Origin of the sequence: Rhizobium sp. BK049, assembly GCF_014193135.1 — a bacterium.
In the GTDB taxonomy this organism is placed as follows: domain Bacteria; phylum Pseudomonadota; class Alphaproteobacteria; order Rhizobiales; family Rhizobiaceae; genus Rhizobium.
In genome coordinates, this window is record NZ_JACHYV010000002.1 from 113,619 (window position 1) to 228,961 (window position 115,343).

General features: G+C 61.8%; 98 protein-coding genes, 1 tRNA gene and 2 pseudogenes (2 of these 101 cut by a window edge). 41 read left to right on the forward strand and 60 right to left on the reverse strand.

Features of this window, described 5'->3' with window-relative positions; translation table 11 throughout:
- The 3 genes in view from FHT70_RS02520 to FHT70_RS02530 are tightly spaced (at most 7 nt apart) and all read left to right on the forward strand, a layout consistent with a single transcriptional unit that may run on beyond the window.
- Window positions 1-688, forward strand: partial view of a Re/Si-specific NAD(P)(+) transhydrogenase subunit alpha gene (locus FHT70_RS02520; RefSeq protein WP_097597220.1) — the 3' portion only. 461 nt of this gene lie to the left of the window's left edge; 688 of the gene's 1,149 nt are visible here — the last part of the coding sequence; its start codon lies off the left edge, out of view; the stop codon is at window positions 686-688.
- Window positions 688-1,086, forward strand: a complete 399-nt coding sequence (locus FHT70_RS02525) for a proton-translocating transhydrogenase family protein (RefSeq protein WP_085779487.1) — start codon at window positions 688-690, stop codon at window positions 1,084-1,086. Before FHT70_RS02520 ends, FHT70_RS02525 begins: the two co-directional genes overlap by 1 nt.
- 7 nt (window positions 1,087-1,093) lie before the next feature.
- The gene (locus tag FHT70_RS02530) at window positions 1,094-2,488 is read left to right on the forward strand and encodes an NAD(P)(+) transhydrogenase (Re/Si-specific) subunit beta (RefSeq protein WP_183698689.1); all 1,395 of its coding nucleotides are present in this window, start codon (window positions 1,094-1,096) and stop codon (window positions 2,486-2,488) included.
- 30 nt (window positions 2,489-2,518) lie between these two features.
- Here FHT70_RS02530 and FHT70_RS02535 read toward each other — a convergent pair whose 3' ends face one another.
- From FHT70_RS02535 to FHT70_RS02555, 5 genes are all read right to left on the reverse strand, one after another.
- Window positions 2,519-3,001, reverse strand: coding sequence for a DUF992 domain-containing protein (locus FHT70_RS02535; protein WP_097597222.1), 483 nt, complete (start codon window positions 2,999-3,001; stop codon window positions 2,519-2,521).
- A gap of 59 nt (window positions 3,002-3,060) precedes the next feature.
- Window positions 3,061-4,713, reverse strand: a complete 1,653-nt coding sequence (locus FHT70_RS02540) for a sensor histidine kinase (protein ID WP_183698691.1) — start codon at window positions 4,711-4,713, stop codon at window positions 3,061-3,063.
- A 419-nt stretch (window positions 4,714-5,132) separates the two neighbouring features.
- Complete coding sequence (locus tag FHT70_RS02545) at window positions 5,133-5,999, reverse strand: tetratricopeptide repeat protein (RefSeq protein ID WP_183698693.1); 867 nt, start codon at window positions 5,997-5,999, stop codon at window positions 5,133-5,135.
- A 134-nt stretch (window positions 6,000-6,133) separates the two neighbouring features.
- Window positions 6,134-6,346, reverse strand: coding sequence for a 30S ribosomal protein S21 (gene rpsU / locus FHT70_RS02550; protein ID WP_003585885.1), 213 nt, complete (start codon window positions 6,344-6,346; stop codon window positions 6,134-6,136).
- 156 nt (window positions 6,347-6,502) lie between these two features.
- Window positions 6,503-8,053 (reverse strand): adenylate/guanylate cyclase domain-containing protein, encoded by a 1,551-nt coding sequence (locus FHT70_RS02555; RefSeq protein ID WP_245362168.1) that lies wholly within the window; start codon window positions 8,051-8,053, stop codon window positions 6,503-6,505.
- Window positions 8,054-8,383: 330 nt separating this feature from the next.
- On the opposite strand from FHT70_RS02555, the gene FHT70_RS02560 reads away from it, so the two are divergent.
- The gene (locus FHT70_RS02560) at window positions 8,384-10,555 is read left to right on the forward strand and encodes an adenylate/guanylate cyclase domain-containing protein (RefSeq protein ID WP_183698968.1); all 2,172 of its coding nucleotides are present in this window, start codon (window positions 8,384-8,386) and stop codon (window positions 10,553-10,555) included.
- A gap of 6 nt (window positions 10,556-10,561) precedes the next feature.
- Here the strand turns inward: FHT70_RS02560 and FHT70_RS02565 are convergent, their stop codons facing one another.
- Entirely contained in the window at window positions 10,562-11,599 is a 1,038-nt protein-coding gene (locus FHT70_RS02565) for a FecR domain-containing protein (RefSeq protein WP_348649512.1), read from the reverse strand.
- A 313-nt stretch (window positions 11,600-11,912) separates the two neighbouring features.
- Here FHT70_RS02565 and FHT70_RS02570 point away from each other — a divergent pair, with 313 nt between their 5' ends.
- The 4 genes from FHT70_RS02570 to FHT70_RS02585 all read left to right on the forward strand — a co-directional run bounded on the left by FHT70_RS02570 (window position 11,913) and on the right by FHT70_RS02585 (window position 17,148).
- Entirely contained in the window at window positions 11,913-13,166 is a 1,254-nt protein-coding gene (locus FHT70_RS02570; RefSeq protein WP_085779480.1) for a sarcosine oxidase subunit beta family protein, read from the forward strand.
- A gap of 109 nt (window positions 13,167-13,275) precedes the next feature.
- Window positions 13,276-13,617 carry a sarcosine oxidase subunit delta gene (locus FHT70_RS02575; protein ID WP_085779479.1) on the forward strand — a complete coding sequence of 114 codons (342 nt, stop codon included), beginning with the start codon at window positions 13,276-13,278 and terminating at the stop codon, window positions 13,615-13,617.
- Complete coding sequence (locus FHT70_RS02580) at window positions 13,614-16,607, forward strand: sarcosine oxidase subunit alpha (RefSeq protein ID WP_183698699.1); 2,994 nt, start codon at window positions 13,614-13,616, stop codon at window positions 16,605-16,607. Before FHT70_RS02575 ends, FHT70_RS02580 begins: the two co-directional genes overlap by 4 nt.
- Entirely contained in the window at window positions 16,600-17,148 is a 549-nt protein-coding gene (locus FHT70_RS02585) for a sarcosine oxidase subunit gamma (protein WP_183698701.1), read from the forward strand. Before FHT70_RS02580 ends, FHT70_RS02585 begins: the two co-directional genes overlap by 8 nt.
- 144 nt (window positions 17,149-17,292) lie before the next feature.
- Here the strand turns inward: FHT70_RS02585 and FHT70_RS02590 are convergent, their stop codons facing one another.
- From FHT70_RS02590 to FHT70_RS02655, 14 genes are all read right to left on the reverse strand, one after another.
- On the reverse strand, window positions 17,293-17,781 hold the full coding sequence (locus FHT70_RS02590; protein ID WP_097597230.1) for a MaoC family dehydratase: 489 nt from the start codon (window positions 17,779-17,781) through the stop codon (window positions 17,293-17,295).
- An 89-nt stretch (window positions 17,782-17,870) separates the two neighbouring features.
- Window positions 17,871-19,847, reverse strand: a complete 1,977-nt coding sequence (glgX, locus tag FHT70_RS02595; RefSeq protein WP_183698703.1) for a glycogen debranching protein GlgX — start codon at window positions 19,845-19,847, stop codon at window positions 17,871-17,873.
- Window positions 19,848-19,860: 13 nt separating this feature from the next.
- On the reverse strand, window positions 19,861-21,492 hold the full coding sequence (locus FHT70_RS02600) for an alpha-D-glucose phosphate-specific phosphoglucomutase (protein WP_085779474.1): 1,632 nt from the start codon (window positions 21,490-21,492) through the stop codon (window positions 19,861-19,863).
- A 6-nt stretch (window positions 21,493-21,498) separates the two neighbouring features.
- Window positions 21,499-22,941, reverse strand: coding sequence for a glycogen synthase GlgA (glgA, locus tag FHT70_RS02605; RefSeq protein WP_183698705.1), 1,443 nt, complete (start codon window positions 22,939-22,941; stop codon window positions 21,499-21,501).
- A 3-nt stretch (window positions 22,942-22,944) separates the two neighbouring features.
- On the reverse strand, window positions 22,945-24,207 hold the full coding sequence (gene glgC, locus FHT70_RS02610) for a glucose-1-phosphate adenylyltransferase (RefSeq protein WP_085779472.1): 1,263 nt from the start codon (window positions 24,205-24,207) through the stop codon (window positions 22,945-22,947).
- A gap of 18 nt (window positions 24,208-24,225) precedes the next feature.
- Window positions 24,226-26,433 carry a 1,4-alpha-glucan branching protein GlgB gene (gene glgB, locus FHT70_RS02615; protein WP_183698707.1) on the reverse strand — a complete coding sequence of 736 codons (2,208 nt, stop codon included), beginning with the start codon at window positions 26,431-26,433 and terminating at the stop codon, window positions 24,226-24,228.
- Window positions 26,430-28,892, reverse strand: coding sequence for a glycogen/starch/alpha-glucan phosphorylase (locus tag FHT70_RS02620; RefSeq protein ID WP_183698709.1), 2,463 nt, complete (start codon window positions 28,890-28,892; stop codon window positions 26,430-26,432). The genes glgB and FHT70_RS02620 overlap by 4 nt, the downstream gene beginning before the upstream one ends.
- A 273-nt stretch (window positions 28,893-29,165) precedes the next feature.
- Complete coding sequence (locus FHT70_RS02625) at window positions 29,166-30,386, reverse strand: TadE/TadG family type IV pilus assembly protein (protein ID WP_183698711.1); 1,221 nt, start codon at window positions 30,384-30,386, stop codon at window positions 29,166-29,168.
- 114 nt (window positions 30,387-30,500) lie between these two features.
- Window positions 30,501-31,388, reverse strand: a complete 888-nt coding sequence (locus FHT70_RS02630) for a transglutaminase family protein (protein ID WP_183698712.1) — start codon at window positions 31,386-31,388, stop codon at window positions 30,501-30,503.
- A complete protein-coding gene (locus tag FHT70_RS02635) occupies window positions 31,385-33,802 on the reverse strand; it encodes a circularly permuted type 2 ATP-grasp protein (protein WP_183698714.1) in 2,418 nt (805 codons plus the stop codon). The genes FHT70_RS02630 and FHT70_RS02635 overlap by 4 nt, the downstream gene beginning before the upstream one ends.
- Window positions 33,803-33,839: 37 nt before the next feature.
- Window positions 33,840-37,163: a transglutaminase family protein gene (locus FHT70_RS02640; protein ID WP_183698716.1), complete on the reverse strand. Its 3,324-nt coding sequence runs from the start codon at window positions 37,161-37,163 to the stop codon at window positions 33,840-33,842.
- A 110-nt stretch (window positions 37,164-37,273) separates the two neighbouring features.
- A complete protein-coding gene (locus tag FHT70_RS02645) occupies window positions 37,274-38,656 on the reverse strand; it encodes a sensor histidine kinase (protein WP_183698718.1) in 1,383 nt (460 codons plus the stop codon).
- A complete protein-coding gene (locus tag FHT70_RS02650; RefSeq protein ID WP_085779464.1) occupies window positions 38,653-39,330 on the reverse strand; it encodes a response regulator transcription factor in 678 nt (225 codons plus the stop codon). Before FHT70_RS02650 ends, FHT70_RS02645 begins: the two co-directional genes overlap by 4 nt.
- Before the next feature lie 93 nt (window positions 39,331-39,423).
- Window positions 39,424-41,292, reverse strand: a complete 1,869-nt coding sequence (locus FHT70_RS02655) for a tetratricopeptide repeat protein (RefSeq protein WP_183698720.1) — start codon at window positions 41,290-41,292, stop codon at window positions 39,424-39,426.
- A gap of 322 nt (window positions 41,293-41,614) precedes the next feature.
- Between FHT70_RS02655 and FHT70_RS02660 the strand changes: the two genes are divergently transcribed.
- The 5 genes from FHT70_RS02660 to FHT70_RS02680 all read left to right on the forward strand — a co-directional run bounded on the left by FHT70_RS02660 (window position 41,615) and on the right by FHT70_RS02680 (window position 46,320).
- Window positions 41,615-42,661 carry an ABC transporter substrate-binding protein gene (locus tag FHT70_RS02660; protein WP_097597241.1) on the forward strand — a complete coding sequence of 349 codons (1,047 nt, stop codon included), beginning with the start codon at window positions 41,615-41,617 and terminating at the stop codon, window positions 42,659-42,661.
- Between the two features lie 293 nt (window positions 42,662-42,954).
- A complete protein-coding gene (locus FHT70_RS02665; RefSeq protein WP_020922265.1) occupies window positions 42,955-43,899 on the forward strand; it encodes a tripartite tricarboxylate transporter substrate binding protein in 945 nt (314 codons plus the stop codon).
- The gene (locus FHT70_RS02670) at window positions 43,896-44,387 is read left to right on the forward strand and encodes a tripartite tricarboxylate transporter TctB family protein (protein ID WP_085779460.1); all 492 of its coding nucleotides are present in this window, start codon (window positions 43,896-43,898) and stop codon (window positions 44,385-44,387) included. Before FHT70_RS02665 ends, FHT70_RS02670 begins: the two co-directional genes overlap by 4 nt.
- Before the next feature lie 87 nt (window positions 44,388-44,474).
- Window positions 44,475-45,992: a tripartite tricarboxylate transporter permease gene (locus FHT70_RS02675; RefSeq protein ID WP_183698722.1), complete on the forward strand. Its 1,518-nt coding sequence runs from the start codon at window positions 44,475-44,477 to the stop codon at window positions 45,990-45,992.
- A gap of 157 nt (window positions 45,993-46,149) precedes the next feature.
- On the forward strand, window positions 46,150-46,320 hold the full coding sequence (locus FHT70_RS02680) for a hypothetical protein (RefSeq protein WP_183698724.1): 171 nt from the start codon (window positions 46,150-46,152) through the stop codon (window positions 46,318-46,320).
- A 113-nt stretch (window positions 46,321-46,433) separates the two neighbouring features.
- Here FHT70_RS02680 and FHT70_RS02685 read toward each other — a convergent pair whose 3' ends face one another.
- Entirely contained in the window at window positions 46,434-47,525 is a 1,092-nt protein-coding gene (locus FHT70_RS02685) for a DUF475 domain-containing protein (RefSeq protein WP_183698726.1), read from the reverse strand.
- A 349-nt stretch (window positions 47,526-47,874) separates the two neighbouring features.
- Between FHT70_RS02685 and FHT70_RS02690 the strand changes: the two genes are divergently transcribed.
- The 3 genes from FHT70_RS02690 to FHT70_RS02700 all read left to right on the forward strand — a co-directional run bounded on the left by FHT70_RS02690 (window position 47,875) and on the right by FHT70_RS02700 (window position 49,218).
- Window positions 47,875-48,105: a hypothetical protein gene (locus tag FHT70_RS02690; RefSeq protein ID WP_176536215.1), complete on the forward strand. Its 231-nt coding sequence runs from the start codon at window positions 47,875-47,877 to the stop codon at window positions 48,103-48,105.
- 59 nt (window positions 48,106-48,164) lie between these two features.
- A complete protein-coding gene (locus FHT70_RS02695) occupies window positions 48,165-48,344 on the forward strand; it encodes a hypothetical protein (protein ID WP_085779457.1) in 180 nt (59 codons plus the stop codon).
- 148 nt (window positions 48,345-48,492) lie between these two features.
- The gene (locus FHT70_RS02700; RefSeq protein WP_183698727.1) at window positions 48,493-49,218 is read left to right on the forward strand and encodes a hypothetical protein; all 726 of its coding nucleotides are present in this window, start codon (window positions 48,493-48,495) and stop codon (window positions 49,216-49,218) included.
- Between the two features lie 6 nt (window positions 49,219-49,224).
- Here FHT70_RS02700 and FHT70_RS02705 read toward each other — a convergent pair whose 3' ends face one another.
- The 5 genes and pseudogenes from FHT70_RS02705 to cpdR1 form a co-directional block, all read right to left on the reverse strand.
- Window positions 49,225-49,719 (reverse strand): hypothetical protein, encoded by a 495-nt coding sequence (locus tag FHT70_RS02705; RefSeq protein ID WP_183698729.1) that lies wholly within the window; start codon window positions 49,717-49,719, stop codon window positions 49,225-49,227.
- A 445-nt stretch (window positions 49,720-50,164) separates the two neighbouring features.
- Window positions 50,165-50,823, reverse strand: a pseudogene (locus FHT70_RS02710) (porin); the annotation flags it as partial.
- A 250-nt stretch (window positions 50,824-51,073) separates the two neighbouring features.
- Window positions 51,074-51,268 carry a hypothetical protein gene (locus tag FHT70_RS30665; protein ID WP_348649511.1) on the reverse strand — a complete coding sequence of 65 codons (195 nt, stop codon included), beginning with the start codon at window positions 51,266-51,268 and terminating at the stop codon, window positions 51,074-51,076.
- A 172-nt stretch (window positions 51,269-51,440) separates the two neighbouring features.
- Window positions 51,441-51,515, reverse strand: a tRNA-Val gene (locus FHT70_RS02715).
- Window positions 51,516-51,599: 84 nt separating this feature from the next.
- Window positions 51,600-51,962, reverse strand: coding sequence for a response regulator CpdR1 (gene cpdR1 / locus FHT70_RS02720; RefSeq protein ID WP_003542883.1), 363 nt, complete (start codon window positions 51,960-51,962; stop codon window positions 51,600-51,602).
- A 188-nt stretch (window positions 51,963-52,150) separates the two neighbouring features.
- On the opposite strand from cpdR1, the gene FHT70_RS02725 reads away from it, so the two are divergent.
- Window positions 52,151-53,032, forward strand: coding sequence for an N-formylglutamate amidohydrolase (locus tag FHT70_RS02725; RefSeq protein WP_183698731.1), 882 nt, complete (start codon window positions 52,151-52,153; stop codon window positions 53,030-53,032).
- A gap of 267 nt (window positions 53,033-53,299) precedes the next feature.
- On the forward strand, window positions 53,300-54,073 hold the full coding sequence (gene hisN / locus FHT70_RS02730; RefSeq protein ID WP_085780191.1) for a histidinol-phosphatase: 774 nt from the start codon (window positions 53,300-53,302) through the stop codon (window positions 54,071-54,073).
- Between the two features lie 68 nt (window positions 54,074-54,141).
- Here hisN and FHT70_RS02735 read toward each other — a convergent pair whose 3' ends face one another.
- Window positions 54,142-55,116, reverse strand: a complete 975-nt coding sequence (locus tag FHT70_RS02735; RefSeq protein ID WP_183698733.1) for an alpha/beta hydrolase — start codon at window positions 55,114-55,116, stop codon at window positions 54,142-54,144.
- 398 nt (window positions 55,117-55,514) lie between these two features.
- Between FHT70_RS02735 and FHT70_RS02740 the strand changes: the two genes are divergently transcribed.
- On the forward strand, window positions 55,515-55,985 hold the full coding sequence (locus FHT70_RS02740) for an Hsp20 family protein (RefSeq protein WP_097597249.1): 471 nt from the start codon (window positions 55,515-55,517) through the stop codon (window positions 55,983-55,985).
- 71 nt (window positions 55,986-56,056) lie between these two features.
- Here FHT70_RS02740 and FHT70_RS02745 read toward each other — a convergent pair whose 3' ends face one another.
- On the reverse strand, window positions 56,057-57,061 hold the full coding sequence (locus FHT70_RS02745) for a bile acid:sodium symporter family protein (protein ID WP_183698735.1): 1,005 nt from the start codon (window positions 57,059-57,061) through the stop codon (window positions 56,057-56,059).
- A gap of 92 nt (window positions 57,062-57,153) precedes the next feature.
- On the opposite strand from FHT70_RS02745, the gene FHT70_RS02750 reads away from it, so the two are divergent.
- Complete coding sequence (locus FHT70_RS02750; RefSeq protein ID WP_097597251.1) at window positions 57,154-58,008, forward strand: LysR substrate-binding domain-containing protein; 855 nt, start codon at window positions 57,154-57,156, stop codon at window positions 58,006-58,008.
- A gap of 41 nt (window positions 58,009-58,049) precedes the next feature.
- Here FHT70_RS02750 and FHT70_RS02755 read toward each other — a convergent pair whose 3' ends face one another.
- On the reverse strand, window positions 58,050-59,102 hold the full coding sequence (locus FHT70_RS02755; RefSeq protein WP_183698737.1) for a low specificity L-threonine aldolase: 1,053 nt from the start codon (window positions 59,100-59,102) through the stop codon (window positions 58,050-58,052).
- Window positions 59,103-59,642: 540 nt separating this feature from the next.
- Here FHT70_RS02755 and gltB point away from each other — a divergent pair.
- From gltB to FHT70_RS02770, 3 genes are all read left to right on the forward strand, one after another.
- The gene (gene gltB, locus FHT70_RS02760; RefSeq protein WP_183698739.1) at window positions 59,643-64,364 is read left to right on the forward strand and encodes a glutamate synthase large subunit; all 4,722 of its coding nucleotides are present in this window, start codon (window positions 59,643-59,645) and stop codon (window positions 64,362-64,364) included.
- A gap of 220 nt (window positions 64,365-64,584) precedes the next feature.
- Window positions 64,585-66,039, forward strand: coding sequence for a glutamate synthase subunit beta (locus tag FHT70_RS02765; RefSeq protein ID WP_085779410.1), 1,455 nt, complete (start codon window positions 64,585-64,587; stop codon window positions 66,037-66,039).
- A gap of 214 nt (window positions 66,040-66,253) precedes the next feature.
- Window positions 66,254-66,880 carry a hypothetical protein gene (locus tag FHT70_RS02770; protein ID WP_183698741.1) on the forward strand — a complete coding sequence of 209 codons (627 nt, stop codon included), beginning with the start codon at window positions 66,254-66,256 and terminating at the stop codon, window positions 66,878-66,880.
- A gap of 21 nt (window positions 66,881-66,901) precedes the next feature.
- Here FHT70_RS02770 and FHT70_RS02775 read toward each other — a convergent pair whose 3' ends face one another.
- On the reverse strand, window positions 66,902-68,119 hold the full coding sequence (locus FHT70_RS02775; RefSeq protein WP_183698743.1) for a DUF459 domain-containing protein: 1,218 nt from the start codon (window positions 68,117-68,119) through the stop codon (window positions 66,902-66,904).
- 64 nt (window positions 68,120-68,183) lie between these two features.
- Window positions 68,184-69,407 (reverse strand): lytic murein transglycosylase, encoded by a 1,224-nt coding sequence (locus tag FHT70_RS02780; RefSeq protein ID WP_183698745.1) that lies wholly within the window; start codon window positions 69,405-69,407, stop codon window positions 68,184-68,186.
- A gap of 204 nt (window positions 69,408-69,611) precedes the next feature.
- Between FHT70_RS02780 and galU the strand changes: the two genes are divergently transcribed.
- On the forward strand, window positions 69,612-70,499 hold the full coding sequence (galU, locus tag FHT70_RS02785; RefSeq protein WP_085779406.1) for a UTP--glucose-1-phosphate uridylyltransferase GalU: 888 nt from the start codon (window positions 69,612-69,614) through the stop codon (window positions 70,497-70,499).
- Between the two features lie 56 nt (window positions 70,500-70,555).
- Here galU and FHT70_RS02790 read toward each other — a convergent pair whose 3' ends face one another.
- A complete protein-coding gene (locus tag FHT70_RS02790; protein WP_183698747.1) occupies window positions 70,556-72,088 on the reverse strand; it encodes an outer membrane beta-barrel protein in 1,533 nt (510 codons plus the stop codon).
- 140 nt (window positions 72,089-72,228) lie between these two features.
- On the opposite strand from FHT70_RS02790, the gene FHT70_RS02795 reads away from it, so the two are divergent.
- Window positions 72,229-73,224 carry a KpsF/GutQ family sugar-phosphate isomerase gene (locus tag FHT70_RS02795; protein WP_085779404.1) on the forward strand — a complete coding sequence of 332 codons (996 nt, stop codon included), beginning with the start codon at window positions 72,229-72,231 and terminating at the stop codon, window positions 73,222-73,224.
- On the opposite strand, the gene FHT70_RS02800 is transcribed toward FHT70_RS02795, so the two are convergent.
- The 10 genes from FHT70_RS02800 to FHT70_RS02845 form a co-directional block, all read right to left on the reverse strand.
- Entirely contained in the window at window positions 73,225-73,680 is a 456-nt protein-coding gene (locus FHT70_RS02800; RefSeq protein ID WP_085779403.1) for an NfeD family protein, read from the reverse strand. It abuts the gene before it with no gap.
- Between the two features lie 3 nt (window positions 73,681-73,683).
- Window positions 73,684-74,715 carry an SPFH domain-containing protein gene (locus tag FHT70_RS02805; protein WP_085779402.1) on the reverse strand — a complete coding sequence of 344 codons (1,032 nt, stop codon included), beginning with the start codon at window positions 74,713-74,715 and terminating at the stop codon, window positions 73,684-73,686.
- Window positions 74,716-74,900: 185 nt separating this feature from the next.
- Window positions 74,901-75,935 (reverse strand): ferrochelatase, encoded by a 1,035-nt coding sequence (gene hemH, locus FHT70_RS02810; protein WP_183698750.1) that lies wholly within the window; start codon window positions 75,933-75,935, stop codon window positions 74,901-74,903.
- Window positions 75,936-76,058: 123 nt separating this feature from the next.
- A complete protein-coding gene (locus tag FHT70_RS02815) occupies window positions 76,059-78,056 on the reverse strand; it encodes a 5'-nucleotidase C-terminal domain-containing protein (protein ID WP_183698752.1) in 1,998 nt (665 codons plus the stop codon).
- Between the two features lie 281 nt (window positions 78,057-78,337).
- Window positions 78,338-78,706, reverse strand: coding sequence for an outer membrane lipoprotein Omp10 (omp10, locus tag FHT70_RS02820; protein ID WP_085779399.1), 369 nt, complete (start codon window positions 78,704-78,706; stop codon window positions 78,338-78,340).
- A 170-nt stretch (window positions 78,707-78,876) separates the two neighbouring features.
- Entirely contained in the window at window positions 78,877-80,328 is a 1,452-nt protein-coding gene (locus tag FHT70_RS02825; RefSeq protein ID WP_183698754.1) for a homospermidine synthase, read from the reverse strand.
- Window positions 80,329-80,494: 166 nt separating this feature from the next.
- Entirely contained in the window at window positions 80,495-80,779 is a 285-nt protein-coding gene (locus tag FHT70_RS02830) for a YciI family protein (protein ID WP_183698756.1), read from the reverse strand.
- Between the two features lie 2 nt (window positions 80,780-80,781).
- On the reverse strand, window positions 80,782-81,411 hold the full coding sequence (locus tag FHT70_RS02835; RefSeq protein ID WP_183698758.1) for an aminotransferase class IV family protein: 630 nt from the start codon (window positions 81,409-81,411) through the stop codon (window positions 80,782-80,784).
- Complete coding sequence (locus FHT70_RS02840) at window positions 81,408-82,514, reverse strand: aminodeoxychorismate synthase component I (RefSeq protein WP_210282715.1); 1,107 nt, start codon at window positions 82,512-82,514, stop codon at window positions 81,408-81,410. The genes FHT70_RS02835 and FHT70_RS02840 overlap by 4 nt, the downstream gene beginning before the upstream one ends.
- Window positions 82,515-82,806: 292 nt before the next feature.
- Window positions 82,807-84,663, reverse strand: a complete 1,857-nt coding sequence (locus tag FHT70_RS02845; RefSeq protein WP_183698762.1) for a M3 family oligoendopeptidase — start codon at window positions 84,661-84,663, stop codon at window positions 82,807-82,809.
- 207 nt (window positions 84,664-84,870) lie between these two features.
- On the opposite strand from FHT70_RS02845, the gene FHT70_RS02850 reads away from it, so the two are divergent.
- On the forward strand, window positions 84,871-86,415 hold the full coding sequence (locus FHT70_RS02850; RefSeq protein WP_085779393.1) for a sigma-54 dependent transcriptional regulator: 1,545 nt from the start codon (window positions 84,871-84,873) through the stop codon (window positions 86,413-86,415).
- A gap of 178 nt (window positions 86,416-86,593) precedes the next feature.
- Window positions 86,594-88,435 carry a DUF882 domain-containing protein gene (locus tag FHT70_RS02855; protein ID WP_183698764.1) on the forward strand — a complete coding sequence of 614 codons (1,842 nt, stop codon included), beginning with the start codon at window positions 86,594-86,596 and terminating at the stop codon, window positions 88,433-88,435.
- 159 nt (window positions 88,436-88,594) lie between these two features.
- Here FHT70_RS02855 and FHT70_RS02860 read toward each other — a convergent pair whose 3' ends face one another.
- The 3 genes from FHT70_RS02860 to FHT70_RS02870 all read right to left on the reverse strand — a co-directional run bounded on the left by FHT70_RS02860 (window position 88,595) and on the right by FHT70_RS02870 (window position 90,070).
- Window positions 88,595-88,858 carry a DUF2312 domain-containing protein gene (locus FHT70_RS02860; protein WP_008533181.1) on the reverse strand — a complete coding sequence of 88 codons (264 nt, stop codon included), beginning with the start codon at window positions 88,856-88,858 and terminating at the stop codon, window positions 88,595-88,597.
- A 91-nt stretch (window positions 88,859-88,949) separates the two neighbouring features.
- Entirely contained in the window at window positions 88,950-89,255 is a 306-nt protein-coding gene (locus FHT70_RS02865) for a DUF1244 domain-containing protein (protein WP_183698766.1), read from the reverse strand.
- Window positions 89,256-89,281: 26 nt separating this feature from the next.
- Window positions 89,282-90,070: an N-formylglutamate amidohydrolase gene (locus FHT70_RS02870; RefSeq protein ID WP_097597454.1), complete on the reverse strand. Its 789-nt coding sequence runs from the start codon at window positions 90,068-90,070 to the stop codon at window positions 89,282-89,284.
- A gap of 199 nt (window positions 90,071-90,269) precedes the next feature.
- Between FHT70_RS02870 and FHT70_RS02875 the strand changes: the two genes are divergently transcribed.
- The 3 genes from FHT70_RS02875 (at window position 90,270) to FHT70_RS02885 (ending at window position 92,953) form a co-directional block, all read left to right on the forward strand.
- Window positions 90,270-90,755: a DUF1036 domain-containing protein gene (locus tag FHT70_RS02875; protein WP_011426762.1), complete on the forward strand. Its 486-nt coding sequence runs from the start codon at window positions 90,270-90,272 to the stop codon at window positions 90,753-90,755.
- Entirely contained in the window at window positions 90,755-92,194 is a 1,440-nt protein-coding gene (gene pyk / locus FHT70_RS02880) for a pyruvate kinase (protein ID WP_183698768.1), read from the forward strand. The genes FHT70_RS02875 and pyk overlap by 1 nt, the downstream gene beginning before the upstream one ends.
- A gap of 126 nt (window positions 92,195-92,320) precedes the next feature.
- A complete protein-coding gene (locus FHT70_RS02885) occupies window positions 92,321-92,953 on the forward strand; it encodes a LysE family translocator (protein WP_183698770.1) in 633 nt (210 codons plus the stop codon).
- A gap of 2 nt (window positions 92,954-92,955) precedes the next feature.
- Here FHT70_RS02885 and FHT70_RS02890 read toward each other — a convergent pair whose 3' ends face one another.
- The 3 genes from FHT70_RS02890 to FHT70_RS02900 are packed head-to-tail and all read right to left on the reverse strand — an operon-like array spanning window position 92,956 to window position 94,321.
- A complete protein-coding gene (locus FHT70_RS02890; protein WP_183698772.1) occupies window positions 92,956-93,507 on the reverse strand; it encodes a DUF4865 family protein in 552 nt (183 codons plus the stop codon).
- A complete protein-coding gene (locus FHT70_RS02895) occupies window positions 93,504-93,905 on the reverse strand; it encodes a cupin domain-containing protein (RefSeq protein ID WP_183698774.1) in 402 nt (133 codons plus the stop codon). Before FHT70_RS02895 ends, FHT70_RS02890 begins: the two co-directional genes overlap by 4 nt.
- Complete coding sequence (locus FHT70_RS02900) at window positions 93,902-94,321, reverse strand: tautomerase family protein (protein ID WP_183698776.1); 420 nt, start codon at window positions 94,319-94,321, stop codon at window positions 93,902-93,904. Before FHT70_RS02900 ends, FHT70_RS02895 begins: the two co-directional genes overlap by 4 nt.
- 117 nt (window positions 94,322-94,438) lie before the next feature.
- Between FHT70_RS02900 and FHT70_RS02905 the strand changes: the two genes are divergently transcribed.
- The gene (locus tag FHT70_RS02905) at window positions 94,439-95,335 is read left to right on the forward strand and encodes a LysR substrate-binding domain-containing protein (RefSeq protein ID WP_183698778.1); all 897 of its coding nucleotides are present in this window, start codon (window positions 94,439-94,441) and stop codon (window positions 95,333-95,335) included.
- A 54-nt stretch (window positions 95,336-95,389) separates the two neighbouring features.
- Here the strand turns inward: FHT70_RS02905 and FHT70_RS02910 are convergent, their stop codons facing one another.
- The 3 genes from FHT70_RS02910 to FHT70_RS02920 all read right to left on the reverse strand — a co-directional run bounded on the left by FHT70_RS02910 (window position 95,390) and on the right by FHT70_RS02920 (window position 99,163).
- The gene (locus FHT70_RS02910) at window positions 95,390-96,364 is read right to left on the reverse strand and encodes a threonine/serine dehydratase (protein ID WP_183698780.1); all 975 of its coding nucleotides are present in this window, start codon (window positions 96,362-96,364) and stop codon (window positions 95,390-95,392) included.
- Window positions 96,365-96,484: 120 nt separating this feature from the next.
- Window positions 96,485-98,221, reverse strand: a complete 1,737-nt coding sequence (ggt, locus tag FHT70_RS02915; protein WP_183698782.1) for a gamma-glutamyltransferase — start codon at window positions 98,219-98,221, stop codon at window positions 96,485-96,487.
- Window positions 98,222-98,296: 75 nt separating this feature from the next.
- A complete protein-coding gene (locus tag FHT70_RS02920) occupies window positions 98,297-99,163 on the reverse strand; it encodes a helix-turn-helix domain-containing protein (protein ID WP_183698970.1) in 867 nt (288 codons plus the stop codon).
- A 114-nt stretch (window positions 99,164-99,277) separates the two neighbouring features.
- On the opposite strand from FHT70_RS02920, the gene FHT70_RS02925 reads away from it, so the two are divergent.
- Window positions 99,278-99,994, forward strand: a complete 717-nt coding sequence (locus FHT70_RS02925; RefSeq protein WP_183698784.1) for an SDR family oxidoreductase — start codon at window positions 99,278-99,280, stop codon at window positions 99,992-99,994.
- A gap of 108 nt (window positions 99,995-100,102) precedes the next feature.
- On the opposite strand, the pseudogene FHT70_RS02930 reads toward FHT70_RS02925, so the two are convergent.
- The 6 genes and pseudogenes from FHT70_RS02930 to FHT70_RS02955 all read right to left on the reverse strand — a co-directional run.
- Window positions 100,103-101,107 (reverse strand): annotated as a pseudogene (locus tag FHT70_RS02930) (alpha/beta hydrolase); the annotation flags it as partial.
- Between the two features lie 110 nt (window positions 101,108-101,217).
- Window positions 101,218-101,832 (reverse strand): hypothetical protein, encoded by a 615-nt coding sequence (locus FHT70_RS02935; protein WP_097597281.1) that lies wholly within the window; start codon window positions 101,830-101,832, stop codon window positions 101,218-101,220.
- 107 nt (window positions 101,833-101,939) lie between these two features.
- Window positions 101,940-102,065, reverse strand: coding sequence for a type B 50S ribosomal protein L36 (gene ykgO, locus FHT70_RS02940; protein ID WP_003582204.1), 126 nt, complete (start codon window positions 102,063-102,065; stop codon window positions 101,940-101,942).
- 165 nt (window positions 102,066-102,230) lie between these two features.
- Window positions 102,231-103,307: a 5-(carboxyamino)imidazole ribonucleotide synthase gene (locus FHT70_RS02945; protein WP_183698786.1), complete on the reverse strand. Its 1,077-nt coding sequence runs from the start codon at window positions 103,305-103,307 to the stop codon at window positions 102,231-102,233.
- Entirely contained in the window at window positions 103,304-103,798 is a 495-nt protein-coding gene (purE, locus tag FHT70_RS02950) for a 5-(carboxyamino)imidazole ribonucleotide mutase (RefSeq protein ID WP_064811306.1), read from the reverse strand. The genes FHT70_RS02945 and purE overlap by 4 nt, the downstream gene beginning before the upstream one ends.
- 16 nt (window positions 103,799-103,814) lie before the next feature.
- Window positions 103,815-104,018 carry a DUF465 domain-containing protein gene (locus FHT70_RS02955; RefSeq protein ID WP_183698788.1) on the reverse strand — a complete coding sequence of 68 codons (204 nt, stop codon included), beginning with the start codon at window positions 104,016-104,018 and terminating at the stop codon, window positions 103,815-103,817.
- A 228-nt stretch (window positions 104,019-104,246) separates the two neighbouring features.
- On the opposite strand from FHT70_RS02955, the gene FHT70_RS02960 reads away from it, so the two are divergent.
- Window positions 104,247-104,420, forward strand: coding sequence for a DUF465 domain-containing protein (locus FHT70_RS02960; RefSeq protein ID WP_008533139.1), 174 nt, complete (start codon window positions 104,247-104,249; stop codon window positions 104,418-104,420).
- Between the two features lie 198 nt (window positions 104,421-104,618).
- On the opposite strand, the gene FHT70_RS02965 is transcribed toward FHT70_RS02960, so the two are convergent.
- Entirely contained in the window at window positions 104,619-104,879 is a 261-nt protein-coding gene (locus FHT70_RS02965; RefSeq protein ID WP_003542830.1) for a metalloregulator ArsR/SmtB family transcription factor, read from the reverse strand.
- Between the two features lie 70 nt (window positions 104,880-104,949).
- On the reverse strand, window positions 104,950-105,714 hold the full coding sequence (locus tag FHT70_RS02970; protein WP_183698789.1) for a sulfite exporter TauE/SafE family protein: 765 nt from the start codon (window positions 105,712-105,714) through the stop codon (window positions 104,950-104,952).
- A 107-nt stretch (window positions 105,715-105,821) separates the two neighbouring features.
- Between FHT70_RS02970 and FHT70_RS02975 the strand changes: the two genes are divergently transcribed.
- Window positions 105,822-106,475, forward strand: coding sequence for a thiamine phosphate synthase (locus FHT70_RS02975; RefSeq protein ID WP_183698791.1), 654 nt, complete (start codon window positions 105,822-105,824; stop codon window positions 106,473-106,475).
- 10 nt (window positions 106,476-106,485) lie between these two features.
- Window positions 106,486-107,568: a tetratricopeptide repeat protein gene (locus FHT70_RS02980; protein WP_183698793.1), complete on the forward strand. Its 1,083-nt coding sequence runs from the start codon at window positions 106,486-106,488 to the stop codon at window positions 107,566-107,568.
- A gap of 18 nt (window positions 107,569-107,586) precedes the next feature.
- Here the strand turns inward: FHT70_RS02980 and FHT70_RS02985 are convergent, their stop codons facing one another.
- Window positions 107,587-109,329, reverse strand: coding sequence for a chemotaxis protein (locus FHT70_RS02985; RefSeq protein WP_183698795.1), 1,743 nt, complete (start codon window positions 109,327-109,329; stop codon window positions 107,587-107,589).
- Between the two features lie 339 nt (window positions 109,330-109,668).
- On the opposite strand from FHT70_RS02985, the gene FHT70_RS02990 reads away from it, so the two are divergent.
- From FHT70_RS02990 to FHT70_RS03015, 6 genes are all read left to right on the forward strand, one after another.
- Entirely contained in the window at window positions 109,669-109,998 is a 330-nt protein-coding gene (locus FHT70_RS02990) for an STAS domain-containing protein (RefSeq protein WP_183698797.1), read from the forward strand.
- Window positions 109,995-110,363: a response regulator gene (locus FHT70_RS02995; protein ID WP_085779372.1), complete on the forward strand. Its 369-nt coding sequence runs from the start codon at window positions 109,995-109,997 to the stop codon at window positions 110,361-110,363. The genes FHT70_RS02990 and FHT70_RS02995 overlap by 4 nt, the downstream gene beginning before the upstream one ends.
- Entirely contained in the window at window positions 110,360-112,399 is a 2,040-nt protein-coding gene (locus tag FHT70_RS03000; RefSeq protein WP_183698799.1) for a chemotaxis protein CheA, read from the forward strand. The genes FHT70_RS02995 and FHT70_RS03000 overlap by 4 nt, the downstream gene beginning before the upstream one ends.
- On the forward strand, window positions 112,396-112,905 hold the full coding sequence (locus FHT70_RS03005; protein WP_183698801.1) for a chemotaxis protein CheW: 510 nt from the start codon (window positions 112,396-112,398) through the stop codon (window positions 112,903-112,905). The genes FHT70_RS03000 and FHT70_RS03005 overlap by 4 nt, the downstream gene beginning before the upstream one ends.
- A 29-nt stretch (window positions 112,906-112,934) precedes the next feature.
- Complete coding sequence (locus tag FHT70_RS03010; protein ID WP_183698803.1) at window positions 112,935-114,638, forward strand: methyl-accepting chemotaxis protein; 1,704 nt, start codon at window positions 112,935-112,937, stop codon at window positions 114,636-114,638.
- A 265-nt stretch (window positions 114,639-114,903) separates the two neighbouring features.
- Window positions 114,904-115,343: the 5' end (the start) of a methyl-accepting chemotaxis protein gene (locus FHT70_RS03015; protein ID WP_183698804.1), read on the forward strand. Its footprint extends 1,483 nt past the window's final position; the window shows 440 of its 1,923 coding nt (coding positions 1-440); the start codon lies at window positions 114,904-114,906; its stop codon lies off the right edge, out of view.

The following is a 115,343-nucleotide window of genomic DNA, read 5'->3' on the forward strand; positions in this document are numbered from 1 at the left end:
TATGCCGATGATGATGACGGCGGCAGGCACCGTGCCGGCGGCCAAGGTCTTCGTCATGGGCGCCGGCGTCGCCGGTCTTCAGGCGATCGCCACCGCGCGCCGCCTGGGTGCCGCAGTCTCGGCGACCGACGTGCGCCCGGCCGCCAAAGAGCAGGTCGCCTCACTCGGCGCCAAGTTCATCGCCGTCGAGGACGAGGAGTTCAAGGCGGCGGAAACGGCCGGCGGTTATGCCAAGGAAATGTCCGCAGACTATCAGGCGAAGCAGGCAGCCCTCGTCGCCGAACACATCGCCAAGCAGGATATCGTCATCACCACGGCTCTCATTCCCGGCCGGCCGGCGCCGCGGCTCGTTTCGCGCGCCATGCTTTCCTCGATGAAGCCAGGTGCGGTCGCCGTCGACCTCGCGGTCGAGCGCGGCGGCAATATCGAAGGGGTCGTTGCCGGCGAGGTCGCCGACGTCGACGGCGTCAGCGTGATCGGCTTTGCGAATATGCCGGGCCGGGTCGCGGCCAGCGCCTCGGCGCTTTACGCCAAGAACCTCGTCACCTTCCTCGAGACGATGGTCAACAAGGAAACGAAGGCGGTCGTCGTCAACCTCGATGACGAGCTCGTCAAGGCGACGATGCTGACCTATGCCGGCGACGTGGTTCATCCCGCCTTCGGCGGCGCGAAGAAGGGAGATATGTGATGGCCAGTGAAGCAATGGACAGAGCGCTGCAGCAGTTGAACGAAGCGGTGACGGCCGTTGCCACTGCAGCCGCGCAGGCTCCGGAAGCGGCTAGTGCGGCGACGGGCGGGGCGATCGATCCCTTCGTCTTCCAGCTGGCGATCTTCGTCTTGTCGATTTTCGTCGGCTATTACGTCGTCTGGTCGGTGACGCCGGCGCTGCATACGCCGCTGATGGCAGTGACCAACGCGATCTCGTCGGTCATCGTCGTCGGCGCGCTGCTGGCGGTCGGCATCTCCACAAGCGGTCTTGCGACCGGTTTCGGTTTCGTCGCCCTGGTGCTGGTTTCGGTCAACATCTTCGGCGGCTTCCTGGTCACGCAGCGCATGCTTTCGATGTACCGCAAGAAGGACAGGTGAGGGATCGATGACCAGTATCGCAGCTTTCCTCTACCTCGTTTCCGGCGTTCTCTTCATTCTGGCGCTGCGCGGCCTCTCCCATCCGGCCACCAGCCGCAAGGGCAATCTCTTCGGCATGATCGGCATGGGTATCGCCATCCTGACGACGCTGGTGCTGGCGACGCCCAACTTCGGCGGGTTCGTGCTGATCATCCTCGGCCTTGCCATCGGCGGCAGCGTCGGCGCCTATGTCGCCCGCACCATCGCCATGACCTCGATGCCGCAGCTCGTCGCCGGCTTCCACTCGCTGGTCGGGCTTGCCGCCGTGCTGGTGGCTGCCTCGGCGCTCTATACACCAGCTTCTTTCCGTATCGGCGAGATCGGCCATATCCACACCGAGGCCCGCATCGAAATGGCACTCGGCGTGGCGATCGGGGCGCTGACCTTCACCGGCTCGATCATCGCCTTCCTGAAGCTTGACGGGCGCATGTCCGGCAAGCCGATCCTGCTGCCCTACCGGCACCTGATCAATGCAACCCTGCTGGCGCTGATCGTGCTCTTCATCATCGGCCTTGCCGCGACCGAAAGCCATTTCGACTTCTGGGCGGTCGTGGCACTGTCGCTGGCGCTCGGTGTTCTGCTGATCGTGCCGATCGGTGGCGCCGACATGCCCGTCGTCGTTTCGATGCTGAACTCCTATTCCGGATGGGCTGCGGCCGGCATCGGCTTCACGCTCGGCAATCTGGCGCTGATCATCACCGGCGCGCTCGTCGGCTCCTCCGGCGCCATCCTGTCGTATATCATGTGCAAGGGCATGAACCGCTCCTTCATCTCCGTCATTCTCGGCGGTTTCGGCGGCGAGACGGCGTCCGGCGGGAGCGATACGTCAGACAGGACGGTCAAGCTCGGCTCCGCCGAGGATGCGGCCTATCTGATGGCCAATGCCTCGAAGGTCATCATCGTGCCGGGATACGGCATGGCGGTCGCTCAGGCTCAGCATGCGCTGCGCGAATTGGCCGATAATCTCAAGAAGAACGGCGTCGAGGTGAAATATGCGATCCACCCGGTCGCAGGCCGCATGCCCGGCCATATGAACGTGCTGCTGGCCGAAGCCCATGTTCCCTATGACGAGGTCTTCGAGCTCGAGGACATCAATTCGGAATTTGCCCAGGCCGACGTCGCCTATGTAATCGGCGCCAATGACGTCACAAATCCGGCTGCGCGCGACGACAAGACCTCGCCGATCTACGGCATGCCGATCCTCGATGTCGATCGGGCGAAGACCTGCCTTTTCGTCAAGCGCTCGCTTGGTTCGGGTTATGCCGGCATCGACAACACGCTGTTCTACAAGGATGGCACGATGATGCTGCTCGGCGACGCCAAGAAAATGACCGAGGATATCAACAAGGCGATCGCGCATTGAGCCGATGAGCCGCCCTTCGGGGCGGCTTTCTCATATCTCGCCCGGCACCAGCGTCATCTTCTCGACGCCGATCGCCAGGTTCAGCCCTTCCTGGGCCTGAACATTCAGCGGCTGCAGCATGAAAGCCTTATTGGTGCCGCCGGCGATCACTTTGGCGCCGGCGCCCGCACCGATGCTCGCATCAGCGCCGACTCCGTAATATTCGCCGGCAAGGGCGAATTGCGGCATATCGGTGCCGGTCTTTGCCAGGACCTGCCAGATCATCACGCTCTTGCCCGTCTGGCCGATGTCGAGGCCGAATTTTTCGATTTTGCCGGCATAGACCGCCTTGGCGCCGCCGGCTGCCGGTGTATAGGTACAGATGAGGTTCTTCTGCGAGGTGACGATCAGACCCTGACCGCCATCCGATCCGCAGACCAGACGGCCAAGCGTCACATAATTTTCCGCGCTCGCCGGGCTTACCCAGGCAGCCGCGGTCAGAGCCGCGGTGGCGATCATCGTTTGCTTGAACATGGTCCTTCTCCTTGAAAACGACCTGTCCGAAACGGGTTGAGGTGGCGATTGTTCCTGGGTTATTCCCGCTCCAGCGTGGCGCGCTGGGCTATCAGTACCCATAACAGGCCTTCAGGCCGGAAATCGACCTGCACCGTGCCACGGAAGGCGGCAGCGGCATGCGCCTTGATGACGGTCGTGCCGAAGCCCGAGCGCGACGGCTCGGTGACCGCCGGGCCGCCGCGCTCCTCCCAGGTGAAGCGGAGCAGGGCATCCGGCTTGCCTTCGTCCCTAACATCGTGCCAGTCGAAGCGGACGCGCCCCTGCGGAACGGAGAGCGCACCATATTTCACTGAATTGGTGGCGAGCTCATGCAGGGTAAGGCCCAGGTTCTGCACCGCATCCGGCTTCAGGACGAAATCTTCGCCTGTGATTTCGATCTGGTCGCGCGATTGCGGGAAGGCCTGCAGATGGATATCAACGACCCGCCGGAGCGACACGCCTCCCCATTGCTCGCTCGTCAGGAGCTCTATTGAACGCGCCAGCCCCTCAAGGCGGTCGGCGACGGCAGCCTGAAAGGTTTCGACGCTGTCGGCCTGTTTGGCCAGCTGGCGCATCATGGCCTGAGCAAGCGTGAGAAGGTTCTTGGTACGATGGACGAGTTCATGCATGACGAACCGCAGCCGGTCCTCGGTCTGGCTGCGATCGAATGAGGCGTTCGAAAGAGCGATCGCCACCTGGTTCGCCTCGATGACGCTTGTTTCAACCGGTGAGACGATGTGGCCCTGACCCATGCGGTTCGCCATGTCGGCAATCTCGCGAATGGTGGTGCGGACCTGTCTCGCGACGGCATAGGCGGCCAGTACGGCAACGAGCACGAGGGCAACTCCTCCGATGATGAGGAAACGCCAGGTGCTGAGAATCGACGCCTGCGCCACCGGCCCCCAGATCACCGTCTTCCAGGACCAGCCGGGAATTTGTGCATAACCGAGGAGCATGTGCGGCAGGATCGTCTTGTCTTCGAACACGCCCCGGGAAAAACTGAGCGCCGGCAGGATGCGCGGATCGAAGGGCGTGCCGGGTTCGAGGGCAGTCGGGCCGGCGGCAACGACCACGTGACCACTTTGATCAAGCACAGCCGCCGACCATCCAGGGGCTAGACCCTGGGTCGTTACGAGCCGGCCGAGATCCTGGGCATCCTGTGTGATGATGAGGGCGGAAACAGGATCGTTCTTTCTCGGCAGGATGACATTGTAGACCCAGTCGCCGCTGGTTCTGCCGCGGACCACATCCGACGCCTCGATGCGACCGGATTTCATTGCGGCATCGAGGGCGGCGATGTTTGCCGTCTTTCCGAGCTCCGCGCCGAAAGGTCGGCGTGTGTTCAGCAGTTGCTGGCCAGTTGCGTCGACCGCTTGGACGTAGAGCGCATTGTTCCGCAGAGCTGCTTCCGTGCGCTGGTGGAAGGAGGCGAGATCGCCGTTTTCGAGTTCCGGGGAGCTCGACAGCAGCCGCAACGTCGTCGCCATATCCTGAAGCTGGCGATCGATGATGCGCGACAGGGCAAGCGCGTCCTGCGCCGTCTCGCGCTTTAGCGCGGAGCGCTGGTTGTCCTCCAACTGCAGCAGAAGCAGCGTCACGAAGGCGAAGATCGGCAACGCGATCGCCACCGCCATGGCAACGAGATAGGTGCCGATCGAAGCTTTGGGAAAAAACAGCGCCACGATCTTCATTTATTGCGCGCCGCCGCCACAAGCGATATTGCCGCGTCCTTTGTGCGTCTTGAAAGATGTGAGGCGCTGCTGTGCGCGCTGTCCGCAACAGTTTTCGTCTGCGGTCAGGAAAGCAAAGATCCGCATCTCTCGCAAACCGCCCTCAACATGTTTTCGCACACCCCGATAGCGGGCTATCGAAGCAGCCGCATGTTAGGGGGAGCAAAAGCAGGTTGCAACATCGTATAACATGCCACGGAAGACGGTGGCGGTCTTTCCGTCTCTCTTTTCAAAGCGATGCGGCGCCTTCATAACAACTTATTCCGCCACCCGTTGCTGCACGCGCACCGGGCCCGGTCATCGATAAAGATTCTGCCGGAGATTTTCTGCAACGCCAAGGTTCTGGGCATCCGATGGCCCGGCCGCCCCAATTCACATCCTTAGCCGGCTGGAGCGCCCACTCGGGCGAGACCATCGCGGGCCGGCTGGTATTTCGGGTCAAGCCCGACCGCATGGCGATAGGAGCGGGCAGCCTTGGCCTTGTCGCCGCGACGTTCGTAGACAAGAGCCTGGTTGGCCCAGGATTCGGCGATATTGCCGTTGAGATCGATCGCGTGATTGAAATCGGCAAATGCGTTGTCGTCGTCATTCAGCGCGATGTAGGAGATGCCGCGGCCATTATAGGGCTCCGGCGAATTCGGGGCGAGCGAGATGGCCTTCGAGAAATCGTCGATTGCCTTATCCTGCTGATTGCGCTTCTGATAGATCAGGCCACGATTGTGATAGGCGCGGCCATCGGTCGTGCCGAGCTGGATCGCCTTGCTGAAATCGTTGAAAGCTGCATCGTCCTGTCCGGCCATGCGATAGACATTGCCGCGGCCGATATAGGCGACGTCGTAGCTCGGATTGATCTGCAGGGCGGCATTGTAGTCGGCAATCGCCTGCTGCTGCTGGCCCATGTTGCGATAGACGAGCGCGCGGTTGGCATAGGCCTGGAAGAAGCGCGGGTTGATCTGCAATGCTGTATTGAAATCGTTCAGCGCCTGGCGGAACTGGCCGCCGCGGCCATAGGCGGAACCGCGGACATTATACCCTTCGGGATCCCTCGGATTGGCGTTGATAACAGCCGTCAGCGACGCGATGTTCTCTTCCGAGCCCTGCGCCTTGTCGATGCGGATTACGGCATCCGTGGTGTTGGTCGTCTCGCAGCCTGCAAGGCCGACCATGGCCGCCAGCGTCAAAGCCGGCAGGAATGCGGATTTCTGAAAGCGCCAGGCGCGGGACGGATTGAAGGTGGTATCAGCCATTCGGGCTCGCTTTCCCCATGCGGCATATCCGATTTCTGGATATGCGATCTTCAGCGGCAAACTAAAAAGGCGGCGGCGAACCCATCGCCCCCGCCACAATACATCTGAAAACGTCGAAAAAACGACGGCAACGCTTAGCGTGCGACTAGGCCTTCGCGCTGGGCGCGCTTGCGGGCCAGCTTGCGAACACGGCGAACAGCCTCGGCCTTTTCGCGAGCGCGCTTCTGCGAAGGCTTCTCGTAGTAGTCGCGCATCTTCATTTCGCGGAAAATGCCTTCGCGCTGCATCTTCTTCTTGAGAGCGCGGAGAGCCTGATCGACATTGTTATCGCGGACAAGTACCTGCACGAGAATCACGTTCCTTTGGTTTGGTTGATGCCTGAGGCAGCGCAGCGCCAGGGGCAAAAATATAACGTTCGCGCGGCCGCGGCCTTGCGATTGGTGATGCGGGATAGCAGATCGAGTAGGGGAAGTCCAGATGGATATCGGCGGCAGTTGGAAAAATCATATCTGCCCGGCATCCTGTCTCAAGCGAGCCGCTTCCGGCGGGGCCTCGTCCAGGGCGGCGATTGCCTCCTTGAGCGCCGTCCTGACCCGGAGTCGATCGGCAGGCTCCAGCCGGCTCATATCCAGATGCAGGTCGAGACCCGAGAGATGTTCGCTGAGAACGCGGCTTTTGTGGTCGGCGCCGAGCCTCAGCCCGTCGACGGCATAGGGCACGACCTCGCGCTGGATGCCCTTCATGGTGATCTGCGGCAAGGGATGGGCGTCGACGATCTCGTTCACCAGCGCATAGGTTTCGTAGCTGATGACGATTTCTCCGCCCTGGGCGATCGACTGCAGCCTGGCTGCGAGATTGGCCTCCGCGCCGATGATCGTATAGTCCATGCGATCGTTGCTGCCGAAATTGCCGACGTTGCAATAACCGCTGTTGATTCCCATGCGCACGACGAAAGGCTCCTCGGTGCCGTTTCTGCGCCATCTGTCCTTGAGTTCGCCGAGGCGACGCTGCATGTCGACGGCCATGCGCAGGCAGGCTTTCGCATCTTCCTCCGGACCCTTCGTTTCCGGGTCGCCGAAGAAGACCAGCATGGCGTCGCCGATGAACTTGTCCACCGTGCCGCCATGGGCGAGGGCAATGTTCGACATTTCGGTCAGATATTCGTTGAGCATATCCGTCAGCGCTTCCGGCTGCAGCCGCTCGGTGGTAGCGGTGAAATCCTTGATGTCGGAGAAGAAAATCGTCAGGCGCTTGCGCTCGGTATGGACGACGACGTCTTTCTGTCCGCTGAAGATGCTCTTGTAGATCTGCGGCGAGAGATAACGTGAAATCTTCAGGGAAACGCTCGCCAGAAATTCGTTCGCCGCTTCGAGATCCCGGTTGGCGCCATGGATGGCGCGGGCCTGCTGGCGCTGCAGCAGAATGAAGCTGAGGCCGATGATGGCGACAAAAAGGAAATAGCAGAGCAGATATTTGAAGGCGAAGACGTTGCTTGCATAGGGCTGCTTGATGACCACTTCCTGGATGCCGCGCACATCGCCGACCTTCCAGTCGGTCTTCGGACTTTCCGGGTGGCTGTTGTGACAGGCAACGCAAGCCTGGCCCATGACGACCGGCGTGACGAAGCGCAAGGTATCGGTCAATCCGACGCGGGTGAGGTCGCTCAACGTCTGCTGTGGATTGGCGCGCAGTGCGACAAGCGCTCGTTTCTCGAAATCGTCGAGCTCGTGGGAAGCGCGACTTTTGAACGGCAGATCGGAGACGAAGCGGTATGTGATGTTGGCCTGCTGCTCTTTTATAACGTCGCCGAGTTCCAGCGAAAGTGTCGCCGGCAGCGGGATGGCGCCGGGGATATTGGCGTAGTTGTGGGAGACGACCGTGCCCGCGGTCGCGCCGCTGGCGTGCGCGGCCAGAACGCGTCCGACGACATTGGCGGAATAGTAGGAGCGGATGCTCGATATCAGCGAGCTCATATCGCGCGCCTGGCGTCTGAGGGTATTTCCTGAGAGGTCGCTGATGTCGAGCCAGACGGCCAGCGGCAGTCCAGCCAGCATCGCCAGCACGACGACGATCAGCCAATAGCCGGTGCGGCGCACGGCGGTTTCGGAAATCACGGGAGCCCCTCACTCTTCCATATAAAAGCATTCGCGCTTCGCGCCGTTACAAGAACATTTCACCGCGCGTCCGACAAGATCGAAGCCGTGTCGTCCAAGCAAAAGCGTGGTCGAAACGACGGCGTCGCCAAATTTGAAGATGCCGTTGCGCCGACCGGCGGGAAGCGGAAGGCTGGAAAGCGAAAAGAAGCGTCGTGGCGCATGAGTGAATGGCGTCGGGGCAGAAAGCGGCGTAGGCTGTCGTTTGGGAGAGGGACACCGGTTGAGATGATGACGCGCGTGCAGCAAATCGGTGTCGTTGTCGGACTGGTGATCGTGGCTGCGCTGACGATGCTGCGGGCAGACGATCCCGGGATCTTCAAGCTGATCCGTGGGGTGACCTTCGACGAGTACCAACGCCTGCTTCCGCGGACATTCGAGCCCATGCCGGTCCATGTGATCGACATTGATGAGGCGTCGCTGCGCGAGTTCGGCCAATGGCCGTGGCCACGGGACCGGTTGGCCCTGCTGGTGGACCGGCTTTCTGACATGGGCGCTGCGGCCATCGCCTTCGACGTTCTCTTTTCAGAGCCGGACCGGCTGTCGCCGCGCAACGTCGTGCGCGAGGTGGCGGGGGTTGATCCGTCCCTAGCAGAGAAGCTTCCCGACAATGACGAGATCTTTGCCCGCTCGATCTCCGGCAAACCCGTCGTGCTCGGTTTCGGCCTTTCCAACGAAGGCAGTTACCGGCCGCCAGTCAAGGCGGGTTTTGCTTTCACCGGGGAAAGCCCCGTCTCGGCTCCGCCCTATCTTGCGGCATCGACGCCGCTCAGGCCGCAATTGGAAGCCAATGCCGCAGGGCTCGGCCACATCAGCCTCAATCCCGGCAATCCTTCGCCGGTGGTGCGGGCGGTGCCGTTGTTCCTGACCGACGGCGTGCAGCTCTATCCCAATCTCGCGGTCGAGGCGCTGCGCGTCGCGCAAGGTGTATCGACGTATGTATTGGCCGGCGCGCCCGATCGCGCCGGCGTGATGACATCGGCAAAGATCGGCGATTTCGTCGTGCCGCTGACGGCGGCGGGCGAATTTTGGCTCTATGTCAGCCCCGACCGAGCCGAGCGCTATATCTCCGCCCGCCAGGTGCTCGCCGCCGGAGGCGCCTCTCCCGAGATCTCCGCCGCCATTGACGGCAGCATCGTCTTCATCGGCACCTCGGCGGCAGGCCTGCAGGACATCCGCGTCACGGCGCTCGGCGAGAACGTTCCCGGCGTTTCGATGCATGCGCAGGTCGTCGAACAGATTCTCTCCGGCCGTTTCCTGTCGCGGCCCGACTGGGCGGACGGGCTGGAAATTCTCACGATCGCGGTGCTCGGATGCCTGCTCGTCGTGGTGACGACCTTCGTCAGTCCCGCCGTCGCACTGGTCTGCGGCCTGCTCATTACCGCAATGGCGCTCGTGGCCTCCTGGCTCTCCTTTCTTTATGCGGGGCTTCTTCTCGATCCATTGGCTCCGATCGTCAGCGGATCGGTTATCCATTTTGCCGCAACCTCGTTCCGCATTCTGGTGATCGACCGGGAAAGGCGCGAGGTGCGGCGCGCCTTCGGACATTATCTTTCTCCGTCTCTGCTGCATCGCATCGAGCATAACCGTGATGCCTTGCGCCTCGGTGGAGATGACCGGGAACTGACGGTAATGTTCGTCGACGTCAGGAACTTCACTGAAATCAGCGAACGGCTGGCGCCGACTGATGTCGTTGCCTTCCTGAATACATTGCTCGACGCGCTGAGCCGTCATGTCGTGGCTAATGAAGGTACTCTCGACAAGTTTATCGGCGATTCGATCATGGCATTCTGGAATGCGCCGGTTGATGTAGCGGATCACGAAATCAAGGCGGTTCGCACGGCGCTCGCCATGCGCGAGACACTCGCCGAACTGAACGCCGGCGACGCCTTCGGCTTCGGACCCGATCAGGAGGTCGGCATCGGCATCGGCATCCATACCGGAGTTGCCTGTGTCGGCAATATGGGCGCCAAAACCCGCTTCAACTATTCGGCTGTCGGAGATGCGGTCAACGTCGCGGCCCGCATCGAGTCGTCCTGCAAGGAGGTCGGCTTTGATATCCTCATCTCCGACAGCACGGCTCGCTCGGTGCAGGGGATGGCGGTGATCGAGGCCGGCGCCCTCTCGCTCAAAGGGAAGAGCAGCCGGACGCAGATCCTTGCGGTCGTCGGCGATGAACGCGTCGCAGCGTCCCAGGAATTCGCCGCGCTCGCGATCGTTCACAAGCAGCTGATGCAGGCCCTGCAATCGCATTCGCGGAACAGCCGCAAGCTTGTCGGCGCGTCAAAGCTCAGGGCTGCGCAAGTGCTCGGCGGTCTGGCGGAATTCTACCAGCGTATATCCGGCAGGGCCGATCATTTTCGCGAAGTGCCTGAGGCCGTCGAGAAAAGCGCCGCCGACTGACTGGCCTCAGCGAGCGCGATTGAAATCACGGCCCCTGTGGTGGTTCCGATCATTGTCACCATCACCATCACCAGCACCATCATGATCATGATGGTGATCGCGACCTCCATCATGCTGGCGGTCGTGCCCCCGATGATCCAGACCGTGATTTCCCGGCTTGCCGTCCTCGTCATGCCGGCCATGACCCTCATGCTTATCGGGCCTGTCCGGCTTATCGTGGTCGGGTCTATCATGATGGGGCTTGTCGTGGTGCGGCATTTCCGGCTTCTGCGGTCGCTCCTTTTGTGGCTCGGCCTCTCTCTGTGGCGGATCCTGTCTTTGCGGAGCGGGTGCAATTGCCGGCGGCGGCCGGTCTCGTTCGCTTCTTTCCGGCACCAGCGAAGCCATGTTGCATCCGCCGAGCAGGCCGAGGCCACCCGAAAGCCGCTGGTTGCCGGAGAGGAAGGGCAGAGCGCGCTCATTTCCAAGCTTCTGGAGGACGTTACGCTCCACTCGTCGGGCGGCCGTCATGTCGCCGTTCGGTTTGGCGATAACGCAGTCGCAGCGTTGCTGCAGCTGCCGGCAGCCGCCGGGGCCGCAAAAGCGGGCCGCGCCGTTCAACAGGACGACGGCGGTGGTGCCGTCAGGGCCGACATAAAAATCGAATGCGGTCCCGCGCACGCCGATCGTGCCTGCAGGCGTCAGAATTTGATAGGCCGAGGACTTCGAAGTGCCGCTTACCCAGCGGAAGGTCCCCTTGGCGGCCTTGATGGTGAGTTGCTTGACCGATTGGGTGTCGTCGAAAACATATCTGTCGATGACGACGGAGGACCCCCAGCCGACCGCAAGTTTGGTGCCGTCTCTAAATACAAACTGGCCCAGCCCAGACTGCGAAGTCTTGATGCGTTCGTCGCGGTGAACGCTTGTGTTGACTTCGATCGGGCCTGCTTGTCCAGTCACCTCGGTCTTGATGACCACAGCCTGGCCGACCGGCTCGGCGGCAGTTGCCAGCCGGAAGCCGCATAGCGCAATGAAAAGCGCCTGGAATAAAAGCCGCCCCCGTATGCACATGATACACCAATCCCGGCAATGGGGAAAAATTAACATCATACTAACTGCTTGTCTTTTCACCCTCTTGGGCTAGTCAGGTCTGCCGCCAAGGGGAAGGCCGGACCTTCGCAAGATCCTGCAGGATGATCTTCGTTTGAGTTTGGGAAGCGGCGCTTAACACCATCGCAAATTGCTCAGTTTTCGACACGATGTCGTTCAGTGTCAAAAGTGAAGCTCTCGCGCGTCGCAAAACAGCCGTTGTGCCGCATTTGGATTTGCGATTTGTATGGGCGCGAGTACAGCCCTTGCCCGAAGGAGAAGAAGGCGGATGCGGAAATATTCGGTTTTTGCCGTGGCGCGGGAGGCCCTTCGCGGCCACAGAGGTTGGGAGAAGCAGTGGACTTCGCCGGAGCCGCGCGCCGAATACGACGTCGTTATCATCGGCGCTGGCGGACATGGCCTGGGAGCCGCCTATTATCTTGCGAAGGAGCACGGCATCACCAATGTGGCGGTGCTCGAGAAGGGCTGGCTCGGCGGCGGCAATACCGGGCGCAATACCACCATCATCCGTTCGAACTATCTCTATGAAGAGAGCATGCACATTTACGAGCATTCGATGAAGCTCTGGGAAGGGCTTTCACAGGAGCTCAACTACAATGTGATGTATTCGCCGCGCGGCGTGATGATGCTCTCGCATAATATTCACGACCAGCAGTCGTTCAAGCGACACATCCACGCCAACCGGCTCTACGGCATCGATAATGAATGGCTGACGCCGGAGCAGGCCAAGGCTTATTGTCCGCCGCTCGACATCTCCGCCAGTGCGCGCTATCCGATCAACGGTGCGGCACTGCAGCGTCGCGGCGGCACGGCGCGGCACGATGCGGTGGCCTGGGGATATGCGCGCGCAGCCTCCGATCGAGGCGTGCACATCATCCAGAACTGCGAAGTGACGGGTATCCGGCGCGGTCCTGACGGACGGGTGACCGGGGTCGAGACCTCGCGCGGCTTCATCGGCGCCAGAAAGGTCGGCGTATCGGCCGCGGGCCATACCTCGACAATCATGAAGATGGCGGATGTGCGCGTGCCGCTGCAGTCGAGCCCGCTGCAGGCGCTGGTCTCCGAGCCGCTGAAGCCGATCTTCCCCTGCGTCGTCATGTCGAACACGGTACATGCCTACATCTCCCAGTCCGACAAGGGCGAGCTCGTCATCGGCGCCGGTACCGACCAGTATAATTCCTATTCCCAGACCGGCGGGTTGCAGATCATCACGCATACGCTCGACGCCATCTGCGAACTCTTTCCGATGTTCCGGCGCGTGAAGATGATGCGGCAATGGGGCGGCATCGTCGACAATACGCCGGACCGTTCGGCGATCCAGTCAAAGACGCCGGTTCCCGGGCTTTACGTCAATTGCGGTTGGGGCACCGGCGGCTTCAAGGCAACGCCGGGCTCGGCCAATCTCTTTGCGCACCTCATCGCCCGCGATGAAGCGCACAAGTTCAATGCCGGCCTGACGCTGGAACGCTTCCGCAGCGGCCGGCTGATTGATGAAGCGGCGGCTGCGGCGGTGGCGCACTGATGATGAACGTGTTCGCTCAGACGCTCGCTTCTTTCGTTATTCACGCCCTCATCCGCCTTGAAAGCACCTTCTCCCTGCTGGGGAGAAGGGGAGGAGAAGGAAATCTCACATGCTGCTGATCCATTGCCCTTACTGTCAGGAAGAGCGTTCCGAGCTCGAATTCCGCGGCGCGGGTGACGCGCATATTGTGCGGCCCGCTGATATCGCCTCGGTCTCGGACGAGGAATTTGAAGAATACTTCTTCCTGCGCGACAACCCGAAGGGGCTGATCTTCGAACGCTGGCGGCATATTCACGGCTGCGGCCGGTTCTTCAACGCGGCGCGCGATACGGTGAGCGACAAGTTCATCATGACCTACAAGGCGGGCGAGCCGAAGCCGCGGATCGGTGCCGAGGCCGAACAGCATAGCCCTGTCGAGACCTATGAAGCGGTGGAAGGAGAGGCCCAATGAGCGGTGCTAATCGTATCGCCGGGAAGGGGCGTCTGACGCCTGCAAAGACCGCGCGCTTCAGCTTCGACGGCAAGAGCTATACGGCGCTGGAAGGCGATACCGTCGCTTCGGCGCTGATCGCCAACGGCATTCATCTCGTCGGCCGTTCGTTCAAATATCATCGGGCTCGCGGCATCCTCTCGGCAGGCGCCGAAGAGCCGAACGCGCTGATCGATGTCGCGCGTGACAAGGCGCGCAAGCAGCCGAACGTCCGCGCTACGGTGCAGGAAATCTTCGACGGCATGATCGTCCAGTCGCAGAACCGCTGGCCTTCGCTTGCCTATGACGTCGGTGCGGTCAACAACCTGATGTCGCCGTTCTTCGCCGCCGGCTTCTACTACAAGACCTTCATGTGGCCGCGCTCCGGCTGGAAACACATCTACGAACCGTTCATCCGCCGCGCTGCCGGTCTCGGCGTCGCGCCGACGGAAGAAGATCCGGACCATTATGCCAGCCGCTACGCCCATTGCGACGTGCTGGTGGTCGGTGCCGGGGTGGCCGGGCTTTCGGCAGCGCTGGCCGCGGCCGAGACCGGCGCGAAGGTGATCCTCTGCGACGAGCAGGCGGAAACCGGTGGTGCGCTGCGCTACGATGCCGGCATCAGGATCGACGGACAGGATGGTTACGCCTGGGCGCAGAAGACCGAGGCGCGGCTGAAGGCGATGGACAATGTCGAAGTGCTCACCCGCACGACCGCCTTCGGCTACTACAACCATAATTTCGTCGGCCTTGCCGAGCGCGTCACCGATCACATGGCCAAGCCTTCCCGTGATCTGCCGCGCGAGCGGCTGTGGCAGGTCCGGGCCAAGCGGGTGATTCTCGCCACCGGCTCGATCGAGCGGCACATGGTATTTCCCAACAACGACCGGCCCGGCATCATGCTCGCCTCGGCGGGGCGGATGTACCTCAATCATTACGGTGTCGCCGTCGGAAACAATGTCGGCATCTACACGGCGCACGACTCTGCCTATGAGGCGGCTTTCGATCTCAAGCGGGCCGGTGTTTCGGTCGCCGCCATCGTCGATTGCAGGCAGGCGCAGGGTGCTGCAGTGCTGGCGGAGGCGCGTGCACTCGGCATAGATGTTCTTACCGGCCAGTCGGTCATCAATACGGCGGGGCGGCTGCGCATCTCATCGATGACAGTAGCGCGCAACGGCGGCGGTTCGCCGCGCAAGATCCCGGTCGATGCGCTTCTGGTTTCGGCCGGCTGGACGCCATCCGTGCATCTGTTCTCGCAGTCCCGCGGCAAGGTGGCCTTCGAAGCGGAAAGCCAGCGTTTCCTGCCCGGCACCTATGCGCAGGATTGCCTTTCGGTCGGCGCCTGTAACGGCACCGACGACCTGCAGCGAACGGTCGAGGAATCGCTTGCCGCAGGCGAACTGATGGCGCAGGCCGCGGGCAAGAGCGGCGGCGGGAAAATCACGATTTCGGCCGAGCAGCCCTATGACTGGACGGGCGGGATGATCGGCGCTGCCGAAGGCGCCGGACCGAAGACGAACGCCAAGGCCTTCATCGATTTCCAGCATGACGTCTGCGCCAAGGATATCCGCCTTGCCGTGCGCGAAGGCATGCATTCGATCGAGCATATCAAGCGGTTTACGACCAACGGCATGGCCTCGGATCAGGGCAAGCTTTCGAATATGCATGGCCTGGCGATTGCCGCCGAAATGCTCGGCAAGGAAATCCCGCGGGTCGGTCTCACGACTTTCCGCGCACCCTATACGCCGGTGACCTATGGTACGCTGATCGGCCATTCACGCGGAAAGCTGTTTGATCCGACGCGCAAGACGCCGCTGCACGACTGGGAAGAAGCGCATGGCGCCGTTTTCGAGGATGTCGGCAACTGGAAGCGCGCCTGGTTCTATCCGCGCTCGGGCGAGAACATGCACCAGGCGGTCGCGCGCGAGTGCCGGACGGCCCGCGAGTCGGCAGGCATCTTCGATGCCTCTACGCTCGGCAAGATCGAAGTGGTAGGCCCGGATGCGGCGAAATTCCTCAATTTGATCTACACCAATGCCTGGGATACACTGAAGCCCGGCAAGGCGCGCTACGGCATCATGACACGTGAGGACGGCTTCGTTTATGACGACGGCGTCGTCGGGCGTCTGGCAGAGGATCGTTTTCACGTGACGACGACGACAGGCGGAGCGCCGCGTGTTCTCCATCACATGGAAGATTACCTGCAGACGGAATTCCCCGATCTGAAGGTGTGGCTGACCTCGGTGACCGAACAATGGGCTGTCATCGCCGTCCAGGGACCGAAGGCGCGCGAGATCGTCGAGCCTCTCGTCGAAGGGGTCGATCTTTCCAACGAGGCCTTCCCGCATATGAGCGTTGCCGAGTGCACGGTCTGCGGCGTACCGGCGCGGCTCTTCCGCGTTTCCTTCACGGGAGAAATCGGTTTCGAAATCAACGTGCCGGCCGACTACGGCCAGTCGGTGCTCGAAGCGGTCTGGGCCAATGCCGAACCGCTCGGCGCCTGCGTGTACGGCACTGAGACCATGCACGTCCTCCGCGCTGAGAAGGGCTATATCATCGTCGGCCAGGATACGGACGGGACCGTAACCCCCGACGACGCGGGCGTCGCCTGGGCCGTTTCGAAGAAGAAGAAGGACTTCGTCGGCATTCGTGGGCTGCAGCGGCCGGACCTCGTCAAGGAGGGACGCAAGCAGCTCGTCGGCCTCGTTACCAAGGATCCGAAGTTGGTGCTCGAAGAAGGCGCGCAGGTCGTCGCTAGCCCGAACGAGCCGAAGCCGATGACGATGCTCGGCCATGTCACATCGGCCTATTGGTCGGAAAATTGCGGCAGGTCGATCGCCTTCGCTCTGGTCGCCGGCGGCCGGGCGCGGATGGGCGAGACGCTTTATGTGCCGATGCCGGATCGGACGATCGCCGTCGAAGTGACGGATCTGGTATTCTTTGACAAGGAAGGAGGCCGCATCCATGGCTGATGTTGCAATTCGCAAGCCGGCGCTGGCCGGCCGTCTCGGCGGCTCCGCCACTGTGCGTCTGGCCGTCGCACCGCCCGCAAGCCGCGTGGCGCTGCGCGCGCCGGCGGGGTCGCTCAAAGCACTTTCTTTGGCTCTCGGCCTCTCTGTGCCGACCACGCCGAAGACGTCCGGCCGCGCCGGTGCGCGCTCGGCGCTTTGGCTCGGGCCGGACGAGTGGCTGTTGATCGATCAGGCCGGTGGCGATCTGATGGCGGCATGTTCCAGCGCCGGCGCGCTGCATTCGGCGACCGACGTTTCCCACCGCAACGTGGCGGTCATCGTCTCCGGGCCGGGTGCGGAGGCGACGCTTGCGGCCGGCTGCCCGCAGGACCTGTCGCTGTCGTCCTTTCCAGTCGGCGCGGCCTCGCGCACGGTCTTCGGCAAGGCGGAGATCGTACTTTTCCGCACGGAAGAAGACACGTTTCGGGTGGAGTGCTGGCGGTCGTTTTCCGATTACGTCTTCGGGCTGCTGGCCGAGGCGGCGGAAGATGCCGGGCATTGAGGCTTTTGGGCCGGTGGCTTAAGAGCCAGATGAAATTTGCAGGGGCCGCAAATGACAGTTGCGGGCCCATTCGTGCCAATGCCTGGCATCTGTGATGGATACGGCGAAGCCATCAATCCGGGTGCGTAGGAAAGCGGCTCTTGCCTACGCGTCTTCCGGCCGGTCCTTCGGGTCGAACTGGATGATGGTGATCCATCTTGCCGTCAGGGCCGGCTTCTTCTCGTTTTCGATTTCGATCGTCACATCGTAGGTGGTCATCAGCATGCCGCCGCCGCGGAAGCGGGCGTCGGAGAGCAGGAAGCGGCCGCGAACACGGGCGCCGCTCCTGACGGGGGTCATGAAGCGGACCCGGTCGAAGCCGTAGTTGATGCCCATGGTCTGCTCGCGCACCCTCGGCAGGCAGTTGTAGTTCATCGCCGACAGCAGGGACAGCGTCAGGAAACCATGGGCGATCGTGCCGCCGAAGGGGCTTTCAGCGGCGGCGCGCTCGGGATCGACATGAATGAACTGATGGTCGTCGGTCGCCCCCGCAAAGGCGTCGATCATTGTCTGATCGACGGTAATCCAATCCGAAAGACCCGTTTCCATGCCGATCAATCCCCGCACGTCGGAGAGTGAAATTTCCGTGACCATGAATTCCTCGTGAGAAAAGCCGCCGGGCAAAGCCTTATCGTGCATTCATGACGATTGCGACAAGGATTTGAGTGAGTTGGGGGAGGCGATCATTTTTCTACGAAAAAGGCGACGGAGCGTGGCTCGACGGTCACGCTGGCACCGGCCTTCTTCGCTCCCTCCGGCGTCAACTGGCGCCAGCCCGGCTCATTCTCTGACGGGAGCGTAAAGAGCTGGCGGCTCTCGGAACGATTGAAAAGCACGGCAAGCCGGGTCTGTTTGCCGCGCGAGGAGCGGTCGCCTGTGGTAAGCAGCATGCCGAGGGTCGAGAGCGACGGCGTCTCCCATTCCGCAACGGTCATCGGTTCGCCGGAGAGTGAGATCCATTCGACGTCGCCGTTGCCGGAAAGGAAGCCCGTTTCGGAAAAGACGGTAAAGCGGCGGCGCAGTCCTGCGACGAAAGCGGTATGGGCGACGAGATCCTCGTTCAGCGCCTTCCAGTCCAGCCAGGTGATCTCATTGTCCTGGCAATAGGCATTGTTGTTGCCGCGCTGGCTGCGGCCGCCCTCGTCGCCCGCCGTCAGCATGATGCTGCCGCGGGTGGCAAAGAGCGTTGAGATCAGCGCCATGACGTCGTTGATCCGGCGCTTGCGGATACTGGGATAGAGGGTCTCGCCTTCGACGCCGTTGTTCCAGGAATGGTTCTCGTTGTGACCGTCCCGATTGTGCTCGCCGTTGGCGTCATTGTGCTTGCCGGCATAGGAGACGAGGTCGATCAGTGTGAAGCCGTCATGGGCGGCGAGGAAATTGACGCTGCGCGTCGCTTTGCCGTCGTTGCGGGAGAAGATGTCGGAGGAACCGGCAAGCGCCGTTGCGAGCGAGCCGGTCTTCCATTGGTCGCCACGCCAGTAACAGCGCAGATCGTCGCGAACCCTGTCATTCCATTCGAGGAAGGACGGCGGGAAGTTGCCGAGCTGGTAACCGCCCGGACCGATATCCCAGGGTTCGGCGATCATGATGCGGTCGGCAAGCAGATCATCGGCAAGGATCGCAGCGAGCGTTCCGCCGTCGCGCTCGAAGCCGCTCGCGGTGCGGCCCAGCACCGGGGCGAGATCGAAACGGAAACCATCGACGCCGGCGTTGAGCACGAAATGCCGCAGGCTGTCGATGACCAGGCGCCTGACCTCGGGATGGTCGCAGGCGATCGTGTTGCCGGTACCGGTGTCGTTGATCAGTTCGCCGGGGCTGTTTCGGGCGTGGCGGTAATAATGCAGGTTGTCGAGGCCGCGCAGCGACAGCGTCGTGCCATAGCGGTCGCTCTCGCCGGTATGGTTGAAGACGAGATCGAGGATGACGGCGATGCCTTCGGCATGGAGAGCGGCGACCGTCCTGCGCAGTTCCGCCATGCCGCGGGGGACAATCCGCGGATCGAGCGCCATCAGGCCGACGGGGTTATAGCCCCAGCCGTTTGTGAGACCGAGCGGCGGCAGATGGCGCTCATCGATCCAGGCGGTAATCGGCATCAGTTCGATGGCATCGACCCCGATCCGCTTCAGATGCGCGATAACGGAGGGATGGGCAAGGGCTGCGACCGTGCCGCGTTCGGCTTCCGGCACATCGGGGTGAAGGATGGTGAAGGGCCGCACCGCCACTTCATAGATAAAACCGCCCGGTTTGAAGAGCGGCTTGCCGATTGCGGCCGGGGTGTCGGTGGTGACGATCGCCTTCGGCATCAGATCCTGGCTGTCCTCGCCGTAGAGCCCGAGGCGGGGATCGTAGCGGAACGGCCGGTCGATTTCCTTGGCGTAGGGATCGATCAGCAGTTTGGACGGGTCGAACCAGAGGCCGTTGTCGGGCGCATAGATGCCGTCGGCGCGATAGCCGTAGCGGGCGCCTTGACCGAGGCCGTCGACGAAGAGGCGATGGACGTGGTTGCCATCGCGGGCCATCGGTAGGCGCGCAAATTCCCTGTTGCCGTCACCTTCGAAGAGGCAGAGTTCGATCTGCGCGGCGTGATGCGACCACACGGAAAATTCGACGCCGGTCTCGAAGACGATCGCACCCCGCGCCGAATTGCTGTCCCGCATGTCCCGCCCCGGATCAGGTGATCACGGTTGGCTCATCGCGTCCCGTTCGCTCACGAATGCTGGCAATGCTTTCGGCGGCCGCAATCAGATCGGCGAGCGCTTCCTGCGTTTCGATGTTGTGACGAGTCGAATCCGGCTCGTAGCGCTCGATATAGACGCGCAAGGTTGCGCCAGACGTGCCGGTGCCGGAGAGACGGTAGACGACGCGGGAGCCGCCCTCGAAGAGCACGCGGATGCCCTGATGCTCGCTCACCGACTTGTCGATCGGGTCGTGGTAGGCGAAGTCGTCGGCTTTCTCGACCTTCAGGCTGCCGATGTTCTTGCCGGCCAAGGTGGAAAGCTGGCTGCGTAGATTGTCCATCAGGCCATTCGCCGCGTCGGTGTCCAGGCCTTCATAATCGTGGCGCGAGTAATAGTTGCGCCCGTAGGTCTGCCAGTGCTGGGTGACGATGTCGGCGACACTCTCGCCGCGCACGGCAAGGATGTTCAGCCACAGCAGCACGGCCCAGAGGCCATCCTTCTCACGGACGTGATTGGAGCCCGTGCCGGAGCTTTCCTCACCGCAGATCGTCGCCATGCCGGCGTCGAGCAGGTTGCCGAAGAATTTCCAGCCGGTCGGCGTCTCATACATGCCGATGCCGCGCTTTTCGGCGACGCGGTCGGCCGCGCCCGATGTCGGCATCGACCGGGCGATGCCGGCGAGACCGCCGGAATAGCCGGGGGCGAGATTGGCGTTGGCTGCAAGGATCGCCAGGCTGTCGGAAGGGGTGACGAAGATACCGCGGCCGATAATGAGGTTGCGGTCGCCGTCGCCGTCGGACGCGGCGCCGAAATCGGGGGCGTCCTCGCCCATCATCTCATCGAAGAGTTCCTTGCAGTGAACGGGGTTCGGATCGGGGTGATGGCCGCCGAAATCCGGCAGCGGCATGAAATTGCGCACCGAACCGAGGGGAGCGCCAAGACGATTTTCGAAGATTTCCTTGGCGTAGGGTCCGGTGACGGCACTCATGCCGTCGAAGGCGATGCGGAAACCGAGGCTGATCAGATTGCGGATGGCGCCGAAATCGAACAGTTCTTCCATCAGCGCGGCATAGTCCTCGACCGGGTCGATGACCGAGAGGATCATGCCGCCGGGAAGCTCGTCCTTGCCGATGCGGTCGAGATTGACGTCGGCGAAATCGGCGATCTTGTAGCTGTCGATTGTCTTGGAGCGCGCATAAATCGCGTCGGTGATCTTCTCCGGCGCCGGGCCGCCATTATTGATATTGTATTTGATGCCGAAGTCTTCGGTCGGGCCGCCGGGATTGTGGCTGGCGGAGAGGATGATGCCGCCGAAGGCCTTGTACTTGCGGATGATGTGGGAGGCGGCCGGCGTCGACAGAATGCCGCCCTTGCCGACCATGACCTTGCCGAAGCCGTTGGCAGCGGCCATCTTGATCGCCTTCTGGATGACTTCGCGATTGTAGTAACGTCCGTCGCCGCCGATGACGAGGCACTTGCCCTGATAGCCTTCCAGCGAATCGAAGATCGCCTGGATGAAATTCTCGGCATAATTCGGCTGCTGGAAGACCGGAACCTTCTTACGCAGACCCGACGTGCCGGGTTTCTGGTCCAGATAGGGCGTGGTGGGTACGGACTTGATCATTTTAGGTCACATGCCTTTCGAGACGAGGCTTGAATAGAGGGCAGCGTAGCGTTCGGCGCTCTTCTCCCAGGAGACATCCGATTTCATGCCTTGCTTTTGCAATTGGGTCCAGAGTTTTCGGTCCGCGTAAAAATGCATCGCACGGCGGATTGCCTGTAGCATGCCCGTTTCGGTCACGGGTGAGAATTGTATGCCGGTTGCCACTTTCGCCGCAAGTGCGGCGTGATTGGCGTCGATCACGGTGTCGTTCAATCCGCCGGTGCGGGCGACGATCGGCACGCAGCCATAACGCAAGCCGTAAAGCTGGGTGAGGCCGCAGGGTTCGAAGCGCGACGGAATGATGATGGCGTCGCAGCCGGCCTGCATCAGGTGCGACATCGGTTCGTTATAGCCGATCGACACGCCGATCCGGCCGGGATGGCGGCTGGCGGAGGCAAGCAGCGCGCCTTCGAGCGCTGCTTCGCCGGAGCCGAGCACGACGAGTTTGCCGCCCATGGCGACGATCTGGTCGGCGACGTTGGCGACGATATCCATGCCCTTCTGCCAGGTGAGGCGGCTGATGACGCAGAAGATCGGCGCATCGTCATTGTCGAGGTGGAAGAACTCGGCGATCGAGCGGCGGTTTTCCTCGCGGTTCTTCAGCGTCGTCGGGCCATAGTGGGTGTGGACGACGGGATCGGTCGCCGGGTTCCAGACATCGGTGTCGATGCCGTTGACGATTCCATGCAAATCGTCGATGCGGGTGGCGATGACGCCTTCGAGCCCCATGCCGAATTCCGGCGTCAGGATTTCGTCGGCATAGGTGGGGCTGACTGTCGTGACCGCATGGGCAGTCTGCAGGCCGCCCTTAAGGAAGCCGACGGTGCCGTAATATTCGATGCCGTTCATGGCGAAGGCATGATCGGGCAGACGCAGACCGGCAAAAATCTCCGGGCCGAACTGGCCCTGGAAGGCGATGTTGTGGATGGTCAGCACGCTCGGCAGTTCCGGGGTCGGATAATAGCGCATGTAGACCGAGGTCAGCGCCGCCTGCCAGTCGTGGGTGTGGACGAGATCCGGCCGCCAGCCGGGCAGCAGACCGGCTGCGATTTCGGAAGCGGCGAGCGACAGGGCGGCGAAACGGCGCCAATTGTCGGGATAATCCTTGCCAAGCGGATCAAGATAGGGACCGCCCGGCCGCTCGTAATAGGCGGGCGCGTCGAGGACGAGCAGATCGAGACCCTCATGTTCAACCTCGAGCACGGTCGCCCGCTCACCGAGCAGGTCCGGGAATTCGAGTCTGACGACAGGGTCGCGAATGACCTTCATGACGGCGGGGTAGCCGGGCAGGAGGGTCTTGGTCTCGACCCCGAAGGCTTTCAGAGCAATTGGCAGGGCACCTGACACGTCGGCCAGACCCCCTGTCTTGATCAAGGGGAAGACTTCGGACGAAACCGAAAGAACTTTCATACGTCAGATATCCAGCTTGTCGATCATCGGTTGGGTGATCAGGCAGATGCCCCCTTCCGACCGCCGGAAGCGTTTGGCGTCGAGTTCGGGATCCTCGCCGACGACCAGCCCTTCCGGAATGACGACACCATGGTCGATCACGACGTTCTTGAGCTGCGCCCGCCGTCCGATCTTCACATTCGGCAGGATGACCGCCCCTTCCAGCTTGGAAAAGGAATTGGCCCTGACGCCGGTGAAGAGCAGGCTTTTGTTGAGGCTGGCGCCTGAGATGATGCAGTCGCCTGACACAACCGAGGAGGTGGCGGAACCGCGGCGGTCGTCGTCGTCATGGACGAACTTCGCCGGCGGGGTGATCTCGGCATAGGTCCAGATCGGCCAGGACTTGTCGTAGATATCGAGCTCCGGGACGATGGCCGTCAGATCGATATTGGCCTGCCAGTAGGCGTCGATCGTGCCGACGTCGCGCCAGTAGGGCTCGTGCTCGAAATCGGAGCGGACACAGGATTTGGCGAAGCGGTGGGCGACGGCCTTCCCGTTTTTGACGATATAGGGGATGATATCCTTGCCGAAATCGCGGCTCGATGTCGGGTCGGCGGCGTCGCGGCGTAGCGCATCGAGCAGGAACTTGGTGTGGAAGACGTAGATGCCCATCGAGGCGAGCGCGAAATCCGGCTTGTCGGGAATACCGGGGGGATCCGCCGGCTTTTCGATGAAAGCGAAGATCTCATCCTTTTCATTGACATGCATGACGCCGAAGCCGGTCGCTTCCATGCGCGGCACTTCCAGGCAGCCGATCGTCACGTCCGCGCCGGAATCGACATGCTGCTGGAGCATGTATTCATAGTCCATCTTGTAGACATGGTCGCCGGCGAGAATGACCATGTATTCGACGCCGTAATCCTCGATAATATCGATGTTCTGATAAACGGCGTCGGCGGTGCCTTCATACCATTGCGTTTCGGAAACGCGCTGCGAGGCAGGCAGGATGTCGAAGCTTTCGTTTCGCTCCGGGCGGAAGAAGTTCCAGCCGCGCTGCATGTGACGGATCAGCGAATGCGCCTTGTATTGCGTCGCGACGCCGATGCGGCGAATGCCCGAATTCAGCGCGTTGGACAGCGCGAAATCGATGATGCGTGCCTTGCCGCCGAAATAGACGGCGGGCTTGGCACGCCGGTCGGTGAGTTCCTTGAGACGGCTCCCCCTGCCGCCCGCCAGAACGTAAGCCATTGCGTCGCGGGCAAGTGGCTGAATACGCTTCTCTACCATTTTCTCCTCCCACCAGTCTTAATTTTCAGGTTCAAGCATGATTGTCGCCAAGGGCGGCAGCGTGATCGAGCAGGTGATATTGCCGCCGGCATCGACGGCCTGCACGCGCCCGCCATTGCCCTTCCCGCTACCGCCATAGATGTCGGCATCGGTATTCAGAATCTCCCGCCAGCGGCCTGCGGAAGGCAGGCGTAACAAGTAGTTCTCGCGGTAGACGGGAGTAAAGTTGGTGATGACGACGATCGGCTTCTGGCCCGGCGCCTTGCGCTGCCAGGCGAAGACGGAATTCTCGCCGTCGTCGGCAATCAGCCATTCGAAGCCGTCGCCCTCGCAGTCACGCTCATGCAGGGCGGGCTTGCTGCGATAGGTGAAGTTGAGGTCGCGCACCAGGCGCCGCATGCCCTCGTGCATACGATATTGCAGCAGGTTCCAGTCGAGCGACCGATCCTCGCTCCATTCGCTCCACTGGGCGAATTCCTGGCCCATGAACAACAGCTTCTTGCCGGGATAGCCCCACATGTAAGCGTAGTAGGCGCGCAGATTAGCGAACTTCTGCCAGTCATCGCCCGGCATCTTAGCGATCAGCGAGCCCTTTCCGTGAACGACCTCGTCGTGCGACAGCGGCAGGACGAAATTTTCCGAATAGGCATAGAGGAGGCCGAAGGTGAGCTCGTTATGATGGTGTTTGCGGTGCACCGGGTCGCGCTTCATATAGCTCAGCGTGTCATGCATGAAGCCCATGTTCCATTTGAAACCGAAGCCGAGCCCGCCTTCATGCACGGGTTGCGAGACTTTCGGCCAGGAGGTCGATTCTTCGGCGATGGTCATGACGTTGGGGTGCTGGCCGTAGATGCGGATGTTGAGGTCCTGCAGGAAGCGGACGGCTTCGAGGTTCTCGTTGCCGCCATATTCATTCGGAATCCATTCGCCGTGCTTGCGGGAATAATCGAGGTAGAGCATCGAGGCGACGGCATCGACGCGCAGGCCGTCGAGATGGAATTTCTCGGCCCAGTAGAGAGCATTGTTGACCAGATAGGAAACCACTTCGGTGCGGCCGAAATTGTAGATCGCCGTGTTCCAGTCCGGATGGAAGCCCTTGCGCGGGTCTTCGTGCTCGTAGAGCGCCGTGCCGTCGAACCAGCCGAGGCCGTGTTCGTCGGTCGGGAAATGCGCCGGTACCCAGTCGAGGATGACACCGATGCCCACCTTGTGGCAGCCGTTGACGAAGCGGGCGAAGCCTTCCGGCTCGCCGAAGCGGGCGGTCGGCGCATAAAGGCCGGTCGTCTGGTAGCCCCAGGAGGGATCGTAGGGATGCTCGGTGATCGGCAGAAATTCGATATGGGTGAAACCCATGTCGACACAATAGGGGATGAGACTGGAGGCAAGTTCGTCCCAGGACAGCATGGTGCCGTCCTGCCGGCGCTGCCAGGAGCCGGCATGCACCTCATAGATCGAGATCGGCTGTCGGCGCTTGTCGGTTTCGCGCCAGTGCTTCAGATGGGCCTCATCCTCCCAGACCTGCTCCAGCTCGGCGGCGGCGATCGAGGCGGTCTTGGGTCTGAGCTCGCTGCGGCGGGCGAAGGGATCGGCCTTAAGCGGCAACAACACGCCGTCGTGGCCGCGAATCTCGAACTTGTAGGCGACGCCGAGCGGCACATCGGGAGCGAAGATTTCCCAGATGCCGCTGTCGGCGCGAAAGCGCATGACATGGCGGCGGCCGTCCCAACCGTTGCAATCGCCAACCACGGAAACGCGCTGGGCGTTCGGCGCCCAGACCGCGAAGTGAATGCCCTGCGCGCCGTCATGCTTGATGAGATGCGCGCCCATCTTGTCGAACAGGCGCAGATGCGAACCTTCACGGGCGAAATAATCGTCCATCGGCCCAAGCACCGGCCCGAAGCTGTAGGGGTCGGTGACTGCCCATTCGGCGTCACCACGCCGGGCGCGGTAGCGCACCGGCTGCAGCTTCGCGAGCGAAACCGGCCCGGCGAAGAACCCGTCGGCGTGGAGCTGATTCAATTCGCCGATGATGCCGCCATCGAGCGTCATGGCGGTCACTTCCTCGGCACCCGGGATGAAGCACCGGGCAACGAAAGCGTCGCCGGCTTGGTGCACACCTAGGATGGCAAAGGGATTGGAATGCGAGCCGGCAAGGATCGCCGTGATTTCATCTGCCGAAATTTCCCAGGAAAGCTTTACTTCAGGGAGGGTTTTCGGCGTTTTCATCCGGCTCTCCAGATTTCGTCTGCATATTGCCTGATCGTGCGGTCGGAGGAGAACCAGCCCATCCGTGCGGTATTGTTGATCGTCTTCGTGTACCAGGCCGCCTGGTTGGTCCAGATCTGGTCGACGTCGCGCTGGGCCTGGGCATAAGCGTCGAAATCGGCGGCGACCATGAACCAGTCATGCGAATAGATGCCGTCGATCAGCGCCGTGTAGCGATTACGGTCATCGGGCGAGAAGACGCCGGAACCGATGGCTGAGAGCGCCTGAGAGAGTTCGCGGGAGCCTTCGATAATGGCGCGGGGATTGTGGCCATCACTGCGGACCTTGGCGACCTCGTCGGCCCTAAGGCCGAAGATGACGATGTTATCCTCGCCGACATTGTCACGCATCTCGACATTAGCGCCGTCGAGCGTGCCAATCGTCAGCGCGCCGTTGAGGCCGAACTTCATATTGCCGGTGCCGGAGGCTTCCATACCGGCGGTCGAAATCTGCTCGGAAAGGTCGGCGGCGGGAACCATGACCTCGGCGAGCGAGACATTGTAATTGGGCACGAAGACGACCTTCAGCAGGCCGCGCACCGACGGGTCGTTGTTGATGGTGCGGGCGACGTCGTTGATGAGTTTGATGATGAGCTTGGCGTTGTAATAGCTCGGCGCCGCTTTGCCGGCGAAGAGTTTTACGCGCGGCACCCAGTCCAGTTCCGGATGCGAGCGGATCTGGTCGTAAAGCGCGACGGCTTCGATGATGTTCAGAAGCTGGCGTTTGTATTCATGGATGCGCTTGATCTGGATGTCGAACATCGCCGACGGATCGAGCTTCACGCCCATGCGGCTGGCGACGAGATTGGAAAGGGCCACCTTGTTGGCCCGCTTCACTGCGGCAAACTTCTGCTGGAAGCTCGGGTCGGAAGCATGCGCCTCGAGCGGGCGCAGCTTCTCGGCGTCATCGAGGAACTCATCGCCGATCGCCTCGCGGATCAGACCGGTGAGGCTGGGATTGCACTGCTGCAGCCAGCGACGCGGCGTTATGCCGTTGGTCTTGTTGTTGATGCGGTCGGGGTAGAGCTTGTGCAGGTCGGCGAACACCGTGACCTTCATCAGGTCGGTGTGCAGGGCCGAGACGCCGTTGATCGAGTGCGAGCCGATGAAGGCGAGATTGCCCATGCGCACGCGGCGGTCGCCGCTTTCCTCAATCAGCGAAATCGAGCGGATTTCGCTGTCGGAGAAGTTCTTGCCCTTGCGGGCATCGAGCAGGATCTTGGCATTGATCGCGTAGACGATCTGCATGTGGCGCGGCAGCAGGCGCTCGAAGAGCGGAACGGGCCAGCTTTCCAAGGCTTCGGGCAGTAGCGTGTGGTTGGTGTAGGAAAAGGTGCGGCGGGTGATATCCCAGGCCTGGTCGAAATCCATACCGTGCACGTCGCAGAGCAGGCGCACCAGTTCGGCGACCGAAACTGCCGGATGGGTGTCGTTCAGCTGAATGGCCACCTTGTCGGGCAGCGAGGTGAAATCGTCATATTGCTGCAGGTGGCGGCGCAGAATGTCTTGCAGCGATGCCGACGAGAAGAAGAACTCCTGGCGCAGGCGCAGTTCCTGGCCGGCAGGGGTGGCGTCGGCGGGATAGAGGACGCGGGTCAGGCTTTCGGCCTTGTTGCTTTCGCGCAGCGCGCCGATATGGTCACCGGCGTTGAAGGCATCGAGCAGGATCGGGTCGATCGGCTGCGCCGACCAGAGGCGTAGCGTGTTGACCCGTTTTCCCCGCCAGCCGACGACCGGCGTGTCGAAGGCGGCGGCGATGACGCGCTCGGCCGGCTTCCAGACGTAGCGCGGCTGGTCGTCATGGGTGGTGATGAATTCGACAGAGCCCCCGAAACCGATTTCATAGGAGCTCTCGCGGCGCTCGAATTCCCAGGGATTGCCGTGGGCGAGCCAGTTCTCTGGCAGTTCCACCTGCCAGCCGTCGGCCATCTGCTGCCGGAATAGGCCGTGGACGTAACGGATGCCGTAGCCATAGGCCGGAACATTGACCGTGGCCATGCTCTCCATGAAACAGGCGGCGAGGCGGCCGAGGCCGCCATTGCCGAGCGCTGCATCCGGCTCCAGGCCGGCAATGACATTGACGTCGACGCCGAGCGAGGCCAGCGCATCGCGAACCTCTTCCATCAGGCCGAGATTGGACACGGCATCGCGCATCAGCCGGCCGATCAGGAATTCGAGCGAAAGATAATAGACGCGCTTGGCGCCGGTCGCATAGACCTCGCGTGTGGAGGCCATCCATTTGTCGATGATACGGTCGCGCACCACGAGGATCGTCGCCGTCAGCCAGTCATGCGGCTTTGCCACCTTGGCATCCTTGCCGATGCGATAGGTCAGACGTTCGATGATTTCCTCAGCGAGAATTTCCGGCCTTGAGCTGCGGGGAGCGGGAGAGGGGATAACCGGCTTGGAAACGGTATTCATGGTCAGATCTCGCCAATTTTAATTTTGTATCAGGCTGTTATGCCTGATTTAATCGATTTGTCGCCTGCGCTTGCGACAGTTTATGCATCGTTAGGAAGCACTTGCAACAAAGGATTTGGACAAACGAAAAATTTGCGAAACCTTCATATTCACCTCGCTGAGGAGGGTTGATTTCAATCGCCTTTCCCGATCCGCTGGCGGGGCAGCATAACGAAAAGCCGCGCCGGTTTGTTCCGACGCGGCTTTTCCTTGTCCTTTGTCGTGGCGGTATACTCAGTTCGTCAGACGTGTCAGCTGAGCGGAGGCCTTCGCACCGATCGCCTCGAACGCGGCGAGGAGATCTTCCATTTGTTCCGCCTGGAAATAATGGGCGGCATCGGAGGCGCAATACTGCAGCAGCGCCTGTCCGCCCTCTGGTGCCATAAAGGCGATCGTATAGATTTCGATGCCTTTCGCTTTCGCGTCGTCGCATGTCTTCTTCGTTGCGGTGTCGTAGGAACGGCCGCCGCTGCTATCATTGTTGTTGTCGCCGTCCGTCATGAAGACGATGTACTTCTTGGGCACTTGCCCGGTCTTCTGCTGATGGGCGGCGGTTTCGGCGTCATTTCCGGCAGCGTTCTGAGCTGTCAGGGACGCATAGGCCGTGTTCATTGCGCCGCTGGAGTTGGTGCCGCCATCCGCTTGAAGCGCGTTGACGTAGTTTGAGGCAGCGGCAGTTCCCCAGGCGAGACTGCTGGCGGGGTATTCAACGATATCGTAGGATACTGCGCCTGTGCGCACGTATTCGGCATTGGGATCCGCGCTATCGAGCTGACCGAAGAGATTGCCGGCGGCGAGCTTCAGCGCCTCTATCTTTGTGTAATAACGCGTCCGTGTGCCGGTGCAGGTGTCGTAGATTGTCTTGCCCTTACTGTTGAGATGAGGATTGCACTTGTAGGTGTATGATTCCGTCGTGACGGTGGTGGTCGGATATCCCATCGACCCTGACTTATCGAGAGCGAGGAACATGGAGATCGAGCCATGGGTCTCTGAGTGACCACCGACCGTCGTGCCTGATGTCGAGAGGTGTTGCGTGGTGAAGCCGACCGCTTGCATCAGCGGATTGACCGTGAGGTCGTAGCTCGGCGAAACAGTGACCTGGTAGGATGTCGATTTGCCCGATGTCGTCGTTTGGACGCTGACGCCCGTCGAGCTTTTGATATCGACGCCGCTCTGCAGATAATTCGCCATTTGCCCGGCGACGAAATTCCGCGCGTAGGCCTCGGCCTCGGAGGTTTGGATCGTCCCGTTTGCCAGCGCAGTGGCTGTTGCGAGCGCGGCGGAATCGGCTGCTTCCTGCAGTTGCTGTTTCGAGAGCAGCATATCACCGACGTGGATCGCCATGCCGGCAGCGCCGAGAAGGACCGGCGCCAAGATCGCCGTCATGATACCGAAATTACCGCCTCGATCGCTGAACATGCGACGCAGGCAGGGATGCAAAATGGAGGTGCTCATCATGTTCACCCAACTGGAAACCCTGTGGGATGATTTACGCACGCGGCTTCTTTACGCAGTCCTTACGGCGTCAATAGAATTTTAACGAATCGGCTAATTTTTCCAATTTTGGGATCATTTCAGCGGAATGACGTCGACCGCCTGAACGGCTCGTTGGCCGCCATAGCTTTTCAATACACCGATGACGGGTACGACGTCGGAATAGTCCCGGCCATAGGCGACGACGATATGGTCCATGCCGGCGGGGATGTTGTTGGTCGGGTCGAGTTCGATCCAGCCGATCGTCTCGCCGCACCAGACCCGCACCCAGGCATGCATCGCGTCCGCCCCTTCCAGCCTTTCCTTACCGGGGGGCGGAATGGTGCGCAGGAAGCCGGAGACGTAGCCGGCCGGAATGCCGAGGCTTCTAAGCGCCAGGATCATGACATGGGTGAAATCCTGGCAGACGCCGCGCTTCAGCCTGAACGCTTCGAGGGGGGTCGTGTCCACCGCGGTTGCGTCGGAATCGTAGGTGAAATCCTTATTGATGCGGGCGCAGAGCGCATGGGCGATCTGCATGGCTGTCAGCTGGGGCGTGACGCAGCTTCGTGCGTAATCGCCAATCTCGCGCGTCTGCGTCAGGCGCGGGCTGTCGCCGAGAAAGTGATGCGGCGAATCCGGCGCAAGTGACCAGACGCCGGATATTTCCTCGGGCAAGTCGGCAAGCAGCGGCGAGAAATCGGCGGCGATCGGCTGGCTTTCGACCTGCACACGGGCCTGCATGCGAATGTCGAGCGTCTCATGCGGCGTCCGCAGCATGAAGGAGGTGGCGGGATGTTGGAAGAAATCGAGGAAGTGAGACTGCTCGTCCGGCGTCGGCGAAATGGTGATGGAGCCGGCGACCAGGCGTTGTCGGTTGCTCAGCGACAGCGGCATCAGTCGCATGATATGGCGAGCGCCGGAGGCCGGCACGTCGTAGCTGTAACCCATGCGGAGCGATAGATCGTAAAGCACTGCCGTCACCCGAGATAGGTCTGGGCGAGCAGATCCGAAAGCTGCTCCAATTCGCGTTCGAGCCGCTGGTAGACCTCGACCCCCATGCCCTCCGGCGTCATTACCGCCAGACCGGAATGAAGCCGCATCGCCTCGCGGTAGAAGGGCGACATCTGGCCGTTGATCAGGGCGTTCGGCAGTTGCTCGACCTCATGATGGATCTCGTTCACCTGGAAGAGGACCGAGCGCGGGTTGAGAGGGTCGAGCGCAAGCAGGTCGGTGACGGTCAGCCGCGCGGTGTTGACGTTGTAGCGTCGGCGATGGGTCATGACGCTGTCGCCGATCTCGAGCAGCATGTCGAGCGCGCCGTCGGGCGCTTCCGGGCCGGACATGTGGCCGAGCAAGCGCGTCATGTGCAGGCCGCGCTCGATATAGCGGCCGAGGGAGAGGAAACGCCAGCCCATGAAGCGGTACATGTTCTCGTGCACGAGGCCGGCAAAACCGGCGAGCTTGCGCAGGAGGATCGTCATCGCATGGCTGGCGTCATCGCCGGCAGTGACGGTGGCGTGAAAGCGGCGGGCGGTCTTGGCGAGATCGTTGAGGGCGAGCCAACCATCGGGCGAGAAGCGGTCGCGGATGTTGCTGGCGGAATAGACGGCGCTGTCGATGTTGCGCAGGAGCCTCTCGGGCACGGGCTCGGCGGTATCGATATCGACGGCCGCGAGATAGGCGGAGACGTCGGCGAGCAGCGGCTGGCTCGGATCGGCGGCTTCGGCATAACGCGCATGCCAGGCGCGCAGGATCCGCAACGCCCCTTCGGCGCGTTCGATATATCGGCCGAGCCAGAACAGATTGTCGGCCGCCCGGCTCGGCAGGCTGCCAGGCATGTTGCGGGTGAAGCTGCCCTCGGCCGGCAGCAGGGTGTGGCGCTCGACCGGCTTGTCGCTGACGATCCAGACGTCGGCGGCTGCTCCGCCGGACTGCATGGCGATCGCCGAGACGTCGGCGCCGGAGCCGATGCGGGCAAAACCGCCGGGCATGATCTGCCAGCCGTTTGCCGTGCGGGCAGCGAAGACGCGCAGCGACATCGGCCGCGGCATGAGTTTGCCATTCACCCAGGCGGGCGTCGTCGACAACGTGACGACTTCCTGACCGACCAGTTTCTGACCGTCCGAATTCAGCCAGTTGGCGATGGAATCTTTGGCCGTTGCCCGCAGCGAGGAGCCGAGCACGGATTCGCCGTTGTCGTCGAAGAAAGGCGCACGGGAATAGGCCGGGCCGATCACCATTTTCTCGATATTCTTGGCGACCTGCTCGCGCTCTTCCTTCTGGCCGCACCACCAGGTGGCAATCGACGGCAGTTTCAGATCCTGCCCCAGCAGATGCCGGCAGATGGTCGGCATGAAGGCGAGAAGCGCCCGGGTTTCGAGAATGCCGGTGCCGAGCGCGTTGACGATGGTGACGCTTTCGGCGCGCAGCGCTTCCACGAGACCGGGCGTGCCGATATGCGAATTCTGGTTCAGCTCCAGCGGGTCGGCAAAGGCCGAATCGAGGCGGCGCCAGAGCACACCGATCGGCTTCAGGCCGGCGACGGTGCGGACCATGACGCGGCCCTTGACGACGGCGAGATCCTCGCCCTCGAGCAGCATGAAGCCGAGATAGCGGGCAATGTAGGCGTGTTCGTAATAGGTCTCGTTGGCAGGACCTGGCGTCAGGACGGCGATGCGGTCGTCGCCTGAATGTTTCATGTCCTGCAGCGCATCGCGGAAGGCGCCGAAGAACGAGGCGAGGCGGTGGACGGGCGTTTCGGCATAGATGTCGGAGAAGGCGCGGGTCGTCGCGACGCGGTTTTCAAGCGCGAAGCCGGCGCCGGAGGGAGCCTGGGTGCGGTCTGCCAGCACCCACCAATTGCCGTCAGGCCCGCGGCCGATTTCGAAGGCGCAGAAGTGCAGATAGTGGCCGGATGCCGGCCGGATGCCGGCCAGCGGGCGCTGAAATTCGGGATTGGCGGCGATCAGCGCCGGCGGCAGGAATCCTTCCTCGACCAGTCGGTTCTCGCCGTAGATATCGGCAATGATCGCCTCCAGGAGGTCGGCGCGCTGGACGAGGCCTGCCGACAGCGCCTGCCATTCGCGCTCGTCGATCAGCACCGGGATATGCGAGATCGGCCAGGCGCGTTCGCCGGCTCCCTTGCTGCCATAGGCACGGTAGAAGACGCCGGCGTCTCTGAGGTAGCGGTCGGCGCGGGCGAAACGCTCCGCGAGATCCTTTTCCGGCATTGCGCCGAGATGCGAGAGGAAACGCTGCCAGACGGGGCGGACCGTGCCTTTATTGTCGACCATCTCGTCGGCAGTGCCGGGAAGCGGCGCATAGCCGAAGGCCGCATCCTTGCCGATGCTGCTCTCCGCCTCTTGCCTGCGCTCCACTGCCGGTCTCTTACCCATCAAACCCAACCTCACCCTCGGCCTCTGCCCCCGGGTCTCAAATGCCGGCAGGCCGCCTCAGATCCAGCGTCAACGGGAATTCCGGCGAACCCGTCTCGGCGCGCGGGATGAAACCGCCCGCCGTATGCCCCCACGGCTCGAAGCGGGCCAGCCGCCTTGCTTCCGCCTCGTTGCCGTTGACCGGGAAGGTGTCATAGGTCCGGCCGCCCGGATGGGCAACATGATAGATGCAGCCGCCAATCGAACGTTTCGACCATGTATCATAAATGTCAAAAGTCAAAGGTGTGTTGATCGGCAGCACCGGATGCAAGCCCGAAGCCGGCTGCCATGCCTTGTAGCGGACGCCGGCGACCGAGACGCCCGACGTGCCGGTCGGCGTCAGCGGCAGGACGCGGCCGTTGCAGGTGACGGTGTAGCGCGCGGTATTGCTGGTTTCGAAGCGTACCTGCAGGCGTTCGACGGACGAATCGACATAGCGAACCGTGCCGCCGATCGCGCCTTGCTCACCCATGACGTGCCAGGGTTCCAGCGCCTGACGCAGTTCCAGCTTCGATCCTTCATAGTCGACCTCGCCGCAGAAGGGGAAGCGGAATTCGAGCTGGGCCTTGAACCATTCAGGGCTGAGATCGAAGCCGTTTTGACGCAAGTCCGCCAGCACATCGAGGAAGTCGGCCCAGACATAATGCGGCAGCATGAAGCGGTCGTGCAGCGAGGTTCCCCAGCGCACGAACTTGCCGTCGGCCGGTTTCATCCAGAAGCGGGCGATCAGCGCACGCACCAGCAGCTGCTGGGCCAGCGACATGCGGGCATTCGGCGGCATTTCGAAACCGCGGAACTCCACCAGGCCGAGGCGGCCCGTCGGGCCATCGGGGGAGAAGAGCTTGTCGATGCAGATTTCGGCGCGATGGGTATTGCCGGTCACGTCGATCAAGAGGTTGCGGAACAGGCGGTCGACGAGCCAGGGCAAAGGCTGCTGGCCGCGGCCGGGCGCCGGGATCTGCGCCAGTGCGATTTCCAGCTCGTAGAGGCTGTCGTGGCGGGCTTCATCGATGCGCGGCGCTTGGCTGGTCGGGCCGATGAACAGCCCGGAGAAGAGGTAGGAAAGCGAGGGATGGCGTTGCCAGTGCAGCACGAGGCTCTTCAGCAAATCCGGGCGGCGCAGAAAGGGGCTGTTGTTCGGATTGCTTCCGCCGACGACGACATGGTTGCCGCCGCCGGTGCCGGTATGGCGGCCGTCGATCATGAACTTGTCGGCGCCGAGACGGCTTTGGCGGGCCTCCTCGTAGATGGCAGTGGTGATGTCGACCGTCTCTTTCCATGTCGAGGACGGATGAATGTTGACTTCGATGACGCCGGGATCCGGGGCGACGCGGATGACGTTGATGCGCTCGTCTTGCGGCGGCGGATAGCCTTCGATGTGAACGGCGAGACCGAGAGCGGCGGCCGCTCGTTCGGTCGAGGCGATGAGATCGAGATAATCTTCGAGCGTTTCTGTGGGCGGCATGAAGACGCAGAGGCGGCCGTCGCGCGGCTCGACGGAAATCGCGGTGCGGACGTGGCCGCCGATCTCGTTCAACGATTGAGGTGCCGCCGGTTGCTGGCCGGTGAAGGGCTGGAAGTGCGCGGCCTGTAGCGGACGCCCGCTATCCTCGGCGAAATCCGGCAGTTCCGGGCGCTGCACAAACGGATCGAGCGGGTTGATATAGGGATATTGCGAGGGCGGGATATAGGCGAGCGAATTGAGCGGCAGACGATAGCCGACCGGGCTGTCGCCCGGCACGAGGAAGATGCGGCCGCGCCGCGTCGACCATTTCTCGCTCGTCCAGGTGCGGCCGCTGGCGCGCGCGTTCCAGGCCTGAACAGGCAGTACATAACCGGTCGGGCGGGTCAGTCCGCGATCGAAGACACGGGCGATACGGCTGCGCTCCTCGGCGTCCTTGAGCTTGGAATTCGCCGGATCGACATTCTCCGGCAGGTTCGCTTCCTTGGTGAGCCATTCGGCGGGATCCTCGAAGGCCGGCGCGACATATTCCGGGGACACATCCAGCTCGCCGGCAATCGCCGTGAGCAGCCGGCCGGCATCATCCTCCGTGACCTCATAATTGCGGCCCTCGGTGGCGACGAGATTGTCATCGGACCAGATCGGCAAGCCATCTTTGCGCCAGTAGAGCGAGAAGGTCCAGCGCGGCAGGCTTTCGCCCGGATACCATTTGCCCTGGCCGTAATGCAGAAAGCCGTTCGGGGCGAAGCGGGTGCGAAGCCGGCGGATGAGCGCGTCCGCCTTTTCGCGCTTGGTCGGGCCGACGGCCTCGGTGTTCCATTCGGCGGATTGAAAATCGTCGATCGAAACGAAGGTCGGCTCGCCGCCCATGGTGAGGCGCACATCCTCGGTTTCGAGGATACGATCGACTTTCTCGCCGAGCTCGTTGAGTTCGTTCCAGCTGTCATCGGAGAAGGGCTTGGTGATGCGCGGATGCTCGGCAACGCGCGAGACCCTCATATCGAAGGCGAATTCGGTTTCGGCCTCGCCGAAATAACCGCCCGAGATCGGCGCGGCGTTGCGGTAATGCGGCGTCGCTGCAAGCGGGATGTGGCTTTCGCCGGTCAGGAGGCCGGAGGTCGGATCGAGGCCGACCCAGCCGGCACCCGGCAGATAGACCTCGGCCCAGGCATGCAGGTCGGTAAAATCGACTTCGGTCCCGGAGGGGCCATCGAGCGCCTTCAGGTCAGGCGTCAGCTGAATGAGGTAGCCGGAGACGAAGCGCGCGGCAAGGCCGAGATGGCGCAGGATCTGGACGAGCAGCCAGCTGGTGTCGCGACAGGAGCCTTTGGCGTTTTCCAACGTCTCTTCCGGCGTCTGCACACCGGCTTCCATGCGGATGACATAGCCGATCTGCCGCTGCAGGCGGGCGTTCAAACCGACGACCATATCGATCGTCGGCTGGCCCGGCGACCAATCGAGCGTCGGCAGCAGCGCCTTGAGACGCGGGCCGGCGGGCTCCGGCGTCATGTAGATCGACAGATCCTCACGGATGGTTTCAGGATAGTCGAACGGCCACTTGGTCGCCTCCTCCTCTACGAAGAAATCGAAGGGATTGTAGACCGTCATGTCGGCGACCAGGTCGACCTCGATCTTGAACTCGGTCACGGGATCGGGGAAGACGTAGCGGGCGAGGTAATTGCCGTAGGGGTCCTGCTGGAGGTTGACGAAGTGGTTGGAGGGCGTGACCTTCAACGAGTGGCTGAGCACCCGCGTCTTCGAATGCGAGGCCGGTTTCAACCGAATGATCTGTGGGCCGAGGCGGACCGGTTTGTCGTAGGTATAATGCGTCAGATGATAGATGCTGGCTTTGATCGACATATTTCTCTTTTTATCCGGCGCGCATCATTGTGCGGCTTGCTGTTCCCGAAGTCAGTGTGTGCAATGCAGCGAAAGAAAGCAAGGGCCGAACGTCGAGGACCCGGCGGCTTTTAGGCCGCTTTGGCGAAGGTGACCGCCGCCTTCAGACCCTTGCCGCACGCGCCCGGTTCCAGCGTCAGGGCTGCGTTGAAAAGATTGGCGATTTCTTCGACGATCGGCAGGCCGAGGCCGGCGCCGGGCGCACCGGAATCATTGCCGCGCGAAAAGCGCCTGCGAACCGCCTCCAGCTTCTCGCTGGGAATACCGGGACCATTGTCCTCGACTTCGAGGCGAACCGTGTCGGCGGCTGCGATGATGCGGACGGTGACCTCAGCCCCCTTGCCGGCATAGGCGATGGCGTTGCCGGCGAGATTGCGCAGCATCTCGCCGATCAGCAGCGGCTCGGCGCGGATCATGGCCGGGCTTTCGCCCTCGAAGCCCAGATCGATACCGGCGACGGCGGCCGCCGGGATCTGCTCGCCGGTGATTTCCTGAGCGATTGCCGCAAGGTCGATGGCGGAGGCGGTCAGCGCCTCCTTGGCCGTGGCGGCGTCGATCTTCGCCATCAGGAGAAGCTGAGCAAGGATGCGCTCGGCATGCGCCACGGCCTGGTCTCCCTTCAGCGCCGCCGCCTGGGCTTTATCAAGCGTGCCGGCGCGGGCGGAAAGGGCGAGCTGGGTGCGGATGATCGCTAAGGGCGTGCGCAGCTGATGGCTGGCGTTGCCGGTGAAATTGCGCAGCGCATCGAGGGCCGACTGCAGGCGGACCATGAAAGAGTTCACCGTATCGACCAGCGGCTCGACCTCGCTCGGCACGGTTTGTTCGATCGGATGCAGATCGTCAGGGCTGCGTTCGCCGATAGCGTCGCCGAGCTTGTAGAGCGGGCGGAGCGCCACCGTGACCGATATCCAGACGATCACCGCCGCGCCCAGGATCATGAAGGCGAGACGCAGCGCTGAACGTACGAGAATCGCCTGCGTCAATTGCCGACGGGCGATGGTGGTTTCGGCGACCGTCACGACGAAGGGCACGGAGCGGATGCCCGTCGAGGCCGAGCGCTCGAGAGTGGCGATGCGGATCGGTTCGCCGCGGAAGCTGTCGTCGGCAAAGGCCGCTGCATTGCCGGGCGTTTTCTTCAGGACCGGCAGGGATTGATAGCCGGTGATGAATTGACCCGGCGGGCCGTCAACACGGTAGAAGACCCGGTCCTGCGCCGCCGAGGTCAGCATTTCAAGAGCGACATAGGGAATGTCGACCTGCAATGTCCCGTCTTCGGCGACGACGACGCGTTCGGCAATTGCCAGAGCGGAGCCGGCGAGCACTCGGTCCGAGACGATATTCGACGTCTGGACCGCTTCGCGATAGGTATCGGCGAGCGCCAGCGTGCCGATGACGGCGGTCGAGATCAGTAGCCAGAAGAGCAGCCGGCGCCTGAGAGAGTAGGCGGCTTTCATGAGGCCCCGGGCAGCTTGTCGAGATAGTATCCGATGCCGCGGGCGGTCTTGACCGTAAGGCCGTGCGGCGAGAGGCGTTTTCTCAGCCGGCTGACATATTGCTCGATGGCGTTTGCGGAAATATCGTCGTCGAAGGCCGTCAGCGACTGGATGATCGCCTCCTTGGCCACGACCTTGCCGGCCCGCATGAAGAGGATTTCGAGCAAGCCGAGTTCGCGGGCGGGAATATCAAGAGGCGTATCGCCAGATGAAAAGGTGCGGGAATTAAGGTCGAAGGAAATGCCGCCGAAGCCGACGGTCGCAGACCGCAGCCCGGCCTGGCGGCGCAGCAGCACGCGTACGCGGGCCTCGAATTCGGTAATATCGAACGGTTTGATCAGATAATCGTCGGCGCCGAGATCGAGACCCTTCACCCGTTCTTCCGGCGTGCCCCGCGCCGTCAGGATCAGGACGGCTGCTTGGTTCTGCCGGGCGCGCATGGCGCGCAGCACGTCGAGCCCGTCCATCTCGGGCAGGTTGAGGTCGAGAATGACAAGATCGAAATTTTCCGCGGCGATAACCGCATTTGCGGATGCGCCGTCATGGACGACATCGACGGCATGGCCCGTGCCGCGCAAAATCGCCGACAGGCCGTCGGCCAACGCGATATTATCTTCTGTGAGCAGGATGCGCACGGATGTTCCCTCTGTTTTCAAAGGAGATTACAGAGGTGACCGAGCGATGTCATAGCGATTTTCAAAATTAAGTGAATGGCCGGGGACGAGATTTCAGCTCCCGGTCCTCTCGACCCGTTCACGTTCCGTCATTGCGATCGCCAACAATTTCCGGAAGCGGGGATCCTCGCGGATGTTGTCGAGGTCGGAATCATTGTCGAACCATTTGATATGATAGACGGAGCTGTGCGGCAGGAGCTTCTCGAGCAGGTCGATTGCTCGGTCGGTATCGCCGAGGACGGAATAGACGCAGGCAAGATTGTACTGGGCGACAATGTCGTCGGGATCGATGGCGATCGCGCGGGCGGCCCAGTCGCGCGCCCGCTTCGCATCGCCGAGATGGGCAAGCGCCAGCGCGCCGCGATGGGCCGGGCCGGAGTTTTCGGGATTGAGATTCAGCGCACGTTCGGCGCGCAGCAGGCCGAGTCGTGCCCAGTTTTCCGTATCCACCGGACGGCCGAGGGAGCGGTAGGCCGACATCAGATGGATCGGCGAGACGTAGTCGTCAGGGCGGATTTCGGCGGCGCGGGTGAAATATTGAACGGATTTGGCAAAGTTGCCGCGCATGAAGAAGAACCGGGCGTAATGAAAATTCGCCTCGAAAAGGTTCGGGTCGAGCGTGAGGGCACGTTCGAAGGCGGCCGCCGCACGATCATCGAGGCCGCTCTGATGCAGGGCCAAGCCATGCGAGGCGTGGGCCTCGGGAAGATCGGGGTCGAGCTGAAGGGCCCGTGCGCTCATATCGAGAATGCGCCTCAGCGGCACATCGTCAGGCGCCCAGTCGCGGATCGCAGCGTCGCAATCGGCGATGCCGGCATAGGCCCGGGCATAATCAGGGTCAAGTTCTACGGCCTTGCAGAACATGCGCCTTGCGAGCTCGAGGTAGGATTTTGTCCAGGTGTGGGAGAGCTGGCGACCCCTGAGATAATAGGTATAAGCCTCGACATTGGCCGTCGGTTCGTTGGCGATTGCCTTCTTCTCCTCCGGCAGCAGGCGCACCTTCAGCTGATTGACGATCGCCTGTGTGATCTCGTCCTGGATGGCAAAGATATCGGTAAGGTCGCGGTCGTAACGTTCGGCCCAGAGATGGTCGCCATTGGCAGTGTCGATCAGCTGGCCGGAGATGCGTACGCGCTTGTCGAAGATGCGTACGCTTCCTTCGAGCACATAGCGCACACCGAGTTCCTGGGCGAGGCGCTTCAACTTCACCGATATGCCCTTGTAGGTAAAGATGGTGTTGCGCGGCACTACGTGCAGGCTCGAGATCTTGGAAAGATCGGTGATGATGTCTTCGGTGATGCCATCGGAAAAATAATCCTGATCGGCGTCACCGCTCATATTTGTGAAGGGCAGCACGGCAATGAAGCAGGTATTGCGGTTCTCAGCCACCAGCCTGGTGGAGGAGGGTGGCGCCAAGGTGACGGTGTAGACCTGAACGGGCTGCCTGATATTCTTCAGCATGTGCTCGCCGATGAACTCGAAGCCGAGATTGAGGCGCGAGCCGACCTGGTCGCGCACGGAGGCCGACACGGCGATGCCGCCCGGTGCTGCGATACGCTCAAGCCTTGCGGCAAGATTGACGCCGTCGCCGAATATGTCGCCGTTCTCGACCACGACATCGCCGAGATTGATGCCGATGCGGAATTCAACGCGCTCGTCCTTCGGCACGTTCTCGTTGCGGGCCGACATGCTGCGCTGTATTTCGGCAGCGCAGGCGACGGCATTCACCACGCTCTGGAATTCGGCAAGGATGCCATCGCCGGTGAGTTTGACGATCCGGCCCTTGTAGTCGGAAATCCGAACGTCAATCAGCTCGCAGCGATGGCGGTTCAGCGCCTGCAAGGTGCCTGACTCATCCATGCCCATCAGTCGGCTGTAGCCGACGACATCCGCAGCGAGAATAGCGCTCAGTCGTCGTTCCATGACCCCTCCCATGGATCTTCCCAGGATAGTCTAGCTTTTTCTAGAGTTTTTGTCGCGTAGAGTCGTCCCCGAAAACAAGTTCGGGCGGCTTCGACGTTTTGACGCGGCAGCGCGACCATATATCGTCGCGGTTCTTCATCAATACTCTAAAGGGGTGAAGCATGGAACTGATCGCTAATCCTTTGTGGTGAAGAGGCCGTTCCCATTGAGGAAAGCGACATTATTGTCCGGATTGATGTTTCCCGGTCGGCAGCTTCGATCCAGCGCCCTTGCTCCTCTCTGTGCGCTCAGGCATTGTTGCTGCATGAGGAGAGTTTGCATTTTGCTGCTGGCGTTCTGGCCGGGTTGCGTCCTGGCGGACCAAGCCTTCTTTCCGGCGAAGTCGGGCGATGCCGCCGCACCGGTGCTGACGGTCTATTCTTCGCTTGACGAGCCCTTGGCACAGCCGATGATCCGCGGTTTCCAGGAGGCCAATCCCGATGTCGCGGTCAGATATGAAGACATGCTGACCGGTGAAATCTACGACAGGATCGTCAGAGAAACCGATGCGGGTGGCAAAACGGCGGATTTTGCCTTTTCCTCGGCGATGGACCTGCAGGTGAAGCTTTCCAACGACGGCTATGCGCAGGTCAGCAATCTGCCGATGAGTGCTGCCTGGCCGAAATGGGCGAACTGGCGCAATACCGCCTATGCGCTGACCTTCGAGCCGGCGGTCTTTGTCTATCACAAGCCGAGCTTTGCGCACGAGCCGGTGCCGAGCTCGCGGGCGGAATTCGTGGACTATCTGAAGCGCAAGGGCAATGCGGTCTATGGCCGGATCAGCACCTACGATATCGAGCGATCGGGCGTCGGCTTTCTTTTCATGGCGCGCGACCAGGAGCAATTCGGCGACATCTGGTCGGTGATCGGCGCGATGGGCGCGGCCGGCGTCAAGCTCTACTCGACGAGCTCGGCGATTCTCGAACGCGTCGCCGACGGGCGCTTCGTGCTCGGCTATAATATTCTCGGTTCCTACGCCGCCGACTGGGCTTCGCGGCACCCCGATGTCGGCATCGTGCTGCCGAAGGACTATACGGTGGTGATGTCGCGCATCGGGCTGGTGCCGCAGGCTGCAGCCGAGCCGGAGCTCGGCCGCCGCTACCTTGCCTTTTTCATGTCGAAGGAGGGCCAGACGATCATGGCGCGCGAGCTGCAGATCCCGGCCGTCAGCCCGGAGGTGGCGGGGGAGAACACTGCCAATACGCTGCAGGAACTGCTCGGTGCCCAACTTCGGCCGGTGCCGGTCAGTCCCGGGCTGATGGTCTATCTCGATCAGGTAAAGCGTGCGCGGCTGATCGCGCACTGGAACGAGGTTCTGCGGGCACAGTGAAGAAGGCCAGCTTTCGGCCGGTTCACGACCTCAATATCTGTTACACCTTCGGCGGGCTGCTGGCCCAATTACGGCAAAAAAGCGGCTTCTCCTTCTGGATATCTGGCCGATGTCAGCTAGATGACAGGTTGTTGTGGTGGCTTTGGCTACTTCTTTTCCGTGGAGGCGGAGAATTGAAGTTTGGGAGGCATTCCGCTCGTCATTCAGGACAATTGCGTCCGCTGGCCGGCCACCCCTTCCGATTCACTCGAGAATAACAGGCGGTTCGCTCAACCGCCCACGGAGGACATATCGTGAAGCATACGTTCATCGCAACCATTCTTGCAGCCGCCATCGCGCTGCCGGCCTATGCTGCCGACTACACCATCATCGCGCCGGCCGCTCCCGGCGGCGGCTGGGACCAAACGGCCCGTTCCCTGCAGGCTGCGCTGCAGCAGGAGAAGATCGCCGGCAACGTACAGGTCCAGAACGTCCCCGGCGCCGGTGGCACCATCGGCCTTGCGCAGTTTGCCAGCCAGGCTGCCGGCAATCCGAATTCGCTGATCGTCGGCGGCTATGTCATGGTCGGCGCCATCCTCACCAACAAGTCGCCGGTGACGCTTAAGGACGTGACGCCGATCGCCCGTCTGACCGGCGAATATGAAGCTATCGTCGTTCCTGCCTCGTCCGATATCAAGACGATGGCTGATCTGGTCGCGGCGCTGAAGAAGGATCCGGGCTCGGTTTCCTGGGGCGGCGGCTCGGCTGGCGGCACCGACCACATCACCGCAGGACTGATCGCCAAGGCTTCCGGCGTCGACCCGACGAAGATCAACTATGTCGCCTTCTCCGGCGGCGGTGAAGCGCTCGCAGCCATTCTCGGCAACCAGGTCACAGCAGGCGTTTCGAGCTACAGCGAGTTCGAATCGCAGGTGAAGGCAGGCATGCTGCGTCTCCTCGCCGTCTCCAGCGACAAGCGTATCGACGGCGTCGACGCCCCGACGCTGAAGGAGGCCGGCACCGACGTTAGCATCCAGAACTGGCGCATGGTCGCCGCAGCCCCTGGCCTGTCGGACGACGAAGTTGCCAAGATCACCGCCGATTTCGAGAAGCTGCACAGCTCTGCCACCTGGCAGGAAACGCTGAAGACCAAGGGCTGGGCCGACACCTATCTGTCCGGCGACGCCTTCAAGGCGCAGCTCGAAAAGGACGTCTCCGCCACTGAGGGCATTCTTAAAGAGATCGGACTTGTTCAATGAGCGAGGATAAGACCTCCTCGGCAACCGAGCGCCGCCCTGATCGGGCGGCGTTCATCATTGCCGTTTTTCTCTTCGCCATCGCCGGTGTGATGGCCTGGGATGCAACCCATCTGAAAACGATCGCACAGTACGCCCGCATCGGTCCGGCGACGGTGCCTGAGGTGGTGGCGTTCGGGCTCTTCTGTCTTGGCATCTGGACCCTCGCCGAAGCTTGGCGCGGCGAGTTTCCGGAACGAGAAAAGCAAGAAGTGGCACCCGTCATCTGGATCGTCGCGGGTCTTGCCTGCCAGATGCTGCTCCTGCGCGTTGCCGGGTTCTCAATTGCGACCGGTATTCTGTTTGCACTGACCGCACGCGGCTTCGGCAAACGCAAGCTCTGGATCTCGCTGCCGATCGGCATCGTTTTCAGCTTCGTCGTCTGGGCGATCTTCTCGCAGCTCCTGCAGCTGACGCTGCCGGCCGGCCCGCTCGAACATCTGTTCTTCTGACAGCGCGGGACGCGCTGTCAGCTCTTTTGATTTTTCGCGGCGACCGATTGCGAAGGCACGGACGGGAACGCCGCCTGGGACACCAAGATGAGCACATTCGAATTTCTATGGCAGGGTATCCTGGTTGCGATGCAGCCGATGAACCTGGTTTATGCGATGGTCGGCGTGACGCTCGGCACGGCCGTCGGCGTGTTGCCCGGCATTGGCCCGGCGCTCACTGTGGCGCTGCTGCTGCCGGCCACCTACAAGCTCGATCCGGGCGGCTCGCTGATCATGTTCGCCGGCATCTATTACGGCGGCATGTATGGCGGTTCGACGACGTCGATCCTGCTCAACACGCCGGGTGAAAGCGCATCGATCGTCACCGCGCTCGAAGGCAACAAGATGGCGCGGGCCGGGCGCGGCGGACCCGCATTGGCGACGGCAGCGATCGGCTCCTTCGTCGCCGGCCTCATCGCCACGCTCGGGCTCGCCTTCATCGCGCCCTACATCGTCAAGCTGGCGCTGGTCTTCGGGCCGCGCGAATATTTCGCGCTGATGGTGCTCGCCTTCGTCACCGTCTCCTCGGCCTTCGGAGATTCGGCGCTTCGAGGCCTGACCGCGCTGTTCATCGGTTTCGCGCTCGCCATGGTCGGCATCGACCAGCAGACGGGGCAGGCCAGGCTTTCCTTCGGCATCCCCGACCTGCTCGACGGCGTCGAAGTGACGACGCTCGCGGTGGCGATGTTCGCGATCGGCGAGACGCTCTATATAGCAGCGCAGGGCAACCGGGTCGCGGAGCAGGTGGAGGCGGTCAAGGGTTCGCTCTGGATGAATGCACAGGACTGGTCGCGCTCCTGGAAGCCCTGGCTTCGCGGCACGCTGATCGGTTTCCCGATCGGCGCGATGCCGGCGGGCGGCGCTGAAATCGGTACGTTCCTGTCCTACTCGACCGAAAAGCGGCTGGCGAAGAACCCGGAAGAATTCGGCCATGGCGCGATCGAAGGCGTGGCCGGACCGGAGGCGGCGAATAATGCGTCAGCCGCCGGCACGCTGGTGCCGCTCCTGACCCTCGGCCTGCCGACGACGGCGACGGCGGCGATCATGCTCGCCGGCTTCCAGCAATACGGGCTGCAGCCGGGGCCGCTCCTGTTTGCCACCAATCCGCAGCTCGTCTGGGGACTGATCGCCAGCCTGCTCATCGCCAATGCAATGCTGCTCGTCCTCAACCTGCCGATGATCGGGCTCTGGGTGCGGCTGCTGACCATTCCGAAGCCATGGCTCTATGCCGGCATCCTGCTGTTTGCGACGCTCGGAACCATCGGCGCCAACCCTTCCGTGTTCGAGCTCGGCATGCTGCTCGCCTTCGGCCTGCTCGGTTATGTGATGCGGCTCTTCGGCTATCCGATCGCGCCTGCCGTCGTCGGCCTCATCCTCGGGCCGCTGGCCGAGCAGCAACTGCGCCGCGCGCTGGCGATCAGCCAGGGCGACGTGACGACGCTGGTGATGTCACCGATCGCGGCAGGCCTTCTCATCGTTGCGGCGGCTGCGTTCCTGATCCCGCTGATCCTGCGCATCCGCGGTCGGGGCCAGGTGCTGTCGCAGCTGGCGGCAAACGAAGACTAGAAGAAAAAGACAACCTTACCCCTGCCTGGAGGCCGGCCATGGAACCATGCGCCGGCCTCTTCTTTTTGCATGGCTGCGGTGATTTTCCGTGCATTGTCGATGCGACAGCGCACTGCCATCTATGAGTGGTCAATCATAAAGCAAGAGGAACAGGACAATGTCCGCCATCCGCAATTCAGTCCACGCCGGCTTCCTGGGCCGCGCATTTGCTGCGCTGAGCGCCGCCAACGCCGTCAGCGCCGCTGTCGAAGCCGGCCGTCGTCCGCGCGCCCGCGACCTCAAGGAGCTTGGCATCGATCCGGCTTTGTTCGGTCAGGTCATCCGCTAAGCCGCTCAAGGCATGCAGGAATGAAACAGCCCGCAACCGATGGTCGCGGGCTTTATTTATGTCGGAGTAGCCGCAACGCTGAGGCGCGTTGCGACCCGTAATTGTCTGCCACGTCAGGCGTGCAGTTCCTCCCGCCGGTCGGCGTGATCTTCTGCCCGCTCGCGCCTGTTGTGGCGAATGGACGACCAGAGCGACAGGCCGATCAGTGCCGCGCCGCCGAGACCGGTGATTACTTCGGGAATATGCACCAGGGTTTGCGCATACATGATCACTGCGAGGATTAGGATGGCGTAGAACGCGCCATGTTCGAGGTAGCGGTATTCGGCAAGCGTTCCCTTCTCGACCAGCATGATCGTCATCGAGCGCACGTACATGGCGCCGATGCCGAGGCCGATCGCAATGACGAAGAGGTTCTGCGTCAAGGCGAAGGCGCCGATGACGCCGTCAAAGGAGAAGCTGGCATCCAGCACCTCCAGATAGATGAAGGCGCCGAGGCCGCCCTTGGCGGCAGCGCTCATCGTCTGCTGCGACGCGTCGAGCAACTCGCCGACGACCTCGACCGCGAGGAAGGTGAGCAGGCCGTAAATGGCGCAATGGACGAAGATGCTGGCTTCCTCGCCGCCGATCAGCCAGGAGAAGACAAGCATCAGCGCCAGCACGAAAGCGATCTCGATGCCCCTGATGGTGGCCGAGCGCGCCATCACCTTTTCAAGGCCGCGAAGCCAATGGATCGTCTTCTCATGGTCGAAGAAATAGCTGAGGCCGACCATCATCAGGAAGGTGCCGCCGAAGGCTGCGATCGGCAGATGCGCATCGTTCATGATGCGAGCATATTCCTCGGGTTCGCGGGCGGCGAGCACCAGAGCGTCCCAGGGGCCGATCCGTGCGGCGATCGCGACGATCGCCAACGGAAAGACGATGCGCATTCCGAAGACGGCAATGATGATGCCCCAGGTGAGGAATCGTTTCTGCCAGACCGGCGTCATCTCCTTCAGCTTGTTGGCATTGACGATGGCATTATCGAAGGAGAGCGAGATCTCCAGCACCGCAAGCACGGTGCAGATGAAGAAGACGGTCGCCATGCCGCCGGTCGTGCCGGTCGTCTGCCAACCAAGCACGGCGCCGAGAACAAGGCCGAGAGCCGTGACCATGAACGCCCAGCGGAAATAGCCGAGCGAGGATTTAGTGGTCTGGGGCTGGTTCATGGCCGCACCTCGCGGCCGCACAGCTTGTTGGAGAGGGTGGAGATTTTGTCAAAACGCCGCATGCCACAACGGGCATGCTGACGAGGCATGGTGAGCTTTTTCATCGATGAAAAATCCGCCGGCTGAGTTGCAGGCGGTACCGACATCACGAGAGCGCCGTAAAAACTCTCGCCAGAGGGGCCCGGCACCAATGTTTCCCGTAGCCGATGTCTGGAAGGCTACGGGATGGGCCTTAGGTAATCTACTTCCCAAACCAGTCAAGGCCAAACGCCTCACGGAAAACCGCATAATTTCGGGAACCATCCGCGCCTCCGCTCGTTAAACCCTGGTTGAGCTGAAAAGGACGCCGATGATGCACACTTCGACCCATATTCCCGATAAACGCACAGAGGCATCCGACCGCATGAAGCGGGCAAAGCCGAACCGCATGCAGAAGGCACAGGTGCTGCCGCCGCATCACGTCGATCTGACGCTGACGCCCGGCGTCTATCACGACATTCACGTGCCGGCACATGTGAGCGGTGCGGACCTCTCCAAAGGAGGCCCCGACATCAAAGCTCATACGAAAACGAAGAAATAGCGGCTCCGAGGGCTTTTCGGCGCACTGACAGTTGATTTGAAACACAGGGTGAGAAGCACATGACAATGAACTTTGTGCCCCGGGATATTGTTATCCGGCACGAAAATGAATGGCAGGCCATCCGCGAGGGGGCGGACAACCGCATCGAGATCGGTAAACGCAAACAGCCGATCGGTTCCCCCATCAGCGGCGCCGCATCGGCCGGAAAAAACGAGTCTTCAGCTCAACGTCCGGACTAGGCGAAAGACAAACCTCTGGAGATAGGCGCCCGGTGATGCCGGGCGTTTTGTCGTCTAGCGCATCGGCCCGCGTCAAAGATAACGGCCCTCGCCAACCTTTCGGAAAGGATTGGGCAGCGATAATCCCGGCCTCACGGGATTCGGAAAGATGGTCAAGACAGCGACACGCGGCCGCCGCAAGGCGCCGGCGAGAGGAAAGAGCAGAGCACGCAGCAGTGGCGGATTGCTGCCCTGGGCGGTGATCGGCATTGCCGCGGTCGGCGGCATCGTGGCTCACGACAATTGGAAGAGCCTTCAGCCGCTGCTTGAACGGCAGTCCACGCCGATCGCACGCGAAATGGCGGAGCCGAGACCTGTCGCCAGGAAGGATGTGCCGCCGAAGCAGGTGGCGCTTGCCGCACCGACGCCGAGAGCCGCGCCGACGGCGCTACAGGCGCCGCCGCTGCCGCCGGCCGCAATCCCGACGCCGGCCATCCAACCGATCAAGGCGGTGCCGGCCCCGGCCTCTCCCGGAGCCCAGCAGACGGCGACGGGCGCCTTCGGCTATTGCGGGCAGGGCGCGCACATCAATTGCGTCGGCGACGGCGGCGTTTTCTGGTACAAGGGCGAAAAGATCGTCATTGCCGATATGGCAAGCCCGGTGGCCGACCAGGCGCGCTGCGATGACGAACGCAGGGTGGCCTTTGCCGCGAAGCTGCGCCTGCTGGCGCTTCTGAACGCCGGCCCGTTCACCATCGATGCGGCCGGAAAGACGGAGTCCCCAGGCGCGCCGCGGATCGTCTCGCGCGACGGACGCTCTTTTGGCGCACAGCTGATCAAGGAAGGGCTGGCGCGCAAGCCGGGGGCTGCCGGCGGCGCGTGGTGCGCTGCCTGACGGCAGCTATTTTCCCTTTTTCACCAGCTTGCCGCCGGTACGGAAGCTGCCGGTGAAGGAGGAGTCCTTGCTTTCGGCGGTGCATTCGATCGCGATCGGCTTGCCGGCGTAGGGATTGCCGAAGGTGCAGAAACCGGCGACCTTGACTTGGCCGGTCATCTTGTTGCCGACGCCCGTCGTGACGAGGCTCAGCGGCAGGCGAGCATTGCCGTTGGAGGCCGGCTTGATGCCGCTGCCATCGCCCTGGAAACCGAGCGCCTTTCCGTCCGAAGTGAAGATGAAGGTCACCGAGCCGTTGGCCAGGGTGACGCTGGCAAGCTCATTTTTGCAGCCCTTCGTGGCGTCGAACTTGGCGACGACCAGTTTGGCGCATTTGCCGGAAAGCGTAATGACGCCGGGGGCGCCGGGAAATGTCTCTGGCGGGGAGGCGGGCGCAGCAGCGGCTGGCAAGGCGAGGACGGCGGCAACAAGGCCGGCGGCGACAAGCGCGGATAATTTCATTTCAATCTCAAACCCCATCTCGTGGCGAAGCGAATCAGTGCTTCAGCCTCGGTTCGCCATGGCATGGTTCTGTGTCCGAATTTGGCTCTGTTGTCGACGGCACCAGGATTTCGCCGACGACCGGGCCGGATCGGCGATCGGTGGCGGATGAGCGGAAGGTTTTTTGAACTGAGTGGGTACAGATGGCTTGGGATGCTCGAGATCGACAGCGACCCGATGCGACATGACGGTGGCAAGGCGCTCATCGAGCGCCTGCCGTCTTGACCGTATTTCTGGGTTGGACGCACTTCGGATCAAGGGGAATGGGCCCAGGCAGGGAAGTCCAGGCCCATTCTTTCCCGATCGGAGGTCAGTCAGATCAGGAATTCGTGGCCGCCGGCCCGCAGCGCCGCGCGTCTTTTCAGATGCACAAAGAGCGCTGTGGTTGATTGCCAGCAGCCTTTTATTAGAACGTGCGCTGCAGGCGGAAGTAGCCCGAGGTGACGTCGTCAGCATTGTCCGGATCAGGTACTGAACCGAAACCTTTGCCGAGAAGTTGTCGACGATCTGGTAGTCGACCGTTACGCCGGCCTTCCAGGCGTTAACGTCATCCTTGAACTCGCCCGCAGTGATGCCGTAGTTGTCGTAGTACTGAACAGCCGGGGTGATCTTGAGCTTGTCGGTCGCCTTAATGGCGTATTCGGCAGCAATCGCCCATTCAGCCTTGTTGTAATAAGCGTTCGGATTGCTTGCGTAGACAACTGCGAGGCCGAGCGTGCCCGGACCGACGGCAACCGTACCCATTGCACGGACGGCACCTTCTTCGTTGTCGGTGTCGTAACCAGCCGTGATCTGGTAGCTGAAGATACCAGCCTTGCCGCCGAGACCGACTGCAACGCCGACGTTGTTAGCGGTTTCGCCGTTGTAGAACGGGCTGTCTTCCAGCTCGTCGACGCTGATGCCGGCGTAGAAGGCGTCGGTTTCGTACTGATAACGCAGCGAGTTGTGCAGCGTGACCGGAGAGCCGATATCGTCGGTTTCGCCGGAGAGGCCGTCGTCCCACCAGCTGTAGAACAGACCAGCGCGGAAGCCGGCGATGTCGAGGTAAGCCGAGTCGAGCTGGGCCTAACAACGAGGGGCTGAGCATTCCGCAATGGTATGCAATTGATGCTCGAATGAACGCGTCCTCATATGAGAGCGCGCCGTAACTGCAATCTGCGTGAGTCGGCGCAGGGCCAGGCGACCGGATTGCCTGGACATGCCGATCGATCGGAGCAAGGGACGGATCTCAATGATTGCGACATCCTCAAACGGAGACAGAAATCGCCTCGCTCGCTAAAGCACGTCACATGAATCAGGTTTGATGCGACGTGCCTTAAGGACTTTTGAAGTCGTCCCAGAGGATCGCCACACCAGCCCCGAATATCGTGATCGGAATCAGCCAAAACTTGATGCTGATCGGTTGAACGACATGAAACTGCATGTAACCGAAACCGAAGAGGCCAACCCCAGCCAGGACGAGGCCCAGAATTATGGATATCGCTTTACGTGTCCGCGTCCTTTGCGTCATACGTCCCCTGCTTCCCGCGTGGATGGTCATCCCACAGCCGATAGATCCCGCCCGATCTGGTCGGAGCTAATCACGCAAGCCCCCTCGCGCTAAAGTCCGGATTCAGGCGCACGCCGGTCTTGATAAATAAAATCCCGATCGGAGATCTGTCAATGATGTCAGGGAGATCGGATGGTGGGCGTGACAGGGATTGAACCTGTGACCCCTACGATGTCAACGTAGTGCTCTCCCGCTGAGCTACACGCCCATCCGATGGCGGCGCATAGATCACAAAACCTTTGGAGCCGTCAATAGGCTTTTTTCAGTTTTGTGACGCGCCGCCCGACAAGCCCTATGCGGCAAGCATTTTGTTGACCTCATCGACGAGGTCGCGCAGGTGGAAAGGCTTGGAAAGGACCTTGGCATCCTTCGGCGCCTTCGAATCGGGGTTCAGCGCCACGGCGGCAAATCCGGTGATGAACATCACCTTCAGGTCGGGGTCGAGTTCGGTGGCGCGGCGAGCCAGCTCGATGCCATCCATTTCGGGCATGACGATATCGGTCAGGAGCAGAGAGAACGGCTCCTCGCGCAGGCGGTCATAGGCGCTGGCGCCGTTGTCGTAAGAAAGGACCTTGTAGCCGGCCTTTTCGAGGGCTTTCACCAGGAAACGGCGCATGTCATTGTCGTCTTCGGCGAGAAGTATCTTCTGAGTCATCAATCCAGACCGCTAATCAATAGGTTTTGGGTGGGCTGCCAGCCGTTTACACTAGTCTTTGTCCGGTAAACAACCGGTGAATTGCCTATGCGCGACCGCCATCCCTCCTACATAGTATGGACTTGCGGCCGGGCAACTGGCAACATGGGCGAAGCAGTCAGTTCATGACATGGTAAAGAGGGCCAGAAGTGCCGGAAATCCGCGAATACGAGCTTTTTGAGGTTCATGAGCCCGTGTCGCAGACCATTCCTTTCGTCTACAACTCCCCCCATAGCGGCCGCGTTTATCCACCGGAATTCATCGCGCAGTCGAGGCTGGAAGGCATAGCGATCCGCCGTTCCGAGGACCATTACGTCGACGAGCTGTTTGGCTCGGCCGTCGAACTCGGCGCGCCACTGCTCGCCGCCAATTTTCCGCGGGCCTATCTCGACGTCAATCGTGAGCCCTACGAGCTTGATCCAAGGATGTTCGACGGGCTGCTGCCGCCCTATGCCAATGTCAATTCGCTGAGGGTCGCCGGCGGGCTTGGAACCATTCCGCGCATCGTTGCCGAGAATATGGAGATCTATGCACGGCGGCTGCCGGTGCAGGAGGGGCTCGATCGGGTCGAGGCAGTCTACAAGCCTTACCACGCGGCGCTGCGACGGCTGATCGCCCGCACCCATGTGCAGTTCGGCTTCGGCGTTTTGATCGACTGCCACTCGATGCCCGGCAATGTTCGGGTCGCGGGCTGCGCCGGACGGCCCGATTTCATCATCGGCGATCGCTACGGCACCAGCGCTTCGGCCGAACTTTCGCGCGCCGCCATCGCCATCCTCGAGGAAATGGGCTTTGCTGCGATCCGTAACAAGCCTTACGCCGGCGGCTTCATCACCGAACATTACGGCCGTCCCTCGCGCGGTCTGCACGCGCTGCAGATCGAAGTGAACCGGGCGATCTATGTCGACGAGGTGACGCTGGAGAAGCGTGAGGATTTCGCCGCGGTGGCCGACGCCGTCGCGGCCTTCATGCGGCAGATGGCGGATCATGTCGAAAAATTCGCCGGCGATCGGGCGCTGGCCGCCGAGTAAACCTGCGATTTCCTGATCTCGGCTTGCCTCCCCAGGCCAAAAAAAACCGCGCTTGTCAGCGCGGCTAAGTCTAGGGAGGAAACACCCAAGGAGGGTATTTACAGTCAGAAGACTGTAATGACGACGCTACTATTGCGTTGCACAAATGTCAAGCAATATATTGCGCTGCGATATCTTTGGGCAATTCGCCCGAAGTTGCCCTCGTCGTTTGCATTCCCGCTCGTTTTCGCTATGAAAGCGCATTCCCGCCAGCCAAACGGTGTCACCATGCTTCCTGACCGTTCATTCTTCAATCGTCTGGCGGAGGTCGCCCGCGCCGAGACGCTGCCGCGCTTCCGCTCCGGCCTCGATGTCACGAACAAGCTTTCTTCCGGCTTCGATCCGGTGACGGAAGGCGATCGGGCGGCCGAGCTCGCCATCCGGGCGCTGATCGAGGAGAATTTCCCCGACCACGGCATTCTCGGCGAGGAGCATGGCGATGTCGGGCTCGACCGGGACTATGTCTGGGTGATCGATCCGATCGACGGCACGCGCGCCTTCATATCGGGCGTGCCGGTCTGGGGAACGCTGATCGGTCTGCAGAGGCAAGGCCGGGCAATCATGGGCATGATCGAGCAGCCCTTTACCGGCGAACGTTATTTTGCCGACGAGAACGGCTCGATCTATATCGGGCCGGAGGGTGAGCGACGGCTGGTGACCCGCCAGTGCGAGGCACTTTCGAGCGCCATCCTGTTCACGACCTCGCCACATCTCTTCACCGGCGGCGAGATGGAGAAATACCGGGAGATCGAGGCGCAGGTGCGGCTCTTCCGCTATGGATGCGACTGTTATGCCTATGCGCTGCTTGCCGCCGGTCATATCGATCTCGTCATCGAAAACGGCCTGAAGCCCTATGACGTCGGCGGCATTATTCCGGTCATCGAGGGGGCGGGCGGCATCATCACCACCTGGGACGGCGGAAGGCCGGAAAATGGCGGCTCGATCATCGCCGCGGGCAGCCGCGCGGTCTATGAGCAGGCAATCGCCATCCTGCAGCGCTGAAGCCGGGCTCGGCAAAGCCGATGCCCCGGGTCGGAAAGGCCGATGCCAGTCAGCTCGTTTGCTCCGGCTTATGTGCCGAGGGCGGCGACATCATGGTTTTCCTCGGCATCGCTGCCGGGGATGAAGGCGTGGAAGGCCGCCAGCGCCGCGGCGCGATAGATATCCCGTTCCTGGAAGATCTCATGGCGGGCGCCGTTGATCGGCACCAGCTGGCCGGCGCGGAAATAACGCGAGAGCCGCTCCTGCGCCGTGTAGGGCACGACGCCGTCTCGTGTCGGGGCGATGACGATGGTCGGGATGGTGATCGAGAAGAGATGGTTGGGCGAGGTGACCCGGTCCATGGTCCGGAAGGCTTCGGTCAGCCAGCGGGCCGTCGGCGGCCCGAGCGTCAGTTCCGGATGAGCCTTCATCATCGCTACATTGCGCTCGAAGCGCGCTTCGTCCGAGGTCAGCGGATTGTCGCGGAAATCCGGATCCTTCAGCTTCGAAGTCAGCGGCATGAAGCCAAGGCCGGCGGTCGTAAGCGCGCCGGCGAGGGTGCGGATGACGCGAGGCGAGGCCGACTGACCGGTCAGGCCGATGAAGGGAGCCGATAGCACCATGCGATCAATGCGGGTAGTGAGATAGGGAGCGGCCGACAGCGCGATCAGCCCGCCGGTGGAATGGCCGAGCAGGTAGAAGGGCAGGCGGGTATCCGGCAGCACTATCTTTTCGAGGAAGGTGTCGAGGTCGCGCTCGTAATCGGAAAAGCGGCGGATATGGCCGTGATTGCGGCGCTTCAGGAGCCGCGACGAACCGCCTTGGCCACGCAGGTCGAAGGTCGCGACCCAGAGGCCCTTGCCCGTCAAGTCACGGATCGTCTCGAAATATTTTTCGATATATTCGTTGCGGCCATGGATGATGACGACCGTGCCCTTGGCGACCTGGCCACCGGAGCGGAAAACGGCGTAACGCAGCCGGTGGCCGTCATGGGTTTCAAAGAACCCTTCGGTGCGGTTTTCCGGGGCGGGATTATCGGGCGTCGAATAGAGAACCTGATCCATGACTTACCAATGCGCCGCTGCTGAATGCTTCCCTCAGGGATAGCGCATGGCGACCAGCTTGGAAAGCCGGGGAAAAAGGGCCGGCGGGAGCGTGAGGGCGCTCGCGGCCGGCCCAAGTTTAGACTGAAGAAGAAGGGACGATGCACTTCAGCCATCGGGGCCAGTGTCACCCGACATCGTCATTTCTAGACAGGCATGTCTGAACGCGTTCCGAACCGGCCGTTCACGCAGGGTTCACGGCCGGTCGAGGTGATTTCGAAAAGGTCTTGAACTCCTCGAATCGCATCACCATCTCCATTCTGCGGGTGCCAAAAGGGCCCGCGCAACCGTCCCGAGACTGCCAAGATGGGGTTTCAGGGGCATTTTACCGCAACACGTCGCTTCCCTAGGAGGACATCATGCGTCACGTAGACTTCTCTCCCCTCTATCGTTCGACAGTCGGTTTCGACCGGCTCTTCACCATGCTCGACAGCCTTGCTCAGCCGGAGCAGGCGCAGACCTATCCGCCCTATAATATCGAGCGCACCGGTGAAAACACCTATCGCATCACCATGGCGGTCGCCGGTTTCGACGAGACCGAGCTTTCGATCGAAGCTCATGCCCATGTGCTGTCCGTGAAGGGTGAAAAGAACGAGGAAACCGCCGAAGGCGGCGAATTCCTCTATCGCGGCATTGCCAAGCGCGCCTTCGAGCGCCGCTTCCAGCTCGCCGATCATGTCGAGGTGTCAGCCGCTTCGCTGAAGAACGGCCTGCTTCACATCGATCTTCTGCGCAACATTCCCGAGGCCATGAAGCCCCGCAAGATCGCGATTGCCGCCGAGCCGGTCGAGGCTCCGAAGGCGATCGAGGCGCAGGTCATTAACGGTTAACAGCTGTCCCTCTGGGACACCGGACGGCGCCCCGATCGGGGCGCCTTTTTTGTTGCCGTTCATCTTATTGTTCAGGCCGGGCTTGCGGCATCCTTCATCTGCTGTTCCGTTACGCGCCGGGCTGCTGCTGCGGCATATTTCTGGGCGATGACGGCGCAGACCATCAGCTGAATCTGGTGGAAGAGCATCAGGGGAAGCACGATCGCGCCAATCGACTGGCCGGCGAAGATGACGTTTGCCATCGGCACGCCGCTTGCCAGGCTCTTCTTCGAGCCGCAGAAGGTGATGGTGATCTCGTCGGCCTTGTCGAAGCCCAGCCAGCGGCTACCGAACATCGTCAAAACAAGGACAAAGGCCAGAAGCACGACGTCGGCGACGAGGACGACGGCGATGTTGGCAATCGAGAAAGTGTTCCACAGTCCTTCGACGACCGCCGTCGAGAAGGCAAGATAGACCACCATCAGGATCGAGCCGCGGTCGACCGGCTTCAGGATCTTCGTCTTGGCGCGAATCCAATCGCCGATCCAGGGCTGCAGGATCTGGCCAGCGATAAAGGGGGCAAGCAGCTGCAGCAGGATCTGCTGAAGCGCGTCGAAGGAGAAGCCGCCATGGCCGCCGACGGAAAAGAGCGGGCCGACCAGCAGTGGCGTCAGGAACATGCCAAAAATGTTCGAGGCCGAGGCCGAGCAGATCGCGGCGGGCACGTTGCCGCCCGCCATCGAGGTGAAGGCGATCGACGACTGCACCGTCGACGGCAGCACGCAGAGGAAGAGAATGCCGAGATAAAGCGGCCGTGGCAGGATCGTGTCGGGGATGAAGCCGAGCCCAAGCCCGAGCAGTGGGAAGATGCCGAAGGTCGTCAGCAGGATGATCAGATGCAGCCGCCAGTGCAGCAGACCAGCGATGACGACGTCACGGGAAAGGCGCGCGCCGTGCAGGAAAAACAGCGCCGCGATGGCAAGATCGGTGGCGATGCCGAAATAATCCGCAAAACTGCCGCTCGCCGGAAAAAGGGAGGCGAGGATGACGGCGCAGACGAGCAGGATCGTGAACGTATCGGGCAGAAAGCGGCGCATCGCGGTCTCGCAGCAATAAAGTAGCCATTGTTCTGTCCTCCATTATGATCCAGGATGCAAGAAATAACAGTTATTGAGAATCTGGATTTCCTATGCTCGACCTCTCGCAGTTGCGCAGTTTCGTCGCCGTCGAACAGATGGGCAGCTTCACCCTTGCCGCGGAAAGGCTGGGCCTCGGGCAATCGACGGTCAGCCAGCATATCCAGCGGCTGGAGGCGGCACTCGGACGCAAGCTGCTCGCGCGCGACACGCACAAGGTGATGCTCACCGGTGATGGCGAGGCGCTGCTTTCGCGTGCGCGCGCCATGCTTTCGATCGAGGGGCAAGTGCAGGCGCTGTTCAAGAGCACCAGCCTGCGCGGCAGCCTCCGGCTCGGCGTGTCGGAGGATTTCGTCACCAGCCAGCTACCGGCGGTGCTGGAGGATTTCGTTCGGTTGCATCCGTCTGTGGACCTGGAGCTGACCGTGGCGCTCTCCGGCGTTCTTTACGAAATGCAGGACAATGGCGAAATCGATCTGGTGCTTGCCAAGCGCCGACTTGGCGATGGGCGCGGAAAGCTGGTCTATCGCGAGCCGCTCGTCTGGCTGGCGCGCGATCCTGAACGAGTACTCGCCTCCGGCCCGCTGCCGCTGATCGCATTTCCGCCACCGAGCGTCACGCGGGCGATCGCCCTAGAAGCGCTCGGGCGCAATGGCGTGCCGTGGCGAATCGTCTGCACTTGCGGCAGCCTGAGCGGGCTGACGGCAGCAGCGCGGGCGGGAATGGGTGTGCTGGTGCAGCCGCGCAGTATGGCTCCCGCCGGACTGAAAGAGATCGCCGCGGGGAAACTGCCGGTGCTCGAGGACGTGGAATTCGTCTTGGTGCCGCGCAAGGGCGCGGATCAGGTGCTGGTCGCGGCGCTGTCCGACGATATTCTGCAAAAAGTAAGGGGGCTGAGGTCCGCATGACCCGTCGCCGTCACCGGTCGGCAAGCCCTACCGATCGGCGCTCAGGCAGCCAGACACCTCAGGAAACCATCCACGTCGGCTTCTGTGGTTGCGAAGCTGGTGACAAGGCGGATTAGGGTTTCGCTTGCGGAAACGAGTTCCGAGGTTGCCGCAGGCACAGGCCATTCGTAGAATTTTGCGCCTTTTTCCTCTGCGCTTCTTGCAGCACTCTTGCTGATGACGGCAAAGACCTCGTTGGAAGCGGTCGGCCAGGCGAGGCGCCCGGCGCTGCTGGCGGCAATTCCGGCGCGCAACCGGTCGGCCGTGGCGTTCGAATGGCGGGCGAGATCGAGCCAGAGACCGTTTTCGAAATAGGCATCGAACTGGGCAGCGATGAAACGCGACTTGGAGAAAAGCTGGGCGGCGCGCTTGCGAATGAAGGGCATTTCCTTTGCCTGATCCGGATTGAAGAAGATGATCGCTTCGGCGCACCAGCAGCCGTTCTTGGTACCGCCGAAGGACAGCATGTCGACGCCGCGTTTCCAGGTCATCTCCGCCGGCGTGGCGCCGAGCGCGATCAGCGCATTGGCGAAGCGGGCGCCATCCATGTGGAGCGGCAGGTTGCGCTTCCTGGATATTGCGGCAATCTCGCCGATCTCCGGCAGGGAATAGACGGTGCCGATCTCGGTCGCCTGGGTAATGGTCACAGCACTGGCCCGGCCCTGACGGAGGGCGTCCTCGGGGAAGTGGGCGATCTTTGCCGAAAGCTTCGCCGGATCGATCTTGCCGGCTTCACCGTCGACGGCCACGAGGCGGGCGGAGCCGGAGAAGAATTCCGGCGCGCCGCATTCATCCTCGATCACGTGCGCTTCCGAATGGCAGAAGGTAATCCCGCCGGGACGCTGAACGCTCGCCAGCGCCAGGGAGTTGGCGGCCGTGCCGGTGGCGACGAAGAAAACGGAAACCTCACGTTCGAAGATCTCGGAGAAACGAGCCTCGACCTTTTTGTCGAGGTCGCCGGCGCCATAGGCCGGAGCAAATCCGGCCGATTCCCTCAGCAGGCGTTCGGCAATGGATCGGTGGGCGCCGGCCCAATTATCGGAAGCAAAGAACATGGTGGAGACCTGGGGAGTGGAAGGAGCTGGGAGGTTCGCAGCGGACCTTACGCCAAAGCTTCACGGGATCAAGGTTGCCGGCACTAACACATCACGAAAATTGAAGTACGCAATTAATAAAAATAATGAGGCCAACTTGCGTAATTTTATTTCGCTACTGGGGTTTTTCTGGCAATCTTCCGTCGCAAAATCACGATTTTTGGCGTGACGCTCTTGCAGACTGAGAAGGTTTCTGGCATAGAGCTGATGAATTAGGACAGTGTTGCTGTCCTATTCTGGCCTTAGTGGCCGAAGAGGCGCCGAAAACCCTGGCAGCGACGGGCTTTCACGCTATAGTTCTTCCGAGCGTCAGCCCTCCGGCTGGCGCACGGGGGCGAATGGCAGGCGCGGAACGCGACGGTTTGCTTTCCTCAAGAAGCAGATGTCTGCGGCCGATCTTCACCATGCAACAGCGCTGTCATGCGACGGACCTATTTTCAGGTTGCGAAGCAAGACGAAAAGCCGCCCGCGGCCCCGCGGGCTTCGACAGGAGGAAAGACGATGACGAAGACGCCATCCATGGAATTTGACCGGTTTGCCGCTGCAGAGGCGCGCGCGACGGCCAATACGTCCAAATCCGCTTCCGGCCTGCCGAAGAAGCAGGGGCTTTACGATCCTGCCAACGAGCATGACGCTTGCGGCGTTGGCTTTGTCGCGCATCTGAAGGGCGAGAAGTCGCACCAGATCGTCAAGGACGGCCTCTTCATCCTCGAGAACCTGACGCATCGCGGCGCCGTCGGCGCCGACCCGCTGATGGGCGACGGCGCCGGCATCCTGGTGCAGATCCCTGACCGCTTCTTTCGCGAGGAGATGGCCGCGCAGGGCATCACCCTGCCGCCGGTTGGTGAATATGGCGTCGGCCATATCTTCATGCCGCGCGACGAAAAGCAGATCGAGCACTTCAAGAAGGTGATCAAGGACGTCATCGTCGAGGAAGGCCAGGTCTTCATCGGCTTCCGCGACGTGCCAGTCGACAATTCCTCGCTTTCCAAGGCGCCTGATATTGCCGCGACCGAGCCGCATCACGTGCAGGTCTTCATCGGCGCCGGTGAAGACGCCGAAAGCAACGACGAGTTCGAGCGCCGGCTGTTCACGTTGCGCAAGGTGATCTCCAACCGTATCTATGACGAGTTCGACGGCGAGGAGAGCAACTTCTATCCAGTGTCGCTGTCATCGGCGACAGTGGTCTACAAGGGCATGTTCCTGGCCTATCAGGTCGGCGCCTATTATAAGGACCTGTCGGACCCGCGTTTCGAAAGCGCGGTCGCTCTCGTGCACCAGCGCTTTTCGACCAACACCTTCCCGTCGTGGAAGCTCGCGCATCCTTACCGCATGGTCGCCCATAACGGCGAGATCAACACGCTGCGCGGCAACGTCAACTGGATGGCGGCGCGCCAGGCGTCGGTCTCCTCACCGCTGTTCGGCGAGGACATCTCCAAGCTGTGGCCGATTTCCTACGAGGGACAGTCGGATACGGCCTGTTTCGACAATGCACTGGAATTCCTGGTCCGCGGCGGTTACTCGCTGGCGCATGCGGTGATGATGTTGATCCCGGAAGCCTGGGCCGGCAACCAGTCGATGGCGGCCGAACGCAAGGCGTTCTACGAATATCACGCCGCGCTGATGGAGCCGTGGGACGGACCGGCTGCCGTCGCCTTCACCGACGGCAAGCAGATCGGCGCTACGCTCGACCGCAACGGCCTCAGGCCGGCGCGTTATCTCGTGACCGATGACGACCGCGTCATCATGGCATCCGAGGCCGGCGTTCTGCCGGTTCCTGAGGAGAAAATCATCCAGAAGTGGCGCCTGCAGCCGGGCAAGATGCTGCTGATCGACATGGAAGAAGGCCGCATCATCTCCGACGACGAGGTGAAGTCGAAGCTTGCGACAGCGCATCCCTATCGCAACTGGCTCGACCGCACCCAGCTCATCCTCGAAGACCTGAAGCCGGTGGAGCCGCGGGCGCTGCGCCGCGACGTGTCGCTGCTCGACCGCCAGCAGGCCTTCGGCTACACGACCGAGGATACCAGGATCCTGATGTCGCCGATGGCGACGACGGGTCAGGAAGCGATCGGCTCGATGGGCACGGATACGCCGATCTCGGCAATGTCGGAAAAGCCGAAGCTGCTTTATACCTATTTCAAGCAGAACTTCGCGCAGGTGACGAACCCGCCGATCGATCCGATCCGGGAGGAGCTCGTCATGAGCCTGGTCTCCTTCATCGGCCCGCGCCCGAACATTCTCGACCACGAGGGCATGGCGAACGCCAAGCGCCTCGAAGTGCGCCAGCCGATCCTGACCAATGGCGATCTCGAAAAGATCCGCTCGATCGGCCATACGGAAGACCGCTTCGACACCAAGACGCTCGATTTCACCTATGATATCGAGCGCGGCGCGGCTGGCATGCCTGAAATGCTCGACCGGCTCTGCGAGCGCGCGGAGGCGGCCGTCAAGGGCGGCTACAACATCATCGTGCTCTCCGACCGCCAGATCGGTCCCGACAGAATCGCCATTCCGGCGCTGCTGGCGACGGCTGCCGTGCACCATCACCTGATCCGCAAGGGACTTCGCACCTCGGTCGGTCTCGTCGTCGAGACGGGGGAGCCGCGCGAAGTGCATCACTTCTGCCTGCTCGCCGGCTACGGCGCCGAGGCGATCAACCCTTATCTCGCCTTCGACACGCTGCTCGACATGCATGCCAAGGGCGAGTTTCCGAAGGAAGTCGATGCCTCCGAAATTGTCTACCGCTACATAAAGGCGGTCGGCAAAGGCATCCTCAAGGTGATGTCGAAGATGGGCATCTCGACCTACCAGTCCTATTGCGGCGCGCAGATCTTCGATGCGATCGGCCTGTCGTCGGAACTGGTCGATAAGTATTTCTTCGGAACCGCGACGATGATCGAAGGCATCGGCCTCGAAGCGATCGCTGAAGAGACCGTTGCCCGCCACACCGCAGCCTTCGGCAAGGATCCGCTGCTGGCGACAACGCTCGATATTGGCGGCGAATATGCCTACCGCATGCGCGGCGAAAGCCATGCCTGGACCCCGGACGCGGTTGCAGCCCTTCAGCATGCCGTGCGTGGCAATGCCGAGGATCGTTACCGCGAATTCTCCGAAATGGTGAACAACTCGGCGCTGCGGATGAACACGATCCGCGGGCTCTTCAACATCAAGAGCGCCGAGGCGCTCGGACGTAAGCCGGTATCGATCGACGAGGTCGAGCCGGCCGCCGATATCGTCAAACGTTTCTCGACCGGGGCGATGTCGTTCGGCTCGATCTCCAGAGAGGCGCATACGACGCTGGCGATCGCCATGAACCGGATCGGCGGCAAGTCGAACACCGGCGAAGGCGGCGAGGAATCCGACCGCTACATGCCGCTCTCCGATGGTTCGATGAACCCGGAACGCTCGGCGATCAAGCAGATCGCATCGGGCCGCTTCGGCGTCACCACCGAATATCTGGTCAATGCCGACGTGCTGCAGATCAAGGTGGCGCAGGGCGCCAAGCCCGGCGAAGGCGGTCAGCTTCCGGGTCATAAAGTCGACGCGACCGTTGCCAAGACCCGCCACTCGACGCCGGGTGTCGGCCTGATCTCGCCGCCGCCGCACCACGACATCTATTCGATCGAGGATCTGGCACAGCTGATCTACGATCTGAAGAACGTCAACCCGACCTCCGACGTCTCGGTCAAACTGGTCTCCGAAGTCGGCGTCGGCACCGTCGCCGCCGGTGTCGCCAAGGCGCGCGCCGACCATATCACGGTCGCCGGCTTCGACGGCGGCACGGGTGCCTCGCCGCTGACCTCGCTCAAGCATGCCGGCAGCCCCTGGGAGATCGGCCTTGCCGAAACCCAGCAGACGCTGGTGCTGAACGGCCTGCGTTCGCGAGTCGCGCTGCAGGTGGACGGTGGCCTCAAGACCGGCCGCGATGTCATCATCGGGGCGCTGCTGGGCGCCGACGAGTTTGGCTTTGCCACCGCGCCGCTGATCGCGGCCGGCTGCATCATGATGCGGAAGTGCCATCTCAACACCTGTCCGGTGGGAGTAGCGACGCAGGACCCGGTGCTGCGCAAGCGCTTCAAGGGCACGCCGGAGCACGTCATCAACTACTTCTTCTTCGTCGCCAACGAAGTGCGCGAGATCCTCGCCTCGCTCGGGTTCACCCGGCTCGACGACATTATCGGCGCTTCGGAGCTCCTCGAGAAGGACGAGATGCTGGCGCACTGGAAGGCGAAAGGCCTCGATTTCAGCCGCATCTTCCACAAGGTCGAGGCTGCCAAGGAGGAGACTTTCTGGACGAGCCGGCAGCAGCACCCGATCGATGATATCCTCGATCGCAAGCTGATCGAGCTCGCGCAGCCGGCGCTGACCGACAAGACGCCCGTCGCCTTCGAGGTCGGCATCAAGAACGTCGATCGTTCGGCGGGCGCAATGCTTTCCGGCGAAGTCGCCAAGCGCTTCCGCCATCGTGGGCTGAAGGAAGACACGATCAACGTGACGCTTCGCGGCACTGCGGGGCAGAGCTTCGGCGCATTCCTGGCGCGCGGCGTCACCTTCAACCTGATCGGCGACGGCAACGACTATGTCGGCAAGGGGCTTTCGGGAGGCAAGATCATCATCCGGCCGCCGGAGAATTCGCGGATCGTCGCCGAAAACTCGATCATCGTCGGCAACACCGTGCTTTACGGTGCGACCGAGGGCGAATGCTATTTCCGCGGCGTTGCGGGCGAACGTTTCGCCGTGCGCAATTCGGGTGCGATCGCCATCGTCGAAGGTGTCGGCGACCATGGTTGCGAATACATGACCGGCGGCGTCGTCGTCGTGCTCGGCGGCACTGGCCGCAACTTCGCGGCCGGCATGTCCGGCGGCGTCGCTTACGTGCTCGATGAAACAGGCGATTTCGCCAGCCGCTGCAACATGGCGATGGTCGAACTCGAGCCGGTGCCGGAGGAGGACGACATGCTGGAGAAGCTGCATCATCACGGCGGCGATCTCATGCACAAGGGACGTGTCGACGTCTCGGGCGACATGACGCGTCATGACGAGGAGCGTCTCTACCAGCTGATCTCCAACCATCTGCACTATACGGGCTCCGCCCGCGCCAAGCAGATCCTCGACAATTGGGCCGACTACCGTCCGAAGTTCCGCAAGGTCATGCCTGTGGAATACCGCCGTGCGCTCGAGGAAATGGAGCGTAGCCGGATGGGTATCGCCGCGGAGTGATTTGCGCCGGATATCGGCCGCCTGCCGAGCGCAGATGGCCGATGTCGGAAACGTCTCGATGACCCGTAACGATCATGCCGGTGAAGGCCGCCTGGATCGTGCGGATGGTTCAGGGGATATGTTCCAATGACGGTCATGAGAAGCAACCCGCCCGGGATACCGGGACTGATGACAGAAACTGGCCGCGGGTGAGGCGGTCATGAGGGTAAGGGACGAAGAAATGGGTAAGGTAACAGGATTTCTGGAGATCGACCGGCAGGTGGCGAAGTACCAGCCGGCGTCGGATCGCATCCGTCATTTCCGCGAGTTCACGATCCCGATGTCGGACCCGGAAGTGCAGAAACAGGCGGCGCGCTGCATGGACTGTGGCATCCCCTATTGCCACGGCCCCACAGGCTGCCCGGTTCACAACCAGATTCCCGACTGGAACGACCTCGTTTACAACAACAACTGGGAAGCGGCGATCCAGAACCTGCATTCCACCAACAACTTCCCGGAGTTCACCGGCCGCGTTTGCCCCGCCCCCTGCGAGGAAGCCTGCACTTTGAATCTCGAGGATGCGCCGGTCGCCATCAAGACAGTCGAGCAGGCGATTGCCGACAAGGCTTATGAACTCGGTTTCATCCGGCCGCAGCCGGCAACGGTCCATACCGGCAAGAAGGTCGCCGTCATCGGTTCCGGCCCCGCCGGTATGGCTGCCGCCCAGCAGCTCGGTCGCGCCGGCCACGACGTGCATGTCTATGAGCGTGAGACCAAGCCGGGCGGTTTGCTACGCTACGGCATTCCCGACTTCAAGATGGAGAAGAACTTCATCGACCGTCGCGTCGAGCAGATGAAGGGCGAGGGCGTGACCTTCCATTGCGGCGTCAATGTCGGCGTCGACGTCAAGGTCGAACAATTGCTGGCCGAACACGACGCCGTCCTTTACTGCGGCGGCTCCGAGACGCCGCGCGAGGCGGGCATTCCGGGCACCGACCTTGCCGGGGTGCATGATGCGATGCCCTATCTGGTGCAGCAAAACCGCCGCGTCGGGCGCGAGAACATCGACAGTGTCGGCTGGCCGTCGGATCCGATTCTTGCCGGCGCCAAACATGTCGTCGTCGTCGGCGGCGGCGATACGGCTTCGGACTGCGTCGGCACGGCCTTCCGCCAAGGCGCCGTCAAGGTCACCCAGCTCGACATCCGGCCGCAGCCGCCTGAGAAGGAAGACAAGCTTGCTGTCTGGCCCTTCTGGGCGACGAAGATGCGCACGTCCTCCTCGCAGGCTGAGGGCGCAGTGCGCGAATTCCAGGTTGCGACGCTCGAATTCATCGGCGAAGACGGCGTGCTGACCGGCGTCAAGTGCTGCGAGGTCGACGAGCGCCGGCGGCCGGTCGCCGGTACGGAATTCGTCATTCGCGCCGATCTCGCCTTCATCGCCATCGGTTTCCGCGGCCCGTTCACGACAAGCGTGCTGAAGGAGCTCGAAGGCAAGCTGACGCTCAACACCGACAAGCGCGGCTCGACCAACGTCGTCGCAAACGACCGCGACTACAAGACTTCGGTCGACAAGTTTTGGACGGCGGGCGATGTGCGCCGCGGCCAGTCGCTGGTGGTCTGGGCGATCCGCGAAGGCCGCCAAGCAGCGCGCGCCATCGACGAGGCGTTGATGGGCTCGACCGTCCTGCCGAACTGATCGCACCTCATATAGGCTGGCGAAGACACGAACTCCGCCTTTCCGGCGGAGTTTTTTATTGTGCGCGGCGCATCCGGCGGGACCTCTTTTCGCCGGTGCGACCGCTTGACGCGCCAGGCTGGGGCGCAAGCTTGAAGCAATGCCGGAGGGTGAGGCTTATGCCTGACGCGGGCTCAGGAGGAGCCGCCGCGAATGATCGACAAGGATTATTCAAATGGTTTCTGCACTCGATAATACCAGGATGGTTTCGGCCCAATACGCATTGAAGAATCTTCGTAGCTCCGATGAAAGCTCAGAGGATACGCAGAGTTCGTCGGCGGCGAGCATTCTGAGCAGCTATGGACTCGATTCGAGTTCGGCGTCGCTTCTTTCCAATCAGGCGCTGTCGGGGCTGCTCGGCGCGCTTTCGTCCAAGGACGACACCTCAGATGAGACTGACACGACTGGCGACAGCGCCGATGTGACCAGCGCCTCCTTCATGTCGATGCTGAAGCAGCAGCTGCAGGAAGCAGCCGCGGCCGAAGGCGAAAGCGGCAAGGCTCACGATATGCTGGCTGCGCTCGAAGCAGGCACGCTCACCATCTCCGATCCGACGCAGGGCGTGTCGGTCCCTGCCTGGGACATCGATGATCCGGACGAGGCCGACACCGAAAGCAAGGCCGGCGAGGCGATCGATGTCAGCGGTTGGAGCGACTTCCTCGATGCGCATCTGGAGCGCGGCAGCGACGGGGCCTTCGTCAAGGAGAACGGCAGCTATGTCGACCAGACGAGTGCCAGCCATGCCTTCTTCGGGCTGATCGGCTCGAATTACTATTATCTGAGCTGGCCGCAGGCAGCATAAGAAGGCCGCCTCGCCTAGTTTCTATTTCACCGAGACTTCGGCCGGCGTCTTGGCCGCCGGCATGCGATAGTCGTCGACGCGACCGACAGGTGCCGGCGTCATCTCGCCCTGCTCGACCAGGAGATCGCGCGGCGATTTCGTCAGCGTCACCGGTGGCGGCCTTGCTCCCAGGAGCTCGGCGCCGCCATCAAGATTGGGATCGGAGAGGCTGATCGGCACGGTATGCTCGACCGGATTGGTGGGAAGGCCGAGGCCCGGCAGGTTGCTTTCATCGAGGCGCACCAGATCGGGGCTTGCCTGGGTTCCGAGAATCCGGCGGGCGGGCTTTTCCACATAGAAGGCAAGCTTACGCCGGCCGGCCTGCGTAAGGTTGATGCCGTCGGAGGTGCGCAGGCGCACCTGCTGGCCGTTCACGTCGGAACCGGTGACGATGAAGGTGCCGTTTTCGTCGACGAAGCCATCCCAGATGTCGACGAATTCGCCGCCGATGCTCTCGACCTGGTTACGATAGAGCTGGTTCATCTGGACAGCATCGGCCGTCATCTGATCGGATTCGAAGGCAGGAAGACCGACCCAGAGCAGCGGTATCTTGCGGCTGGTGACTTCCTTTCCGAAAGAAAGGACACGACGGCGATATTCGGCAAACCAGCCGTCGGTGCGGAACTTCTCCTTCGCGCTGTCGGTCACCATCTGCTGGCGGTCATTGGCGCCGATCATGACGACGACCATTGCCGGCTTCAGCTCGTCGATCATCTTCGGTAACTGTTCCGGCCAGTCGTAATAGTCGTCGCGGACAAGGCCCGAGGAAATGTTGCCGCGGGCTTCGACAGCGACGCCCGGTGAAGTCTCGAAGGCGGCGGTGAGCCCGTCGCCGAGGCCGCTGGCAAGGAAATCGCCGACGATCAGGATTTTCCGGGCGTCGCCAAGCTTCTGCACGACCGGCTCTTCCTGCACCGGCGGGCGCACAGGCGATGCGGTGCGGGTATTGATCACGGCTTTCTGGGCTGGCGGCGGGCGCTTGCGCTGCTGGCGTTTCGGCTGCGGTACATCAGGAGCCTGCGGGCTGTCGTCGAGATAGCGCCTGCCGAGGAAGAAATCCAAGATCGACCGGCGCTGATAGCGCTGCTCTTGGGCTTGCGCGACAGTCACCGGCGCAACAGCGCCGAGACAAAGCGAAGCCGCCATCAAGGCGAGCATGAGCCAGCGGATTTTAGGCGTCCGGTCAGTTTTCTTCATCATGGGCAGTTCCGCAGAGGGCAAGCCAGCTTCTACCCCCGCTATGTAGGTCACGGTTGGGCCGCTTCTAGCGGCGAAGCGCGTTCAGAAGCGGCAACGAGGGCTCGCCGTCCGGCTGCATGCCGATTCGCTCCTGCACGGCCGATATCGCCGCTTTCGAACCTGAGCCGAAATTGCCGTCGACCTCGCCATTGTAATATCCGAGCGTCTTGAGACGAGTCTGCAGCTCGAATTTCTCGGTGATGTCGAGCGCGCCGTCGGGACGCGGCCAGCGCTGCTGCATGGCGCCATAGCCGGCGATCTGGTCGGCCAGCAGGCCGACGGCAAGCGCATAGCTGTCCGACGCATTATAGTTCTTGATGGTGAAGAAGTTTGCCGTCATCAGAAATCCGGGGCCGCCGGCTCCGGCCGGCATTTTCAATACGGCTTTGGTGCCGCCGTCGCGGAAGGCCTTGCCATTCGGCCGTTTCAGGCCGAGCTCCGCCCATTGGGCGAGCGTATGGGTCTTGCCGATCTGCTTGGCGGCTGCCGCGGGGACGACGACCTCGTAGCCCCAGGTCTTGCCAGTATCCCAGCCGTTCTTCATCAGGAGATTGGCCGAGGTCGCCAGCGCGTCCGGCACCGAATTCCAGATATCGCGATGGCCGTTGCCGTCGGCATCGACAGCGTAGAGCAGATAGCTTGTCGGGATGAACTGAGTGTGGCCCATGGCGCCCGCCCAGGAGCCGGTCATCTGACGTGCCGGCACATCGCCGTTCTGGAGGATCTTCAGCGCGGCAACCAGCTGCTTCTTGGCGAATTTGGCGCGGCTCGGATCGGCATAGGCAAGGGTTGCCAGTGCGCGCGGCACATAGTGCAGCCGGTCGTCCTTGTCGAGAATCGCGCCGTAATTCGATTCCATCGACCAGATCGCGAGCAGAATGGTCTTGTCGACGCCGAAGCGCTGCTCGATCGCATTGAGCGTCCGCGCATGCTTGACGGCCATCTCGCGGCCGATCCTGACGGTGTAGGGGTTAACGCGGGAATCAATGTAATCCCAGATCTTCGAGGTGAATTCCGGTTGATAGGCCGCCTTTTCGAGCACGGTCGGGTCGGGTTCGCTCACCCCGGAAAAGGCCTTTTGATAAGTTGCCTTACTGATGCCACTCTCAGCGGCTGTTTGGTAAAAGTCCGCGATCCATTTCTGGAACCGGGAATCGGCTTTCGCGTTGTCGGGGGCCAGCCCCACCTGGGCGGCGACAACGAGGGCGAGAGCAAGGCCACGAAGGGAGTTTTTGTGATTCTGGATCATCGACAGTCGTATCCGTCATCTTCAGTTTTCGGTGCAGCAGGGGGCATCATGTCCGCCCAGACCCGAGACTACAGGAACGGAGTCAACAAATTCTTTACCATGGCGGCCCGCGGCGGTCACCATTGCAAAACAGTAGCAATTCTATACTAGTCAGACATGAACGGCTTTATTTAAAAGGCGATTTAGTCAAAGCAGGAGGCCTGTGTGGCGCATCACAATAAAGTTCGTAAGGCAGTTTTTCCGGTGGCAGGGTTGGGAACGCGGTTCCTGCCGGCAACGAAGGCTGTTCCGAAGGAAATGTTGACCGTTGTCGACAAGCCTATCATTCAATATGTCGTCGATGAGGCGCTCGAAGCCGGAATCGAGCATCTGGTCTTCGTTACCGGACGCAACAAGCACATTATCGAAGACTACTTCGACATCCATTTCGAGCTGGAACAGACGCTGCGCGAGCGCGCCAAGGAAGCGGAAATTACCCTTCTTGCCGAGCAACTGCCGAAGGCAGGAACGGTAAGCTTCACCCGTCAGCAGGAACCGCTCGGCCTCGGTCACGCCGTCTGGTGCGCCCGCGAAATCGTCGGCGACGAACCTTTTGCGCTGCTGCTGCCGGATATGATCATGAAGGGCGACAAGGGCTGCATGAAGGGGATGATCGATCTCTACAGCCAGAGCGGCGGCAATATCATCGCCGTCGAGGAATGTGCGCCCGATCAGGCTCATAAATACGGCATCGTCGGCGTCGGCGAAGCGATCGGCGAAGGCTTCCGCATCACCGGCATGGTGGAAAAGCCTGCCAAGGGAACGGCGCCGTCCAACTTCTTCATCAACGGCCGCTACATCCTGCAACCGGAGATCTTTAAGATCCTCGAAACTCAGGAACGTGGCGCCGGCAACGAGATCCAGCTCACCGACGGCATGCTGAAGCTACTGAAGGAACAGGATTTCGCCGGCTACCATTTCCGCGGCACGACCTACGACTGCGGCGCCAAGGACGGCTTCATCCTGGCAAACGTCGCCTACGCCCTCGAACGTGCTGATATCCGTCCGTCTGTCGAAGGCGGCTTCAAGGAACTGCTCGCAGGGCTGAAGTAAGGCTTCACTCAGACTTGTCATTGATAAACGCCGCGCCTTCCATCGAAGCGCGGCGTTTATCTTTTCAGCTTGAGGCCGACCCCCGCGCGCCATTGCCGCGAGTCGTCGCCGTCCTTGCGCGTCGTCAGTTCGTAGCCAAGCGTGCTGGTGAGATCGAGATAGCGGTTGATGTTCCAGGTCAGGCCGGTCGCCGCAGTATACACGAGCTCGTCGCTAATTGTGCTGTCGGTGGGATAGTCGCGCCATATGACGCCGCCGATCATGGTTCCGACCAGATTGTCGCGCAGCTGGTGGGTGACGGTCGTCGTCAGCGCATGCGAGACGTAGCCGCTCTCGCCAGCGGTGGTCGAGGGCTGGATGCTCGTCTGCAGGTCGAGATTGACGTCGGTGCCGCGGATCGGTGACCAGAGCAGGCTCGCATCGAGCGTGGCCGTATCGATCGAGGCCAGCCGGCTGTCTTCGAAATCCGCCCTTTCGTAGCCCACGCCGACTTCACCCTTCAGCTTTTCGCCGAGGTCGACCTCGACGCCAGCTTTGGCGCCATAACTATGGCTTGAGCGCTCGTAACCGGCGGAATCGCGCGTCTCGTCGTAGATCGTACGGCCGATCGTGGCCTCGATGAATGGGATGAGCGCCGGCGACAGCTCGTAGCCGACGCGACCGCGCAGCGTACCGGTCGTCTGATTGCGATCGCTCAACGCCACGGTCGTGCCGTTCGCAAGCGTGGCGTCGGAATAGATCGAACGGTTCAGGGCGAGCGCCGTCGTGCCGCGCAGGATGCCGAAATCGCGCTGGACGGAGGCGCCGGCGGTGAACTCCTGCACGTCGGACTGCTGTGTGGCATCGGCGATGGCATCGGGATCGTCCGTATCCTCGCGGTAGAAATTATAGCCGGCCGTGAGATGCGCGACCGTGTCGTCGGGAAGGTCCAGCCGGAGATCGCCGTTGACCTTGAAGGACGGCTGCTCCTCGCCTTCACCGCTGATATTCCTCTGCCAGGCGCCTTCCGAGGTCACGGTCAGCTGGTGCCGTCCCCAGTCGGAGGTGAGCGTCGCGGCTGCGTCCGTTTCGAGGAAAGCGCGCCGCTGCCTGGTATTGCCGTCCTTGGTGGTCTCGGTGTTGATGCTTTGGGTCACGCTCGGGCGGAGCACGAAAGTGCCGATCGGAATACCGGGTGTTTCTGCCGTCGAGGCATTTTCGCCAGCCCTGCGGATCGGCGGCGTCTCGTCGATCCGCGCTTCACGGGTGTTCAGTCGGCGCATGTCCTCATCGAGGATGGAGCCGGTAATGTCGTCACCGGCTTGCGCGTCCGGTATGGCGGGCCTCTGCCGGGTATCGTCCGGATCTCCCGCCGCACCCGTTGCCACAGGAGTGGTAGAAACGCTGATTTCGTCATCGAAACCGGCTGCGGCATTGTTCGTAGTGCGATTGTCCGGGCTGGCGGAGCGGCTAGCGACAGGCTGCTGTGAGGCGGACTGTGCGAGTGCTGCAGTCTGGCCGAACAGCAGTGTGCCGAACGCAGTAAAGCAGACGACACGCCTCATCGCGCGGAGCGGCGTCACACTGCTCGTCTGTTTTGGTTGGCCCATTCACTCGCCTGACATGCTTTCGGTTCTTACTCAAAGGTAAAGCCTTGTGGTTAATCATTCGTTGTCGCCGGCGGGCGCTGTTCACAATTCGGGAATGGTGCGGGGTGGACTTGGAAAGTGAAAAGGTCTAACGCATCTCCATGAACAGAAGAGCGATCAAACTCGTTGAAAACAGCGTGCTCGAATCGGCAAAACGCACGATAGAGACCGAGAAACGCGGTCTTGAAGCGCTCGAACGGGCCTTTGACAACGGACTGGCCGGCCCTTTCACCCGCGCCGTCGAAATCATCGGCGACATCTCCGGCCGGGTTATCGTTACCGGCGTCGGCAAGAGCGGCCATATCGGTACCAAGCTCGCGGCGACATTCGCCTCGACCGGCACCCCCGCCTTTTTCGTGCATGCGGCCGAAGCCAATCATGGCGATCTCGGCATGATCGCGCGCGATGACGTCGTCTTGGCGATTTCCAAAGGCGGCGAGAGCGCCGAGCTCAAGAGTATCATTTCCTTCACGCGGCGCTTCTCGATCCCCTTGATCGCGATCACCTGCAGCGAAGCTTCCTCGCTTGCGACGGCCGCCGATATCGTGCTTCTGGTCCCGAATGAACAGGAAGCCTGCCCCAACGGGCTGGCGCCGACGACCTCGACGCTGATGCAGCTTGCACTCGGCGACGCCTTGGCGGTCGCACTCCTGGAGGCGCGGGGCTTTTCCGCCACCGATTTCCACGTTTTTCATCCCGGCGGCAAGCTGGGTGCGAGCCTGATGCATGTCGCCGATATCATGCATACCGGCGAGAAGGTGCCGCTCGTTGCCAAAGGCACGCCGATGCCGCAGGCGATCACGGTGCTGTCGCGAAAGCATTTCGGCTGCGTCGGCGTGCTCGACGAGGATGGGCGGCTCTGCGGCATCGTCACCGAAGGCGACATGGCTCGGAACCTGAGCCGCAATCTTGCTGAGCTTGCCGTCGACGACATCATGACGACGACGCCGAAGACGGTGAAACCGACGGTGCTGGCGACGGCGGCTCTGGCGCTGCTCAACCAGCACCACATCGGTGCCCTGATCGTTATCGACGAGGATATCAGGCCGATCGGGCTGGTGCACTTCCACGACCTGCTGCGGATCGGCGTCGCCTGATCAGACCGGTTCGACCCGCAGGTCGCGGCCATGACACGAGATGACCTTCACCTGTGTTCCTACGGGCAAATCGGGGCCCATTACCTGCCATAGCGTATCGTCGAGGCGGATGCGGCCGCGGCCCTCGCGGATCGGCTCCTGCAGCGTGGCGGTGCGTCCGACAAGACTTGCGCCGCGCTGATTGAGGAAGGGCTCGTCGGTCTCGGCGCTGCGCAGCGTCAGCCGGCGGCCGGCAAAGGTCGTGGCGACGGCCAGAACCGCAAAAAGGATCGCTTGCAGTTCCCAGACCCAGAAGGCGCTGTCCCAGAAGAGCAGCGACAGTGCGCCGACGATCAAGGCCGCGAGGCCGATCCAGACGAGGAAGAAACCGGGCACGATCATTTCGGCGGCGAGCAGCACGAGGCCCGCAACCCACCAGTTCCATGGACCGAGTTCGGCGATGATCTTCGCCAGCATGGCTTATCGCTCCTGATCCGGATTGAAGGGATTGGGGGCAGGCGGATTGATCGGCGGTGTAGAGCGGATCGGCGCGGGACGCGGACGCGGCGGGGAAGGCGGCGGCGGATTGCCGGCGTCCCCGAAGACTTCGCGGGCGATGGCGCCGATGCCGCCGAGCGAGCTCAGGATGGAAGAGGCTTCCATCGGCATCAGCACGATCTTGGAATTGGGCGCCGAGCCGACCGAGGCGAGCGCTTCGGTGTATTTCTGGGCGACGAAATAGTTGATCGCCTGAACATCACCGGCGGCAATCGCTTCGGAGACCATCTTCGTCGCCTTGGCTTCGGCCTCGGCCAGTCGCTCGCGGGCTTCGGCGTTGCGGAAGGCGGCTTCGCGCTGGCCTTCTGCCTGCAAAATCGCGGATTGCTTGGCGCCCTCGGCCCTGAGGATCTGCGCGTTGCGCGCTCCTTCGGCTTCCAGTACCTGAGCGCGCTTCTCGCGCTCGGCCTTCATCTGGCGGGCCATCGCATCGACGAGGTCGCGCGGCGGCTGGATGTCCTTGATTTCGACGCGGGTGACCTTAATGCCCCAGGGCTGCACCGCCTCATCGACGACGCGCAGCAGCCGGTCATTGATCGCGTCGCGGTTGGAAAGCAGTTCGTCGAGATCCATGGAGCCCATGACCGAGCGGATGTTGGTCATGGTGAGATTGAGGATGGCATTTTCGAGGTGGGAAACCTGGTAGGCGGCCTGGGCAGCATTCAGAACCTGAAAGAAGGCGACGGCATCGGCTGAAACCGAGGCATTGTCTTTGGTAATCACTTCCTGGGTCGGCACATTCAGTACCTGCTCCATCACGTTCATTCGCGCTCCGACGCGCTCGATGAAGGGAGTGATGAGGTTGAGGCCCGGCTCCAGCGTGCGGGTATAACGGCCGAAGCGCTCGATGGTGTAGCGATAGCCCTGCGGTACGGTCTTGATCCCGGCAAAGAGCACCAAAATGACGAAGATGACCAGCACGATCACGACGATGTCGAAGCCGCCGAACAGCATGAAAAATTCCTCCCATCGGCGCATGCGCGCCTGCCCAACTGATGTGGTGAGTTAGCACGTTATTTGCGAGGAAGAAATGAGGGCGCAACCGCCCCGACTCCAACTGAGAAGGAGGTTCCGCCTCGGCTACGTCACCCGACTGCTACCGGCGACTTGTCAGGCCCCAGCTTTCTGTCGAGAGTCTCTCAGACCCAGCCCTGCAGCTCGCGGCGAACGACCTTTTCCAGCACCGTCATGCCGTCCTCGCTGTCGTTGAGGCAGGGGATATGCGCGAACTTCTCGCCACCATTCTCATGGAATGAGTGGGCGGCCTGTTCGGCGATCTCCTCGAGCGTTTCCAGACAGTCGGAGACGAAGCCGGGATTGATGACGGCGATGCGCTTGACGCCGTCCTGAGCGAGCTTCTCCACGGTCTTGTCGGTATAGGGCTGCAACCATTCCTCCGGCCCGAAGCGGGACTGGAAGGTGACCATGAAGTTTTCCTTGGTCAGCCCGAGGCGCTCGCGCAGCAGCCGGCCGGTCTTCTGGCATTGGCAGTAATAAGGATCGCCCTCTTTGAAATAGGACATCGGAATGCCGTGGAAGGAGGCGAGCAGCATTTCCGGCTTCCAGTCGAGCGTCGAAAGGTGCTTTTCGACGGATTGGGCGAGCGCCTCGATATAGGTCTCGTCGTCATGATAGTCGGGCACGGTGCGCAGCGCCGGCTGCCAGCGCATGGTGAGCAGCTGCTGGAAGGCCTTGTCGTTGACCGTCGCGGTCGTCGCCGCCGCATATTGCGGATAAAGCGGGAAAAGCACAATACGATCGCAGCCTTCTTGCTTCAGCGCGTCGATGCGCGAAGCGATCGACGGCGTGCCGTAGCGCATCGCCCAGTCGACCTTGACATTTTCGAGATCCCGCAGGCGCTCGGTCATCAGTTCCGACTGGTTGCGCGTGTAGGTGCGGAGATAACTTTCGTTTTTCTCCTTGTTCCAGATCAACTGATAGGCCTTGCCGACTTTCTGTGGACGGGTGTTGAGCACGATGCCAAAGAGGATCGGATACCACTTCCAGCGAGACCATTCGATGACGCGGCGATCGGTCAGGAACTCCTTGAGATAGCGGCGCATTGAGGTGTAGTCGGTGCCGTCGGGCGTGCCGAGATTGACCAGCAGGACGCCGATCTTGCCTGATTTGATGGCTGGATGATCTGCCGGACGGAGTGAAATATCTGCTGTCATTCTGGCCCCAACGGTCGTTGTCTCGTCGGCTGATACGCAGCCTCGAGAACATGGTTCACCCTATAGAAAGAAAAGCCGACCCGGGAAACCCCGGGCCGGCCTATGGTGTCGAGACAAATCGTCTTACTTTGCGGGAACCTGGATCTCCTTGCCGACCGTCAGATGACGTGGGTTGGGCTTGCCATTGGCATCCGAAAGCTTCCGCCACAGCGTACCATCGCCATAGAAGGTCTCGGCGAGATCCCAGAATGTGTCGCCCTCGGCGATGACGTGGGTGGACGGCGTGGCGGATGCGGGAGCGGCGGTCGGGGCAGGCTCCGTGGCTGGAGCAGCGGCGCTCGGGGCCGGTGCGGGCTCTGCAGCGGGAGCCTGTGCAGAAGGTGCTGGCGCCGGTTCTGCGGGAGCGGGCGTTGCCGGAGCCGGGCTCGGTTCGGCAGATGGAGCGGGAGCTGCAGGCGCAGGGGCCGAGGGTGCCGGAGCGGCGGGCGCCGGTTCCGCGGAGGGTGCGGGCGCGGCCTGCGCCACCTCGTTGATACGGCCATCGGTATAGGGCTTATAGGGCGAATGCGCGGCCACGTAGTCGGCAGTCACGTCGGCGAGATCCGGACCGTAATCGTAAGCGTTCTTGCCTTCCTTGAAGATCGAATAGCCATCGCCGCCTGATCGCATGAAGTTGTTGGTGGCGATCTTGTAGGTCTTGGCCGGATCGATTGGCGCGAAATTGTCGCCCTCCTTCACCTGAACATCGCTGACGCGGCTGCCGACAGGCTTCGATTGGTCGAACGAGAACTTCAGGCCGGCGACCTGCGGGAAGCGGCCGGCGCCCTGATCGATTTGGCTGACGCCGTTCTCAAGCGCCTTGACGACTTCCGCGCCAGTGGCTTCAAAAGTGGCGAGGGTGTTCTGGAAAGGCAGGACGGTGATGACTTCGCCCTGCGTGACATCGCCGCCGTCGATAGACGCACGCAGGCCGCCGCCATTCTGAACGGCGATGGTGACGCCCTGGCTCCTCGTACGGTCAAGCATGGCGTCGGCCACCAGATTGCCCATCGAGCATTCCTTGACGCGGCAGACCTTGCGATCGCCCTCGATAGGACCTTCGGAGGAGCCGATCACCTTTTTGCGCAGTTCTTCGATCGGTTTTGCCAGTTCGGCGACGCGGGTGACGACGGCCGGATCGGGTGTAAAGGACGAGTCGATCAGGATTGGATCGCCCTTGGCATCCTTGACGACGCCATTGTCGTCGAAGTTGACGACGATGTCGCCGAGATACTTGCTGTAAGAGGCGGCCTGGACGACCGGCACCTTATAGCCACCGGGGTTGTCGACCATCGTCGGATACGGGCCTTCGGCCTTCGGATCGGTATTGGAAAGCAGGCTGTGGGAGTGGCCGCCGACCACGACATCAACGTCCGGGATCTTGGCGATGAACGCTAGGTCGCGGGGATAGCCGACATGGGTCAGCGCGATGATCTTGTTGACCCCCTTGCTTTTCAGGTCCTGCACGGCTGATGTGATCGTCTGAACGTCATCTTCGATCGTGACATTCGGGCCGGGCGAGGAGAGCTCCGGCGTATCATTGGTGACGGCGCCGACGATGCCGATCTTCTGGCCGCCGACATCGAGCACCAGCGAGGGCTTGATGCGATCGCCGAGCTTTGAGACGGCACTCGCCTTAACGTTCGCGGTCACGACGGGAAATTGCACCTTGTCGAGGAAGGTCGCAAGTCCATCCTCGCTGTCGTCGAATTCATGATTGCCGACGGTCATGGCGTCGAACTTCATCAGATTCAAAAATTCGGCTTCGGCCGCGCCCTTGTAGGTGGTGTAAAAGAGCGAGCCCTGGAAATTGTCGCCGGCATTCAGGAGAAGGACATTCTTGCCCGACAGCGCCTGGCGGCGCTGGTCGATCGCAGTCTTCAGGCGGGCGGCGCCGCCGAAGCATTCCTTCTTGCCTTCCTCCTCGGCCGAGCAGGTGGAATCGAATTTGTTGATCGACTCGATGCGTGAATGGAAATCGTTGATGTGAAGAATATTGAGTTCGTAATCGGCAAAGGCGGCGCCCGCGCTCAGCGCCAGCATGGACGCGGTCAAAAGACCGAAGCTGAAAGACTTCGTCATCCCTGTTCTCCTGATTGAGGCGAAAGATCCCCCTGATCCCCGCCAATCCCTTCCAAGTCCGCCGGGTCGGTTTCCCGGCGAGCAGATGTTCCATCAGACGATTCACAACCGCAAGGGAAAGCTGGATCAGAAGGGATTCTTTCCAAGAGGACCGGCACAAAAAAGCGGCCTCTTAAGCGGCCGTCATCGCCTTCGAGGTGAGACCAGCATCAGCAGGACAAGGTGACCAGAAAAAGATTCGCACGGCAACCAGCACAAGACCGTCAGCGCATCCGCTCTTTTCAGCCGCGGCGGGAAAGTGTGAATTGTGCACCGGAATCCGAAGTGCAGTTGAGCTGGGTAGGATTGACGAGGGCGCAATTAACCTTGGACTGTGTCTTGCGCACCAGCGAGGTCATGTTGATCTCGACCAGTGTCGGCGAGGTATTGATATAGGTGCCGGAAGCAAGAAGCTGGTTGCTATCGGTCGTGCGGGTGGTGAAGGTACCGCCCTGGAACGTGGAGACGATGCCGTTCGGATCGCTCCAGCTGCCTTCAACGCCGTTGGCGGCGGGCGTGGCTGCAACCGGCAATGGCCGTGGCTCCGGCGAAACGCAGGAGGCAAGAGCGGCCGCTGCACCGACAAGAACGAGACCAGTTCTGATTTTCATAAGGCTTCTCCCGGCGAATCGGCGTGGCGGTCACCCGCCAAGTTCGGGCAAAACATGGCGTGCGTCTGCCATGATGGCAAGGCTTGGAGCAGTGGGGACGGCATTTATACAGCCAGCGTTACAAAAATGCCCGCCTCGCGGCGGGCATCTTCAAAGTTGCACTGACAATGTCAGCGAACGAGGATGTTCCTGAACTGCCAGGGATCCTTGGTGTCGATATCCTCAGGAAACAGACCGGGACGGCCGTCTAGTGGCGTCCAGTCGGTATAGTGGCCTTCGACCGGGCCGAGATAGGGCATCTGCACGTCGAGGCAGCGCTTGTAATCGATCTCGTCGGCTTCGACGATGCCGGCCTTGGGGTTTTCCAGCGCCCAGACCATGCCAGCGAGAACGGCGGAGGTCACCTGCAGGCCGGTGGCGTTCTGGTAAGGCGCGATGCGGCGGGTTTCTTCCAGCGACAGGCGCGAACCATACCAGTAGGCATTCTTCTCATGACCGTAGAGGAGGACGCCGAGTTCGTCGATGCCGTCCTCGAGCTCGTCCTCGTCGAGAACGTGGTGGACCGGCTGCGGGGTGCCGCCGTTGCCGAACATCTCATGCAGCGAGAGCACGGCGTCGTTGGCCGGATGGTAGGCATAATGGCAGGTCGGACGGAAGGTGACTTCGCCGTCTTTGTCGCGGACCGTGAAGTAATCGGCGATCGAGATCGATTCGTTGTGGGTGACGAGGAAGCCGTATTGCGGGCCGGGGGTCGGGCACCAGGTGCGCACGCGGGTGTTGGCGCCCGGCTGCTCCAGGTAGATCGCAGCTTTGTTGCCCTTCTTGTGCTTCTTGGCGTTCTTCGGCATCCACTGCTCGTGCGTGCCCCAGCCGAGTTCGGCCGGCTGCATACCTTCGGAGATGAAGCCTTCGACGGACCAGGTGTTCCAGAAGACGTTGAGCGGCTTCGGATGTTTTGTGCGCTGGGTGTCGCGCTCGGCGATGTGGACGCCCTTGACGCCGACTTTCTTCATCAGTTTGGCCCAGCCTTCGCGATCGTGCTGGTCCGGTTCCTCGAATTTAACACCGGTATCATTGGCGAGGTTGACGAGCGCCTGCTTGACGAACCAGGAGACCATGCCCGGATTGGCGCCGCAGGTGGAGACGGCGGTGGCGCCGCCGGGGTTTTTCGCCTTTTCCTTGCGCACCGTCTCGCGCAGCGCATAGTTGGTGCGGTCGGCATTGCTCATGCCCTTGTCGAAATAGAAGCCAAGCCAGGGCTCGACGACCGTATCGATATAAAGAACATCGAGCTTGCGGCAGAGCTTGATGATGTCGAGCGAGGAGGTGTCGACCGAGAGGTTGACGCAGAAGCCCTGGCCTTCGCCTTTCGTCAGCAGGGGCTTCAGCAGCTCCTTGTAATTGTCCTTGGTAACATATTCCTTGATGTGGCGAACGCCATGTTTCTTCAGGATCTCCATGTCGGAGGGTTCTTCACGCGGGTCGATGACGACCATCCGGCTCTTGTCGAATTTGAAGTGGCGCTCGATCAGGGGCAGGGTGCCGCGGCCGATGGAGCCAAAGCCGATCATCACGATCGGACCGGTAATTTCGGCATATACCGGATAGTTCTGTTCCGTCATTCTTTTCTCCTGTGGAAGGGGACGAAGGCGCTCAGCCTGAAGAATTCTTGTGAGATTGCCGCAGAAATTGCGAAGTGACCGGCTCTAACCACAAAACGCCGTCACAATAAAGAGCGTTGACGGGGAAAGGCCAAATATCGGCGCGACAAGATGCCCTGACCGAAAATCACCGCTTCAGGATTTCCAATCCTTCGACCGTCGTCTTTATCGCAAGTTCGGTGATTTCGTATTCGGCGACGCCGTGGACGGTGAAGGGGTCGGCGGCGACATAGGCTTCGATTGCGGCACGGTCGCCAATGGCGAGGATCGCGCCGCCGGTGCGCGGCACCTTGCGGCCGGAGGCGAGGAACCAGCCTTTAGCGTAACCCTCCTTCACCCAGGCCATGTGCGGCTCCATGTGAATGTCGGCATCGTCGTTGGATTTGCGATAAGTGAGGGAGAGGATGAACATGCTCAATTCCTGAGGAGGTTTGCGCGGATCAGTCCACGCAGCGAGTTGCCGACATAGAGCGTGCCGGCATCGAGATCGGCAAGGGTCAGATGGCCGACGCGGGCCTTGCGCCCGCAGATGAGTTCGGTGCGCAGCACTCCGGCGAGCAGGCCGCAGGAGATCGGCGGAGTGCGTAAAATACCGCTTCCGTCGTCTAGAAAGATGGAGGTGATGGTTCCCTCGCAGACCTCGTCGCGTTCGTTCAACAGGATGACTTCGTCGGCTTCCGCCTGAGCATATTCGGAGCGCGCGGTTTCGTAGACGGCGCGTCGCGTGGTTTTGACCCGCAGCAGCCGGTCGGCGGAATCGAGGCGCGTTGCGGCGAGGCGGGCGGTCCAGACTGTATCAGGCGCCAACGGGACGAAGGGCGCGCTCGTCACCTCGATGCGGCCTTGTGCGTCGAAGGTCATGCGGATGCGCAGCGGGCCCTTTGCCTCACTGACGGCTTTATCGAGCTTCGCCGCCGCGCCGAGCGGCTGCGGAAAGCCGAGGCGGCGGGCGGAGCGGGAAAGCCGGGCGAGATGCAGGCGCAGGCGGACGAAGCCGTCGCCGGGCTGCCAGCGCAGTGTCTCGATCAGCGAAAAATCGGTCATCGCGCGATCCACTGGTCGCCAACGGCGAAGCGGGCCTTGAGCAGGCATTCCTCATATTCCGCCTCGGCGGTGGAATCGAAGACGATGCCGCCGCCGACATTGAAGACCGCCCTGCCGCCGCCAAAAAGCGTGACGGTGCGGATGGCGACGGAAAAACGCATGGCGCCGGTCGGCGAGATCATGCCGATCGCACCGCAATAGGCGTCGCGTGGGTCGTCCTCGAGTGCGTGCAGGATCTCCATCGCCCGTATCTTCGGCGCGCCGGTGATCGAGCCGCAGGGGAAGAGGGCGGCAAATATATCGCGGATCGAAAGGCCGGGGCGAAGTCTTGCCTGCACATGGCTGACCATCTGGTGGACGGTCGGATAGGTCTCCACGTCGAAGAGCTTCGGTACATCGAGCGTGCCGACCTCGGTGATGCGGGAGATGTCGTTGCGCAGGAGATCGACGATCATGCGGTTTTCGGCCTGCGTCTTGATATCTGCCCGCATGGCCGCGATGATTTCGGCATCTTCGGCGGCGGTAGCGCCGCGTTTTGCCGTGCCTTTCATCGGATGGGTTTCGATCCAACCTTGCTCATCGGTGCGGAAGAAGAGTTCGGGTGAACGCGACAGGATGACCGGGCCGCCGAGATCGATCAGTGCACCGTATTTCACAGGCTGGCGTTCGATCAGCGACCAGAAGGCGGCACGAGGATCGCCGCTCCAGCGGGCTTTGACCGGCATGGTGAGGTTTGCCTGATAGGCGTCGCCGAGCCTCAGGTGCTGGTGAAGGCGGTTGAAATGCTCTTTATATATAGGGAAATCCCAGGCGGCCTTCGGTGCGGTGAGGAATTCCTCGTTTTCGAGTCGCTGTTTCGGCTGGGCGAGCGGGTGTGTGTCCGGCTGCGGAGCATCGAATACGCCGAAACAGAGGAGCGGCGTTTCGCGACCTTCTCCGGCGAAGGCAGCGAGTTTTTCTTCGAAGAGGTATCCGGCCTCGTAGGCCATGTAGCCCGCAAGCCATTTGCCCTCGGCCTTGGCCTCTTCCATGCGGACAAGGCCGGCGAAGAATTCGCTGCGCGTTCGAGCGACGATGATCTCAGCCGGCTTGGCGAAAAGCATCACCTCGTCGGTCGTGTCGTCGCGAAAAAGGATATAGGGTTGGTCGGCCACGCGACACTTTCAATTTGTTCTGCTCTCCATTGCTCGAGGTGAGATGGGGAGGGTGAGATACTTCCCTCTTCTCCCCATGGGGGAGAAGATACCCGAAGGGCAGATGAGGGGGCGGAGCGACGTCCTGAGCAGATGCGAAGGACAGCTTCTGCTATGTCGCCCCCTCATCCGCCTGCCGGCACCTTCTCCCCCGAGGGGAGAAGAGACTCATTGCTGCCTCTCCGCTCCTGGCGACGAGAATTCACCCCTTATCTAATGCTTCCAACTCATCAATCAGCCCTTCGATCATCGACAGGCCCTGGCTCCAGAACGACGGATCGGTGGCGTCGAGGCCGAAAGGCTTCAAGAGTTCAGAATGATGCTTGGTGCCGCCGGCCTTCAGCAGTTCGAAATACTTTTCCTGGAAGCCCTTCTCGGCCTTCTGGTAAACGGCGTAGAGCGAATTGACCAGGCAATCGCCGAAAGCATAGGCGTAGACATAGAAGGGCGAATGGATGAAGTGGGGGATATAGGCCCAATAGGTCTCGTAGCCCTCTGAAATATTGATCGCCGGCCCGAGGCTTTCCGACTGGACGGAGAGCCAGAGTTCGCCGATGTCGTCGGCGGTGAGTTCGCCTGCCTTGCGGGCGGTGTGCAGCTTGCGCTCGAATTCGTAGAAGGCGATCTGGCGCACGACCGTGTTGATCATGTCCTCGACCTTCTGGGCAAGCATCGCCTTGCGCTCGCGCCTGTCGGTCGTCTTTTCCAGGAGCGCGCGGAAGGTCAGCATCTCGCCGAAGACCGACGCGGTTTCGGCCAGCGTCAGCGGCGTCTGGCACATCAACGCGCCTTGCGCGCCGGCGAGAACCTGATGGACACCGTGGCCGAGTTCATGGGCAAGCGTCATGACGTCGCGTGGCTTGCCCATATAATTGACGAGCACGTAAGGGTGTGCCGAGGGAACCGTCGGATGAGCGAAGGCGCCAGGCGCCTTGCCGGGGCGAACCGGGGCATCGATCCATTGCTCGTCGAAGAAGCGCCTGGCGATATCGGCCATCTCGGGGGCGAAATTGCCGTAAGCCGATAGCACCGTGTCCTTCGCGTCGGACCAGGAGATCACGGCGCTCGACGTTTCCGGAAGGGGCGCGTTGCGGTCCCAGAAATTCATCTGCTCCATGCCGAGCCATTTCGCCTTCATTCTATAATAGCGGTGCGAAAGGCGGGGATAGGCTTCGCGGACGGCTGCGGCCAAGGCGTCGACAACCTCTCGCTCGACGCGGTTTGCCAAATGCCTGGAGTCGGCGATATCCTCGAAGCCGCGCCAGCGGTCGGAGATATCCTTGTCCTTGGCAAGCGTATTGGTGATCAGCGTGAAGATGCGGATATTCGCCTTGAAGGTTTCGGCGAGCGCCATGGCCGCCTTGCGGCGCACTTCCGGATCCTTCTCCTGCAGCATGTTCAGCGCCACCTCGAGCGGCACTTTCTCGCCATCGATCTCATAGCGAAGCTCCGCCATGGTTTCATCGAAGAGGCGATTGAAGGCGGAGGCCGATGTCATCGACTTCTCGAGGAAGAGCTGCTCCAGCCTGTCATCGAGCTGATAGGGCTTATCTTTGCGCAGGTCGATCAGCCAGGGGCGATAATGGCCGGCATCGGGGTCATTGGCCATGCAGGCGTCGATCACGGCGTCGTCGATCCGGTTCAGCTCGAGCGCGAAGAACAGGAGATGGCCCGAGAATTCGGTAATCTTGGCCTGGACGTCGCCGTAGAGCTTGCCGTTTGCCGGATTGGTGGTGTCGGAAAAATAAGTGAGGCCGGCAAAGGAGCCGAGGCGGCCCATGATGTCGTCAAGCGCCTCATATTCCTTCAGCGCCGCGCCGATGCCTTCGGTGCCGGTCTTCGCTGCCGCTTCGGCGAGTTTGCCCTTCCACTTTTCTTCGAAAGCGATCGCGGCCTTGCCGGCCTTTTCCATGTCGGCGACGAAGGCGGTGGACGTGGCGGAGGGATAAAGATCCTGCAGCTTCCAAACCGGCAGGTCGCCGAGCGCCGGATCGGCCGCCGCCCCGGCTGGCGTTGCTGGCGAGAAAGAAAACCCGGCGTGCAGGGGCTCGATTTTCATGGGCGCAATTCCTCTCCACTTTATGACAGGTCTGCTTGAATAAGCGCGAGAAGGCCCCGCATCAAGGGTCTTTCGGCGCATAAAAGGCCTCGCTTCGGCACGAAATCGGGCCTTCGCAATCGTTAAAATGCAATTATTTCTCAAAACTGGATGTTCAAGCCTTTCTGCCAGAGTGCGCTTCATGGTTTCGCATGAAGTGGAGCGACAATGACCGGTTACAATGAGCTCAAGGGAGCAGGGCAAATCCTCGTGGTCGAGGACGACCCGGTGCAACGCCGTCTGCTCAAGAACGCAATCGAGCGTCACGGCCATGTCGTGCACCAGGCCGAAAACGGCCGCATCGGCCTGGAAATGGTCAAACGCGACAGCGGCCTTTTCAATGTCATCGTGCTCGATCTGATGATGCCCGAGATGACTGGCCTCGAGTTTCTCGACGCGCTTCACGAATTCGGCACGCAGATCCCGGTCATCGTCCAGACGGGCCAGGGCGGCATCGAGACCGTGGTGCAGGCGATGCGTGCCGGCGCCTTCGATTTCGTCGTCAAGCCGGTGTCGCCCGAACGCATCGCCACCTCGATCTCCAACGCGATGAAGCTAGACCAGCGCGAGGTGAAGGCGCGGGCCGGACGCCGGTCGCGCTCGGGCTCCGTCGGCTTCGACGACATTGTTTCGGCCAGCCCGGCGATGATCCGCGTCATCGATCTGGCCCAGCGGGCGGCCCAGTCCAACATTCCCGTCGTGCTCGAAGGCGAATCCGGCGTCGGCAAGGAGTTGGTGGCCCGCGCTATCCAGTCCGGCGGCGACCGCTCGAACAAGCCTTTCGTCACCGTCAATTGCGGGGCGATCCCGCACAACCTCGTCGAAAGCATCCTCTTCGGCCACGAGAAGGGCGCGTTTACCGGCGCGACCGAACGTCACATCGGCAAATTCATGGAAGCCGATGGCGGCACCATCTTCCTCGACGAGATCGGCGACCTGCCGCTCGAGGTGCAGGTGAAACTCCTGCGGGCCGTGCAGCAGGGCGAGATCGAGACGGTCGGCGCGCGCACCGCGCACAAGGTCAATGTCCGGCTGATCTCCGCGACCAACAAGGATCTGATCGAAGAGGTCAAGAGCGGGCATTTCCGCGAGGACCTCTATTATCGCCTCAACGTCTTCCCGATTACCATTCCGGCGCTGCGCAAGCGCAAGGAAGACATCCCGCATCTGGTGCGCGTCTTTACCGACCGCTTCTCCAGCGAGCAGAAGAGCGGCCGCCGCATGACCGTGAATTCAGGCGCGTTGGCACTGCTGACCGCCTATGATTGGCCGGGCAACATCCGCCAGCTCGAAAATGCGATCTTCCGTGCGGTCGTTCTCGCCGAAGGGCCGGAGCTGACGGAGGCGGATTTCCCGCAAATCGCCGCCCAGCTTCCGGAATATGAAGTGGTGGACCACCTGGCGCTCGTTGCCGACAATACCGGCCTCGACCCTGATGAAGCCTATGGCGAGGAATACCAGGCGCCGATGCCAAGTGAGGTGCATCACCGCCTGTCGGAGACTTCCGAAAACGCCATTGCCAGTGTCAATCCCTCCGGAGATGTGCGCAAACTTGCCGACGTTGAGGAGGAGCTCATCCGATTCGCGCTCAAATTCTATCGTGGGCAGATGAGTCAAGTGGCGCGCAAACTTGGCATCGGCCGGTCCACACTTTATCGCAAGCTCAAAGATTACGGCATAGATCCCGATAATCCCCAGAAAGATGCGGCTTAGGCCTTATTTATTAAGACTCGGGCAACCACGATTTGTTACTGATCATAAACCACTTGTTAGTGGCTCGTTCACTATGTAAAGAAAAGGTTGATCATGTGTGGCATTTTTGCCATCGTGTGACCGCATTTGACAGTCATCTGGGACAGTACGGGACATTGTCTGTCTGACGGGGATCGAGTTGCCGAATCTGAATGGGAATTCCAAGCCTTCGCGCTTGAGCTGGCGTTCTTTGTGCGCCGACATTTGCGGAAAGGCAGTGAGGACGGCGGCGGCCGCCCTTCTTGCGCTTGCGGTTTCCTCGCCGGTACTGGTCGGTACGCCTTCCCAAGCAGCGGGCGAAACCCGCAGCCTCAAGCTCTATTTCATCCATACCGGCGAAAAGGCCGTCATCACCTACAAGCGTAACGGCAAGTTCGACCGGAAGGGTCTGGAGCAGCTGAACCGGTTCCTGCGCGACTGGCGCAAGAACCAGCCGACCAAGATGGATCCGCGCCTGTTCGACCTGATCTGGGAAGTCTACCGCCAGAGCGGTTCGCGGGACTACATCAACGTCGTCTGCGGTTTCCGTTCGCCGGCAACCAACGAGATGCTGCGCGGCCGCTCGCGCAATTCCGGCGTCGCCGAAAAAAGCCAGCACATGCTCGGCAAGGCGATGGACTTCTTCATTCCCGACGTCAAGCTTGCGACGCTCAGGGCCATCGGCATGAAGATGCAGATCGGCGGCGTCGGCTTTTATCCGAAATCCGGCTCGCCCTTCGTGCACATGGATGTCGGCGGCGTTCGCGCCTGGCCGCGTATGAGCCGCGACGAGCTTGTCCGGCTTTTCCCGAACGGCAACACCATTCACATCCCGGCCGACGGCAAGCCGCTGCCCGGTTATCAGCAAGCGATGGCCGACTACAAGCGCCGCGTCAGCGGCACGCAGATCGAGATCGCCAGTGCTTCCGAATCGGCGCCGAAGCATAAGACGCTGTTTGAGGCGCTGTTTGGCGGCGGGGCTGACGAACAGGAAGATGATTCCGACGATTCGGCTCCCGTTGCTGTCGCCAAGGCGACGCCGCCGAAGGCGGAGCCTGCTCCTGCCGAGCCGCAGCAGACCGAGGTCGCAGCCCTGAACGCGCCGGTGCCGCAGGTTCGCCCGGCTTTCAGCAACCAGCCGGCCGGCAGTGAAATGGCCAGCGCACTGGTGGCGCCCTCTTCGGGTAACGCCGCGCAGCAGGCCCTCGTCGCGGCGCTTCCGGCTGATCAGGCCCAGCCACAGCAATTCGCCGATCTCAGCGCCTACAGCATTCCCGTTCCCTCGCTTCTCGGTCAGCGCCGCGCGCCGGGCGACGCCGAGGTCGCGTCGATCGATCCGAACATGCAGAACGGAATGCCAGTTCCCACTCCGGTCGAGCGCCCTGCCGTTGCTGAAAATCTGCTTGCTGCGGCGGATGCCGATCCCGAAGCGGAGGCAGACGAGGCCGATCAGGATGGCGGCCTGTCTCCTGCCATCGCCGCCGCGCTCGAGCAGCAGAACAAGGATACGCAAAGCCAGGTCGCCTCGCATGAGCCTCAAATGAGCGTGGAGCAGGCAATCGCCGCCGCGATGCCGCAAAAGGCGCCCGCCGAAAAGCCGTCATTGCAGCTCGCTGCCTTGGCGCCGGCGACGAAGTCGGCAAGCTTCGGCGATGCTTTCGACGCCCCGGCTGCCGAGAGCCCCGCGCCGCAGCCCCTCCCGGTCAAGGGCGGCCGTCCGACGCAGAAGGAAGCCGCCGCAGCCGATGCCAGCCGCGCGACGGTGCGGACCGAGCCGAAGCTGACGCAGAAGATGATCTCGCAGTGGGCGCTGACCAATGCCCGTCTCGAAATGGCCTCCAAACAGGTCAAGGCGCCGCGCTTCGTCAGCCAGACGATGCGCGCCCAACCGACCGCTGTCTATGCCGAGGGCTTCAACGTCAAGACCGCCTCAGTCGACCCGGCCCGTTTCAGCGGCAACGCCGTCAACTTCATGGAAGTGCGTAAGTTCAATACGAACTGAGCTTGCCGATCGCGTCAGACCGAAAACCGCCGGAGCGATCCGGCGGTTTTCTTCTGACTATTCGATCGGCTGGACAGTTGGAGTGCCAGCAAGATACGGCGCAAAAGAAAAGCCGCCGGAAGGTCCGACGGCTTTTATCAAAGCAGCGACGTCGGCGAATCAGCCTTCCGGCGGCGCTTCGATCATGCCGAGCGCGTGCAGATAGGTGTCGAGGATGGCTTCCTCCTCCATGCGCTCCTGCTCGTCCTTCTTGCGCAGCGCCACGACCTTCTTCAGGATCTTGGTATCGAAGCCCATTCCCTTGGCTTCGCCATAGACGTCCTTGATGTCGTCGGCGATGGTCTTCTTTTCTTCTTCCAGCCGTTCAATGCGCTCGATGAAAGCGCGAAGCTGATCGCGGGCGACGCCATGAGCATCAGACATCGTGTTCTCCTGATTTTTCGGTGATCAATTCGGGATGCACGTGACTGCCGCGAAGCGGCGTCACGGTCAAGCCTGTTAAAGGCCAAGCGGACTATTTGTGTGGCTTGTTCAGCTCAAATGCCGCCTTTTGCACAGGCGAGGCCTCCTTCTGGTGGAGGTTCTTCCAGTCCTCGTAGCGCATGCCGTAGATCATCTCACGCGATTCGTCCCGGCTGACCGGAACCCCTTCGGCCTCGGCGGCCTCGCGATACCAGTTCGACAGGCAGTTGCGGCAGAAGCCGGCCAGGTTCATCAGATCGATGTTCTGGACGTCGCTGCGGTCACGAAGATGCGCGATCAGACGACGGAAGGCGGCGGCTTCGAATTCGGTCTGTTGTTCCTTGCTGAGCGCAGTCATCTCGCTCTCCTTTCATTCCGTGGGCCTCAATAGGGGCCGGTGCGCGACGGATGGACGTCGTATTCGTGTAGGGCCGGATCCGCATTCATCGCTGCAAAAATCGGCGCCAGGCGCTCGGCCCATGCCGATATGCCGGCTTCATCCGCGATCAAATCCTGACGCACCTCGAGCAGGGCATGTGGGATTCCTGTCACCATACAATGGCGGTACATGGTATCGCCCTTCAAAGCGCCGTCATAGGGTTCGTTGTCGCCAACGACGAGATCGGGATCGGCGCGCAGCATGTCGAGCAGCGGGCCGACGGCGCGCCGGTCGCTGTCCCAAAGAACGGCGGCGTGCCAGGGTCGGGGAATGCTCTTCCACGCCGGCGTGAAAGAATGCAGCGATAGCACCAGCGGTGCCTTGCCGGTGCTATTCGCCACCGCGTCGATCGTGCCTGCCACGGCCTCGTGGTAGGGGCGATGAAAGGCTTCGATCCGGTAAATCCACTCCTGCGGCGTGATCGGGTGATTGCCTGGTATGACGGCGCCGTCCGAGATCTTCATGATCAGGGTCGGGTCGTCCTCCCCTCTGTTCGGGTCGATCAGCAGCCGCGAGAAACCGCCGAGCACTGCCGGTATGCCGAGCCTCGCTGAAAGCTGGCGCGCCAGGCGCTCGATGCCGATGTCATAGGCGATGTGGCGGGCGAAGGCAGACTCCGGCAGGCCGAGCCTTTCATACCGGGCGGGAAGGCGGTTCATTGCGTGATCGGCGAGGATCACCATGCCTTTGTCATGTTTTCCGGGTAGAATTTCGAAGGATTGGAAGTCGTCCATGAAGGAATTGCCGTTGCTCATTGCCCAGTCGCGCCCAGTGATTGCATGAGCCCGCGACCGGTTCAAGCGCGACGGGCGGCGACAGCGGATATGAACCTTTGCGGACCGTTATGAAAGGGAATATAATCGATTAGCATTGCGTTGACTTTCGGATGGCGGCGGCGCAAGAAGGCACGGATATGAATAACCGTGGAGCTATTTGGGAGCCGTGTTGATTCAAGCCGCGCCAAGTTTCCTCACGCGGTCCGGACCGCTGGTCCGACTCGCCCTGTTTGCTCTTGCAGCCGCCATGCCCTTCTTCATCGCAGATGCCGCACGCGCCGATTTTCGCGTGTGCAACGGAACGCAAAATCTGGTTGGGGTAGCGATCGGATACAGAGCCAAAGACGGCTGGATCACGGAGGGCTGGTGGCAGGTGCCGGCAACGACTTGCGCCACGCTGATCGAGGGAGAATTGCAGTCGCGTTATTATTACCTCTACGCAGAGGACGCCGCCCGGGGAGGACGGTGGACGGGGGACGTGCAGATGTGCGTGGCGGAAAACGAATTCAAGATCTCGGGCGTGCAGGATTGTTATGCCCGGGGCTACCAGAAGATGGGATTCAAGGAATATGACACGGGCCGCCAGGGCAGCTGGATGGTTCAACTCTCCGACACCCCAGGGACGCAAGAAAGTCAGAATTGATGAAGCGTAATCGCAAAATTAAAATCCTCGCCACCCTCGGGCCCGCCTCCGCCGAGGAATCGATGATCGAGAAGCTGCACCAGGCCGGTGCCGATGTCTTCCGCATCAATATGAGCCATGCGAGCCACGACCTGATGCGAACGCTCATCCAGCGCATCCGCTCGGTCGAGGCGCGTTCAGGCCGGCCGATCGGCATTCTCGCCGACCTGCAGGGACCGAAGCTGCGCGTCGGCAAGTTTACCGACAGCAAGGTCGATCTGAAACCCGGCCAGACCTTCACGCTCGACAACAATGAAGCGCTCGGCGATGCCACACGCGTCTACCTGCCGCATCCCGAGATCCTGGAATCGGTGCAGCCTGGCCACCGTCTGCTGATCGATGACGGCAAGCTCTGCCTGCGCGCCGACAAGTGCGACGGGAAGAGCATCGTCACGACGGTGATCTCCGGCACGCGCATTTCCGACCGCAAGGGTGTCAGCCTTCCCGACACGTTGCTCGGCGTCGGTGCGCTGACAGACAAGGACCGGTCCGATCTCGACGCCGTGCTCGCCACCGACGATGTCGACTGGGTGGCGCTTTCCTTCGTCCAGCGTCCAGACGACCTAGCCGAAGTGCGCAAGATCGCCCGCGGCCGAGTCGGCCTGATGTCGAAGATCGAAAAACCGCAGGCTCTCGAGCGCATCGAGGAGATCATCGAGCTTTCCGACGCTCTGATGGTCGCCCGCGGCGATCTCGGCGTCGAAATGCCGCTCGAATCGGTTCCAGGCATTCAGAAGCAGCTGATCCGTGCCTGCCGCCGTTCGGGCAAGCCGGTTGTCGTCGCCACGCAGATGCTGGAATCGATGATTTCAGCGCCGGTGCCGACACGCGCCGAAGTATCAGACGTCGCGACCGCCGTCTTCGAAGGCGCCGATGCCGTCATGCTCTCGGCCGAATCGGCCTCGGGCGACTATCCGGTCGAAGCCGTTTCGACCATGGCCTCGATTGCCACGGCCATCGAGCGCGAGCCGCATTATCCCGGCATCATCTATGCTCAGCGCGCCCAGCCGGAAGCAACCGGCGCCGATGCGATCTCGCTTGCCGCCCGTCAAATCGCCGAAACGCTGAAGCTGTCGGCGATCGTCTGCTACACCTCGTCGGGCACGACGGGTCTCCGCGCCTCGCGCGAGCGCCCGCAGGTGCCGATCCTGGCATTGTCGCCGATCATCAAGACTGCGCGCCGGCTTGCCATCGTCTGGGGCCTGCATTGCGTCGTCACCCATGACGCGACCGATCTCGACGACATGGTCAACCGCGCATGCCGCATTGTCGCCGATGAAGGTTTCGGCAAGCCGGGCGACCGCATCATCATCTCGGCCGGCGTGCCGCTCGGCACGCCGGGCGCCACCAACATGCTGCGCATCGCCTATATCGGTTCGGACGGTCAGAGCGGCGTCTGATCCGTTCGCATCTGTGATGAAGCCTGCTGCCTAAAAGGGCGGCAGGCTTTTTTCGTTCATGTGACCAGGCATTGCCAAGGGATGCGGCGCATGCAAGTCTCGATCCTCGGGTTTGGAGGGATCATCATGGATATCGTCACTCTTTTGGCTTTCGCGGCCGTTTCCTTCGTCGGTATCGCCACACCAGGACCGACAGTGCTGCTGGCGTTGACAAATGGTTCTCGGCATGGGCTGCGCCGCGCGGTCGCCGGCATGGTCGGCGCGGTTCTTTCGGATTTCGTCCTGATCGGCGCTGTGGCTGTCGGACTCGGCGCGCTGCTTGCGGCATCGGAATTCTGTTTCTCGATGCTGAAATGGGCGGGTGCCGCCTATCTCGCCTTTCTCGGCATCATGCTCTTGCGCTCGAAGGGCACGATCGACGCGGCGCTGAAGTCCGATGAGGCGGCCGCGAGATCGACCTTTTCGCTCGGGCTGAAGAGTTTCATGGTCGCAGCGACCAACCCGAAGGGATATCTCTTCTTCTCCGCCTTTCTGCCGCAGTTCATCGAGCCCACCCAGCCGCAGACGGCGCAGTATTTGCTGCTCGCCCTTGTCTTCGCTGTGCTCGATTTCATCATCATGTTCGGTTACGCTTTCTTCGGCTCGCAGGCGGTCCGTTTCCTGAAAACGTCAGGCGCCTTATGGCTGGAACGCGCATGCGGCGGCGCGCTGCTCGCCCTTGCGGGATCGCTTGCCTTTTACCGTCGGGCCACCGCCTAAACTCATCGGGCCAAGGACATATGGCCAACGCGGTAGGTCTGCGCGTCATCGCCGACCTCGGGAGGCTCCCGCCACAAGCTGAAGCGTATGCGGGTCCATGTCGTCGGTTCGAAGCCGGAGACGGAGGCGAGTGCGCCTGCCGCCAGATCGGCTTCGGCCTCTGCGATTTCGGTCCGCCGGAGATCGGCAAGCGGTGCATGGGCTTCAGTCTGCAGAATATTGCGGGTTGCGAAGGCGGCAGCGGCGATATCGGGCGAGATTTGCGCCTCCCATACGATCCAGGTCTTCACCTGTGGCCAGCCGAAGGCACTGGTGAGCGCCTGGAAACCCGTGCCGCAGAGGAAGTCGCCTGCCCGTTCCGGCCTCCGCCAGAGGTAGAAGGGCGCATACAGGTTGTCGCGGCTGCCGAATTCGCCGATGCGGGCGCTGAGATAGGCTTTGAAACCGAGATTGGGGAAGCCGTCGAGCAACGGCCCCTTGTCGCGGATGCGGCGGTCGATGATCGACATGTCGTAATCGGCCGGCAGGGTAAAGCTGTATTGCATAGCGATCATGGCCGTGCCTCCACTGGATCCAGCCATTCGACAAAGCTGCCATTTTCCGCCGGCTGGATGCTGATATAGGTGAACGGGCTGTCAGCGGCGGCGCCATGCCAGTGGCGTTCGCCGGGCGCAAACCAGACCGCATCGCCGGCACGCAATTCCTCAACCGAGCCGCCCTCGTTCTGTGCCAGGCCCTGTCCCGCAAGGACATAGAGCAACTGCCCCTTGGGGTGGGTGTGCCAGCGGGTGATGGTGCCCGGATCGAGCGTGGCACGCATCGCGGTATTTTCGCCGTCCGTGCCTTCGAGCAGCATCTCAACCCAGAAGGGCGCGGTTGTCACGCCTTCGGGCGAGCGGGTCACCTTACCAGGTCGCCTGACTGTCATCGATTTCGGGTTCGAAGCACTCATTGCCGGCCTCCGGCTATCTGCAGCCGCCAGCCCGGATCGGTCATTTGGGCGATTCCGTTGCCGAAGGACCAGTCCTCAGGCGCGCTGGTGCTGACGACGATCATCAGGTCTTCCGGCCGAAGGCCCGGCGATTGGGTCAGCAGCTCGGCGAGCCGCCGATACAGCGCTGCTTTCATCTCCCCCGTTCGCGGCCGGCCGATCGTGACAGAGATATAGACGAAATCGTCCGAGCGAGGGCCGGCAAGATAGCTGCGGTCGAAGATCAGTTCATTCTCATCATGCTGATGGATGGCCTGGAAGCGGTCGTTTTCGGGCACGTCGAAGGTCTCGACCAGTGCGCGCTGGACGTTGTCGGCAAGCGCTGCGAGATATTCCTGTGACTTGCCTTTGCGAAGAGAGATGCGAACGAAGGGCATTGGGATCTCCATGGTTCGGGCCGTCCGGCGGCCTTGACAACAGCATCATCGCAGCACAGGATGATGCTGAAAATCAGAATTTTATGGATCAAATATCCCAAAATTTGGAACAATACGATGCGGCGGACGATCTTCGATCTCGATGTGCTGCGGACCTTTTCGACCGGCATGGAGCTCGGCAATTTCGCCAAGGCGGCGGAAAAGCTTGGGCGTTCGACGTCAGCGGTCAGCGCGCAGCTGAAGAAGCTGGAGGAACAGGCGGGCACCCCAATCTTCCGCAAGGCGGGCCGGGGGCTGGCGCTGACCGATGCCGGCGAAACAATGCTCGGTTACGCCAGACGGCTGCTGGAGCTCAACGATGAGGCGGCGGCGGCCGTGCACAGCGTCGAGCTGGAAGGCTGGGTGCGGCTCGGTCTGCAGGAGGATTTCGGTGAGACATTGTTGCCTAAGGTGCTCGGCCGTTTCGCGCGGGGCCACCCGAAAGTCCGCATCGAGGCGCGGGTGGTGCGCAATGCCGAACTTCTCGAGCGGGTCACCTCAGGCAAGCTCGATTTGGCACTCGCCTGGAGCGACGGAAAATTGACGGCGCATTGCGAGCGCATCGGCGAAGTGCCGATGTGCTGGATCGGGCCTGCCGAGGGACAGCCCGGCTGGCATGCGGCAAGCGGCGAGCCGATGCCGCTTGCCTCGCTGGAGGCGCCGTGCCTGTTGCGCAGTGCGGCGACCAAGGCGCTCGACGCGGCGGGAATCTCCTGGCGGCTCGCATTCGTCAGCCCCAGTCTCGGCGGCCTCTGGGCAGCGACGGCGGCGGGCCTCGGTTTGACCATCCGCACGCCGATCGGCCTGCCGGCAAAGGTCCGGGCGCTTGCGCCAGAGGCAATCGGCCTGCCTGAGCTGCCGAAGCTCGGCCTGGTGCTGCATAGAGCCGAAGCTGAGCTGCAACCAGCTGCGGCGCGGCTTGGCGAACTGGTTCTACAGTCCGTGCATGGCGCGCTGCACGGGACGGCAGGCTGATCTCTCGCTTGCCTCTGCGAGCGCAGGCCCCGATCAATGAATCCGCCCTGTTATTCAGCCGAAGCGTTCCAACGCCATAGCGAAGATGTCGGTATCGACATTGCCGCCGGAGGTGACGGCGACGACGGTATCGCTTTCCAGCGCCTCGCCGTGGAAGAGGGCGGCAGCCAGCGCCACGGCGCCGCCCGGCTCGACGACAATCTTCAATCTGACGAAGGCCAGCGCCATGGCGCGCAACGCCTCGTCGTCGGTGACGACGATGCCGGCGCCGGCGAGGCGCTTCAAGATCGGGAAGGTGATCTTGCCCGGCTCCGGTGTGATGATCGCATCGCAGATCGAACCCGACATGGAGGCGTTGCGTTCGATCCTGCCGGACGCGAGCGAGCGGATGGTATCGTCGAAGTCCCTGGGCTCGCAGGGACGGACGCGAAAGCCGGGGGCGCTGGCTTCGAGGGCGAGCGCGATGCCTGACGTCAGTCCGCCGCCGCCGCAGGGAACGAGCACCTCGGCTTCCGTTATACCTTCTTCTTCCGCCTGTTCGGAGATTTCGAGACCAGTCGTGCCCTGACCGGCGATGACAAGCGGTTCGTCGAAAGGTTTGATCAGCGTCAGGCCGCGCTCGGCGGAGAGCCGGGCGCCGATTTCGTCGCGATCCTCGTTGGCGCGGTCGTAGAGTACGACCTCGGCGCCGAAGGCGCGGGTATTGGCGATCTTCAGCTTCGGCGCATCGCTCGGCATGATGATGACGGCGGGCACGCCGTGCAGCTTGGCGGCAAGGGCGACGCCCTGCGCATGATTGCCTGAGGAGAAGGCGATGACGCCGCGCGCGCGTACCGCCGGGTCGAGCCCGGAGACGGCAGACCAGCCGCCGCGAAACTTGAAGGAACCCGAATGCTGCAGACATTCCGCCTTCACGAACAGGCGCCGGCCGGCGATCTCGTCCAGGAAGGGGGAGGAGAGAAGCGGCGTGCGGCGCGCGCGACCGCGCAGTCGAGCGCGGGCGGCAACAATCATTTCAATGCTGACCATTCGAGAATCGTCCTGCTTGCGGCGTCGCTCATGCATAGGACGGGGCAAACGGTTTGTGAACGGTGACTTTGTCACCGTGACATGAATGACCATGCGCAATGCCCGGCGGCTCGCCGACCGTCAATAGCCGCCCGCCGAGCCTTCTGTCGCGCGGGCGTCCATGGCGCCGTTGTAGCGAGCGCCGCCGCCCTTTTCGATGGCGGCAAGGCTTTTGCCGCCGACGAGGATGCCAGCGGCCTGGCCCCAGAGCGGTGCGTCGTTGCCGCCGTCGAAGCTATAGCCCATTGCCGCAAGCGTCTTTTCCGTATCCGGCGAGAGCGCATAGGGCTCGAGATAGACCTTGTCGGGCTGCCATTGGTGGTGAAACCGCGGTGCGTTGACCGCCTGGCTGATATCCATGCCAAAATCGACGACATTCAAAATCGCCTCCAGCGTGATGGTTATGATGCGCGAACCGCCGGGGCTGCCGATCACCATGAAGGGCTTGCCGTCGCGGGTGACGATCGTCGGGCTCATCGAGGAGAGCGGCGTCTTCTTCGGAGCGATGGCGTTGGCTTCGCCCTGAACGAGGCCATAAAGGTTCGGCACACCCGGCTTGGAGGTGAAATCGTCCATCTCGTTGTTGAGCAGAATGCCGGTGCCGGGTGCCACGACCGCTGCGCCGAAGGAGCCGTTCAGTGTATAGGTGACGGCAACCGCATTGCCCTCGTCGTCAATGATCGAATAGTGGGTCGTCTCGTTGCTTTCCTTGCCGCCGAGCGGTTCCAGGTTGGCCGAAGTCCCGGCCTTGTAGGGATCGATCTTTGCTGCGATCTCCTTGGCGTAGCTCTTGTCGAGCAGTTTTTCGACCGGATTGTCGACGAAATCGGGATCGCCGAGGGCCGCGTTGCGGTCGACATAGGCGTAGCGCATCGCCTCGACCATCACATGCACGGTTTCAGCCGAGGCGTAGCCGAGATAGGAGAGCGGATAACCTTCGAGGACGTTGAGGATCTCGCATATGATCACGCCGCCGGAAGACGGTGGCGGCGAGGAGATGATGTCATAGCCGCGGTAATTGCACTCGATCGGCTTCAGCTCGCGCACGGCATATTGCTCGAAGTCCTCCTTGGCGAGGATGCCGCCCTTGGCCTGGCTCGCTTTTACGATCGCCTCGGCGGGGGCAGCCTTATAGAAGGCGTCCGGTCCTTTTTCCGAAATGGCCGCCAGGACTGCAGCGAGATCCGGCTGCGCAAGCTTTTCGCTGGAGCCATAGGGCTTGCCGTCCGGTTTCAGGAAAATCTTCGCCGCCGTCTCGTCCTTGGCAAGACGCTTGGCGCTGCCGGCAAGGATCGCCGCGTCACCCTGTTCCAGCGTGTAGCCCTCCTTGGCGAAGCGGAGCGCCGGCCCGATCAGATCCTGGCGTGAGCGGGTGCCGTATTTCTCGCGAGCCGTCTCGAAACCCATGACGGAGCCCGGAACGCCGACGGCGAGATAGCCATCAAGGCTGGCCCGTGGCACGATATCGCCCTTAGCATCGAGATACATGGTCTTTGTCGCGGCGAGCGGCGCGCGCTCGCGGAAATCGAGGAAAGCCTTGGTGCCGTCTTTCAGGCGGATGGTCATGAAGCCGCCGCCGCCGAGATTGCCGGCCGAGGGATAGACGACCGCCAGTGCATAACCCACGGCGACCGCTGCATCGACGGCGTTGCCGCCGCTCTTCAGCACCTCGACGCCGACATCGGTCGCCAGATGCTGGGCGGTGACGACCATCCCGTGTTCGGCCTCGACCGGTGCGAGCGAGGCCGCGAAGGCCGTCGTCAGAGTTAGCGACAATGCCGATATGACGGAGATCGTTCCGATATGCAGGCGGCCCATGATTTCCCCTCCTATGGACAACAACGGAAAGACATATGGGGCTGCTGCGGCCAGCGGCAATGCGAGGGGTAAGCTTTATGCCGGATCCAGATCCAGCAGTTTGGCGAGTTTGCTGTTGGTATCGTCGTCATCGAGCGGCGTGTAGACGATGAGCTTCATCTCGGGCCGGTTCGTCAGCGCCAGGCCGGTGTGTTCGAAGGACATGCGGCCCATGACCGGATGATCGATGCGCTTGATGCCGGATAGCGGGCTGATCACCTCGTGGCGCTGCCACCAACTGCGGAACTCGTCACTTGCCTGCATGAGCAGTGCAATCAGCCGCTCGAAATCCGGATCGCCGGCATAACGAGCGCTGTCTGCCCGGAACATCGCGAGGGAGACGCGGGCAACCGATTCCCAATCAACGAGCAGCCGGCGATGTGCAGGGTCGACGAAGAGACGATGCATGATGTTGCGCTCGTCGCGCTCAAGCGTGTCATAGCCACCGAAGAGCACATCGGTGGCGCGGTTCCAGGCGAGCACATCCCATCGGCGGCCGAGCACATAGGCCGGTTGATGGGTCAGATTGGCGAGCACGCGCTGCAGCGGCTCGTCGACGTGTTCGGGTGGTGTCGACATCGCCTGTACCGCCTGGCGATTATTGAGGGTGAAGAGGTGCCGGCGCTCGGCGTCATCGAGGCGGAGAGCATCGGCAAGGGCGTTTAGCACCTGTGGGGAGGGGCGGACGTTGCGGGCCTGCTCCAGCCATGTGTACCAGGTGGTGCCGACGCCTGCGAGCATGGCGAGTTCCTCGCGCCTCAGGCCTGGAGTGCGTCGGCGGATGCCTTCCGGTAAGCCGACGTCAGATGGCGCCAGCCGCTCGCGGCGTGAACGCAGGAAGGCCGCGAATTCGCGGCGGCGGGCTTCGAAGACGTCGGTTTTCTGATCCATGGGTCCGATAATATCAGTATCGATACCAGGATAAAATTGGAACTGTTTGCCGTTTTCATTGGACGCATGGTGCCAAAGTCGCAGGTGATCCCCGCCTGCGGATCAATGAGTTCAAGGAGCAGCATCATGACTTTGCAGCATGTGGTCATCATCGGCGGTTCATCCGGCATCGGCCTTGCCACAGCAAACTTACTTTTGAAACAGGGATACGCGGTCACCATCGCAGGCCGCGACGGCGAAAAACTCGCGGCCGCACAAGCTTCGCTAGTCGGCGATCTGCGCATCGTCCTGCTCGATGCGACGGAGTTTTCAAGCCCAGCAAGAGTTTTTGCCGGCATTGGCGCCTTCGGCCATCTCGTGCTCGCGATGGGCAGCGGCCATGGCGCAGGTCCCTTCGCAACGCTCGATATGGCGGATCTGCTCGCCGGATTTCAGACCAAACTCATTCCGCATGCGGCTGCGGCACAGGCGGCACTACCCTTCCTTCAACCGGGCGGCAGCATCACCTTCGTCTCTGCGGTCAGCGCCCAAGCGGCGATGCCCGGCACGGCGGGGCTTGCCGCCGTCAATGCCGGAATTGAGGCGATGGTACCGGTACTAGCCGTCGAGCTGAAGCCGCTGCGCGTCAACGGAGTCTCACCCGGGGTCGTCGATACGCCCTGGTGGCATTTCCTGCCATTCGAGCAGCGCAGCAGCGTCTTCGCGGATTTCGCCGGCCGCACGCCGGTCGGCCGTGTCGGCAGGCCGGAGGATATCGCGCAGGCGATCGCATTCCTGATCGAAAGCGGCTTCATGAGCGGTCATGTCGTCACCTGCGACGGCGGTGTGCGGCTCGGCGCCTGAGGGAGGTTGCGAGCGCTCCGCCGAACATCTTGCCAGCGGGACGTTCGAGTCCCGAGATGTCGCGCACCATGCCGGGCGCCTGATCAGAGACCACGGAGTTTCGGCCGCTCGGTCACGTGATGGGGCGGCGAGCCTCTCTTCGGCTCTGCGGGCGGCCGACTGGAGGTCGCGCGGCTCGCCGGCGATCTTTTCCATGGCGGCGATGGCGACGTCGGTGGCGAGATAATCCGGCTTATGGCCGACGCCGCGGACCGTAACGAGTTCGGAGCCTGCTATATCGCGGGCAAGGCCACGCGAATGCAGGTGTTCCCAGACGATCTCGTCGCGGTCGCCTGTGATGATGACGGTGGGCGCGGTGATCTGCGAATAGAGCGGCGACTGCTCCTTCACATAGGCGAGCAGTCTTTTGAAATCGGCTGCATTGTTGTGGAAGGTGTGCGGCCGCAGCACCAGCGACGGGCCGGTTTTTTCGATGTAGTCGGCAGGGCGTGGATTGGGACGGAAGACATTCAGCGTGCCGCGCTCCAGCCGGCTCAGTCCAAGCGGAACGACGACGGCGTGGTTGAAGAGCCAACCGATGACCGGCACGGTCGCCACATGATAATACCAGTCGATGCCGCCGGGCCACGGATGGGTGGCCGGCGCGAGGAAGAGCAGGCCGGCGGTCTTATCCGGGTGGCGCAGGCCGAAGGCGGCGGTGATCGCGCCGCCGAAGGAATGGCCGACGATGATCGCCTTCTCGATGCCGCGCTTTTCCATCAGTCGGGCGATTGCATCGGCCTGGCCCGAGGGTAGGGCGTTCTCAGGGCCGCCGCGCTCCGAATAGCCGTGACCGGGACGATCGACGAACAGCATTTCCGCCCGGCCTTCGAGCAGTGCGCGAAAAGCGACGATCTGATCGAGCAGATTGCCGCTGGCGCCGTGAATGAAGACGAGCGCCGGAAGGTCCGCATTTTCGGGACGCTCGACATGGACGGCGTTCATGCGGTAGCCGCCGACATCCGTTAACTCGCCGATATTCGGATAGGTCTGTTCGAATTGCCGCGCCTTGTAAGAGGAGTAGCCGATGGCGGCGGCGAGCGGGGCGAGAAAAGCGGAAACTTCGGCAAGCATGATCTTAACGGCGACGATCGATGGATTTTGCGGGGGACGATCGTGTCAAATTCCCTCGACAGTTCTAAAATTGCGCGTTCTGGGCGCAGGTCAAGCTCGGCGATCCTGCTTCAGGTTCGATTGCCGGCCAGTTTTTCCGCAAGCATGTTGACCTGCTCCTGCGCGGTGCGATCGGCGGGATAGATATCGAGGAACCGTTCCCAGGCCTTCAGGGTCAATTGATCATTGCCGGAATTGTTGAGGATCGCGGCCATGCCGGAGAGCGCGCCGAAATGGCGTGGCTCGATATCCAGCACATGCTCGATGTCGGACATCGACTTGCGGTAATTGCCCATGATGAAATTCAGCGTGGCGCGGCGATTCCAGCTCTCGGCGTAATCGGGCTTGAGGGCAATCGCCTCGTCGAGGAAATCGAGGGCGGCGGGATTGCGTTTTTCCTCGATCGCCTTGTCGGCCCATTGCATCAGCAGGTTCACGGTCGCACTGCCGGAATCATTCCACTCCAGGCGAATTTCATTGGCGATGCTGCTGGCCTTATCAGGATCACGCTCGCGCTTCAGCTGACTGAAGAGCTGATCGAGACGCTGCTTCGGCGAACTAGTGGCATCCCTCCGCTCGACAATGACGTTCTTTTCCGCCGCGGCGACCGGAAACGGGGAGGTGGAGAGGATGAAGGCGAGCGGCAGCACCGCTGACGTCAAAGCAAAAAAGCGCATGGCGGACATATTAGTCCGCCAGCGCCGAAGATCAAACAAATTAGCCGTGATCACCGCAGCGACCCCCGGATGTCCGTTGCCGCACTCTGAGCGGCGCACGATCCGGATTCGTGCAATCAGCCCTGACGAGCCTTGTAGCGCGGGTTCAGCTTGTTGATGATGTAAATGCGGCCCTTGCGACGAACCAGACGGTTGTCACGGTGACGTGCCTTGAGCGACTTGAGCGAATTCTTGATCTTCATTTTTCTGATCCGCGATCTCTATGGGGGAATTCACATTCGCCCGTAACTTTAACAATCAAAAGCGCGCCGTCGGGGCGCGCTCTTTAGGTGGGGGTGCAGATACCTCGTCACCTCCAGCGTGTCAACCACGTGACGGTGTTTTTCCCAAGCCGCACGGCCGTTTTCTCATCCCGAAACCGGCAATTTCGGCGCCAATGTCGTGACATGACCCATCTTGCGGCCGGGGCGCCACTCGCTCTTGCCATAGAGGTGAACCAGCGTGTCGGGACGCTGCAGCCAGTCGCGGACGGCAAGGATATCGTCACCGACCAAATTCTGCATGACGCAGTCGGAGTGCCGCTCGCCATCGCCGAGCGGCAGGCCCGCGACAGCGCGGATATGCTGCTCGAACTGGCTGACGACGCAGGCGGCTTCCGTCCAATGACCGGAATTGTGGACGCGCGGCGCCATCTCGTTGGCGACCAGGCCGCCATCGGCGAGCACGAAGAATTCGATGCCGATCACGCCGACATAGTTCAACGCGGCGAGAATCTTTTCCGCCGATTGACGAGCGGCCTCCGCAGTCGTCGCCGAGATTGCGGCCGGAACGGTCGAGGTGTGGAGGATGCCGTTGCGGTGGACATTCTCGGCGGGATCGAAGCAGACGACCGTCCCATCCGCGGCACGCGCGGCGATGATCGAGACCTCTCGCTCGAAGGCGACGAAGCTTTCGAGGATGAGCGGCACGGCCCCGAGCGCGGCATAGGCGCCGTCAGGATTGTCGGCGGGCGAGCGGAAAACCTTCTGCCCCTTGCCGTCATAACCGAGACGGCGGGTCTTCAGCACGCCTTGGCCGCCGAAATCTTTCAGTGCGGTTTCGAGATCGGCCTGGCTGTCGACTGCATGAAAGCGAGCGGTTGATATGCCGCAGCCGTTGAGGAAGCGTTTTTCGACGAGCCGATCCTGGGCGGCCTCGAGCGCCTTGGCAGGCGGATAGACGGCGATGCTTGCCGAGAGCGCTTCGGCGGCTGCGACGGGCACATTCTCGAATTCGTAGGTGACGACGTCGCAGGCGTCTGCCAGTTCGGCCAGCGCCGCGGGATCGTCATAGGCGGCGACGATCTGCCGGTTCGCCAGTTGGGCGGCGGGGCAGTCGAGTTGCGGCTCGAGGATGACAGTGCGGAAATTCAATCTGGCGGCGGCGATGGCCAGCATGCGGCCGAGCTGGCCGCCGCCGACAATGCCGATCGTTCCTATGGTCATTGGTCGTCCATTGGATATTCGGCGACGGCAGCACTCTGGCGCTCGCGCCATTCGTCGAGCCTGTCGGCAATCTCTTCGTCGGAAAGGGCCAGCACGGCAGCGGCGAGAAGAGCGGCGTTGACCGCACCCGCCTTGCCGATGGCTAGGGTCCCAACCGGAATGCCGGCCGGCATCTGCACGATGGAAAGAAGGCTGTCCTGGCCGGACATGGTCTTCGACTGAACCGGGACGCCGAAGACCGGCAGCGGCGTCATCGATGCGGTCATGCCCGGCAGATGCGCCGCACCGCCGGCGCCGGCGATGATGACCTTGAAACCTTCCGCACGTGCGCCCTTGGCGAAATTCATCATTCGCTCGGGCGTACGGTGCGCTGAGATGATGCGCGCATCATAAGCGATTTCCAGCGCTTCCAGCGTGTCGGCCGCGTTCTTCATGGTCTCCCAATCGGATTGGCTGCCCATGATGATGGCGACGAGTGGTCTATCTGTCATCCTGCGACCGTTCCTTTCAGGCAATGATATCGGGAACGATCTGGTCTTCCAGCTTGGAGAGCTTGTCCTTGATGGCGAGCTTCTTCTTCTTCATGCGCTGGATTCGCAGAGCGTCGCATCCGGTCTCGATCATGGCGTTGATCGCAGCGTCGAAATCCTCGTGCTCCTGGCGCAGACGTGCCACCATGAGCCTGATTTCCGCCTGTTCCTGATCGGCCATATGCATTCCCCGTTATCGTCCTCGGACCTTGTCCGATCTGCCGATGATTTCCGCAAGCTCCTATCACCAAATACGGGTAACGGCTAGTTAGTCTTGATCATGAATTTGCCATCTCTTCTTCATCTTTTGGCCTTCGACAAGCCGTCAAAAATATGTCACAGTCCGCCCCGTTGACACCTTGATCCCCGACGATGATGGTCGGGGAGGGTAAGAGGAAGGAAGGGTCAAATGACAGTTGAAGCTCATCTTGAATCACTCCAGAAAAAGCACGTAGCACTCGAGGAGGAGTTGCACGCGCTCAGAACAGCTCCCTCTATCTCCGATACCGAAATTGCCGAATGCAAGCGCCGCAAGCTGCGCATCAAGGACGAGATTCAGCGTCTCAAGTCATCCGTCCATTAATCCTCCCAGGAGATCGCCGGTCGATCATCTTGCGTTAGAAGAGGTAAATCCATCCATTCCGCCTGAAATCAGCAAGATCCGGTGATCTCATACCAGATTTGCGCCAGTCCGATGCTTGAGGCATTGCGGCTGGCGCTTTCACGGGGCATATTCGAGTAGTTTCATGTGATCGCAGCGTGTCCCACGGCGGGGACGGCATCAGGCCCAGAACTGATCCAGCCATAAATTGAGCTTGTCGAAGCCTCGGTTGTTGACCGTGTAAATGCGCTTCGTGCCTTCCGAGGTCACCGAGACCAGATTGCTGTCGAGCAGCGCCTTTAGGTGTTGCGAGACCGCCGGGCGGCTGATCGGCAGCCCTTCGGCGAGCTCGTTGACCGTCCTTGGAGCGCGACGCAATTCCTCCAGCAGAAACCGCCGGTTCGGATCAGCAATCGCAGAGAAAGGGTCCGTGTTCGACATGCTGGAAAAGCTACGTCAAACCGGCCCTTCCGGCAAGGAAATTGTGCATTGCAGCGTAGCGTGGCCTTTGTCAGCCGCTAAGGCCCTCGCGCGCGATCAGAAAGGCGGCGATCAGGGCCATGGCATACATGAAAGGATAGAATATCTCCGGCTTCATCCGCCGCACGCACCAGGCGCCGGCAAGGGTAGCGAGTGGCGCGAAAGGCAGCAGGGTCGCCGAAGTCGCAAGATTCTGCGTGTCGAGCTGGCCGAGCGCGAAATAGGGGACCAGCTTGATGGCGTTGAGGATCGCGAAGAAACGCACGCTGGTGCCGGTATATTCGCGTGGCTGAAGTTTGAGCGGCAAAGCATAGATCTGGAAGGGGGCGCCGCCTGCATGGGCGACGAAGCTGCCGTAGCCGGAGAAGGCGCCCCAGAGGCCGGCGGCCACCGGCCGCTGGCCGCGCGGCGGAACCACCTTGCCGGCACCCGGGCCGAAATTGTTCCAGAAATAACGCAGGCAGAAGAGGATGGTCACCGCTCCGATGACGATGCGCAGCATATTGGCCGGAACGAGCGCCGAGGTCGCCCACCCGAGCCCGATACCGAAAATTGCGCCCGGCAGCATGATCCTCAGCGTCGCCCAATCGCCATGCCTGCGCCAGATGACGAGCGAGATCATGTCCATGAAGACCAGGATCGGCAGCAGGATCGCCGCGGCTTGGAGCGGCGAGACGACCAGGGCGAGAAATGGCAGGCCGATCAGCGACAAAGCGTCGCCCATGCCGCCTTTTGCTAGGCCGACAAGCAGAACCGCGGGCACGGCGGCGTAGTAGAATGACAAGTCCTGCGGCATGCTTTCGACGACCTCCTCTTGCAAGCCTCCTCTAACGGAACTACTCACACAAAACGAGTGCGGATCCGTCCTTTCGAGAAGGAATTCGCAGGAAACGGAAAGACCTCATGACCGAAGCCGAAAACCGCTGCCGCCTGGTGCTCATCGTCCCCGATATCGCCGACGCCGATGAACAGGCAAAGATCGTCGCCGATGCGCTGAAGGGCGGCGATGTCGCCTCCGTCATCGTGCCGCAATACGGGCTCGACGACGGCGCCTTCCAGAAACATGCCGAAAAGCTGGTGCCGGTGATCCAGGATGCGGGGGCCGCCGCGCTGATTGCAGGCGACAGCCGCGTGGCGGGACGGGCGAAGGCGGATGGCCTGCATATTACCGACAACGCCCAGGCACTGTCGGAGGCGATCGACAAACACGCTCCGAAGCTGATCGTCGGCGGCGGCAATGCCAGCGACCGGCACAATGCGCTGGAGATCGGCGAAGTCAGGCCGGATTATATCTTCTTCGGCAAGCTCGATGGGGATATCAAGCCGGAGGCGCATCCCAAGAACCTTGCGCTCGGCGAATGGTGGGCCTCAATGATCGAAATCCCCTGCATCGTCATGGGCGGCACCGATCCGGCGTCGGCTCTTGCCGTCGCTGAGACCGGAGCAGAGTTCGTGGCGCTGCGGCTGGCGGTATTCGGGGAGCCCGGCCGAGCGCCGTCCATCGTTGCCGAGATCAATGCTCTGCTCGACGAAAAAGCGCCACGGTTTGAGGATTGAAATCCCGCTCATGCCGATCCTGCCCGCCCGCCCTTTGAAATATCTGCTTGCCAGCATGGTCGCCCTCACTGCGGGCGGGTCTGATATCGCCGTGGCGCAGGCACCGGACAGCGTCATCAGACAGCCAGGCACCGCGCCGGCGTCAAGCTTTCGCACCGACCGGCTCCCCAACGGGGATGTGAAGCCCTCGGATGGCGTCGGCGTTTTCGACCGCATGGGCGCGAAGCTGCCCGACCTTCCGCCGGAGAAGGACTACAAAGGGCCGATTGACGAGGCGTACGGCGCCTTTCAGCGCGGTTACTATCTGACCGCGATGGACAAGGCGCTGCCGCGCGCCCAACTGGGCGATCCGGCGGCGCAGACGCTGATTGGCGAAATCCTCTCGCAGGGTCTCGGCGTCAAGAAGGACGTGAAGAACGCCGCCTTCTGGTATGGCAAGGCGGCCGAAGGCGGCGATCCTGCGGCGATGTTCAAATATGCCCTGATGCTGATGGAAGGCCAGGGTGTGCCGCGCGACAAGGCCAAAGCCGACGACTATATGCGCAAGGCCGCCGAAGCCGGCAATCCTTCAGCCGAATTCAACTGGGCGCAGATCCTCGTCGCCGACAATCCCGGCGAAAAGGGGCTGAAGCTCGCGCTGCCGTTCTACGAGAAATCAGCCGAGCAGGGCATTGCCGATTCGCAATATGCCGTGGCGCAGATCTATGGAACGCTGAAGGACCTGCCGCAGGAAAAGAAGCAGCTCGCCCGCGAGTGGATGGCGCGCGCAGCGCGTGCCGGCTTCGACACGGCCCAGCTCGATCTCGGCATCTGGCTCGTCAACGGCGTTGGTGGCCCGAAGGATTACGTCAAGGGTTTCGAATGGCTGAAACTTGCCGCCAATGGCGGCAATGTCGTTGCGCAGAACAAGCTCGCCCATCTCTACATCAACGCCATCGGCACGCCGCCGAACCCGATCGAGGCGGCGAAATGGTATGTGCTGTCGCGCCGTGCGGGGCTTGCCGATCCGGCGCTGGAGGATTTTTATCTCGGCATCGAGGACGATCAGCAGAAGGCGGCTATAGATGCCGCCAACAAATTCCGGCGGCGATAGCCGCCGCGGTTTTATGCTCTAGAAAAGCGCGTCGGCGAAAAGATTCTCGTCGTTTTCGGCTTTAGCGGTCTCGGCAAGCGCTGAAATACTCTCCTCGCTTGCCGGGATGATGTCGCGATGAATGTTGCGCTCCTGGACCATCGTATAGAGCTTGAAAATCTTGCGGTCGAGGGGTGCGATGACCTCCGCGAGATCGGAGATATCGGCGACATCGGTGCCGGCGACGCCTTCGAGCGCATCGGCGCAGCGGGCAAGGACATCGCCGAGTTCGTGCTGGAAGTCGAGCTTGCCGATCAGCAGGCCGATCTTGGCGGCGACCTCGCGGCCGTTCTCGGCGAGCACCTTCAGCTCGTTTTCCATGACATTGGCCGCGGAACGGATGTTGCCGACGGCCGAGGTCAGGCTCTCGCCCAGTCCGCCGACGGTGGTGTCCGTGGTGGGAGCCACGCGCCCTGCGGCGGCTTCGAGCGCCGGCAGGCCGTTGACGATGGCGTCGGCGGATTCATCGAGTTTGCCGGCGAAGATGCGCAGCTCGGCGGTGACGACGTTGATCGATTTGCCTTCCTCGCCAAGCCGGCTGCAGCGCAGATTGGTGTTCAAGGCCATGTAATGGATGTCGGTCCTGACGACGCGAATGTTGACGATGGCTTCGGAAAGCTTGGCGGCCGTGCCGATTGTCGTATGGCTTACCTGGTCAGCCTGCCGGCTTGCCGTGTCGACCTGCTTGACGATCTCGTGGGCGGCAGAAACGCTGGATTCCAGTGCGCGCATGAAATTGCCGCCGGCTTCGCCGCTTTCGGTGCCCATTTGATCGCGCAGCTTTAGGATTTCCCGTATGTCGTGGTCGAAACTCGCAATCGTCTTGACGACGTTCTCCGAATCCCGCTGGAAATTGACGCACATGTCGCTCATCTGCGCCGCTGTCAGATGGTGAACGACATTCTGGAGACGCTGGCGCGCACCGGCGTCGAGCCCGGCGCCATCTTCGCCGGCGAGGAAATCTTCAAGCAGCGAAAAGGTTGCCTGTACATGTTCGATACGCTGACGTGTGATATCGCCGATTTGCAGGGCTGATAGAGTCGAGCTGACCTTGCTCTGGACGCCGCGTGCGATCGCGCCGACCTCGCGGGCGAGGATGCCGAGATTCTTGCGATGTTCGGCGATCTTGGCGGCATCGTCGCGCAGGGCTCCGGCGACGGCCGGAACAGTATCGGCGTAGCTCCTGGAGACGTTAGCCCCGAAGGAGGCGGCGAGTTTGACCTCTTTCTCGAGGCTGTCGAGATGGGCGGCGAAGCGATTCACCTCATCGGTGCCCGAATAGATACGTTCCAAAATCTCCTGCGCGAAGCCGGCGAATTCGGCAAGGCCGGCGCCGGTGATCTTTACAGTCACGGCAAAGGTTCTGAGATAACGCATCGTCTCCTGCATATCGGCGACGTGCTTGCGCAGTTCCCTGCCGGTTTGCGCCAGCGAGATGAGCGCCTGCTGGCGATTTTCTTCGGTGACCGGCAATGCAGTCAGGCTTTCCACCGTAGCGCGGAGATCGGCGCTGGTATCGCTCGCCTCGTTGGCATCGAGTGCCTTGGCGACACTTTCGAGCGAATTCAGCAGGCGGTTGAGGACATCCATCACCGACAGCAGCACCGACCCGCCCTCGAGAAAACGCTCCTCGACTTGGCTGCGGGCGGATTCCAGGATCTGACTGATCTCCCGCCCCGATGTGTAGGCTGCAGCGTTGGATGTTACCAGAGCGTGTGCCACATTTATACCTTTTCTTAAAACGCAGGCCAATTTGACTCTATTTCTACGGGCAGGATGGAAATGTCCGGTAAACGCGCCAGACTCGCCTACGTTGTGATTAATGAAAGGTGTGAGACAAGGCTTTCGGTGCGGCGCATGCCAAGTGAGATCATTTAAGCGTTTGTTCTCATTCTATTATTTCCAAGCTTAGAGAGAAGGATACAACTTATTCTCGATAAGAATTAGGAGTCGCGGAATGCGCTTCTCGTCGGTTTTCTACAACCTCTGTTTACGCTGCATTAACGCTGCCGTGAGAGTCCTCTTAGGGTCGAAAGTATTTCTCGGGCCCAGGAGGCTGCATTGGATACTCAGAGTCAATATTGTGAATCTATAACTTTGCCGGACGTGCTAAACATTCGGCACGCGGCTGAATTACACACCAAGATCAATGGCGCATTTCGTAGTAAAGATACCATCCTCTTTAGCATTCCTGCTGATGCTGAAGCTGATCTGAGTTTCATCCAACTTATGGAAGCGGCCCGCCGTCAAGCAAAAGCCGCCGGAAAGACGCTCAACCTTTCTTCTCCGGCCAGCGGCTCCGTGTTGAACGTACTTGAGCGTTCCGGTTTCATCGAATCCATGGATCATGAAGACTTAAAGTTTTGGTTGCATAAAGAGGTGACATTATGAGTGCCAACATCCTGACGGTAGACGATTCCGCCAGCATCCGCCTGACCACAAAGGTCACGCTGACCAATGCGGGCTACAGCGTCACCGAAGCGGTCAACGGGGCGGAAGGCCTCATTGCGGCCAAGGGCAGCAGCTTCGATCTGATCGTGACGGATCTCAACATGCCTGTCATGGACGGGCTGACGATGATCGAGGAACTGCGCAAGCTGCCGGCGCAGGCCGGTGTTCCGATTATCTTTCTAACGACGGAATCTGACGCCGACCTCAAGGCACGTGCCAAGGCTGCCGGCGCGACCGGCTGGCTGACCAAGCCGTTCGATCCGGAAAATCTCGTTAAGATCGTGAAGAAGGTTCTCGGAAGATGAGTACGCTCGACCCCGTCGCCGTATTCCGCACGGAGGCTGCCGAATGCCTCGAAGCGATCGAGACCGGCCTTCTCGACCTCACGCACCAACTCGACAATAGGGATCTCGTCGACGCGGTATTCCGCGGGCTTCACACGCTCAAGGGATCGGGCGCGATGTTCGGTTTCGAGGCGCTGGCCGCCTTCACCCATCATTGCGAAACGGCCTTCGACCGCGTTCGAAAGGGCGAGGTCGCGGCCACCAGCGAACTCGTCGCCGCCGTTCTCGCCGCCCAGGACCATATGCGTGCCCTCGTCGATCAGCCCGACGCCGATCATGGCGACACCGGGCACAAGCTTCTGGCACAGCTGCAGGCCGCCGTCGGCGCAAAGGCTGCGGCGCCAGCCACCGTCGCAGCGCCCGTGCAGGAGGCGTCGACGAAAAAGACGAGGAACAGCTGGCGCATCCGCTTCAGCCTGCCGGCCAATTCGATGGCCAACGGCACCAATCCGCTCGGCCTGCTGGACGAACTGCGCGATCTCGGCGAATGCACCGTGCGCGCCGACACTTCGGCCATTCCGCCCCTCGATGAGCTCACGCCGACGGAACTCTATATTTCCTGGGATGTGACGCTGATTAGCGAGCAGGACCGTTCAGCGATCGACGACGTCTTCATCTTCGTGCTCGACGACATGGAACTCAGCGTCGAGGAGATCGACGGCACGGTAGCGGCAACGGCCGCTCCGGCTGAAACAATGCCGGTGCCTGCCGCTGCCGCCTCAGCACCACCACCGCCTGTCCCGGCTGCCGCCGTGCCGGAATTTCGTCCCGTCGAAGCGGTTCCCGTCAAGCGTGAGGCACCCGCCGCCAGCCAGGCGAAGGCTGCCGAGAACGTGCGCGTTCCGGCAGAGCGCCTGGACGAACTGATGGACCGCGTCGGTGAGCTCGTGATCGCGCAATCGCGCCTCAGCCAGCTCGCGAGCGCCAGCACCGATATCGCACTGCGCTCCGTCTCGGAAGAAATCGAACGTCTGTCCGGCGAATTGCGCGACACGATGATGGTGCTGCGCATGGTGCCGGTTGCGACTCTCTTTTCCCGTTTTCGCCGCCTCGTCCACGATCTTGCCCGCGAGACCGGCAAGGTGATCGAGTTGGTGACGGAAGGCGAGAGCACCGAGGTCGATAAAACGGTGATCGAACGGCTGGCCGATCCGCTGGTGCACCTGGTGCGCAACTCGATCGATCACGGCCTCGAAGTGCCCGCCGACCGCCTTGCCGCCGGCAAGGCCAAAGCCGGCACGGTAACACTTTCGGCCCGTCAGGCCGGTGGCGAGGTGATTATCTCGATCAAGGACGACGGCCGCGGCATCAACCGTGAACGGGTCCGCGCCAAGGCGGAATCCTCCGGCCTCATCCATCCGGGCCAGCCGCTTTCTGACCCCGAGCTCTTGCAACTGATCTTTGCTCCCGGGTTTTCGACGGCGGCGGCGATCACCAATCTGTCCGGCCGCGGCGTCGGCATGGACGTGGTCAAGAAGACGGTCGAAGAGCTTCGCGGCGCGATCGATATCGTCAGTGTGCCCGGACAGGGTTCGGAAGTGTCACTGCGCATTCCGCTGACGCTTGCCATTATCGACGGTCTGTTGGTGCGTGTCGGTACCGGCCGTTACGTCATCCCGCTTTCGGCCGTCGAGGAATGCCTCGAACTGTCGCTCGAGGAGGATCTGCGCTCGCGCGGCCGCAGCTTCATCTCGCTACGCGACAGCCTGGTGCCGTTCCTGCGCCTGCGGGATCTTTTCCGCACCGGCACGAAGCCCGACGTGCACCAGAAGGTCGTCGTCATCTCGACCGGCACGGAGCGCGTGGGGCTCGTCGTCGACCAGATCATCGGCGACCATCAGACTGTCATCAAGTCGATGTCGAAACTGCACAACGACGTGGCGACCTTTTCCGGCGCCACCATTCTAGGCGACGGCAGCGTCGCCCTCATTCTCGACGTCGGGCACCTGGTTGCCGCGGGTCAGCAACAGGAGGCGCAATTGCGGGTAGCAGGATGAGTGCAGCAGCAACAGCCGAACGTTTCGACAATCATTGGAGCTATGCCGAGGAAGTCGAGGTCCTGACCTTCGATCTCAACGGCGAGACTTTTGCGCTGGAGGCGGTCATCGTCCAGGAAATCCTGGATCTGCTTCCGGAGACGGCGGTGCCGGGCAGCCAGCCCTTCGTCGCCAGCGTCATCAACTTCCGCGGCAAGGTCATTCCGCTCGCCGACCTGCGTCTCGCTTTCGGGATGGAGGCGACGGAGGCGACGATCGACAGCCGCTTCATCGTCATCGAGATCGATCTGCAGGGCGAGCCGACGCTCGTCGGCCTCAGAACCGATAAGGTGAACGAGGTGACGACACTCGCAAAGACCGCGAGCGAGGCGCCACCGAGCGTCGGCATGCGCTGGCGGGCCGACTACATCAACTGCCTGGTGAAGAGGGGCGGAGAGTTCATCATTCTCCCGAATCTGCAGGCGATTTTTTCATCGCGACATGACGCAGCTGGGGCCGTCAGTTGACGGCACTTAATCCAAGAGGGGTTGGGACGATGAGACTGAAAATCAAGACGAAACTGGTGACGGCGTTCACCTTTATCATTCTCATGTTATTGGGCACTGCCGCTTATGGCATTTTCAGCCTTGGATCACTGAACGATACCATCGGCAATCTTCTTGCCGGCCCGGCAGCCCGCCTCGACCTTGCGCAGCAGATCAACATCGCGCAGCTCGAAGCCATCCGCCAACAGAAGAACCTGCTCACCGCCCGTACTTCCGAAGAAAGTGCCCGTGCGACCGACAAGGGCAACGCGGCTCGTAAGGATTTCAGCGATGCCTTCAACCAGGTTCTGGCGCTTGCCACGGAAGAAGGCAAGGCGCGTTGGGCGCGTATTGCCGAGCTTTCCAAGGCCTTCAACGCAGCCGACGACCAGATCCGCGACTATCTGAAGGCCGGCAATGCGGACGGTGCCAACACTATCTCCATCACGACGGCGCGTGCCGCCGCCAACGATATTGACTCGACACTCGCCGAAATTCTTGCGCTTGAGAAGCAGCGCATGAAGACCGCCGACGCCGATGCCGACGCGCAGTATGCGACCACACGCATGACGATGATTGCCGTCGCTGCCGTTGCACTGCTGGTTGCCGCGATCACGGCCTTCTGGATCGCCAGCACGATCAGCAAAGGCCTCGGCCGCGCCAACACCGTGGTTCGCGAAGTGTCCGAAGGCGACCTGACGAAAATGGCCGATATCACCAGCCATGACGAAATCGGCGAGCTTCTGGGCAATGTCAACATCATGATCGAACGCCTGCGGGGCGTCGTCGCCGATGCGCTGTCGGCCGCGGAGAACGTCTCGTCCGGCAGCCAGCAGCTTTCGGCGAGCTCCGAACAGGTGTCGCAGGGCGCCACGGAGCAGGCCGCGTCCGCCGAGGAGGCCTCCGCTTCGATGGAGCAGATGGCCGCCAACATCAAGCAGAATGCCGACAACGCCGCCCAGACCGAAAAGATCGCCCGCCAGTCGGCCAGGGACGCCGAAGCCAGCGGCGAAGCGGTAACGCGCGCTGTCGACGCCATGCGCACGATCGCCCAGAAGATCGGCATCGTGCAGGAGATCGCCCGTCAGACCGATCTGCTGGCCCTCAATGCCGCAGTCGAAGCCGCACGCGCCGGCGAACACGGTAAAGGTTTTGCCGTGGTCGCCTCGGAAGTGCGCAAGCTTGCCGAACGCAGCCAGTCGGCGGCGGCCGAAATCAGCTCGATGTCCGGTGATACCGTCAAGGCCGCCGCTGATGCCGGTGAGATGCTCGGCCGCCTGGTGCCCGACATCCGCAAGACGGCGGAACTCGTTTCCGAGATCAGCGCCGCCTGCCGTGAGCAGGATATCGGTGCGTCGCAGATCAACGAAGCGATCCAGCAGCTCGACAAGGTAACGCAGCAGAACGCCGGCGCCTCCGAACAGATGTCGGCAACGTCCGAAGAGCTCGCTTCGCAGGCGGAAGAACTCCAGACGTCGATCGCCTTCTTCAAGGTCGATACGACCGGCAGCACGCGGCTCGGCGCTCAGAAGATGCCGGCGAGCGGCTCAGCCAAGGTGATCAAGGCCCCGGCGCGCAAGCCTGCGTCGCAGGCCCAAAGCCAGCGCCGCGGTCAGACGGTTTCGGCTCAGCAGCAGCGTCTCAAGGGCTTTGCTCTCGATATGTCGATGGGCGGTCCGGACGCCAGTGACGACGATTTTCGGGAAAGCGCGTAGGGGCTTCCCGGGGACGCGCATAGCGTTCCGCCGGCGAGGCAGCTGAGCCGCCTCCGCCCTCATCGGAAATCTCGGGCCGCTCCGGTGGCCCGAGGCGGAATATCCCCAACGCGTGTAGGCGTTGGCGCTGCGACGATAGATGTCCGGCTGCCGGGAAGTGAATGCAGTCGCTTTCCCTCTTTCAGACACGTCACTCTGAAGTTCGGCGTTCCCGGATCGGAACGTCTCTCTATTCAATCGTTTTGGCGCATAAATGGGGTATCACATGCGTTTCACTATCAAACTGAAATTAGGTCTCGCTTTCGGGATCATGACGCTGCTGCTGATCGGCATTGCGGTTTATGGAAGCTTCAGCCTCGGCACTTTGAACGAGGCGAGCAGCAACTTGATCAACGGCCCGATGCGCCGGCTGGAACTGGCGCTGAACGCAAACATCGCCGAAGTTAACGCCATTCGGGCTCAGAAGAACGCGCTGCTTTCCACCGATCCGGACGCGGCCGCCGGTTTCTACAAAGAGGCCGATCAGAATCTGCAGGCCATGTTCGACGCTGTCGACGCCGGCTTGGCCATCGCCTCTCCGGAAGGGAAGCCGCATTGGGAGAAGCTGCGGAGCGTTGGCGGGAAATTCCGCGAGAAGTCCGCCGAGCTGCAGCAACTCGATGTCAGGGGTGACAAGGCAGGCGCCCTGGCGCTTTCACTTGGCGA

Coding starts and splice junctions, on each gene's coding strand:
- FHT70_RS02825 (WP_183698754.1), bottom strand. CDS start 80,328: ATGACGGAACAGAACTATCCGGTATATGCCGAAATTACCGGTCCGATC.
- glgX (WP_183698703.1), bottom strand. CDS start 19,847: ATGCGGGACAGCAATTCGGCGCGGGGTGCGATCGTCTTCGAGACCGGC.
- FHT70_RS02840 (WP_210282715.1), bottom strand. CDS start 82,514: ATGCTTTTCGCCAAGCCGGCTGAGATCATCGTCGCTCGAACGCGCAGC.
- FHT70_RS02980 (WP_183698793.1), top strand. CDS start 106,486: ATGCCGATCCTGCCCGCCCGCCCTTTGAAATATCTGCTTGCCAGCATG.
- FHT70_RS02525 (WP_085779487.1), top strand. CDS start 688: ATGGCCAGTGAAGCAATGGACAGAGCGCTGCAGCAGTTGAACGAAGCG.
- FHT70_RS02800 (WP_085779403.1), bottom strand. CDS start 73,680: ATGCTGGCGAAGATCATCGCCGAACTCGGTCCATGGAACTGGTGGGTT.
- FHT70_RS02620 (WP_183698709.1), bottom strand. CDS start 28,892: ATGAATACCGTTTCCAAGCCGGTTATCCCCTCTCCCGCTCCCCGCAGC.
- FHT70_RS02680 (WP_183698724.1), top strand. CDS start 46,150: ATGTCCGCCATCCGCAATTCAGTCCACGCCGGCTTCCTGGGCCGCGCA.
- FHT70_RS02585 (WP_183698701.1), top strand. CDS start 16,600: ATGGCTGATGTTGCAATTCGCAAGCCGGCGCTGGCCGGCCGTCTCGGC.
- FHT70_RS02670 (WP_085779460.1), top strand. CDS start 43,896: ATGAGCGAGGATAAGACCTCCTCGGCAACCGAGCGCCGCCCTGATCGG.
- ykgO (WP_003582204.1), bottom strand. CDS start 102,065: ATGAAGATCAAGAATTCGCTCAAGTCGCTCAAGGCACGTCACCGTGAC.
- FHT70_RS02995 (WP_085779372.1), top strand. CDS start 109,995: ATGAGTGCCAACATCCTGACGGTAGACGATTCCGCCAGCATCCGCCTG.
- FHT70_RS02900 (WP_183698776.1), bottom strand. CDS start 94,321: ATGCCCTTCGTTCGCATCTCTCTTCGCAAAGGCAAGTCACAGGAATAT.
- FHT70_RS02690 (WP_176536215.1), top strand. CDS start 47,875: ATGATGCACACTTCGACCCATATTCCCGATAAACGCACAGAGGCATCC.
- FHT70_RS02905 (WP_183698778.1), top strand. CDS start 94,439: ATGCGGCGGACGATCTTCGATCTCGATGTGCTGCGGACCTTTTCGACC.
- omp10 (WP_085779399.1), bottom strand. CDS start 78,706: ATGAAAATCAGAACTGGTCTCGTTCTTGTCGGTGCAGCGGCCGCTCTT.
- FHT70_RS02850 (WP_085779393.1), top strand. CDS start 84,871: ATGACCGGTTACAATGAGCTCAAGGGAGCAGGGCAAATCCTCGTGGTC.
- FHT70_RS02795 (WP_085779404.1), top strand. CDS start 72,229: ATGAACAGAAGAGCGATCAAACTCGTTGAAAACAGCGTGCTCGAATCG.
- hisN (WP_085780191.1), top strand. CDS start 53,300: ATGCTTCCTGACCGTTCATTCTTCAATCGTCTGGCGGAGGTCGCCCGC.
- glgB (WP_183698707.1), bottom strand. CDS start 26,433: ATGAAAACGCCGAAAACCCTCCCTGAAGTAAAGCTTTCCTGGGAAATT.
- FHT70_RS02750 (WP_097597251.1), top strand. CDS start 57,154: ATGCTCGACCTCTCGCAGTTGCGCAGTTTCGTCGCCGTCGAACAGATG.
- pyk (WP_183698768.1), top strand. CDS start 90,755: ATGAAGCGTAATCGCAAAATTAAAATCCTCGCCACCCTCGGGCCCGCC.
- FHT70_RS02745 (WP_183698735.1), bottom strand. CDS start 57,061: ATGCGCCGCTTTCTGCCCGATACGTTCACGATCCTGCTCGTCTGCGCC.
- FHT70_RS02955 (WP_183698788.1), bottom strand. CDS start 104,018: ATGGCCGATCAGGAACAGGCGGAAATCAGGCTCATGGTGGCACGTCTG.
- FHT70_RS02765 (WP_085779410.1), top strand. CDS start 64,585: ATGGGTAAGGTAACAGGATTTCTGGAGATCGACCGGCAGGTGGCGAAG.
- FHT70_RS02970 (WP_183698789.1), bottom strand. CDS start 105,714: ATGCCGCAGGACTTGTCATTCTACTACGCCGCCGTGCCCGCGGTTCTG.
- FHT70_RS02925 (WP_183698784.1), top strand. CDS start 99,278: ATGACTTTGCAGCATGTGGTCATCATCGGCGGTTCATCCGGCATCGGC.
- FHT70_RS02780 (WP_183698745.1), bottom strand. CDS start 69,407: ATGATCCAGAATCACAAAAACTCCCTTCGTGGCCTTGCTCTCGCCCTC.
- FHT70_RS02890 (WP_183698772.1), bottom strand. CDS start 93,507: ATGATCGCTATGCAATACAGCTTTACCCTGCCGGCCGATTACGACATG.
- glgC (WP_085779472.1), bottom strand. CDS start 24,207: ATGGTAGAGAAGCGTATTCAGCCACTTGCCCGCGACGCAATGGCTTAC.
- purE (WP_064811306.1), bottom strand. CDS start 103,798: ATGACAGATAGACCACTCGTCGCCATCATCATGGGCAGCCAATCCGAT.
- FHT70_RS03005 (WP_183698801.1), top strand. CDS start 112,396: ATGAGTGCAGCAGCAACAGCCGAACGTTTCGACAATCATTGGAGCTAT.
- FHT70_RS03010 (WP_183698803.1), top strand. CDS start 112,935: ATGAGACTGAAAATCAAGACGAAACTGGTGACGGCGTTCACCTTTATC.
- FHT70_RS02580 (WP_183698699.1), top strand. CDS start 13,614: ATGAGCGGTGCTAATCGTATCGCCGGGAAGGGGCGTCTGACGCCTGCA.
- FHT70_RS02945 (WP_183698786.1), bottom strand. CDS start 103,307: ATGACCATAGGAACGATCGGCATTGTCGGCGGCGGCCAGCTCGGCCGC.
- glgA (WP_183698705.1), bottom strand. CDS start 22,941: ATGAAAGTTCTTTCGGTTTCGTCCGAAGTCTTCCCCTTGATCAAGACA.
- FHT70_RS02675 (WP_183698722.1), top strand. CDS start 44,475: ATGAGCACATTCGAATTTCTATGGCAGGGTATCCTGGTTGCGATGCAG.
- FHT70_RS02815 (WP_183698752.1), bottom strand. CDS start 78,056: ATGACGAAGTCTTTCAGCTTCGGTCTTTTGACCGCGTCCATGCTGGCG.
- cpdR1 (WP_003542883.1), bottom strand. CDS start 51,962: ATGACTCAGAAGATACTTCTCGCCGAAGACGACAATGACATGCGCCGT.
- FHT70_RS02640 (WP_183698716.1), bottom strand. CDS start 37,163: ATGTCGATCAAAGCCAGCATCTATCATCTGACGCATTATACCTACGAC.
- FHT70_RS02645 (WP_183698718.1), bottom strand. CDS start 38,656: ATGAAAGCCGCCTACTCTCTCAGGCGCCGGCTGCTCTTCTGGCTACTG.
- FHT70_RS02860 (WP_008533181.1), bottom strand. CDS start 88,858: ATGTCTGATGCTCATGGCGTCGCCCGCGATCAGCTTCGCGCTTTCATC.
- FHT70_RS03000 (WP_183698799.1), top strand. CDS start 110,360: ATGAGTACGCTCGACCCCGTCGCCGTATTCCGCACGGAGGCTGCCGAA.
- gltB (WP_183698739.1), top strand. CDS start 59,643: ATGACGAAGACGCCATCCATGGAATTTGACCGGTTTGCCGCTGCAGAG.
- FHT70_RS02965 (WP_003542830.1), bottom strand. CDS start 104,879: ATGTCGAACACGGACCCTTTCTCTGCGATTGCTGATCCGAACCGGCGG.
- FHT70_RS02705 (WP_183698729.1), bottom strand. CDS start 49,719: ATGAAATTATCCGCGCTTGTCGCCGCCGGCCTTGTTGCCGCCGTCCTC.
- FHT70_RS02685 (WP_183698726.1), bottom strand. CDS start 47,525: ATGAACCAGCCCCAGACCACTAAATCCTCGCTCGGCTATTTCCGCTGG.
- FHT70_RS02870 (WP_097597454.1), bottom strand. CDS start 90,070: ATGGACGACTTCCAATCCTTCGAAATTCTACCCGGAAAACATGACAAA.
- FHT70_RS02835 (WP_183698758.1), bottom strand. CDS start 81,411: ATGACCGATTTTTCGCTGATCGAGACACTGCGCTGGCAGCCCGGCGAC.
- FHT70_RS02935 (WP_097597281.1), bottom strand. CDS start 101,832: ATGTCCGCCATGCGCTTTTTTGCTTTGACGTCAGCGGTGCTGCCGCTC.
- FHT70_RS02885 (WP_183698770.1), top strand. CDS start 92,321: ATGGATATCGTCACTCTTTTGGCTTTCGCGGCCGTTTCCTTCGTCGGT.
- FHT70_RS02635 (WP_183698714.1), bottom strand. CDS start 33,802: ATGGGTAAGAGACCGGCAGTGGAGCGCAGGCAAGAGGCGGAGAGCAGC.
- FHT70_RS02740 (WP_097597249.1), top strand. CDS start 55,515: ATGCGTCACGTAGACTTCTCTCCCCTCTATCGTTCGACAGTCGGTTTC.
- hemH (WP_183698750.1), bottom strand. CDS start 75,935: ATGACAGCAGATATTTCACTCCGTCCGGCAGATCATCCAGCCATCAAA.
- FHT70_RS02625 (WP_183698711.1), bottom strand. CDS start 30,386: ATGAGCACCTCCATTTTGCATCCCTGCCTGCGTCGCATGTTCAGCGAT.
- FHT70_RS02845 (WP_183698762.1), bottom strand. CDS start 84,663: ATGAAAATCGAGCCCCTGCACGCCGGGTTTTCTTTCTCGCCAGCAACG.
- FHT70_RS02700 (WP_183698727.1), top strand. CDS start 48,493: ATGGTCAAGACAGCGACACGCGGCCGCCGCAAGGCGCCGGCGAGAGGA.
- FHT70_RS02790 (WP_183698747.1), bottom strand. CDS start 72,088: ATGGGCCAACCAAAACAGACGAGCAGTGTGACGCCGCTCCGCGCGATG.
- ggt (WP_183698782.1), bottom strand. CDS start 98,221: ATGGGCCGCCTGCATATCGGAACGATCTCCGTCATATCGGCATTGTCG.
- FHT70_RS02770 (WP_183698741.1), top strand. CDS start 66,254: ATGGTTTCTGCACTCGATAATACCAGGATGGTTTCGGCCCAATACGCA.
- FHT70_RS02830 (WP_183698756.1), bottom strand. CDS start 80,779: ATGTTCATCCTCTCCCTCACTTATCGCAAATCCAACGACGATGCCGAC.
- FHT70_RS02570 (WP_085779480.1), top strand. CDS start 11,913: ATGCGGAAATATTCGGTTTTTGCCGTGGCGCGGGAGGCCCTTCGCGGC.
- FHT70_RS02560 (WP_183698968.1), top strand. CDS start 8,384: ATGACGCGCGTGCAGCAAATCGGTGTCGTTGTCGGACTGGTGATCGTG.
- FHT70_RS02960 (WP_008533139.1), top strand. CDS start 104,247: ATGACAGTTGAAGCTCATCTTGAATCACTCCAGAAAAAGCACGTAGCA.
- FHT70_RS02695 (WP_085779457.1), top strand. CDS start 48,165: ATGACAATGAACTTTGTGCCCCGGGATATTGTTATCCGGCACGAAAAT.
- FHT70_RS02590 (WP_097597230.1), bottom strand. CDS start 17,781: ATGGTCACGGAAATTTCACTCTCCGACGTGCGGGGATTGATCGGCATG.
- FHT70_RS02865 (WP_183698766.1), bottom strand. CDS start 89,255: ATGACTGCGCTCAGCAAGGAACAACAGACCGAATTCGAAGCCGCCGCC.
- FHT70_RS02555 (WP_245362168.1), bottom strand. CDS start 8,053: ATGCTGGCTGGACTGCCGCTGGCCGTCTGGCTCGACATCAGCGACCTC.
- FHT70_RS02775 (WP_183698743.1), bottom strand. CDS start 68,119: ATGATGAAGAAAACTGACCGGACGCCTAAAATCCGCTGGCTCATGCTC.
- FHT70_RS02755 (WP_183698737.1), bottom strand. CDS start 59,102: ATGTTCTTTGCTTCCGATAATTGGGCCGGCGCCCACCGATCCATTGCC.
- FHT70_RS02535 (WP_097597222.1), bottom strand. CDS start 3,001: ATGTTCAAGCAAACGATGATCGCCACCGCGGCTCTGACCGCGGCTGCC.
- FHT70_RS02540 (WP_183698691.1), bottom strand. CDS start 4,713: ATGAAGATCGTGGCGCTGTTTTTTCCCAAAGCTTCGATCGGCACCTAT.
- FHT70_RS30665 (WP_348649511.1), bottom strand. CDS start 51,268: ATGACGCAAAGGACGCGGACACGTAAAGCGATATCCATAATTCTGGGC.
- FHT70_RS02735 (WP_183698733.1), bottom strand. CDS start 55,116: ATGGATCAGGTTCTCTATTCGACGCCCGATAATCCCGCCCCGGAAAAC.
- FHT70_RS02655 (WP_183698720.1), bottom strand. CDS start 41,292: ATGGAACGACGACTGAGCGCTATTCTCGCTGCGGATGTCGTCGGCTAC.
- FHT70_RS02530 (WP_183698689.1), top strand. CDS start 1,094: ATGACCAGTATCGCAGCTTTCCTCTACCTCGTTTCCGGCGTTCTCTTC.
- FHT70_RS02975 (WP_183698791.1), top strand. CDS start 105,822: ATGACCGAAGCCGAAAACCGCTGCCGCCTGGTGCTCATCGTCCCCGAT.
- FHT70_RS02575 (WP_085779479.1), top strand. CDS start 13,276: ATGCTGCTGATCCATTGCCCTTACTGTCAGGAAGAGCGTTCCGAGCTC.
- FHT70_RS02910 (WP_183698780.1), bottom strand. CDS start 96,364: ATGGTCAGCATTGAAATGATTGTTGCCGCCCGCGCTCGACTGCGCGGT.
- FHT70_RS02545 (WP_183698693.1), bottom strand. CDS start 5,999: ATGGCTGATACCACCTTCAATCCGTCCCGCGCCTGGCGCTTTCAGAAA.
- FHT70_RS02805 (WP_085779402.1), bottom strand. CDS start 74,715: ATGCTGTTCGGCGGCTTCGACATCGTCGTGATCGTGCTGGTCATCTTC.
- FHT70_RS02600 (WP_085779474.1), bottom strand. CDS start 21,492: ATGATCAAGTCCGTACCCACCACGCCCTATCTGGACCAGAAACCCGGC.
- FHT70_RS02895 (WP_183698774.1), bottom strand. CDS start 93,905: ATGAGTGCTTCGAACCCGAAATCGATGACAGTCAGGCGACCTGGTAAG.